Origin of the sequence: Flavobacterium sp. FlaQc-28 (genome assembly GCF_044007415.1) — a bacterium.
Lineage (GTDB): Bacteria > Bacteroidota > Bacteroidia > Flavobacteriales > Flavobacteriaceae > Flavobacterium.
The window spans coordinates 1-115,343 of the sequence record NZ_JBIPCM010000001.1 but is presented as its reverse complement, the minus strand read 5'-3'; the positions used below and the strand labels follow the sequence as shown (position 1 = coordinate 115,343).

The 115,343-nt window shown below is 33.9% G+C and carries 98 protein-coding genes, 2 tRNA genes and 1 riboswitch (1 of these 101 running past the window's edge); of the genes, 52 read left to right on the top strand and 48 right to left on the bottom strand.

Annotated elements, in window-relative coordinates:
* The 6 genes from ACHRVL_RS00500 to porU all read right to left on the bottom strand — a co-directional run.
* Nucleotides 1–681 carry the start of a leukotriene A4 hydrolase C-terminal domain-containing protein gene (locus ACHRVL_RS00500; protein ID WP_395409519.1) on the bottom strand. Its footprint begins 1,167 nt before the window's first position, so only the first 681 of its 1,848 coding nucleotides appear in the window; its start codon is at nt 679–681; its stop codon lies beyond the left edge, outside the window.
* A gap of 115 nt (nt 682–796) precedes the next feature.
* A complete protein-coding gene (locus tag ACHRVL_RS00495) occupies nt 797–2,440 on the bottom strand; it encodes a 2-oxo acid dehydrogenase subunit E2 (RefSeq protein WP_395409517.1) in 1,644 nt (547 codons plus the stop codon).
* Nucleotides 2,441–2,444: 4 nt separating this feature from the next.
* A complete protein-coding gene (gene pdhA / locus ACHRVL_RS00490) occupies nt 2,445–3,443 on the bottom strand; it encodes a pyruvate dehydrogenase (acetyl-transferring) E1 component subunit alpha (protein WP_089052629.1) in 999 nt (332 codons plus the stop codon).
* A gap of 158 nt (nt 3,444–3,601) precedes the next feature.
* Nucleotides 3,602–4,084 carry a cytidine deaminase gene (gene cdd / locus ACHRVL_RS00485; RefSeq protein ID WP_395409516.1) on the bottom strand — a complete coding sequence of 161 codons (483 nt, stop codon included), beginning with the start codon at nt 4,082–4,084 and terminating at the stop codon, nt 3,602–3,604.
* A 78-nt stretch (nt 4,085–4,162) separates the two neighbouring features.
* Entirely contained in the window at nt 4,163–5,371 is a 1,209-nt protein-coding gene (gene porV / locus ACHRVL_RS00480) for a type IX secretion system outer membrane channel protein PorV (RefSeq protein ID WP_395409514.1), read from the bottom strand.
* 41 nt (nt 5,372–5,412) lie between these two features.
* Nucleotides 5,413–9,249: a type IX secretion system sortase PorU gene (gene porU / locus ACHRVL_RS00475; protein ID WP_395409512.1), complete on the bottom strand. Its 3,837-nt coding sequence runs from the start codon at nt 9,247–9,249 to the stop codon at nt 5,413–5,415.
* Between the two features lie 213 nt (nt 9,250–9,462).
* Between porU and gldJ the strand changes: the two genes are divergently transcribed.
* Nucleotides 9,463–11,148, top strand: a complete 1,686-nt coding sequence (gldJ, locus tag ACHRVL_RS00470; protein ID WP_395411067.1) for a gliding motility lipoprotein GldJ — start codon at nt 9,463–9,465, stop codon at nt 11,146–11,148.
* 119 nt (nt 11,149–11,267) lie between these two features.
* A complete protein-coding gene (gene murF, locus ACHRVL_RS00465; protein ID WP_395409511.1) occupies nt 11,268–12,554 on the top strand; it encodes a UDP-N-acetylmuramoyl-tripeptide--D-alanyl-D-alanine ligase in 1,287 nt (428 codons plus the stop codon).
* 37 nt (nt 12,555–12,591) lie between these two features.
* On the opposite strand, the gene ACHRVL_RS00460 is transcribed toward murF, so the two are convergent.
* On the bottom strand, nt 12,592–15,456 hold the full coding sequence (locus ACHRVL_RS00460; RefSeq protein WP_395409509.1) for a triple tyrosine motif-containing protein: 2,865 nt from the start codon (nt 15,454–15,456) through the stop codon (nt 12,592–12,594).
* A gap of 351 nt (nt 15,457–15,807) precedes the next feature.
* Here ACHRVL_RS00460 and ACHRVL_RS00455 point away from each other — a divergent pair, with 351 nt between their 5' ends.
* The 9 genes from ACHRVL_RS00455 (at nt 15,808) to bglX (ending at nt 31,041) form a co-directional block, all read left to right on the top strand.
* A complete protein-coding gene (locus ACHRVL_RS00455) occupies nt 15,808–18,918 on the top strand; it encodes a SusC/RagA family TonB-linked outer membrane protein (protein WP_395409507.1) in 3,111 nt (1,036 codons plus the stop codon).
* Between the two features lie 14 nt (nt 18,919–18,932).
* Nucleotides 18,933–20,444 carry a RagB/SusD family nutrient uptake outer membrane protein gene (locus ACHRVL_RS00450; protein ID WP_395409506.1) on the top strand — a complete coding sequence of 504 codons (1,512 nt, stop codon included), beginning with the start codon at nt 18,933–18,935 and terminating at the stop codon, nt 20,442–20,444.
* A gap of 28 nt (nt 20,445–20,472) precedes the next feature.
* On the top strand, nt 20,473–21,339 hold the full coding sequence (locus tag ACHRVL_RS00445; protein ID WP_395409505.1) for a hypothetical protein: 867 nt from the start codon (nt 20,473–20,475) through the stop codon (nt 21,337–21,339).
* A gap of 140 nt (nt 21,340–21,479) precedes the next feature.
* The gene (locus tag ACHRVL_RS00440; RefSeq protein ID WP_395409503.1) at nt 21,480–22,934 is read left to right on the top strand and encodes a glycoside hydrolase family 30 beta sandwich domain-containing protein; all 1,455 of its coding nucleotides are present in this window, start codon (nt 21,480–21,482) and stop codon (nt 22,932–22,934) included.
* Nucleotides 22,935–23,103: 169 nt separating this feature from the next.
* Nucleotides 23,104–24,576, top strand: a complete 1,473-nt coding sequence (locus tag ACHRVL_RS00435) for a glycoside hydrolase family 30 beta sandwich domain-containing protein (RefSeq protein WP_395409501.1) — start codon at nt 23,104–23,106, stop codon at nt 24,574–24,576.
* Between the two features lie 30 nt (nt 24,577–24,606).
* Nucleotides 24,607–26,361, top strand: coding sequence for a cellulase family glycosylhydrolase (locus ACHRVL_RS00430; RefSeq protein WP_395409500.1), 1,755 nt, complete (start codon nt 24,607–24,609; stop codon nt 26,359–26,361).
* A 170-nt stretch (nt 26,362–26,531) separates the two neighbouring features.
* Complete coding sequence (locus ACHRVL_RS00425; RefSeq protein WP_395409499.1) at nt 26,532–27,371, top strand: endonuclease/exonuclease/phosphatase family protein; 840 nt, start codon at nt 26,532–26,534, stop codon at nt 27,369–27,371.
* Nucleotides 27,372–27,373: 2 nt separating this feature from the next.
* A complete protein-coding gene (locus tag ACHRVL_RS00420) occupies nt 27,374–28,798 on the top strand; it encodes a glycoside hydrolase family 30 beta sandwich domain-containing protein (protein WP_395409498.1) in 1,425 nt (474 codons plus the stop codon).
* A 14-nt stretch (nt 28,799–28,812) separates the two neighbouring features.
* Nucleotides 28,813–31,041, top strand: a complete 2,229-nt coding sequence (gene bglX / locus ACHRVL_RS00415; RefSeq protein WP_395409496.1) for a beta-glucosidase BglX — start codon at nt 28,813–28,815, stop codon at nt 31,039–31,041.
* 51 nt (nt 31,042–31,092) lie between these two features.
* On the opposite strand, the gene ACHRVL_RS00410 is transcribed toward bglX, so the two are convergent.
* Complete coding sequence (locus ACHRVL_RS00410; protein WP_241687377.1) at nt 31,093–31,362, bottom strand: hypothetical protein; 270 nt, start codon at nt 31,360–31,362, stop codon at nt 31,093–31,095.
* A gap of 280 nt (nt 31,363–31,642) precedes the next feature.
* Between ACHRVL_RS00410 and ACHRVL_RS00405 the strand changes: the two genes are divergently transcribed.
* Together ACHRVL_RS00405 and ACHRVL_RS00400 are read left to right on the top strand one after the other, a co-directional pair.
* Nucleotides 31,643–32,398 (top strand): NrtR DNA-binding winged helix domain-containing protein, encoded by a 756-nt coding sequence (locus ACHRVL_RS00405; protein WP_395409494.1) that lies wholly within the window; start codon nt 31,643–31,645, stop codon nt 32,396–32,398.
* A 32-nt stretch (nt 32,399–32,430) separates the two neighbouring features.
* Complete coding sequence (locus tag ACHRVL_RS00400; RefSeq protein ID WP_395409493.1) at nt 32,431–32,751, top strand: MmcQ/YjbR family DNA-binding protein; 321 nt, start codon at nt 32,431–32,433, stop codon at nt 32,749–32,751.
* 11 nt (nt 32,752–32,762) lie between these two features.
* On the opposite strand, the gene ACHRVL_RS00395 is transcribed toward ACHRVL_RS00400, so the two are convergent.
* From ACHRVL_RS00395 to ahcY, 10 genes are all read right to left on the bottom strand, one after another.
* The gene (locus ACHRVL_RS00395) at nt 32,763–33,371 is read right to left on the bottom strand and encodes an alpha-ketoglutarate-dependent dioxygenase AlkB family protein (protein WP_395409492.1); all 609 of its coding nucleotides are present in this window, start codon (nt 33,369–33,371) and stop codon (nt 32,763–32,765) included.
* Nucleotides 33,358–33,603: an Ada metal-binding domain-containing protein gene (locus ACHRVL_RS00390; RefSeq protein WP_395409491.1), complete on the bottom strand. Its 246-nt coding sequence runs from the start codon at nt 33,601–33,603 to the stop codon at nt 33,358–33,360. The genes ACHRVL_RS00395 and ACHRVL_RS00390 overlap by 14 nt, the downstream gene beginning before the upstream one ends.
* A gap of 85 nt (nt 33,604–33,688) precedes the next feature.
* Complete coding sequence (locus ACHRVL_RS00385) at nt 33,689–34,402, bottom strand: 2OG-Fe(II) oxygenase (RefSeq protein WP_395409489.1); 714 nt, start codon at nt 34,400–34,402, stop codon at nt 33,689–33,691.
* Between the two features lie 169 nt (nt 34,403–34,571).
* Complete coding sequence (locus tag ACHRVL_RS00380; protein WP_395409487.1) at nt 34,572–35,414, bottom strand: bifunctional helix-turn-helix domain-containing protein/methylated-DNA--[protein]-cysteine S-methyltransferase; 843 nt, start codon at nt 35,412–35,414, stop codon at nt 34,572–34,574.
* 142 nt (nt 35,415–35,556) lie between these two features.
* Nucleotides 35,557–36,018, bottom strand: a complete 462-nt coding sequence (locus ACHRVL_RS00375; RefSeq protein ID WP_395409486.1) for a GNAT family N-acetyltransferase — start codon at nt 36,016–36,018, stop codon at nt 35,557–35,559.
* Nucleotides 36,019–36,078: 60 nt separating this feature from the next.
* Entirely contained in the window at nt 36,079–36,411 is a 333-nt protein-coding gene (locus ACHRVL_RS00370) for a DMT family transporter (protein ID WP_395409484.1), read from the bottom strand.
* A gap of 47 nt (nt 36,412–36,458) precedes the next feature.
* The gene (locus ACHRVL_RS00365; RefSeq protein WP_395409482.1) at nt 36,459–37,538 is read right to left on the bottom strand and encodes a hypothetical protein; all 1,080 of its coding nucleotides are present in this window, start codon (nt 37,536–37,538) and stop codon (nt 36,459–36,461) included.
* A gap of 9 nt (nt 37,539–37,547) precedes the next feature.
* Entirely contained in the window at nt 37,548–37,832 is a 285-nt protein-coding gene (locus ACHRVL_RS00360; protein WP_089052653.1) for a hypothetical protein, read from the bottom strand.
* An 89-nt stretch (nt 37,833–37,921) separates the two neighbouring features.
* Entirely contained in the window at nt 37,922–40,237 is a 2,316-nt protein-coding gene (locus ACHRVL_RS00355) for a patatin-like phospholipase family protein (RefSeq protein WP_395409481.1), read from the bottom strand.
* Nucleotides 40,238–40,438: 201 nt separating this feature from the next.
* The gene (gene ahcY, locus ACHRVL_RS00350; protein ID WP_089052655.1) at nt 40,439–41,755 is read right to left on the bottom strand and encodes an adenosylhomocysteinase; all 1,317 of its coding nucleotides are present in this window, start codon (nt 41,753–41,755) and stop codon (nt 40,439–40,441) included.
* Between the two features lie 301 nt (nt 41,756–42,056).
* Here ahcY and ACHRVL_RS00345 point away from each other — a divergent pair, with 301 nt between their 5' ends.
* Nucleotides 42,057–42,707, top strand: coding sequence for a 4'-phosphopantetheinyl transferase family protein (locus tag ACHRVL_RS00345; protein WP_395409479.1), 651 nt, complete (start codon nt 42,057–42,059; stop codon nt 42,705–42,707).
* A gap of 63 nt (nt 42,708–42,770) precedes the next feature.
* On the opposite strand, the gene ACHRVL_RS00340 is transcribed toward ACHRVL_RS00345, so the two are convergent.
* The 3 genes from ACHRVL_RS00340 to ACHRVL_RS00330 all read right to left on the bottom strand — a co-directional run bounded on the left by ACHRVL_RS00340 (nt 42,771) and on the right by ACHRVL_RS00330 (nt 44,130).
* Nucleotides 42,771–43,172, bottom strand: a complete 402-nt coding sequence (locus ACHRVL_RS00340; protein WP_395409477.1) for a group III truncated hemoglobin — start codon at nt 43,170–43,172, stop codon at nt 42,771–42,773.
* On the bottom strand, nt 43,169–43,453 hold the full coding sequence (locus ACHRVL_RS00335; protein WP_089052658.1) for a hypothetical protein: 285 nt from the start codon (nt 43,451–43,453) through the stop codon (nt 43,169–43,171). The genes ACHRVL_RS00340 and ACHRVL_RS00335 overlap by 4 nt, the downstream gene beginning before the upstream one ends.
* Before the next feature lie 80 nt (nt 43,454–43,533).
* Nucleotides 43,534–44,130 carry a Crp/Fnr family transcriptional regulator gene (locus ACHRVL_RS00330; RefSeq protein WP_395409475.1) on the bottom strand — a complete coding sequence of 199 codons (597 nt, stop codon included), beginning with the start codon at nt 44,128–44,130 and terminating at the stop codon, nt 43,534–43,536.
* A gap of 86 nt (nt 44,131–44,216) precedes the next feature.
* On the opposite strand from ACHRVL_RS00330, the gene ACHRVL_RS00325 reads away from it, so the two are divergent.
* The 6 genes from ACHRVL_RS00325 to ACHRVL_RS00300 all read left to right on the top strand — a co-directional run bounded on the left by ACHRVL_RS00325 (nt 44,217) and on the right by ACHRVL_RS00300 (nt 50,736).
* Complete coding sequence (locus tag ACHRVL_RS00325) at nt 44,217–44,945, top strand: geranylgeranylglyceryl/heptaprenylglyceryl phosphate synthase (RefSeq protein WP_395409474.1); 729 nt, start codon at nt 44,217–44,219, stop codon at nt 44,943–44,945.
* 35 nt (nt 44,946–44,980) lie between these two features.
* Complete coding sequence (gene pnuC, locus ACHRVL_RS00320; protein ID WP_395409473.1) at nt 44,981–45,604, top strand: nicotinamide riboside transporter PnuC; 624 nt, start codon at nt 44,981–44,983, stop codon at nt 45,602–45,604.
* Nucleotides 45,565–47,679, top strand: a complete 2,115-nt coding sequence (locus tag ACHRVL_RS00315) for a DUF4301 family protein (protein WP_395409471.1) — start codon at nt 45,565–45,567, stop codon at nt 47,677–47,679. Before pnuC ends, ACHRVL_RS00315 begins: the two co-directional genes overlap by 40 nt.
* Nucleotides 47,679–48,080 carry an alternative ribosome rescue aminoacyl-tRNA hydrolase ArfB gene (gene arfB, locus ACHRVL_RS00310; protein ID WP_395409470.1) on the top strand — a complete coding sequence of 134 codons (402 nt, stop codon included), beginning with the start codon at nt 47,679–47,681 and terminating at the stop codon, nt 48,078–48,080. The genes ACHRVL_RS00315 and arfB overlap by 1 nt, the downstream gene beginning before the upstream one ends.
* A 3-nt stretch (nt 48,081–48,083) precedes the next feature.
* Nucleotides 48,084–48,314: a hypothetical protein gene (locus tag ACHRVL_RS00305; RefSeq protein ID WP_395409469.1), complete on the top strand. Its 231-nt coding sequence runs from the start codon at nt 48,084–48,086 to the stop codon at nt 48,312–48,314.
* A 232-nt stretch (nt 48,315–48,546) separates the two neighbouring features.
* Nucleotides 48,547–50,736, top strand: a complete 2,190-nt coding sequence (locus tag ACHRVL_RS00300; protein WP_395409467.1) for a TonB-dependent receptor — start codon at nt 48,547–48,549, stop codon at nt 50,734–50,736.
* A 55-nt stretch (nt 50,737–50,791) separates the two neighbouring features.
* Here ACHRVL_RS00300 and ACHRVL_RS00295 read toward each other — a convergent pair whose 3' ends face one another.
* Nucleotides 50,792–51,205, bottom strand: coding sequence for a hypothetical protein (locus ACHRVL_RS00295; protein WP_129023996.1), 414 nt, complete (start codon nt 51,203–51,205; stop codon nt 50,792–50,794).
* Nucleotides 51,206–51,360: 155 nt separating this feature from the next.
* Here ACHRVL_RS00295 and greA point away from each other — a divergent pair, with 155 nt between their 5' ends.
* Entirely contained in the window at nt 51,361–51,837 is a 477-nt protein-coding gene (greA, locus tag ACHRVL_RS00290) for a transcription elongation factor GreA (protein WP_089052667.1), read from the top strand.
* Between the two features lie 68 nt (nt 51,838–51,905).
* The gene (locus ACHRVL_RS00285) at nt 51,906–52,295 is read left to right on the top strand and encodes an HIT family protein (RefSeq protein WP_395409465.1); all 390 of its coding nucleotides are present in this window, start codon (nt 51,906–51,908) and stop codon (nt 52,293–52,295) included.
* A gap of 63 nt (nt 52,296–52,358) precedes the next feature.
* Here the strand turns inward: ACHRVL_RS00285 and ACHRVL_RS00280 are convergent, their stop codons facing one another.
* A complete protein-coding gene (locus tag ACHRVL_RS00280) occupies nt 52,359–53,513 on the bottom strand; it encodes a sensor histidine kinase (RefSeq protein ID WP_395409463.1) in 1,155 nt (384 codons plus the stop codon).
* Nucleotides 53,514–53,674: 161 nt separating this feature from the next.
* On the opposite strand from ACHRVL_RS00280, the gene ACHRVL_RS00275 reads away from it, so the two are divergent.
* From ACHRVL_RS00275 to ACHRVL_RS00260, 4 genes are all read left to right on the top strand, one after another.
* Complete coding sequence (locus tag ACHRVL_RS00275; protein WP_089052670.1) at nt 53,675–54,550, top strand: flavin reductase family protein; 876 nt, start codon at nt 53,675–53,677, stop codon at nt 54,548–54,550.
* 30 nt (nt 54,551–54,580) lie between these two features.
* Entirely contained in the window at nt 54,581–54,952 is a 372-nt protein-coding gene (locus tag ACHRVL_RS00270; protein ID WP_395409461.1) for a DUF3127 domain-containing protein, read from the top strand.
* 194 nt (nt 54,953–55,146) lie between these two features.
* Nucleotides 55,147–55,785 (top strand): leucyl/phenylalanyl-tRNA--protein transferase, encoded by a 639-nt coding sequence (gene aat / locus ACHRVL_RS00265; protein ID WP_395409460.1) that lies wholly within the window; start codon nt 55,147–55,149, stop codon nt 55,783–55,785.
* A gap of 1 nt (nt 55,786) precedes the next feature.
* Complete coding sequence (locus ACHRVL_RS00260; protein WP_395409458.1) at nt 55,787–56,581, top strand: MOSC domain-containing protein; 795 nt, start codon at nt 55,787–55,789, stop codon at nt 56,579–56,581.
* Here ACHRVL_RS00260 and ACHRVL_RS00255 read toward each other — a convergent pair.
* The 12 genes from ACHRVL_RS00255 to ACHRVL_RS00200 all read right to left on the bottom strand — a co-directional run bounded on the left by ACHRVL_RS00255 (nt 56,578) and on the right by ACHRVL_RS00200 (nt 66,241).
* Entirely contained in the window at nt 56,578–57,288 is a 711-nt protein-coding gene (locus tag ACHRVL_RS00255) for a HesA/MoeB/ThiF family protein (protein WP_395409456.1), read from the bottom strand. The two genes, ACHRVL_RS00260 and ACHRVL_RS00255, sit on opposite strands and share 4 nt — an antisense overlap.
* Nucleotides 57,289–57,373: 85 nt before the next feature.
* On the bottom strand, nt 57,374–58,510 hold the full coding sequence (gene thiH, locus ACHRVL_RS00250) for a 2-iminoacetate synthase ThiH (protein ID WP_395409455.1): 1,137 nt from the start codon (nt 58,508–58,510) through the stop codon (nt 57,374–57,376).
* An 83-nt stretch (nt 58,511–58,593) separates the two neighbouring features.
* The gene (locus ACHRVL_RS00245; protein WP_395409454.1) at nt 58,594–58,971 is read right to left on the bottom strand and encodes a GxxExxY protein; all 378 of its coding nucleotides are present in this window, start codon (nt 58,969–58,971) and stop codon (nt 58,594–58,596) included.
* A gap of 141 nt (nt 58,972–59,112) precedes the next feature.
* Nucleotides 59,113–59,889 carry a thiazole synthase gene (locus tag ACHRVL_RS00240; RefSeq protein WP_395409452.1) on the bottom strand — a complete coding sequence of 259 codons (777 nt, stop codon included), beginning with the start codon at nt 59,887–59,889 and terminating at the stop codon, nt 59,113–59,115.
* Entirely contained in the window at nt 59,870–60,508 is a 639-nt protein-coding gene (locus ACHRVL_RS00235; RefSeq protein WP_395409451.1) for a thiamine phosphate synthase, read from the bottom strand. The genes ACHRVL_RS00240 and ACHRVL_RS00235 overlap by 20 nt, the downstream gene beginning before the upstream one ends.
* Complete coding sequence (locus tag ACHRVL_RS00230) at nt 60,498–61,253, bottom strand: hydroxymethylpyrimidine/phosphomethylpyrimidine kinase (RefSeq protein WP_395409450.1); 756 nt, start codon at nt 61,251–61,253, stop codon at nt 60,498–60,500. The genes ACHRVL_RS00235 and ACHRVL_RS00230 overlap by 11 nt, the downstream gene beginning before the upstream one ends.
* Nucleotides 61,220–61,834, bottom strand: coding sequence for a thiamine phosphate synthase (locus ACHRVL_RS00225; RefSeq protein WP_395409449.1), 615 nt, complete (start codon nt 61,832–61,834; stop codon nt 61,220–61,222). Before ACHRVL_RS00225 ends, ACHRVL_RS00230 begins: the two co-directional genes overlap by 34 nt.
* 30 nt (nt 61,835–61,864) lie before the next feature.
* Nucleotides 61,865–63,688 carry a phosphomethylpyrimidine synthase ThiC gene (gene thiC / locus ACHRVL_RS00220; RefSeq protein WP_395409447.1) on the bottom strand — a complete coding sequence of 608 codons (1,824 nt, stop codon included), beginning with the start codon at nt 63,686–63,688 and terminating at the stop codon, nt 61,865–61,867.
* Between the two features lie 136 nt (nt 63,689–63,824).
* Nucleotides 63,825–64,031, bottom strand: a complete 207-nt coding sequence (gene thiS / locus ACHRVL_RS00215) for a sulfur carrier protein ThiS (RefSeq protein ID WP_395409446.1) — start codon at nt 64,029–64,031, stop codon at nt 63,825–63,827.
* An 85-nt stretch (nt 64,032–64,116) separates the two neighbouring features.
* Nucleotides 64,117–64,213, bottom strand: a riboswitch (TPP riboswitch).
* Nucleotides 64,214–64,311: 98 nt separating this feature from the next.
* Nucleotides 64,312–64,881, bottom strand: a complete 570-nt coding sequence (locus ACHRVL_RS00210) for a DNA-3-methyladenine glycosylase I (protein WP_395409444.1) — start codon at nt 64,879–64,881, stop codon at nt 64,312–64,314.
* Nucleotides 64,881–65,561 (bottom strand): hypothetical protein, encoded by a 681-nt coding sequence (locus tag ACHRVL_RS00205; RefSeq protein ID WP_395409442.1) that lies wholly within the window; start codon nt 65,559–65,561, stop codon nt 64,881–64,883. The genes ACHRVL_RS00210 and ACHRVL_RS00205 overlap by 1 nt, the downstream gene beginning before the upstream one ends.
* A gap of 14 nt (nt 65,562–65,575) precedes the next feature.
* Entirely contained in the window at nt 65,576–66,241 is a 666-nt protein-coding gene (locus tag ACHRVL_RS00200) for a queuosine precursor transporter (RefSeq protein WP_395409441.1), read from the bottom strand.
* Nucleotides 66,242–66,412: 171 nt separating this feature from the next.
* Here ACHRVL_RS00200 and ACHRVL_RS00195 point away from each other — a divergent pair, with 171 nt between their 5' ends.
* Nucleotides 66,413–68,533 (top strand): M3 family metallopeptidase, encoded by a 2,121-nt coding sequence (locus ACHRVL_RS00195; RefSeq protein ID WP_395409439.1) that lies wholly within the window; start codon nt 66,413–66,415, stop codon nt 68,531–68,533.
* Between the two features lie 109 nt (nt 68,534–68,642).
* Here ACHRVL_RS00195 and tsf read toward each other — a convergent pair whose 3' ends face one another.
* The 6 genes from tsf to ACHRVL_RS00165 form a co-directional block, all read right to left on the bottom strand.
* Nucleotides 68,643–69,605 carry a translation elongation factor Ts gene (gene tsf / locus ACHRVL_RS00190; protein WP_089052686.1) on the bottom strand — a complete coding sequence of 321 codons (963 nt, stop codon included), beginning with the start codon at nt 69,603–69,605 and terminating at the stop codon, nt 68,643–68,645.
* Nucleotides 69,606–69,743: 138 nt separating this feature from the next.
* Nucleotides 69,744–70,523, bottom strand: a complete 780-nt coding sequence (gene rpsB / locus ACHRVL_RS00185) for a 30S ribosomal protein S2 (protein WP_089052687.1) — start codon at nt 70,521–70,523, stop codon at nt 69,744–69,746.
* Nucleotides 70,524–70,699: 176 nt separating this feature from the next.
* Nucleotides 70,700–71,086 (bottom strand): 30S ribosomal protein S9, encoded by a 387-nt coding sequence (rpsI, locus tag ACHRVL_RS00180; protein WP_017497947.1) that lies wholly within the window; start codon nt 71,084–71,086, stop codon nt 70,700–70,702.
* Complete coding sequence (gene rplM / locus ACHRVL_RS00175; protein WP_026983738.1) at nt 71,086–71,541, bottom strand: 50S ribosomal protein L13; 456 nt, start codon at nt 71,539–71,541, stop codon at nt 71,086–71,088. Before rplM ends, rpsI begins: the two co-directional genes overlap by 1 nt.
* 194 nt (nt 71,542–71,735) lie before the next feature.
* Nucleotides 71,736–72,548 carry a ferritin-like domain-containing protein gene (locus ACHRVL_RS00170; RefSeq protein WP_089052688.1) on the bottom strand — a complete coding sequence of 271 codons (813 nt, stop codon included), beginning with the start codon at nt 72,546–72,548 and terminating at the stop codon, nt 71,736–71,738.
* A 26-nt stretch (nt 72,549–72,574) separates the two neighbouring features.
* Nucleotides 72,575–73,321 (bottom strand): ferritin-like domain-containing protein, encoded by a 747-nt coding sequence (locus ACHRVL_RS00165; RefSeq protein WP_395409436.1) that lies wholly within the window; start codon nt 73,319–73,321, stop codon nt 72,575–72,577.
* Between the two features lie 194 nt (nt 73,322–73,515).
* On the opposite strand from ACHRVL_RS00165, the gene ACHRVL_RS00160 reads away from it, so the two are divergent.
* On the top strand, nt 73,516–74,541 hold the full coding sequence (locus ACHRVL_RS00160) for a LacI family DNA-binding transcriptional regulator (protein ID WP_089052690.1): 1,026 nt from the start codon (nt 73,516–73,518) through the stop codon (nt 74,539–74,541).
* 34 nt (nt 74,542–74,575) lie between these two features.
* Here the strand turns inward: ACHRVL_RS00160 and ACHRVL_RS00155 are convergent, their stop codons facing one another.
* Genes ACHRVL_RS00155 through polA form a run of 3 tightly spaced genes read right to left on the bottom strand, consistent with a single transcriptional unit; the run spans nt 74,576 to nt 79,697 of the window.
* Nucleotides 74,576–75,694, bottom strand: a complete 1,119-nt coding sequence (locus tag ACHRVL_RS00155; RefSeq protein ID WP_395409434.1) for a hypothetical protein — start codon at nt 75,692–75,694, stop codon at nt 74,576–74,578.
* 24 nt (nt 75,695–75,718) lie between these two features.
* Nucleotides 75,719–76,846: a hypothetical protein gene (locus ACHRVL_RS00150; RefSeq protein WP_395409432.1), complete on the bottom strand. Its 1,128-nt coding sequence runs from the start codon at nt 76,844–76,846 to the stop codon at nt 75,719–75,721.
* A 10-nt stretch (nt 76,847–76,856) separates the two neighbouring features.
* Complete coding sequence (gene polA, locus ACHRVL_RS00145) at nt 76,857–79,697, bottom strand: DNA polymerase I (protein ID WP_395409430.1); 2,841 nt, start codon at nt 79,695–79,697, stop codon at nt 76,857–76,859.
* A gap of 300 nt (nt 79,698–79,997) precedes the next feature.
* On the opposite strand from polA, the gene ACHRVL_RS00140 reads away from it, so the two are divergent.
* The 7 genes from ACHRVL_RS00140 to ACHRVL_RS00110 all read left to right on the top strand — a co-directional run bounded on the left by ACHRVL_RS00140 (nt 79,998) and on the right by ACHRVL_RS00110 (nt 84,727).
* Nucleotides 79,998–80,213: a hypothetical protein gene (locus tag ACHRVL_RS00140; protein ID WP_395409428.1), complete on the top strand. Its 216-nt coding sequence runs from the start codon at nt 79,998–80,000 to the stop codon at nt 80,211–80,213.
* A 59-nt stretch (nt 80,214–80,272) separates the two neighbouring features.
* Entirely contained in the window at nt 80,273–80,455 is a 183-nt protein-coding gene (locus ACHRVL_RS00135) for a hypothetical protein (protein WP_089052694.1), read from the top strand.
* Between the two features lie 185 nt (nt 80,456–80,640).
* The gene (locus ACHRVL_RS00130) at nt 80,641–81,315 is read left to right on the top strand and encodes a response regulator transcription factor (protein WP_395409426.1); all 675 of its coding nucleotides are present in this window, start codon (nt 80,641–80,643) and stop codon (nt 81,313–81,315) included.
* 9 nt (nt 81,316–81,324) lie between these two features.
* Nucleotides 81,325–82,659 (top strand): sensor histidine kinase, encoded by a 1,335-nt coding sequence (locus ACHRVL_RS00125; RefSeq protein WP_395409424.1) that lies wholly within the window; start codon nt 81,325–81,327, stop codon nt 82,657–82,659.
* Between the two features lie 107 nt (nt 82,660–82,766).
* Complete coding sequence (locus ACHRVL_RS00120; RefSeq protein WP_395409423.1) at nt 82,767–82,952, top strand: hypothetical protein; 186 nt, start codon at nt 82,767–82,769, stop codon at nt 82,950–82,952.
* Nucleotides 82,953–83,117: 165 nt separating this feature from the next.
* Complete coding sequence (locus tag ACHRVL_RS00115; RefSeq protein WP_395409421.1) at nt 83,118–84,353, top strand: metallophosphoesterase; 1,236 nt, start codon at nt 83,118–83,120, stop codon at nt 84,351–84,353.
* A 71-nt stretch (nt 84,354–84,424) separates the two neighbouring features.
* Nucleotides 84,425–84,727 carry a co-chaperone YbbN gene (locus ACHRVL_RS00110; RefSeq protein ID WP_089052699.1) on the top strand — a complete coding sequence of 101 codons (303 nt, stop codon included), beginning with the start codon at nt 84,425–84,427 and terminating at the stop codon, nt 84,725–84,727.
* A gap of 21 nt (nt 84,728–84,748) precedes the next feature.
* Here ACHRVL_RS00110 and ACHRVL_RS00105 read toward each other — a convergent pair whose 3' ends face one another.
* Nucleotides 84,749–85,384: a polysaccharide deacetylase family protein gene (locus ACHRVL_RS00105; protein WP_089052700.1), complete on the bottom strand. Its 636-nt coding sequence runs from the start codon at nt 85,382–85,384 to the stop codon at nt 84,749–84,751.
* A 92-nt stretch (nt 85,385–85,476) separates the two neighbouring features.
* Nucleotides 85,477–88,758 carry a DUF2723 domain-containing protein gene (locus ACHRVL_RS00100; RefSeq protein ID WP_395409420.1) on the bottom strand — a complete coding sequence of 1,094 codons (3,282 nt, stop codon included), beginning with the start codon at nt 88,756–88,758 and terminating at the stop codon, nt 85,477–85,479.
* Nucleotides 88,759–89,003: 245 nt separating this feature from the next.
* Between ACHRVL_RS00100 and ACHRVL_RS00095 the strand changes: the two genes are divergently transcribed.
* Both ACHRVL_RS00095 and ACHRVL_RS00090 read left to right on the top strand, forming a co-directional pair.
* A tRNA-Gln gene (locus ACHRVL_RS00095) sits at nt 89,004–89,074 on the top strand.
* 109 nt (nt 89,075–89,183) lie between these two features.
* Nucleotides 89,184–89,254 (top strand) — tRNA-Gln (locus ACHRVL_RS00090).
* A 73-nt stretch (nt 89,255–89,327) separates the two neighbouring features.
* On the opposite strand, the gene ACHRVL_RS00085 is transcribed toward ACHRVL_RS00090, so the two are convergent.
* On the bottom strand, nt 89,328–90,152 hold the full coding sequence (locus ACHRVL_RS00085) for a universal stress protein (RefSeq protein ID WP_395409419.1): 825 nt from the start codon (nt 90,150–90,152) through the stop codon (nt 89,328–89,330).
* A gap of 174 nt (nt 90,153–90,326) precedes the next feature.
* Here ACHRVL_RS00085 and rimP point away from each other — a divergent pair, with 174 nt between their 5' ends.
* The 3 genes from rimP to infB are packed head-to-tail and all read left to right on the top strand — an operon-like array spanning nt 90,327 to nt 94,997.
* On the top strand, nt 90,327–90,791 hold the full coding sequence (gene rimP, locus ACHRVL_RS00080; RefSeq protein ID WP_395409417.1) for a ribosome assembly cofactor RimP: 465 nt from the start codon (nt 90,327–90,329) through the stop codon (nt 90,789–90,791).
* 13 nt (nt 90,792–90,804) lie between these two features.
* The gene (gene nusA / locus ACHRVL_RS00075; RefSeq protein ID WP_089052704.1) at nt 90,805–92,058 is read left to right on the top strand and encodes a transcription termination factor NusA; all 1,254 of its coding nucleotides are present in this window, start codon (nt 90,805–90,807) and stop codon (nt 92,056–92,058) included.
* 59 nt (nt 92,059–92,117) lie between these two features.
* On the top strand, nt 92,118–94,997 hold the full coding sequence (gene infB, locus ACHRVL_RS00070; RefSeq protein ID WP_395409416.1) for a translation initiation factor IF-2: 2,880 nt from the start codon (nt 92,118–92,120) through the stop codon (nt 94,995–94,997).
* A 574-nt stretch (nt 94,998–95,571) separates the two neighbouring features.
* On the opposite strand, the gene ACHRVL_RS00065 is transcribed toward infB, so the two are convergent.
* On the bottom strand, nt 95,572–95,961 hold the full coding sequence (locus tag ACHRVL_RS00065) for an SPOR domain-containing protein (protein ID WP_089052706.1): 390 nt from the start codon (nt 95,959–95,961) through the stop codon (nt 95,572–95,574).
* 219 nt (nt 95,962–96,180) lie between these two features.
* Between ACHRVL_RS00065 and ACHRVL_RS00060 the strand changes: the two genes are divergently transcribed.
* The 12 genes from ACHRVL_RS00060 to ACHRVL_RS00005 form a co-directional block, all read left to right on the top strand.
* Nucleotides 96,181–97,509: a c-type cytochrome gene (locus ACHRVL_RS00060; protein WP_129053103.1), complete on the top strand. Its 1,329-nt coding sequence runs from the start codon at nt 96,181–96,183 to the stop codon at nt 97,507–97,509.
* 32 nt (nt 97,510–97,541) lie between these two features.
* Nucleotides 97,542–100,595 carry a TAT-variant-translocated molybdopterin oxidoreductase gene (locus tag ACHRVL_RS00055; protein WP_395409413.1) on the top strand — a complete coding sequence of 1,018 codons (3,054 nt, stop codon included), beginning with the start codon at nt 97,542–97,544 and terminating at the stop codon, nt 100,593–100,595.
* A 34-nt stretch (nt 100,596–100,629) separates the two neighbouring features.
* A complete protein-coding gene (gene nrfD, locus ACHRVL_RS00050) occupies nt 100,630–102,033 on the top strand; it encodes an NrfD/PsrC family molybdoenzyme membrane anchor subunit (protein WP_089052709.1) in 1,404 nt (467 codons plus the stop codon).
* Nucleotides 102,026–102,550, top strand: coding sequence for a DUF3341 domain-containing protein (locus ACHRVL_RS00045; RefSeq protein ID WP_089052710.1), 525 nt, complete (start codon nt 102,026–102,028; stop codon nt 102,548–102,550). Before nrfD ends, ACHRVL_RS00045 begins: the two co-directional genes overlap by 8 nt.
* A gap of 8 nt (nt 102,551–102,558) precedes the next feature.
* The gene (locus ACHRVL_RS00040) at nt 102,559–103,104 is read left to right on the top strand and encodes a cytochrome c (protein ID WP_395409411.1); all 546 of its coding nucleotides are present in this window, start codon (nt 102,559–102,561) and stop codon (nt 103,102–103,104) included.
* Nucleotides 103,105–103,131: 27 nt separating this feature from the next.
* The gene (locus ACHRVL_RS00035; protein ID WP_395409409.1) at nt 103,132–104,526 is read left to right on the top strand and encodes a quinol:cytochrome C oxidoreductase; all 1,395 of its coding nucleotides are present in this window, start codon (nt 103,132–103,134) and stop codon (nt 104,524–104,526) included.
* Between the two features lie 19 nt (nt 104,527–104,545).
* A complete protein-coding gene (locus ACHRVL_RS00030; RefSeq protein WP_089052713.1) occupies nt 104,546–105,736 on the top strand; it encodes a cytochrome c oxidase subunit II in 1,191 nt (396 codons plus the stop codon).
* 30 nt (nt 105,737–105,766) lie between these two features.
* A complete protein-coding gene (locus ACHRVL_RS00025; RefSeq protein WP_089052714.1) occupies nt 105,767–107,569 on the top strand; it encodes a cbb3-type cytochrome c oxidase subunit I in 1,803 nt (600 codons plus the stop codon).
* A 106-nt stretch (nt 107,570–107,675) separates the two neighbouring features.
* The gene (gene ruvB / locus ACHRVL_RS00020) at nt 107,676–108,698 is read left to right on the top strand and encodes a Holliday junction branch migration DNA helicase RuvB (RefSeq protein ID WP_089052715.1); all 1,023 of its coding nucleotides are present in this window, start codon (nt 107,676–107,678) and stop codon (nt 108,696–108,698) included.
* Between the two features lie 5 nt (nt 108,699–108,703).
* Complete coding sequence (locus tag ACHRVL_RS00015; protein ID WP_395409406.1) at nt 108,704–109,957, top strand: cytochrome P450; 1,254 nt, start codon at nt 108,704–108,706, stop codon at nt 109,955–109,957.
* Between the two features lie 89 nt (nt 109,958–110,046).
* Nucleotides 110,047–110,973, top strand: a complete 927-nt coding sequence (gene queG / locus ACHRVL_RS00010; protein ID WP_395409405.1) for a tRNA epoxyqueuosine(34) reductase QueG — start codon at nt 110,047–110,049, stop codon at nt 110,971–110,973.
* Nucleotides 110,974–111,525: 552 nt separating this feature from the next.
* The coding region (locus ACHRVL_RS00005) for a fibronectin type III domain-containing protein (RefSeq protein ID WP_395409403.1) at nt 111,526–115,343 on the top strand (3,818 nt) is incomplete at its 3' end.

Sequence of the window (115,343 nt, the reverse complement as noted above, 5' to 3'; positions counted from 1 at the left end):
TTGAAATTCAATGTCTCCAACTGCAATTGCCATTAAATAAGATGGAATTGCTTTGTCTTGTTTGAAATTGTAAACTCCAGTGTCATTTTTCTTTTGCGGATTTACAGCGCTCATTATTGCTAGTAAATCTTTAGGAACTGTAACTTTTGCATTGTAAGTAAAACGAATTCCTGGTGAATCCTGACAAGGTATCCAAGTACGTGACCAAACGCTTTCTCCTTGTGAGAAAAGAAATGGTTTCTTTTTGTCTGCTGTTTGTTCTGGTTTTAGCCATTGCAAAGCGATCGCATCTTTGGTGGTGTTGTAGTAGATGTTTACTTTGGTTGTATTTGGTTCTATTGTAATATGAAGTGGTTTTCCGTGAAATTCAGTATCTTTTCCAAGTTCAAATTTTGTTTCTTTTTCTTCATCACCTAAAGTTACTTTGGTAATATTTAAAGTGTTTTCGTCGAAAATAATCTCATTTCCTTTACTGATGTTGTCAATTAGCCAAGATGCTTTTCCAGAAATAGTCTGCGTGTCAAAATCAACTTTTATGTCAAGATCTAGATGTTTAACTACAGCTAGTTCTGGTTTAGAATAGCTGTGTTCGTCTGTAACGACTGCTGGTTTTTCTGTTTGGTCTTTTTTCTGACAGGCGATTGCTGCCAAGAATAAAGTAACAAGGATTAGTTTTTTCATTTTATCAAGTATTGAATTTGTGGGCGAAAATTAAACAAAAAATCCCGTTTTGAATAAACAAAACGGGATTTTATTAAATATAACCTTCGACTTGGCTCAGGCTGACATATGTAAATTATGCCAACATTGTAACTGGGCTTTCGATGTATTGTTTTAATGTTTGTAAGAACTGAGCACCAGTTGCACCGTCAATTGTTCTGTGGTCGCAAGCTAATGATAACATCATTGTGTTTCCAACTACGATTTGACCGTTTTTAACTACTGGTTTCTCAACAATTGCACCTACAGAAAGGATAGCAGAGTTTGGTTGGTTGATAATTGAATTGAATTCAGTGATACCAAACATTCCAAGGTTAGATACTGTAAAAGTACTTCCTTCCATTTCTTGTGGTCCCAATTTTTTGTTTTTAGCTCTTCCTGCAAGATCTCTTACTGAAGCACCAATTTGAGATAAACTCATAGCATCTGTAAATCTTAATACAGGAACTACTAATCCGTCTTCAACAGCTACAGCAACACCAATGTTTACGTGGTGGTTGATGATGATAGCATCTTCTTTCCACTGAGAGTTGATTTTTGGGTGTTTTTTCAATGCTAAAGCACAAGCTTTAATTACCATATCGTTGAAAGATACTTTTGTATCTGGAACAGTATTGATTGTTGCTCTTGCGCCCATTGCTTCGTCCATGCTTACTTCGATCACTAAGTTGTAGTGTGGAGCTGTAAATAAAGATTCTGCAAGACGTTTTGCAATAATTTTACGCATTTGAGAGTTTTTAATCTCTTCTGTGTAAACTTCACCAGCAGGTACAAATACTTTTGGTGCAGCAGGAGCAGATGCTTCTTGTTTAGCAGCTGGTGCTGAAGCGGCAGGTTGTGCTTGTGTAGATGGGGTAAAGTTTTCGATATCGCTTTTTACGATACGTCCGTTTTCTCCAGATCCTTTAACTTGGCTTAATTGAATTCCTTTGTCAGAAGCAATTTTCTTAGCTAAAGGTGAAGCTAAAATTCTCCCTCCGTTTGAAGTTTCGGCAGCAGTTTCTGTTGCTTGAGCAGCAGCAGGAGCAGCTTTTGTTTCTTCAGCAGCAGGAGCACTTGCAGGTGCAGCACCTCCGGCAGTATAATTGTCAGCAATTCCAGAAATATCAGTTCCTGCAGGTCCAATGATCGCTAGTAAGCTGTCAACTGGTGCAGTGTTTCCTTCTTGAATTCCGATGTATAATAATGTTCCAGCATTGAAAGACTCAAACTCCATAGTAGCTTTGTCTGTTTCAATTTCTGCTAAAATATCACCTTCCGCTACAGCATCACCAACTTTTTTCAACCAAGTTGCTACTGTACCTTCAGTCATTGTATCGCTCAAACGCGGCATAGTTACTACTATAACACCTTTTGGTAATTCAGTTGCAGCTTTTGCAGGAGCAGCAGTTTCAGTTTTTGCTTCAGCAGCAGGAGCATCCGCTTTTGGAGCTTCGGCAGCAGGAGCGTCACCACCAGCTAAAAGAGCAGAAATGTCTTCTCCTTCTTTACCGATGATTGCTAATAATGAATCAACAGGAGCAGTTTCTCCAGCTTGAATTCCAATATGTAAAAGAGTTCCTTCGTTAAAAGATTCGAACTCCATTGTTGCTTTGTCTGTTTCAATTTCAGCAAGAATATCTCCTTCGCTGATTTTGTCGCCTACTTTTTTAAGCCAAGTTGCTACCGTTCCTTCCGTCATAGTATCGCTCAAACGAGGCATAGTTACTTTAATCGCCATGATGTTATAGTTTATGAGGTGTAAATGGATAGTCTTCTTGTGCGTATACTACGTCGTATAATTGTTGTAAATCTGGATATGGAGATTCTTCAGCAAATTTCTGACATTCTTCAACCAAGTCTTTAACTCTTTGGTCAATGACTTCAATTTCTTCTTCAGTAGCATATTTTTGATCCAAGATTACATCAAGAACTTGTGTAATTGGGTCGATTTTTTTGTACTCTTCAACCTCTTCTTTAGAACGGTATAATTGTGCATCAGACATAGAGTGTCCTCTGTAACGGTACGTTTTCATTTCAAGGAAAGTTGGTCCGTCTCCACGACGAGCTCTGTCAATTGCTTCAGTCATTGCTTCGGCAACTTTTACAGGATTCATTCCGTCAACTGGTCCACAAGGCATTTCGTAACCTAAACCAAGTTTCCAGATGTCAGTATGGTTTGCAGTTCTTTCAACAGAAGTTCCCATTGCATAACCGTTGTTTTCAACGATAAATACAACTGGTAATTTCCATAACATAGCCATGTTAAAAGCTTCGTGTAGTGAACCTTGTCTAGCAGCTCCGTCACCAAAATATGTCATGGTAACACCGCCGGTATTGAAATATTTATCTGCAAAAGCTAAACCAGCTCCCACAGGAATTTGTCCACCTACGATTCCGTGTCCTCCGTAAAAACGGTGCTCTTTAGAGAAAATGTGCATAGAACCTCCCATGCCTTTAGAGGTACCTGTTGCTTTTCCTAAAAGTTCTGCCATTACGTTTCTAGGATCAACTCCCATACCAATTGGCTGAACGTGGTTTCTGTATGCAGTAATCATTTTGTCTTTAGTCAAGTCCATAGCGTGCAATGCACCTGCTAATACAGCTTCTTGACCATTATATAGGTGTAAAAAACCTCTAACTTTTTGTTGAATGTATAATGCTGCAAGTTTGTCTTCAAACTTTCTCCAAAGCAGCATGTCTTCGTACCACTTTAAATATACTTCTTTTGTAACTTCTTTCATCTGAATTCTTTCTTTTGCTAAAGTTTGTTTGTGTTATCAATTGTTGCCTATAACGCAAAATAGTTTCCTCCCACAAATTTGCGCCCGAAAGGTCGGGATGCAAAAATAAGACATTCCTATTAAGAAGTAAAATTTAAAAGGCACTTTTTGGCTTTTTTTTACAAGAACTTTTTATCAAACATAAAAGGGAGCAAATTTTTTAGGGATGCTGATTTATAAACTTCACCAATTTCACCCATAAAATAGATTTCTATAGGGGTATCTTGTTTGATTTCATATTCTGCAATAGATTGTCGACACGATCCACAAGGCGGAATCGGCGCTTTGGTTTGATTGGTGTCTGAAGCTGCTGTGATAGCTATTTTTAAAATTTTGGCTTCTGGATAAATACTTCCTGCATGAAAAATAGCAACTCTTTCTGCGCATAAGCCTGATGGATAGGCAGCGTTTTCTTGATTTGAGCCCAAAACTATTTTTCCGTTATCCAAAAGTAAAGCGGCTCCAACTCTAAATTGAGAATAGGGTGCATATGCTTTTTTTCGAATTTCTACTGCCTGTGTCATTAAATCCTGAATTTCTACTGAAACTTCTTTTATAGATTCATAAACTGTAAATGATGATGTAATGCTTATTTCTTTCATTTCTTTTTATGGGAAAAAAAATCCAAATTTCTAAGTTTTTAGAAATTTGGATTTGTGATTGTTTTTTATTTGATTTTTTTAATATACTTCGTATTTGTCTCCAAAGTTAAAGGTTAAAGAAAAGCGAAGTGTGTTTTCTAAAGGATTTTTAACATTTGATGATGAGAATAAATAAGACACGTCAACTTTCATGATGTTGTATTTAAATCCTGCTCCTAAAGAAAAGAATTGTTTTGCTCCTTTCATTGGGCTTTCGTGGTAATAACCTAAACGCATAGCAAAGGCATCTTGATACATATATTCTGCAGCAACGCTGTAGGTTATTTCTTTTATCTCTTCACTGAAGCCTCCCGGGGCATCTCCAAATGATTTGAATATTCCTGATACCCAGCCAGTGTCTTTGTAGTTTTTATAGTTTATAGAATTTGCTTCTTCTTGTGAGATATCTTCAGGATCTGTAAAATCGCCATCGCCATTTGTGTCTACAGGTGTTCCTGGTCCAGGAGGTGTAGGGACTAAAAGTTTTGTCAGCTCTACAGAAACTGCTAATTTGTTATAATCATCAAAAATAAAATCAAATCCACCACCGACTCTTAAATTTGCAGGCAAAAAGTTTGAGCTTAAATCGTCGTTGTCATAGCTTATTTTTTGTCCTAAATTTTGAACATTAAAACCTGCTCTCCATCTTCCGTTAAAATCACGGTATGCAATTTCTTCTGATTGATAAAAACCTGCGATATCTACCGCAAATGATCTTGCAGCGGAAGCATCAACTTCTCCTGACGGAATTTTTAGGTTTGAGCTGATAAAACGGGCGGCAACTGCCATCGAGAATTTTTCGCTTAATTTTAATGAGTAAGAACCGTCAAGTGCAAGTTCGTTAGGACTAACTTCTCTGGTAGGTTCACTTGGATCTCCGGTTTCTCTTAGTTCAATTCCTCCAAAACCAAAATATCTAAGACTTCCTGCAAAAGCACTTCGTTCGTTTATTTTGTTGTAATAAGTTAATTGTCCAAGTGAAATGTCATTGGCTAAATCTGTTAAGTAAGGTGTGTAGCTGATTGATAAACCTTGGGCATCTTCTGAAAAAGCATATTTAGCGGGATTCCATTGTTGAGAAAAAACATCTGAAGAAGTAGCAACACCTTGATCTGCAAGACCGGCAGCTCTCGCATCTGCAGCAACTAATAAAAAGGGTACTCCTGTTGTAATGGGGCGTTCAATATTTTGGGCTTTTGCGAATGAAATAATTAATAAAGAAATTAATAAAAACGATATTTTTTTCATTTGTGGGGATAAAGGTATTTATGTTACAAATATATATATTATTATAGAATTACAAGTTTTTCGTATTTTTCTGCTTTTTTATTTGTTAAATTAGATCGAACGGTAAGTTTATAAATGTAAACTCCTTTTCCAATTCGATCGCCAAAATCATCTTTACCATCCCATGATATTTCTCTAGATAAAAAGCCTTCTGTGGTAATAATTTGGTTTTTTGTCCAAACTACTTTTCCTGTTATTGTCATTACCTGAACCTGAACATCTAACGGCTCATAAGGTCTGTTGTGAGAAAACCAGAATTGAGTATACGTTGAAAATGGATTAGGGTAATTAAGAACGTGTGTTAATGTTAATGCATCGTCGCCAACAACTATAAACTGGATTTCGCTTGTTACAGGATTGTTGTAAACATCCCACGCGGTGAAACTAATTGTGTGCATACCCGGAGCTAAATTTCTCAAAGGAAAACGCAGATTTCCGTTTGTATAGTCGTCTAATTTTGTTTGATAGTAATCGTTTAAAATATATTGATTGCTTACATCTCCATCCAAAACAGCAATTATATCGTGGCCAATTCCGCCGGCAGTGTTGATGCCGTTTTCGTCTTCTAGAAATGCTAAAAGAAAGGGGGAATCGTTTGTAATTCCGCCAGATACAAAAGTCTCATCGTTCATATATAACTTAACTTTTGGACTTATATTGTCCTGTGGTGCATTTTCATTTATACCGCCAATTTTAATGATAGTTGTACTGCCGGTTTGGTTTTCTAGTGCTTGGTTTTTCTTTGAATAAAAACTAATTCGACCATTATCAACTGGTATGCGAATATCTCTAGGTACAACAAAACTAAATTCAAATTGACCATTGGTTACAGATGCATTTCCTCTAAAAATGGTTTCTCCTAGAGTTTTGAATGAAATAGCAGGGCTGTATCCGTCATTGTTTAACGTTGAAGCCGTAATTGTCTTGTCAAAAATGGCAGTTGAAAGTTCTCCGTTATAATTGCTTAAAACAATATTGTTTTCGTCTGTTACTTCACCTGTGATTTTGATTTTTGCTAATGATTTAAAATCAGGAATTGGCTGCGAAATCGCAATATCATTTACTTTGGTTAAATTAATTTTAGGTTTTGGGATAGCGAGCATTAATGCAGGATCGCCTATATATACGATAATATTGCTAGAGGCGCTTGGGTTTTCGTTTTTTGAAATTCGCAGTGATTCGGCAATGCTGTTGTATTGATTGGAGCTGTAGGAAAGAAGATTTTTGCTTAAATTGTCGTTGAAATTTTCGGCATTAAACTGACCTATCGCTCGAGTGGTTGTGAGCATTGAGATGGCTCCGCCTTTTGGGTTCCAAAAAGTATATTCGCCTGCAGTTGGTCTTGTCGGGTCGTCAAATCTTGAAAATTCGCAGGTTATTGTAATGAAAAGCGGGTATTTGTATTGATTGTTTAGGTTTTGTCCGTCGGACTTTTCCCAGATTCGCTCGCTTGCCAAACCGTCTTCTCCACCGTGACCTAGATAATTAAAAACTAAAGCTCCTTTTTCAAAAGCATTAAAAAAATCAGTTCTAGCTTTTGGATAGCGTGATCCGCCGGCAGAAGCTTCTTGTGTGTAAGAATCTAAAATGATTTTGGCGATATTGAAAAAAGGTTTTTCTGAAGCAATTACATCTGCTAGATTGTTTTGACGAGTTTGTAAAGAAGCATCAGAATTTTGGTCGGAATCATCGCTTATTAAAACGAAGTTGTTTCTCCAGTTTCCATAAGATTTTGTGTCGTAATATTCAAGTACCTTGTTGACCATTTCCTGTGCTTGAACATTGTCTGAGACTAACATTCGGCCAACGGCAATGTCAATTCCTCCAAAAGGGTAGCCAACAATTCCTTCGTTTGAATCCATTAAGCCATAAAAATCATCAGAGGCAAATGATGCTTCCCCAGTTGTATTGCTTATTGGAGATTGATAAATAGGTACAATATTGGTGTTGCTTGGAATTCTGTTTTTGTAATCATAAGAGGCATCACCAAATAGGTTTACGTATTTTATTCTTTTTTCGGGAGATGATGCGTTGTCGTAAATGTATTTAATGCAGTTTCTAATTGCTGCAATGTCTTGTTTGCCTGATGAAAATTCTTGATAGATATTTTCAAGCGCAATAACTTTTACACTTAAGTTTGAATTAGTGCGATGAAAAACGGCTAATTTTTCTGCTTGTGAGGTTAATGATTTTGGGGTTATAATTACGTAATCAATATCTTGAAAACTGTTTTGATTGTTTTTGAAAAGTGTTCCTTTTAAGTTTTGATTGGTAACTTTAGATTGGTTTTCTTTTAAAGGAGTAAAGTAATCTGAGGGATCAATCGCGATATATTTTCTAACTTCTCCCAGGTTTGCTTTGAAGCTGAAAATAGCTTGATTTGGGTTTTCAAATTTCGATACATTATATAGGTCTGTAATATCCCAAATTTGAGAAATTGTCGAAGCGTTTCCAATAGTATAATTTACAATTCCAATTGTCGAGCCGGCAGCGTTATACTGAAACTTGAATTGTTTGTTTGTGCCAAGAAGTTTTCTTTTTGCAGTCAAATTGATGTAGTCAAGAAAGCCTTTTGAGCCCGGTACACCATTGTTATTATAGGTAAGTTTTATTTTTATGTTTTCTGTACCAGAAAATGTTGTGTTTACAGGTAGTTTTTGTGTTAGATATTTGATTTCGGAACTTGTCGAAAGGCTGTTGAAGTTTATAGTTCCAATGTTTTGACCATTTGCAGAAATAACAAAGAAAGTAGGGGTAAAGGCTGCGGAGGCTGTATTTATTTCAATTTTTACTGGTGAAGATGTGTCAATGTTTGGAAAGTTAAAAGAAAACTCTTGTTCCTGATTGATGTCAAATGCCTCTCCAAGCCATTGTCTTCCTAAATGAACAAGATTGGTTTGGTCTACTTCATGAAACTGATAGTCATCAAACGTATTGAGTTCTAAAGTACTGATTCCTGATGGCTGACTTGCATTTGGAATTCTTTTGCCTTCTCCTCCGGAACTGGTAATATAATAGTATGATTTTGTATCGTACAAATTTAAATTTGTTTGGCTTTCAGTACTCCAGTTTTCTGTGCCTTCTGCATAGAAAAGAATGTAATCTTCGTTGTTGAAAATACCGTCATTTTCTCCAATAACTTGGATTGCATTTTCTGTTAGATCTTCGGGGTAATAAATGTTGTTTGATAAAGGGAGCATTTGTCCGCCATTACCATAGATTTTTATTCTTTTTGGATCTTCTTTTCCGGGATCAAAGCCTAAGCTTTGCAAAAAAGATTTTGAAATTTTGTAAACTCCTGATTTTTCAACATAAAAACGATACCAATCGCCCGAAGCTAATACAGAATTTGTGATGGAATTTGATTTTTGAAAAGCTGTTGAATTGCTGTTTTTTGAAGCAGTGTTTGTGATGAAATAAGAAAATGATCGCAGACGTTTGAAATTATTTCCTTCCTTTATAATAGGGTATAGAAACAGAAAGTTTTGTTTTGTGTCTCTAGCACTCGTACTTTTTAACGATTCGTTAAGTTTATCTGGGATGTTTTCAGGGTTTAAGTCACCTAAATCGGCTTTTGAAATTGATTCATAAATGGTATTTGTAATTTGTACAGAAGAATTATTTGAAATGTTTGACTGATTTAGGTTGAGCAGGAGTGTTAAGTTTTTTTTAGTAATGTCGTAACGAAAAGTATTTCCTGAAAAGTACGGAATTATGGTTTTAAAGTCGCCGTAATTCATCTCTTTTTTGGTTTGCCAATCAAGTGTCAAGCTCCCGTTTAACTGAGAGAATGAGAGAATTGGAAGCAATAGAAAGTATACTATTAGAAACTGTTTCATTATCTGAAAAAGCGAAATTTAATTAAAAAAAAATTAGTAGGTAAAAATATAGTATTTCATGTTACAGTAAATAATAAAAAGTATATTTTTGCGTTCGTAACTATAGGTTATTTTCTGGTAAAAAACAGCTAAATAAAATTATTAGAACGGATGTTGCTAATTAAATGTTAATTATTATATTGCAGCACCTAAATTTATCACCTAAGAATGAGTATGAAAGTAAACAAAATTGTAGTCTTGCAATTAATGATGTCAATGGTATTGATGTTGGGCACGGCTAGTTGTAGCAAAAAATCGAGTTCCACTCACGCTTCAAGAGCAACTGGCTGGGATGTAGATAGTCAGAATGGAACTGCTGCTAGAAATGCAGGAAAAAAACAACAGGCAGGACCTGGTTTAGTTTTTGTTGAAGGAGGTACATTTACTATGGGTAAAGTACAAGATGATGTTATGCACGATTGGAATAACACACCTACTCAGCAACACGTTCAGTCTTTCTATATGGATGAAACTGAAGTTACCAATGGTATGTACTTAGAATACCTTGAGTGGTTGAAAAAAGTTTTCCCTCCAACAGAAGAAAATTACAAGAATATTTACGAAGGAGCTTCACCTGATACTTTAGTATGGAGAAATCGTTTGGGGTATAACGAAACGATGACAAATAACTATTTAAGACACCCATCATATGCAAACTACCCAGTAGTTGGTGTAAACTGGATTCAAGCTGTTGAATTTAGTAAATGGAGAACCGACCGTGTAAACGAAGCAGTTTTAGAAAAAAATGGTTACCTTCAAAAAGGAGCTAAAACTAGTGATGTAACTGCTGAAAATGCATTTAATACTGAAGGATATTTAATGTCTCCTAGTACTTCACGTGGTGGAAGCGAAGAAATTGTAATAAAGAAAAATCCAAACGGAAAACGACCTAAAGCTGGAAAAGACGGCGTAGTTCCTGAAGAGAAAAATGTATATGCACAACGTTCTTCTGGAATTATTTTACCAGAATACAGACTTCCTACTGAAGCTGAGTGGGAATATGCTGCTGCTGCAGATGTTGGACAAAGAGAATATAACATTTACAAAGGACAAAAGAAATATCCTTGGTCTGGTGATTACACTCGTTCAGCGAAACGTAAAAATAGAGGTGATCAGTTAGCTAACTTTAAACAAGGAAACGGTGATTACGGTGGAATTGCAGGTTGGTCTGATGACGGTGCTGATATTACAAACTCTGTGAAAAGTTATGCTCCAAACGATTTCGGTTTATACGATATGGCAGGAAACGTTGCAGAATGGGTTGCCGATGTTTACAGACCAATTATTGATAATGAAGCAAATGATTTTAACTACTATAGAGGAAATCAATATGCTAAAAACAAAATAGGTAAAGATGGTAAAGTTGAAATCGTTACAACTGCTACTATTAAATATGACACATTAAGCAATGGAAAAGTAATTGCGAGAAATCTTCCAGGAGAAATCGCTCAGGTTCCGGTTGATGAGCAAGAAACATATTTAAGACAAAACTTCAGTACAAGTAATAATATCAATTACAGAGATGGTGATAAACAATCTTCAAGATATTTTGACTTTGGAGATTCTGAATCAGGATCAAAAGCTGACCAAGCAATGTACAATTCTCCTAAACACAACGTAACAACGGACAGTTTAGGTAAAATGATTAGAAAATATGATAACTCTAGTAAACGTACTACTTTAATTGATGATAAGGTTAGAGTTTACAAAGGAGGTTCTTGGAGAGATAGAGCATATTGGTTAGATCCAGCTCAAAGAAGATATTTCCCTCAAGATATGGCAACAGATTACATCGGATTTAGATGTGCTATGTCAAGAGTAGGTGCAAAAACAGAAAGAAAAAAATCACCTAGAAATTAAGTTTTAGAAATTTCAATATAAAAAATTCCAAATTCCAAAAGCTGAATATTTCAGTATGGAATTTGGAATTTTTTTATTGTTTTTTTTCTATTTTTATGGTCTATTAAATAAAAAATTAAATGAATATTCAGGACATTCATAATTTGTTTTTACAATGTAAATCAGTTTCAATTGACACAAGGAAAATTGAAAAAGAATCTATGTTTTTTGCCATCAAAGGAGAGAATTTTGATGCCAATACTTTTACTCAAAAAGCACTCGATTTAGGAGCGTTATTTGTTATTATTGACAACGAATCTTATTTGATCGATGAGCGAACTATCCTTGTAAAAAACAGCTTAGAAACATTGCAGGAACTTGCAAAATATCATAGAGCCTATTTAAAACTGCCAATTATTGCTCTTACAGGAAGTAATGGAAAAACCACTACAAAAGAGCTGATAAATGTTGTATTGTCTAAGAAGTTCAAAACAAAAGCAACAATTGGTAATTTAAATAATCATATTGGAGTTCCGCTCACACTTTTGTCTTTTACAAGAGAAACTGAAATTGGAATTGTTGAAATGGGAGCCAATCATAAAAAAGAAATTGAGTTTTTATGTGAAATAGCTCAGCCAGATTATGGTTATATTACAAATTTTGGTAAAGCACATTTAGAAGGTTTTGGCGGCGTTGAAGGAGTTATACAAGGAAAAAGCGAGATGTATCAATATTTGGCAAAAAATGACAAACTTGTTTTTGTAAATCTTGAAGATCCCATTCAAATCGAAAAATCACAAGGAATAAAGGCATTCACATTTGGAGTGAATAAAGAGAATGCGGATTTAAAGATTAAAAATATTACGGCGAATCCTTTTGTGATTGTTAACTATGATCATTTTGTTGTTGAATCTCATTTAATTGGGCTTTACAATGCTAATAATATAAATGCAGCTGTAACTATCGGTAAATATTTTGAGGTTGACGATAAGGCAGTGAAAGAAGCTATTGAGAATTATATTCCTGAGAACAACAGATCGCAGTTGTTGAAAAAAGGTTCAAATGAGATTATTTTAGATGCCTACAATGCAAATCCAAGCAGTATGGCAGTTGCTATTACAAACTTTCTGCAATTAGAAAACATTGGTAAAATAATGATTCTTGGGGATATGTTTGAGCTTGGTAATGAAAGTCAAAAAGAACATAAAATAATTGTAGATTCTTTGACAGGAGAAAATGAATGTTTGAGTTATTTGATTGGGAAATCATTTTACGAACATAAAATTTTGAGTGATACAATCCAATTCTTTGAATCATTTGATTCGTTTGCAGATTATCTTAAAACAGTTCAGTTCGATAATAATACAATTCTAATAAAAGGCTCAAGAGGAATGGCTCTTGAACGTACATTAGAATATATTTCATAGTAAAAAGCCATTCGTTATCTCGAATGGCTTTTTCAATTTAAATACTCATTAAAAAACCTATCAGGTTTTCTTTCTTATTTAGTCCTAGTTTTTTTCTTAAACGGTATCGGGCTAATTCTACACCGCCAGTCGAAATATTCATAATTTCGGCTATTTCTTTAGTAGACATATTCATTAATAAATAAGTAGATAAATCCAGTTCGCGAGGCGAAATTGTGGGATATTTTTCCTTTAGGCGTTTTAAAAACTCAAAATGAACATTTTTAATGTGTTTTTCTAAATCTTTCCAGCTTTTATCCGTGTTTACTTCTTTTACAATGCTCTTATTAAGTTTGCTGACTTGAAATTTAGTAGAATCATCCAAAGCTTCCACATCTATTTCTTTTAATTTATGGATGATTCCATTTAGAATTTTGTTTTTCTTTACTACCTGTAAAGAGTTGTTAACTAATTCTTTGTCTTTCGCTAGGATTTTAATTTGAAGTTTATCGTTTTTTAACTTCTCGATTTCTTTTTCCAAGTCATATTGCTCTTGTCTGATCCTTGATTCTTTTTCAAGATAAAGACGTCGCTGTTCGATAGTTTCATAATACTTGTTTTTTCTTATTTTCATTTTAATTCTATCCGAAATAAAATAAATCGCTATAATTAGCACTATAAAATACATCATGAAAGCTAGAAAATGCCTGTACCAAGGAGGAGAAATGGTAAAAGTAACAGCCGATGGATCAGATTGAATTCCGTAACTGTTTCGAACCTTAACCCTCATCGTATAATCGCCCTCTCGTAAGTTTGTATACTCTTTAAAAGATACAACAGACCAATTGCTCCATTTGTCATCAAAAGGCTCTAATTGATACGAAAATTGAACGTTTTCGAGGTTCTCATAAGTAGGTGACGAGAAGGTAAATCGCACATTATTTGAAGCATAAGGTATGCGAATGTTTTCGGTTCGAGTTTGATTATTTCCAATTACAATTGTATCACCGGGGAATGAAAAACTGCGTATAAAAGCTTTAGGTTTAGTATTATGAGTACTTTGCAGGCTGAAATCGTAATGAGCAAGTCCATCTGTTAATCCGATAAAAATATTTTTAGAGTCAATTGTATTTACTGATAAATGGTTGCTGACCAAATTACCAGTTAAGTTTGAAAATGGGACGATACTATTTTTGTATTGATTATGATCTTTCATTAAGACCCCAATAGACTCATCAAATGTGTACCATAAATTAGACTGAGAATCTTCGCTTAAAGCATTTATCACAGGAATATTTTTAAAGAGCGCTGTTACGTTTTTATCTTCATAAAATAAGTCTTGTTCGCTTGAGTATTTATAAAAATGATTATTAGTTTGAAAGTAAATTTTTCCTCCAATTTTTTGAAGACTTCCTATGTTTTTAAACCTAGGAGTTAATTGATCAATTTTTTTAATAGTTGCAAACCGTGTTAAATCTTCGCTTAACGCCATTCTATAAATAGACTCGTCTTTTTTAAGCCAAAAATACAATTGATCAAGTTCAAAACTATTTGATGATTTGTCAAATCCAGAAACTTGATTTTTGAATATTAATCCGCGGGCTGTTTTTTGAAAAATGGCAAAACCATCATAATTGGAGCCAATAAAGAATCCGGGATGACTTGGTATTCTCTTAAATCCAAAATAACCTCTAGAATCAATTATCCTAGTTACTCTGTCACCTTTAATAACAAGTGCACCTCTATTGTTTGCACATATTAATTCATTGTCAATTACCTGAACATTCCAAGATTGAGCAGTAGTTCCTTCAACTAGTTTAAAGACATCTTCCTTAAAGCTGTTATTCCAAGCGTGATAAAAAACACCCTGATTGGTTGCTACATATAAATTTCCTTGAAAAATAACCGAAGCATATACCGTACTAATGTCATAACTAAATCCGAAATAGGTAAAAGGAGAAGTCTCATTAACAAAAGCAATTCCGTTATCGAGCCCCAGCCAAAGGTTGTTTTTATTGTCTATAAATGAAGTTAAAACGGTATTGTTTTGCAATCCCTTTTTTCTATTTATATGCTGGATTATTTTGCCATTAAAATCGCAGATAATAATTCCGTCTAATACCGTATTCAGCACAATAAATTTATTGTTGATAAGTACGGCACCTAATGAATTGTTTTTTTTAACAAAGCTGTTTGCTTCAGTATTCCAAGGAACAATATTGTTGTTTTCATAAAGGAACAAGCCTTTCTCGAGTGTAACAATCAATGTTTTATCTTTTGAAATAGAATGCATGGCCCAAATCTCAGTATCATTCAAGCTTGTAGTATTTGGTAAAACATAAAGACCTCCGTTTCGATATTCTAGAATTCCTTTTTCGACATCTTGAAAGTAAAGTTTTCCATTAACAACAAATGAGAACTGAAATCTTTTTGGGGCATTTAATATAGTTAACTTATCGTCTTTGAAAATATAGGCTCTGGCAAAAGATTGAAAAATAGTTTGATCACCAATAGAATGAATTTTCCAGACAAAATCAATGATTTTAATTTTGTTTTTATCCACTTTTTTAGCCAATGACGTGTATTTAAGCCGTCCGCTATGATCAGGTTTAAAATACCCAAACTCATTATAACCGCCCACAAATATTTTTCCTGATTTGTCAATTTTTAAACATCTAACAGAAGTTAAGTTGGGCAAAGGATATTTTCGCCATGTTGCTCCATCAAATTGGAGCAAACCATTATTATTGGCAAAATATAGATTTCCGTTTTTATCTTGATCAATATTCCAGTTTTGGGTACCGCCTTTGTATTCGTTTCGCTTGTAATTTCTTATATCTGGAAGGCCAATATTCTTTACCTGCGAAAAAATGGATATTGTGAATAATATAAAAAAAACGATGTAAATGTGTGGTTTTATCAATTTTGTGGTTTTTTGAGTTTGATTAGAGAAATAGGTTGTAATGTGCTTGTTTGTAGTGTTTTATATTTGTTTTTTAGGTACTATCACGATATAGAACAATGTTTTTTTAATAAAAATAAGCAATCTTATGATAGTGTAGTGTTTATTTTTATAATTAACATTTTGATAACATCATTTATTTCGATTTTAAACTATTCAAAATTAATAATTTATATAAAATTTGATGTGTTTTTGTAATGTGTATTTTTTTAATTTGATGTGTTTTTGTAGGGAATATTAGTTATCGATAGTAAAATATTAACATTATTATTGCATCAAATTACTAATTAATTAACCAAAATTTTTAGAAAAATGAAATTAACAAAATTACTTATTTTTTGTGTTTCGTCTTTGTTATTCTCGGTTATAGCGGTGGCTCAGGATGTCACAGTTAGTGGAATAATTAATGATGAAAGTGGAATGCCAGTTCCGGGCGCAACAGTTTTACTAAAAGGTACAACTAAGTCAACCGCATCTGATTTTGATGGAAAATTTCAATTACAAGTACCGTCAAATGGAGTTTTGACAGTTACATTTATTGGATACACTACAGTTAATGAAGCTGTAAACGGCAGAACAAAAATTACAATTAAGTTATCACCAGAATCACAAGCCTTAAATGAAGTAGTGGTTGTAGGATATGGAACTCAAAAGAAATCAGTTGTTACTGGAGCAATCTCTAGTGTAAAAGCGGCAGATCTTGAAAAAGTTCCAAACGGAAGAGTTGAACAAACTCTGCAAGGTCGTGCAGCGGGGGTTTCTGTTGCAGCTACTTCAGGACAACCAGGTGCCGCTTCAAAGGTTCGTATTAGAGGTATAACTACTTTTAGAGAAGGAGGTAATGATCCGTTATGGGTTGTTGATGGTATTGCAGTAGATGCAAATGCGATTGGTTTTATTAACCAAAGTGATATTGAATCTATTGAAGTCCTAAAAGACGCAGCTTCTGCGGCGATTTATGGTACTCGTGCTGCTACGGGAGTTATCTTAGTTACGACTAAAAAAGGAAAATCAGGAAAAATATCTGTAAACTATAATGGTTTTGCTGGGATTTCAACTCCTGCTAAAAGATTAGATCTTCTTAATGCCGCACAATATGGTGCTCTTATGAATGAAAAATCAATGGCTGACGGCGGCCCGATTAAATATGCAAATCCAGCAGCTCTAGGAAAAGGCACAGATTGGCAGGATGCTATTTTTAATGATTCAGCTTTTAGATATACACATGAATTAAGCATCAGCGGCGGAGGTGAACGATCTACTTTTTATGCTTCTTTCGGAATACAAGATCAAGAGGGAATTGTGGCAACAGAAATTTCAAACTACACAAAGAAAAATTTCCGTTTAAATTCAACACATAAAATTTCTGATTACTTTACATTTGGACAAACTTTTGGTTATACACACCAAAAAAGTAAAGGTCTTGATAATCCAAATACGGAATTTGGAGGGCCTTTAAGTTCTGCAATTAACTTAGACCCTATTACTCCACTTGTTGTTACTGATCCAGCAGTAGACGGCACAGGTTTTTATGCAAATCCAAATGTAGTTAGAGATGCAAGCGGGCGTCCTTATGGAATTTCGTCTTTAGTACAACAAGAAATGACCAATCCACTAGGTTTCATGCAAACTAGATTAGGAGCATTTAACTGGTCAGATGATTTTGTTGGAAATGCTTATTTAGAAGCTAATATTACCAGCCATTTAAAATTTAGAACTACACTTGGCGGTAAATTGGCTTACTGGGGAAAAGAAGGTTTTACACCTGTTTTTTTCTTAAATCCAAACATGAAAGCGGATAGAAACAACTACATGCAGGAAAACAGAAAATCATTTTCTTGGACTCTTGAAAATATCCTGACCTATTCTAATAAATTCGGAGATCACAATGTAAACATTCTTGCTGGACAAGGAGCTTATGTTGAAAACATTGGCGGTATGATTGGTGTAACTATGTTTGGTTTACCAATTACAAGCTATAAAGATGCTTCTTTTAATTTTGATATACCTCAAACCGATAGAGTTAATACAGCTGAGGATTTTGTAGAACACAAATTAGCATCGTTGTTTTTGCGTGCTAACTATGATTTTAAAGAAAAGTACCTTTTTACAGGAATTGTTCGTCGTGATGGATCGACTCGTTTTGGCGAAAACAAAAAATTCGGAGTTTTCCCTTCATTCTCTTTAGGATGGGTAATTTCTAAAGAAGGATTTTGGAAAGAAAACAATGTTGTTAACTCTTTAAAACTACGCGGAGGTTATGGAGTTGTTGGTAATGATAATATCGATGATTTTAAATATAGAGGTTTAGTTGTTGGTGGTTATAACTATTCTGTTGGGAATGCTGGTGCAATTACAACGGGTTACGGAAATTCTACACTTCCAAATGCTGATTTAGGATGGGAAGAAACATCACAAACTACAGTAGGTCTTGATGCAAAACTTTTTAATGATTTTAATCTTTCAGTAGATTACTATAAAAAGAGAACAACAGGAATTTTAAGAAACGTTGTTATTCCTGGATATGTTGGGGTTGTTGATCCGCCTTCTGCAAATATTGCCGATATGAATAACAGTGGTTTTGAAATTGAACTAGGTTATAAGAAAAGACTTGGAGAATTTAATTTAGGTGTAAACGGAAACTTTGCCTATTTAAAAAATGAAATCACTTACGTAGGATCATCTACAAACTATATTGTTGGAGACGCTAGTTTTCAGTCTATGGGACCAGTAACCAGAACACAAGTTGGGCATTCATTCAATGAATTCTATGGTTTTAAAACTGCAGGAATTTTTCAAAATGAAGCAGAAGTTGCAGCTTATAAAAATGCAAAAGGAGAGTTGATGCAGCCAAAAGCCAGACCTGGGGATTTCCGTTGGGTAGATTCAAACGGAGATGGTTCAATTACGGATGATGACAAACAGTTTTTAGGAACAAATATTCCTAAATATACATTTGGTCTTACTTTGAATTTAGATTACAAAAACTTTGACTTTATGGCATTTGCTCAAGGTGCAGCAGGAAGTAAAATTTTCCAAGGATTAAGAAGACTTGACGTTTTGAACGCAAACTATCAAACAAAAGCGTTAGACCGCTGGGTTGGAGAAGGAACTTCAAATGATTATCCTAGATTAACAAACGATGATCCAAATAAAAATTACAGTAATATGTCTGATTTTTATCTTGAAAATGGAAATTATCTACGTTTAAAAATTGTTCAACTTGGATACACAATGCCAACTAACTTATCCTCTAAAATTGGTGCAGATAAAGTTCGTTTTTATTTAACAGGTGAAAACTTAGTCACTTTTACAAAATACAGCGGATACGATCCAGAAATTGGAGGTCAAGTATTTGGTGTAGATAAAGGAGTTTATCCACAAGCAAGATCTATTTTGTTTGGAGCGAATGTTCAATTTTAAAAAATTAAAGAATTATGAAAACTATAAAATTTAAATACATATATATTGCTATAGCAATGGCAGCTCTAGGAGGATCTTGCTCTGAAGATTTTGTCACCATTAATCCAGAGGGAAAATTTGACACAAGTACTTATTTTTCAAATGAGCAGCAATGTTACGCAGCCTTAATGGGAGTATATGATCCGTTAAGAAAGAACACTGGAGGTTTCGAAAATTTGGTAGCAATGTTAAATGCTGGATCCGATGATTTTTATGCTGGTGGAGGTAGTGCAACAGATGGAAACGGAATTCAGAATTTTTCTACGCACTCACTTACTTCAATCAGTGTTCCAGGGAGTTACTGGAATGACCACTATCAAGGTGTGTCTAGAGCTAATTTGTTGATTGAAAAACTTCCTGCGGCTACAATGGATAATGGTGCAAGAGCTAGATTTGCTGCAGAAGCAAAAGCATTACGTGCCCTGTACTATTTTAACCTAGTAAGACTGTTTAAAAACATTCCATTGGTTTTAGTACCGCTAAATACGCAAACTATTTACGACCCAGAGCAAGTTACACCAGATGTAATTTATGCACAAATAGAAAAAGATTTAAAAGAAGCGATTACAGCTTTACCAAATAAAGTTGTACCAGAGACTGAAGCGGGAAGACTTAACAAAGGGGCAGCTCAAGCCATATTAGGAAAAGTACTTTTGTTTGAAGGTAAAAAAGCCGAAGCGGCTACTGTTCTTGCAGAAGTAAATGGAACGCCGGGGGTTGAAAATCAATATGGAAATAAGCTGTTGGATAAGTTTAGTGATTTATGGGACACTTCAAAAAAGTTTAATGCAGAATCACTTTTAGAAGTATCTCATACCAGCGCAGGTAACTCTGACTGGACATTTTGGGGAACTGGTAAAGATGAAGGAAACTCTCTAAACGTTATGGTTGGACCAAGAGGATATGTACTGACAGAAGGTTCTACTGCGCCAGATCTTCCTTCGGGATGGGCTTTTAATGTTGCTACTCAAAAATTGTATAACGCAATGAAAGATGATCCTAGATTTGGAGCTACGATTTTAGATTTGAAAGCACTTAAAGCGGCTGGTCAAATCGATTATATTCCAGCTTACCAAGATACAGGCTATTTCTTGAATAAATACTTGCCAAGACAATCAGATGTTCGTACCGGTGGAGGTAATGCAGAGTTGAACTACAAACAAAATTCTTATATCATCAGACTTGCAGACACTTACTTAATGGAAGCAGAAGCTTTAGGATCTGGAGACAGAGCACAAAAATTACTTGATGCCGTTAGAAAAAGAGTTGGTTTGGGTTCTATACCTGTAACATTAGCGGCTATTAAAAATGAAAGAAGAATGGAATTGGCTGGCGAAGGTCATAGATTTTTTGATTTAGTAAGATGGGGAGATGCTCCAGCAGCATTAGCAGATAGAGGTTTTGATGCAGGTACAGATGAGATATTCCCAATTCCGTACACAGAACTTAACGGTACTAAATTGAAACAAAATCCTAATTATCAATAGTCGAACTAATTAACCAAAAACAAAGAATATGAACCTAAATATAAATTTGAAAAAAAGTACTTTCCTAATGCTGGCTTTGGCATTAGGGTTAGGAACATTAATAAGTTGTGACGATGAAACGGGTAATGCCAACGTTTTAATAGGAAGTAATATTGATGCAGCATTTACAGTAACTCCTGTTCAAGGAGCATCAAATACTTATCTTTTAGTTGCACAAACAAAAAACGTTATCTCTTCAAGATGGAATACCGGAGACGGTGAATATCCAGGAAAAATGAATGAGATCATTACATTGCCAGATGCAGGAACCTATACAATCACCCATACAGCAGTGGGGGCAGGTGGAGCTACAGGAACCGCTAGTGCACAGCTTGTGGTTGCAACTACAGATCTTGCAAAAGGAAATCTTGTAAAAGGAGGTTCTTTTAAAACAGCTGCAGATCAAGCTAACTGGAAAAAAGTTATTTATGAAGCAACCGGTGACTGGGTTTATAGTGATAAAGGAGCAACTGTAAGCGGAGGTCATGCAGGAATTTATCAAGCTATAGATGTAGTAAAAGACAAGGAATATACTATTGATATGGTGGTTTCTGGAGGTGCTTCTACAGATATGTGGTTTGAAGTTTATGCAGGCGAAAAAGATCCAGCAACAGTTTCTGGGGATTATAGCGACGGCGGAAAAGTAATGGGCTTAAATACTTGGGATGGCTGCGGTAAGAACCCAGTTTCGGGTAAATTATCAGCCATCGGATGTACTAAAAATGCAAAACTAGACGCTGTAAGTAATGTTGTTAAATTTAGCACTACAGGAAAAATATATCTAATGATTAGATGCGGCGGTGGAATCGCTCCAGGCGGAATTACCATTAAAAGCGTCGAATTAAGAGGAAAGTAAGTTTAAGTTAAGTTTAAGTTTGGTTGCAAATAGCCCATAATCATTTATGAGTATGGGCTATTTTTTAAATCCTTAAACGGTCAGAAAAGAGCTTCTGAAATAAAAAACTTCTATTTAGAATTTAATAATTTAAGGAAAGAATGAAAAAAAATAGTTTAAAGATTCTATGCTTTTTGTTCTCGCTGTCGGCACTTGCCCAGCAGACAAAAGCAAAGAAAGAATTTACAACCAACGGAAAGAAAGTTACGGTTTATACAACTGCTGAGAATACTAATTTAAGATTAACTTCAACAGATAATTTATCCTTTTCGGCAGCAAAACAACCTTTAGAAACAGAAGTATCCGTTTTTGTTGAACCATCAAAAAAATTCCAAACTTTTATGGGAATCGGCGGCGCAATAACAGATGCAAGTGCCGAAGTTTTTGCCAAACTTTCAAAAGAAAAACAAACAGAATTTTTAAATGCCTACTATGATAAGCAAAAAGGAATTGGCTATTCTTTGCTAAGAACCACAATACAAAGTTCCGATTTTAGCAGTGAAAGCTATTCCTATATCAAAGAGGATGATAAAGATTTAAAAACATTTTCGATTGAGCATGACAAACAGTACCGTATTCCGTTAATCAAACAAGCCATTCAAACTGCTGGCGGTAAATTACTGACTTACGTTGCGCCATGGTCGCCAAATGCCTTTATGAAAAGCAACAAAAATGTCTTGAAAGGCGGAATTTTATTGCCAGAGTATTACCAAACTTGGGCAAACTTTTATGTAAAGTTTATAAAAGCTTATGAAAAAGAAGGAATACCAATTTGGGGAACTTCTACACAAAATGAGCCAATGGCAACTCAAACTTGGGAATCTTGTATTTATTCTGCTGAAGCCGAGCGAGATTTTATTAAAAATTTTCTAGGACCAACATTAAAAAAAGAAAAATTAGGCGATGTTAAAATCATTGCATGGGATCACAATCGTGATTTAATGAACTACAGAGCAAACGTAATTTATTCCGATCCAGAAGCATCAAAATATGTTTGGGGAATGGGTTTTCATTGGTACGAAAACTGGTCTGGCGGTGCATCAATGTTTGATAATGTAGCCAAAGTAAACGAGGCATATCCTGATAAAAAACTATTATTTACAGAAGGCTGCGTAGAGAAATTTGATGCTAAAAAATATCAATTTTGGGCAAATGGAGAAAGATATGGCATTTCTATGATGAATGATTTTAATAACGGAACTGCGGGATGGACAGATTGGAATATTCTTTTAGATGAAAAAGGAGGGCCAAATCACGTTGGTAATTTTTGTTTTGCTCCAATTCATGCTGACACAAAAACAGGCGAGTTAATCTACACACCATCTTATTATTATATTGGGCATTTTTCAAAATTCATCCATTTAAACGCGGTAAGAGTAAGTACAGCAGTAAGCAGAAGCGGATTGTTTAGTACCTCATTTTTAAATACCAACGGTACAATGGCAACAATTGTAATGAATGAAACAGATAAAGAGATGAATTACAATTTAATTATTGGAGCTGAAAAAACAATCGTTAAAATTCCAGCTCATGCCATACAAACACTAGTTTACTAGAATGTTTTTAAGTAAATAAGAGGGTTGACTTGAATCATCCATTTTGACCCTCATTTTTTTTGCATTTGAAAGAAAAATATTCTCTAAGCTAATGATGAAGCGATTGTAAATTATTCTATTACAAGTAGCTTCGGTTGTAATATGTTGTTATCAAGTTAAAAAAAGTAAAATGAAACGAAACTTTAAAAATACTATAAAAACATTGTTCTTTATATTGGCGGTATTTTCGCAAGTAAAATGCTCCTCATCAAATGATGCCGCAGATCCCGGACCTGTTACACCGCCTGTTGTACCTCCAGTTGTTGTTACAAACGATGTCGATTTTTGGCTGACCAAAGGAGATCAAAGTGTTTTACTCGCAAAACAATCTGGAACATTAGGATTTGGAACCACTTACAATATCTATCCAAACATTGAAGTAAATGCTTCACAAAAATATCAAACAATAGATGGTTTTGGTTATACGCTGACAGGCGGAAGCGCCGAAGTAATTAATCAATTAACAGCAGCGAAAAAGAGTGCTCTCTTGCAGGAACTTTTTGGTTCAGGCGAAAACTCGATAGGAGTAAGCTACTTAAGAATTAGCATAGGAGCTTCAGATTTAAACGCATCTCCTTTTACTTATAATGATCTTGCGACTGGAGAAACCGATTTAGATTTGGTAAAATTTAGTTTAGAAAAAGATAAAGCAGGAGTAATTTCACTTTTAAAAGAAATTTTGGCTATTAATCCTAAGATCTTAATACTTGCAACTCCTTGGTCTGCACCTTTATGGATGAAAGATAAAGACAGCTTTATAGGCGGAAAACTGCAAACCAAATATTATGATGTTTATGCCAAATACTTTGTAAAATACATTCAGCAAATGAAAGCCGAAGGTATTACAGTCGATGCCATAACACCACAAAATGAACCATTACACGACGGGAATAATCCGAGTATGTACATGTCGGCAGCAGAGCAGGCTAATTTTATAAAAACAAGTTTAGGTCCAGCCTTTAAAGCGGCCAATTTAAATGTCAAAATTATTATTTATGATCATAACTGTGATAATATAAGTTATCCAAAAGCAATTTTAGCAGATGTAGATGCTTTTCCTTTTGTAGACGGATCAGCTTTTCATTTGTATGCAGGAGATATCAGTGCATTATCAAATGTTTACAATGCTTACCCAACAAAAAATGTCTATTTCACAGAGCAATATACCGCCTCAACAGGAAATTTCGGAGGAGATCTAAAATGGCATATGCGAAATGTAGTTATTGGTTCAATGAGAAACTACAGCAAGAATGCACTAGAATGGAATTTGGCCAACAACAGCAATTACGAACCTCATACTCCAGGTGGATGCAACACCTGCAAAGGCGCTTTAACAGTAACATCAACCGAAAATTTTCAGCGAAACGTTGCTTATTATATTATTGCGCATGCTTCAAAATTTGTTCCAGCAGGTTCTGTTAGAATTGCTAGTAATACAAGTGGAAATCTTCAAAACGTGGCATTCTTGACCCCATCAGGTTCAAAAGTTTTAATTGTTGAAAATGACGGAACTGCTGTAGAAGTTTTCAATATCAAGTTCAATGATAAATGGATCACAACCTCTTTAGAAGCAGGTTCAGTGGCAACCTATACTTGGAAATAAAAATCGAGTAAAAAACAAAATAGTTTTCAGATGAAAAAAATAATAATAGCAGTACAGCTTTTGTGTTCGATTGCCGTTGCAGGACAAGGTTTTTTACATAGAGACGGGCAGAAAATTGTTGACGGCAATGGAAAGAATATAGTATTAAGAGGACTTGGTATAGGCGGATGGATGGTGCAGGAAGGATACATGATACAGACACAGCCCTTTGCCAGTCCGCAGTATATAATAAAACAGAAAATTCAAGACGTTATTGGCGAGCAGGGAACAAAAGAGTTTTATGCAGCTTACAAAGCAAACGGATTAACAAAACGAGATGTAGACTCGTTAGCAGCGTGGGGTTTCAATTCAATCCGTCTTCCAATGCATTATAATCTATATACACCGCCAATTGAAGAAGAAAAAAATGGTGATATCACTTGGATAGAAGAAGGTTTTACAATGACAGATAATTTGCTGAAATGGTGTGCCGAAAACAAAATCTATCTAATTCTAGATTTGCATGCAGCTCCGGGCGGACAAGGAAATGATGCGGCAATTTCTGATTACGATACAACAAAACCATCATTATGGCAAAGTGAAGCCAATCAGAAAAAAATGATTGCTCTATGGAAAAAATTAGCCTCTCGCTATAGAGACAATCCATGGATTGGAGCGTATGATATTATTAATGAACCCAATTGGAATTTTACAGGAACAAATAAAAATGGCTGTGATGAAAATTCAAACGGCCCTTTGAGAGATCTAATGGTTGCTGTTACAAAAGCAATTCGTGAAGTCGATACTAATCATTTAATTTTTATTGAAGGAAACTGCTGGGGAAATAATTACAACGGAATTTTCCCTTTATGGGATGATAATATGGCATTGAGTTTTCATAAATATTGGAACTATAATACTAAAGAATCAATCCAGAAAATGTTGGACTATAGGACACAGTACAACGTACCTATTTGGTTAGGAGAAAGCGGCGAAAACTCTAATGTTTGGTTTAAGGATGCGCTTACGTTGATGGAAACCAATAATATTGGATGGGCATTTTGGCCAATGAAAAAAATCGAAAACATTGCGGGAGTAACCTCAGTTACTAAAATTCCAGAATATGATGTTTTACTGAAATATTGGAAAGACGGCGGACAAAAACCAACAGCAGATTTTTCTAAAAAAACACTAATGAAAATGGCAGATAATTACAAAATGGAAAACGTAACCGTTAAACCAGATGTAATTGATGCGATGTTTAGACAAGTACACACAAATGATACTAAGGCGTACAAGAAAAATACAATTCCCGGAAAAATTGCAGCAACACATTATGATTTAGGAACAAACGGTTATGCATACTCCGATAAAGATTTTGTGAATTACAGAGTTGAAACTAACAAATTTGAAGATTGGAATAAAGGAAATACAATGCGAAATGACGGTGTAGATATTCTGCCATGCAAAGACGCAGGATCAAACGGTTATCAAGTTTCATTTATTGAAGACGGCGAGTGGCTGCAGTTTACTACCGAAGTTAAAAAGCAGAATAAATACAATATTGCTATACGATATTCAAGTGAAAAGGCCGAAGGCAGACTTCATTTAGAAACTGGAAAAGGAACATCAAAATCGATAACATTACCAGCCACCGGAGGAAATGAAAAATGGAAAACCATAATCTTAACTGATGTAGAACTGAATGCAGGACAAAACAAGATTAAAGCCGTTTTTGAAAAAGGAGGTTTCAATTTAAACTATTTAGATTTTTCAGAGAATAAAAAAGGAAAATCAAAAAAGTAAAAAGAAATATCAATTTGATTGTTTAAGAAACAAAGTAAAACAATAAAATAAAACGTGATGATATATTTAATATTGATTATCCTGACGTATATAATTAACATAACTTTTAAATAAGTTTTTTTCTTTAAGGCTAAGGAAACATTAGCTTTACGGATCAAAATTTTTTAAATATGAAAAAGAAAAATACAATTGTTTTAGTGGTAATGATGCTTTTAGTAAGCGGAGCATTTTATGGTCAAAATTTAAAAATTATGACCTACAACATTCGTTTAAATGTTGCTTCAGATGGAGAAAATGCCTGGCCAAATCGAAAAGACTATTTTATGTCTCAAGTACAATTTTACAGCCCAGATATTTTTGGAGTTCAGGAAGCAACGCCAAGTCAAGTAATTGATATTGCATCAGGTATGCCGAAATACAGCAAATTTGGAATAGGAAGAGAAGAAGGAGGAACTGGAGAAGCCTGTACGATTTATTACAAAAAGGATCGTTTTAAGCTTCAAGATTCTAATACCTTCTGGCTTTCAGAAACACCAAATGTAGTTTCAAGAGGCTGGGATGCCGCTTGCAACAGAGTTTGTACTTACGGGCTTTTTACTGATTTAAAAACTAAAAAAACGTTTTATGTATTTAATCTGCACCTTGATCACATGGGAGAAGTAGCAAGAGTTAAAGGCGTACAGGTTGTTTTAGACAAAATAAAAGCAATAAATACAAAAAAATATCCTGTGTTTTTAATGGGTGATTTTAATTCAGAACCCAACACACCTCAAATTACTGAAATCAAAAAAGTAATGGATGACACTAGAGATGTTTCAAAAGAAAAACCATTTGGTCCATCTGGAACTTTTAATAATTTCAAACACAATGAGCCTGTAACCTTATTAATAGATTACATTTTTATTTCAAAAAACAGCGGGCTCACAGTTCAAAAACATGCAGTTTTAAGTGATTCTAAAGATTTAAAATATCCTTCAGATCATTTACCTGTTCTAATAGAAGTAGATTAAATATGAAAAACATCAACAAAAAACTTCAAATTTTACTGTTACTGCCTCTTATTGCAGTACAGATAAAATGCGGATCTTCAAAAAATGTTGTAACCAATTCAGGAAAAGCACAATCTTGGATTACGACAACAGATGAAACATCAAAACTTAAAAAACAGGACGATTTAGTTTTTAGTTCAGCAACTAATTCAAACCAAACTATTGAAGTAAATCCTGCTCAGAAATTTCAAACTATAGAAGGTTTTGGATTTTCGTTAACAGGAGGAAGTGCTCAGACGATTTTAAAACTAGATAAAGCAAAAAAAGAAGCCCTGCTTCAAGAGTTGTTTTCTAGAAAAAAGGATGCCATTGGTTTAAGTTACCTGCGTATAAGTATTGGAGCTTCAGATTTGAATGAAAAAGTTTTTTCGTATGATGATATGCCAGAAGGGCAAACAGATTTAAAACTGGAACATTTTAATCTTGGACCAGATTTAAATGATGTTGTACCGCTGTTAAAAGAGATTTTAGCCATAAATCCACAAATAAAAATCATGGGTTCACCGTGGTCGCCGCCAGTTTGGATGAAAGACAACGGAAGCTCAAAAGGCGGAAGTTTACAGCCTAAATATTATCAGGTTTATGCCGAGTATTTTGTAAAATATATTCAAGCGATGAAAGAGCATGGGATTGTAATTGATGCCATTACACCGCAGAATGAACCATTACATCCAGGAAATAATCCAAGTTTACTGATGCTTGCAGAACAACAGGCAGAATTTATAAAAAATCATTTAGGTCCTGCTTTCGCGAAAGCAAAAATTAAAACCAAGATTGTAGTTTACGATCACAACTGCAATAAACCAGAATACCCTTTGACTATTTTAAATGATCCAGAAGCACTGCCTTTTGTAGCAGGTTCAGCATTTCATTTATACGAAGGAGATATCAGTGCCCTGTCTAAAGTTCACGATGCTTATCCAAACAAAGATTTGTATTTTACAGAACAGTACACAGGGTCAGGAAGCAGTTTTGAATCTGATTTGAAATGGAGTGTAAAAAATGTCGTGATTGGCTCGATGCGCAACTGGAGTGTAAATGCACTTTCGTGGGGATTAGCAAATGATGAATTCTACAAGCCATTTACACCAGGCGGATGTTCGACTTGCAAAGGCGCTTTAATGATTGATCAAAATCAGAATATTAAAAGAGAAGTAGGATATTATATTATTGGTCACGCTTCTAAATTTGTACCTGAAGGTTCTATTAGAATTGGAAGTAATATCAGCGGAAACCTTTACAACGTCGCTTTTAAAACACCATCAGGACAAATTGTTTTGATTGTTGAAAATGACGGAAATACAACAGAAACATTCAATATTAAATACAATCAAAAACAAGTTTCAACTACTTTAAACGCAGGAGCAGTAGCAACTTACGTTTGGTAATTAAAATAAAATACATGAAAACAACAACAACATTCCTCTTACTGATGGTTACATTTTTCGCAACCGCCCAGCAAGAAACAATCGATCAGAAAGTAAATACCTTATTGAAAAAAATGACTATTGAAGAAAAAATAGGTCAGTTAAATCAATATAGTAACGACAACTCAATAACGGGGCCGATAACCGTTAACCCAAATAAACAAGAAGAAATTAAGAACGGTTTAGTAGGCTCAATGTTGAATGTAACAGGGGTAGAATCTACTCGAAACTATCAAAAATTAGCAATGCAGTCCCGTTTAAAAATACCAATGTTGTTTGGGCAGGACGTAATTCATGGTTATAAAACAACATTCCCATTACCATTAGCAGAAGCTGCAAGTTGGGATTTAGAAGCAATAGAGCTGGCAGCAAGAGTAGCGGCTACAGAAGCAGCCGCAAGCGGAATTCACTGGACATTTGCACCAATGGTTGATATTGGGCGTGACCCGCGTTGGGGACGTGTTATGGAAGGTGCGGGAGAAGATACTTATCTAGCCTCTAAAATTGCTTATGCAAGAGTAAAAGGTTTTCAAGGAAATAAATTAGGAGATTTAAACTCTGTTATGGCCTGCGTAAAACACTTTGCCGCTTATGGTGCCGCAGTTGGCGGAAGAGATTACAACTCCGTTGACATGAGCGAAAGAATGTTATGGGAGACTTATCTGCCTCCTTTTAAAGCCGCGTTAGATGCTGGTGCCGCAACATTTATGAATTCATTTAATGATTTAAACGGAATTCCTGCTACAGGAAATATTCATTTACAGCGTGACATTTTAAAAGGAAAATGGAACTTTCAAGGTTTTGTAGTTTCAGATTGGGGTTCTATTGGAGAAATGGTGGCACATGGCTACTCAAAAGATCTTAAAGCAGCAGCACTTTCAGCAATTACTGCCGGAAGTGATATGGATATGGAAAGCGTTGCTTACAAAAACAATTTAGCACAATTGGTCAAAGAAGGCAAAGTTTCAATAGACTTAATTGATGATGCCGTAAAACGTATTCTTCGCAAGAAATTTGAATTAGGCTTATTTGATGATCCTTATAGATATTCTGACGAAAAAAGAGCAGAGAAAGCTTTAAATAATCCAGAAAATAGAAAAGCGGCACTTGAAGTTGCTCAAAAAAGTATCGTTTTATTAAAGAACGAAAATCAAACATTACCACTTTCTAAAAACCTAAAAACAATCGCTTTTATTGGGCCGATGGTAAAAGAGTATAAAGAAAATATGGGTTTTTGGTCTGTAGAATTGCCTAATGTTGATTACAATAAATGGATTGTTTCGCAATGGGATGGTTTACAGAATAAAGTAGGTAAGAATACTAAATTACTTGATGCAAAAGGCTGCGAAGTTGAAGGCGAAAACAAAGATGGTTTTGCAGAAGCCGTTGCAACTGCAAAACAAGCCGATGTTGTTATTTTAAGTATTGGCGAAAAACGTGATATGAGCGGCGAGGCAAAAAGCCGAAGCGATATTCATTTGCCAGGAGTTCAGGAAGATCTTGTAAAAGCGATTCAGGCAACAGGAAAACCAGTTGTAGTTTTAATAAATGCAGGAAGACCTCTTGTTTTTAATTGGACAGCAGACAACGTTCCAGCGATTGTTTATACTTGGTGGTTAGGTACCGAAGCAGGAAATGCAATTGCAAACGTGTTATTTGGAGATTACAACCCGTCAGGAAAATTACCAATGACATTTCCTAGAGAAGTAGGGCAGATTCCTATTTATTACAACCATTTTAGTACAGGAAGACCAGCCAAAGACGAAAATCAAAACAATTATGTTTCAGCATATATCGATTTAAAGAATTCACCTAAATTCGCTTTTGGACATGGATTGAGTTATACTAAATTTGATTATTCTGGATTGAAACTTTCTTCAACAAAAATGAAAAACAATGAAACAATTAAAGTTTCATTTCAATTATCAAATGTTGGAAAAGCAGCTGGAGATGAAGTAGTACAATTGTATTTAAAAGATAAATTTGGATCAGTTGTTCGCCCAGTTTTAGAATTAAGAGATTTTCAAAAAGTGAAATTAAATGCAGGAGAATCAAAAACAATCGAATTTACAATCGACAAAGAAAAGCTTTCTTTTTACAATGATAAATTAGAATGGACTGCTGAACCTGGAGATTTTGAAGTAATGATTGGTGCTTCATCAGCAGATATTAAACTAAAATCAGATTTTGAATTAGTGCAGTAATATAGAATGTCAATTAGAATTGGCGTTATGGATTTTATAAAAGGATTTAAATTATTTTAGAACCGTATTTATAAAATCCATAGCGCCAATTCCTTTGTATGAAGCATACAATGCTTTGTCAAAAGCTTCACGTTTTGCTTTTTTATCTTTAGCCTCAGTTTCAACGATCATCTCATTAAAAATTCTTTCCTGCTCTTCGCTGTATTTTAAAGAAGCTTCCAAAAGATACGTTTTAGAAACAAAACCAAAAGAACTCCAGATTTTATCTCTAATTTTTGAATTGATTTTTTTTAACGGATTAGTGGTCATATTCTCCATCATTTTCTTCTAAATTTTGTTTTTGCAGAATAAAGAACTATAAGTGGTGTAAAAGTGTTCTTTTTCTTTCTTTTTTTGATTGTTTTTTTACAGTCAACTATCAAATGTGTTATTATGACGCAATGTACTTGTTTTTTTGATTTTATTTTTAATTTTAACAAAAATTGTGATTTATACACTTTTGTTTTTTTTCTGATTTTAAAAATGGATAAATGCGATTTGTGAAAAATGAAGTAAATTGCGTACACAATTGAAACCAAATGTCATATTAATTATAAAATCAATGCTGAAATCAATTTTAGAAAATAATAAAAATTACCAGCCGGGATTGTCAATTGATAGTGTGATTTTTGGTTTTCATGATAACCAATTGAAAGTGCTGCTGATTAAAATTCCGCATAACGAAAAATGGTCTTTACCCGGCGGATTTATTCCAATTGATCAGGATATTGATACGGCAGCGGTTACTATTTTAAATGAAAGAACAGGAGTTGAAGGTGTTTTTTTAAGACAGTTTGCCACATTTGGAAAAACGAAGCGAAATGATAATCATTTTGGGAATGAAATTTTAAAACATTTAGATATTGATCCCGAACAAGGAAAATGGCTTACGCAGCGTTTTGTAACAATTGGTTATTATGCCTTAGTAGATTTTCTAAAAATACTTCCTAATCCTATTAACAGAAATGAAGTTGTAGAATGGATAGATCATAAAGAAGTTCCGGATCTTATTTTAGATCATCGGGAAATTTTAGACAAAGCTCTCGATACCTTAAGAATAGAGCTGAATTTAATGCCCATAGGATATAATTTATTACCAGAGAAATTCACAATTCCTGAATTGCAAAAATTATACGAAACGATTTTAGATAAAAAACTAGATCGCAGAAATTTTCTTAGAAAAATAACTAATATTGGAATTCTGGTGAAACTTGATGAAAAGAAAAGTAATGTTGCCCACAAAGCACCAAACTTATATTCTTTCGATAAAGAAAAATACAATGAGGTCTTGAAAAATGGATTGAATCAAGGTTGGTAAAATTTGTTAAGTCTGATAAATAATTTGCAATTATGGTATCAATTGAAACATTTCGAAAATTAGCTTTATCATTTGAAAATGCGGCCGAAGAACCACATTTTGAGAAAACATCTTTTCGTGTCAAGAAGAAAATTTTCGCCACTTATGATGAAAAGAAAAACCATGCCGTTTTAAAATTCAATGAAATCGATCAATCTGTATTTTGCGCTTCAAGTGACATGATTTTTTATCCAATTCCGAATAAATGGGGCAAACAAGGTTGGACAATTGTTGAACTTTCAAAAGTAAGGCCAGAAATGTTTGCGGATGCTTTATTACTTTCCTACCAAAGTGTCGCTTCTAAAAAGAAGTAGAGTTTTATAACTTACCTGACAATAGTTCTAAAAGTTAAATTTACCCTTGGCTTCTGAGTAGTTTTTGTTGGAGGAAGTCGATGAAGCCAATGTGTTTGCGTTTCATTTTTCATAACCAATAAACTTCCGTGTTCTAAAATCATAGCAACAACTTCTTTAGTCTCTTTATGTTTGAATGCAAACTTTCGTTCCGCACCAAAACTTAAAGAACCAATAGCACCGTTTTTTTTCAAGTCTTTTTCGGCATCACTGTGCCATGCCATTCCTTCATCGCCGGAATGATATAAATTGAGTAAGCAGGAATTGAAAGTTTCTCCTGTTTTTTCTTCGATGATTTTCTTTAATTCCAACAATTCAGGTGTCCAAGGCAATGCTTTTTTTGTCGTGTTGGAGTAGGTGTATTCAAATTCTTTTTCGCCGTACCATGCGACTTTTCTTTTAGTCAAAATTAATTTCCCAAAGATAATTGCTTCATCATTTTTCCATTCGATTGTATTTAACAGAATATCACGGTAAAAGTCTGCATCTGTTCTCGAAAATAATTTTCCATAATAATTCACCGTTCCATCTTTCGGAAGCAGATTTGTTGTTTCGTCTATTTGAGGATTAAATAAGTCCATTTTTCCATTTTTGATATTCTGTTTTCATGCAATGCCCGCAAGGTCTGAAATTATTTTGCCTTGCTTCATTTTCAGAAGAAAAGAAAACCCGATTTTCTCGTTTCATTCTTTTTCCTGAACTACATTTAAGCGTTCCGTAGATTTTTAATTTTTGGTTGCCACCGAAACAAATTTCGCCTTTTTTAATTTTATTTCGAAGGTCTGAATCTGAAATTTTAGAATGTTGAATCATTTCTTTTTTAGTTGCAGAGGTTCAAAGTAACAAAGAGACAAAGGTTCTCAATCTTTGTGCCTTTGAACCTTTGTCTCTTTGTCACTTAATTTAACGCATCATGAAAAATAACTCCCAGCGTATATCTTTCTCCCGAATGAACTTCGCTTACTCCATGTTTCATATTAACCCGATAATACCCTTTTGAACCTTTTACAGGTCTGAAATTGGTTGTAAAAACCAAAATATCTCCCTTTTTGGGTTTCAAAACAATAGCCTTAGATTGTGCTCTTGGCGTTTGCTGTGTAAGAACAAATTCGCCGCCGGTAAAATCTTCATCAGGTTCAGACAGGAAAAGGACAATTTGAATTGGAAAGTAAACATCCCCGTATAAATCCTGATGGAGCGTATTAAAACCGCTTTTACCGTATTTTAAAATCAGAACCGTTGCTTTTAATTGATTATTATCGTGACACAGTTTTAATAGTTCTTCATGTTTATCAGGGAAGATCGTATTGATATTTAGAACTTTCATCCATGCATTTGCGATTGGGGCTAATTTGGGATAGATTGCTGATCGAATGTTTTGAATTAAATCTGGAAGAGGATAATTGAAATATTTGTATTCACCCAGACCAAATCGATAGCGTTCCATTACAACCGTTTTTCGGTATAAAGCAGGATTGTCATAATCGAATTTTAAATCTTCACATTGTTCGTTATTAAGCACTTTTGGAAGGATTGCGAATCCATTTTCATGTATAGATTCGGTGATGCTTTCCCAGTTTTGAGAAGCAATTTTTGATTGTATGTTTTGCATAATGATTTTTAGATTGAATTTTTTTTGCCGCGAATTACACGAATTGCACCAATTTTTATTTTGATTGATAAAAATTAATTCGTGAGTATTCGTGTAATTCGCGGCGAACAAACAATACCTTAGACGCACTACTTTGCGTCTCTACGGATATGTTTTGTGTAAATTTGGATTATAGATTTATCTGCGCGCCTTCCCAGCCAATTATGGCTGTTTTTCTAGTATTTCCCCACATATAACCGCCAAAGATTCCAGAAGATTGAATTACGCGATGGCATGGAATTAAAAACGCAACTGGATTACTGCCAATTGCAGTTCCAACAGCTCTTGAAGCATTTGGCTTCTCAATTTGATGTGCAATAGTGCCATAAGTTGAAAGCTGCCCCATTGGGATTTTTAGCAGCGTTTCCCAAACTTTCAATTGAAAATCGGTTCCTTTTAGATGCAGTTTTATTTCAGATAATTTGCTCCAGTCATTTTGAAATATAAACAATGCATTTTGCTGCACTAAATCTAGTTTTCTACAGAAAGAAGCATTTGGGAATTTATCTTTTAAGGCATTTACGCCATTGGTTTCATCTTCGGCGAAAGCCATAAAACAAACACCTTTTGAAGTAGAAGCTACAATAATATTTCCAAATGGACTTTCGGCAAAACTGTAATTTATTTCAAGATTTTTTCCGCCGTTTTTATATTCGGCAGGAGTCATTCCTTCGATATTTACAAATAAATCATGAAGACGGCTTGTTCCGGAAAATCCTGTTTCGTAAGCTGTTTCAGAAATGGTTGCCTGATTTTCTTTAAGCAGTTTTTTGGCATGTTCTAAACTAGTATACTGCAAGAATTTCTTCGGACTTGTTCCTGCCCAATCGCTGAAAAGTTTCTGAAAGTGAAACGGACTTAAATGCACTTTTTCGGCAACTTCATCAAGATTAGGCTGCTCTTTAAAATGGACTTTGATATAATCGATCGCTTCTGCGATGCGATTATAATTAATGGTTTCCTGTGTGTTCATTTTCATTCAATTTTATAAGGCAAATATCGATTGGTTTCTGCTGGTATAAAATCCGAATCTTGCGGAAATAGGTTTTTGTTTGTTTCAAGTTTTAGGTTTCACGTTCCAATATAACTTGAGACCTGAAACTTGAAACAAAAAATTATAGTTCTTTTTCCATTTTGTAATTGATAAGTATTTCATTGTGGCGAATGTTTTTTTGTTCGGCTTTTGCAATAAATCCTTTCTTCTCAAAAAATGGTTTTGCTGTAATGCTAATATCTGAAGTTATAATTTTGGAATGTTGTTTTTTTGCTTCTAGCTCTAATTCAGTCAAAAGTTTGTCAGCTATTCCTTGCCTTTGAAAATTTTTATGAATGTAAAAGAAGTCAATATAATTTCCATCTTTTAAAGTTCCAAAACCGGCGATTTGATTTTCAATAAGTATTAATAAAACAAATTGCGTTTCGATAACTTCAAGCCAGCGTTCTTTATTTTCTACGCCAGAAATCCAAGCTTTGATTTGTGCAGTATTATAATCATTCTTACAAACAGATTGTATGGTTTCTATATACAATTGCTGCATTTCGCCTAAGTCTGAAAGTGTGCCTTTTTTGAAAATCATTAATTTGTTGATTTATTGTGATATTTCATTTATTATAGTGTTATAATAATGAAAAATGATTTAATGCGCTGTAGTTTTAGAAAAAACATTAATTACAACAACTCCAATTATAATTAAGCTCAATCCAATTATGGCAGGTAAATCAGGGATTTCTTTAAAGAAAATAGCTCCAATAGTTGTAATTAAAACAATGCCGACTCCTGACCAAATAGCGTATGCAAAACCGACCGGAATAGTTCTTATGGCAAAACTTAAAAAGTAAAATGCAGCAAAGTATCCTACGATTGTAATAATGCTTGGAACAAGTTGAGTAAACTGTTCCGATTTTTTTAATGCAGTCGTGGCAATAATTTCGAAGACAATAGCGATAAATAAAAATAAAAAATTCTTCATAATTAAGTTTTTTTACAAAGTTACGTTTTGTACAAAGCAGGAAGTAATTATTTAAGTTTATCTTTTTTTGTAGAAACACTTATTAATTTGTAGCCCTTTTCAGTTCTTAAAAACTCAAAATGATCCTGTCCAAAATCTGTTTTGTTTTTTGAATTGATGACAATATCCATAATTGGATAGATCCAGTCTTTAGATTCATTACAATTATTGAAATACATTTCGTATTCGGCAGATTCAAAAATATAAGGATTCAAACCGTCGGCAGAAATGAAATAATCTGTTTTTGCAGTATTTAATTCTTGAAGTTTAAGTTTTAAAAAATTGTAATTATTATTTATGAACTTGTTTTTGGGGTTACTTATCCAGCCCATTGGTTCTTTCCAATAAGTAATTTTGTCAAAAGATTGTTTTAAGATATTAGCTTTAGATAAATCTTTGAGCAAAGTGTTTGTCAGCCATTCTTTAAACTCTTTTTCAAAGTTTATAAACGAATAATAATGACCGTCAACTCCTAGAAAACATTCTCTTACTGGATCTTTACTCGGTACTGTCGATTTTTCTAGAGAATAAAAATTAAGATTATCATTGTATGCGAAATCTTCAATTAAAACATTGTTATTGATGTCGATTAGAAACTCGTTTCCTCCAGCCCAGAAAAAGTGTTCTCCATCTCTTACTTTTTCAGCATCTTTTAATCCTATAAAAATTCCATTTCTAACTTTAGTTAAATTACTGTATACTGCAGGAATTATGATTTTACCTTCGCCATTAAACATTCCCATTTTATCCGTTTTACGATCTGTAAATCTTATAAAACCTTCATTTTCACAATCTGGACCATTGTCAAAAATATATAAACTATCACGACCAACGATTTTGCCTGTCTTGGTTAGATAATAGCTTTCCCATTTTTGATTATTTCCTTCCGTAACGGCTATAATATTCTCGAATTTATGAGCGATTGTAAATCCCATAAATTTTGGCTCAATTTTGATGATGCCGTTTTTGTCTTTAAATCCAATGTGAGTCGAATCTTTATCTGGAAATGAGATCCAGATATCATTGCTTTGAGCAAATACTGTTACGTTTAAAAAGAAGAAAGCAGAAAAAAGAATACTCTTTTTCATAAGATTTATTTATCGTAAATGAATTTCTGATTCCTTGTTTTTTGCTTCATCAAAGCAATCGCTGCATAACATTTTAAAATCAGCTTTAGCTTGAAAAACATCAGTCCATTCTTCACCATTATCCAGAAGATATTGTTCACATTCTCCGCACCAAGCAATCTGTGGAAGATCTTCTTCGGCTTCTGAGTAGAAAAAGCCTGTTTTTTCGTCTGAATCTATTGCCATTGCAATATGAATACAGCCAAAAGACATTTCTTTTGAGCCATGTAGTTCACATAAAACATTTTCGATCATTATTTTATAAAATTTTACCTTTTTGCAAGTTGTAAGGTTTCAAATTTAAGCATAAAAAAGAAAATTCTATTTTTAGTTATAGAGTTTTATTAAGGGTTGAATGAGAATCCAACACTAAAAAATAATCTTACCTTGTCTATATTATTTATCCAAGAAGTATCAAAATGAATAGGACCTAAAATCGATTGATAAGAAATAGAAGCTCCTCCAGATAATACAAGACTTGGGTCAAAGCCATCATCCCATTTTCCTTTTGGACTAAATGCCTTACTTATGTATTTATCAAAAGATTCAAACCCAACAGTTGCGATATTAAAATGGGGCGTCAGATAGATTTTTCCCATAAGATTTATTTGAGAAGCAATTTTTAAGCCCATATATTGAGAAACATTGAGTTCGTCTTCATGCAGGCCTGGAAATGAAAAACGATTACTGCCAGAACTTGGGATAATTCCTCCTACGAAATATTTTGCTGCATAACCAAAATCCGAAAACGAGATTTGATCGTTACTAAGTTTATCCTCAAAAATAAAATAAGAATCAAACCCAATGATTCCCGTAATTTTTTTTCTTAAAAGGGCTCTTTTTTCAAAACTGAAACCAAATTTTGTATAACCATTGGTCGAACCAGATATGTGTGTTTGATCTGGATCGTTAAGAGAGGTATAGACATCTGTAAACAATGATCGGGTTATATTTGCTTTTAAAATTGTTCCGTTTTCAGCAAAGAAAACTTTATCCATGTCATTGTAGGAATAATGCATGTTTAGTTCTATGTTGTTTAATGAGTAATTCCTGATGTCGATTGAGTTAGGATTGTATTCTCTGTCGTATTTTGGTTTTAAATTAGCGTATTGATAGTGTAAACCGTAGCCAAAATAACTTTTTAATGAATTTATATTTCTATTGATTTCATTGTTAAATTCAACAGAATTATAAAGTACATTATCTGAAGCTTTACCGTTAAAATAAATCTCTTGCCTTAATAAGGCTCCGTAAAGTTCAGATGACCACCACCAATCTCGGTTTTTTCCAAAATTTTTCTGATAATTAATTCTGACTTTTGGCTGTTCCGCTATATCTGCAGTTATAAGAAGGCGAGACGCTCTGGCGAGAACATTTCTGGCGGTGTAATTAAAAATGATTCCAACGCCACGGTAAGTGTCATAATGTACAGATGTGTTTAGTTGATTTTTGGCACGTTCATGACCAAAGATTGTAACACCAAGTTTGTTTTCATCTTTGATGAAATAGTTATATGTAATCTCGTCAAAAAGATTAGTGCCCATTGCTCTGTTAATACCTGCTATTAAGTCTTTTGTGGTATATTTTACATGTGTTTTGAGATTCATTCTTCCTAATACCAGAGCAAGATTTTCCTTGCTTATTTTTTTGTAAATAATGGTATCAAGAATAATTTCTGAGGGCATTTGTGGTAATTCGTGAATACGTTGTTGATACCCTTTTAATTTTTCGGATAAGGCTATTAAAGCAGGAAGATTTTCATTTGTTGCAATTTTACCATCTTTATAGATTTCCGCACTATCGGCAAAATCTGCAGTCGAAAAACGAAGGTTGGGCATGTGATCTACTAAAATATCGCAGAGTTTTCTATTTGCTGGATTCTTAATATTACTAGGGAACATACTGGTTTGCGTTAATATGGTTATAACATTGTTCAGTTTGTCTATTGGTTCCAATCCGCCTCCAACATCACTGCCAATAATAATGTCAGCCCCCATTTGTTGAGCAACATCTGTAGGGAAATTATTTAGAACACCACCATCAACTAATACTGTTTTTTCGTACGACATAGGTTTGAAAATAGCAGGGAGCGACATACTGGCTCTCATTGCATAAGCTAAGCTGCCTTTGCTCAAAATAACCTCTTTTCCTTCAGACAAATCTGTAGCCATAGCTCTAAACGGAATCGAAAGGCTGTCAAAGTTTCTAATGTTATATACCGGGTAAGTTAATTCAGAAAGATATTCTCTTAGATTTTGATCATTTAATAAAGAGCCAATGCTGTTTAGTTTTTTGTTTTTAACCCCGATTCCAACTAAATACCTTTGAAATTCTCTTTTTTCCTCTACGCTGACAGATTTTAATGACTGACCACCGCCAAGTAATTTATCCCAATTAATGTTTTTGGTTAACTTTTCTATACTGTCACCAGAATATCCCATTGCGTATAAACCGCCAATGATACTTCCCATACTATTTCCAACAATAAGGTCTGGAACAATGTGTAAAGAATCTAGTTTTTGTAAAAGCGGAATATGAGCAATTCCTTTTGCGCCGCCGCTTAGTACTAAAACGACTTTGGGTTTCTTTTCCTGCGAAAGAATAATTTGCGGGAGACCGAGTAAAAACAAGAAAGCGAATAAATAAGATGTTTTTTTCAAGATTACAATGTTTATGTATTTGAGAAATAAGGGCTTATTTTTATTTTTAAAATTAAGGACTTATTTCTAAAAAGTAGAATTTTTTGATTAAAATGTTTAAACAGGCAATTTACTTATTCTGAAAAGCATTAAAAATAAAAAACCCTTACATTTCTGCAAGGGTTTTAATATTCAATTTATTTTAAGAAATCTAAAATTGATTTAGTATCTGTAGTACTCTGGTTTGAATGGACCTTCAACTGGAACACCAATATAAGCAGCTTGATCGTCACGTAAAACTTCTAGTTCAACGCCTAATTTAGCTAAGTGTAAAGCAGCAACTTTTTCATCTAAATGTTTTGGTAACATGTAAACTTCATTTTTGTAAGCTGCACTGTTGTTCCATAATTCGATTTGTGCCAACGTTTGGTTTGTAAATGAGTTACTCATTACAAAACTTGGGTGACCTGTAGCACAACCAAGGTTTACTAAACGACCTTCAGCAAGAATGATGATGTCTTTTCCTGCGATGTTGTATTTGTCAACCTGAGGTTTGATTTCGATTTTAGATGCACCGTGGTTTTTGTTCAACCAAGCCATATCAATTTCGTTATCGAAGTGACCAATGTTACAAACAACAGTTTTGTCTTTCATTTGCTCGAAGTGCTCTCCAAGAACGATATCTTTGTTTCCTGTAGTTGTAATGATGATATCAGCATTAGCAATTACAGTGTTTAATTTTTTAACTTCATAACCGTCCATTGCAGCTTGTAAAGCACAAATTGGGTCAATTTCAGTAACAGTTACAATAGAACCAGCACCTCTAAAAGAAGCAGCAGTTCCTTTTCCAACATCACCGTATCCACAAACGATAACTCTTTTTCCAGCTAACATTAAGTCAGTTGCACGACGTACAGCATCTACAGCAGATTCTTTACAACCGTATTTGTTATCAAATTTAGATTTAGTAACAGAGTCATTAATGTTGATTGCAGGCATTGGCAAAGTTCCAGCTTTTACTCTTTCATAAAGTCTGTGAACACCAGTTGTAGTTTCTTCAGAAAGACCTTTAATTCCAGGAACCAATTCAGGGAAACGATCAATAACCATGTTCGTCAAATCTCCACCGTCATCAAGAATCATGTTCAATGGTTTTCTGTCTTCACCAAAGAATAAAGTTTGCTCAATACACCAGTCAAATGATTCTTCGTCAAGACCTTTCCAAGCGTAAACTTGAATTCCAGCAGCAGCAATAGCAGCAGCAGCTTGATCTTGAGTAGAGAAAATGTTACAAGAAGACCAAGTAACCTCTGCACCAAGAGCAATTAAAGTTTCAATTAAAACTGCAGTTTGAATCGTCATGTGTAAACATCCAGCAATACGAGCACCTTTAAGAGGTTGTTCGTCTTTATATTCAGCGCGAAGAGCCATTAAACCTGGCATTTCAGCTTCAGCTAGTTCAATTTCTTTTCTTCCCCAAGCAGCCAGAGAAATGTCTTTTACTTTGAAAGCCACATAAGGCGTAGTCGTTGTACTCATTTATAGTATATTTGTAATTGTAAAATTTTTGCAAATTTACATAATAGCTTTTTATTTTTACTACTTTCTGTCAGATTTGTGAAATCTTTAATTTCTTAATCTTTAGAATGTTAGTTAATAAAGGTTTTTAGAAGCTAATCCTGCTGTCCACTATATCTTTTGTGGTCTCGTAAAAAAAACGAGACCACAAAAGGATGACGTTTCCATCAGGGCTAAAAGATCTGACATTAAATTACAATTCAGTTTTTAAATCAGGAAAATAATTCATAACTTAAAATTCATAATCCATAATTAAAAAGTAATGCCTTTATTTCAAACCATACAATTTAATGAAACCACAAAAATTTTAATTTGGGAAATAACCGAATCGTTCGATGAATTATATAGTAAGGTTACCTTAAAAGAAAAGACACAGCGCAGACTTGACGGAATGAAATCACAACTGCATCAGCGGGCTTTTTTGAGCGTTCGTATGCTGATTCAGGAAATAGGATTTACAGATCATGATTTGCATTATGACGAATTTGGAAAACCTTATTTTGATTGTCATAATCATATTTCGATAACACATTCCTATCATTTTGCGGCAATAATTGTCAGCCATGAAACCGTAGGAATCGATATGGAATTACAACGCGAAAAAATACTTCGCATTGCAGATAAATTTGTCGATACTGAATTTGACTATTTAAATCCAAATGTTTTAGAAGATTACGTAAAGAAACTTACTGTTATCTGGGGTGCCAAAGAAGCCATTTTTAAAATCAGAAACGAGAAAGGCATTAGTTTTAAAGATCATATTAGGGTTGATGATTTTTCTTTAAATAAAGCTAAAACCAACGCCAGTCTTCATTTTGATGATTTAGTGAAAGATTTTAATGTACATTATGAAGAAATAAAATCAGATAATTTTGAGGGTAATTTTACACTGGTTTATGCTTTTGAAAAATAAAATACCTATGTAAAAATCCTAAATTCCAACTTTACAATATTTAAATTTATTGAAAGAAAATAATTAAGCATTATCATCTTTTTTTCGATGTTCAAACATGCTCATGTATAAAAAAGTACTCATTTTTCTGGCACGTCTTTTTAGTATTTCGACATTTTCACCTTCAAAATATTCATCTAAAGTTTGAAACCAATGATTAAGCCAGATTCCAAATTCATTAGAAGTAATCTGCTCGTTAAAATGAGCATCAACTTCATTATGAACAGCAATAGGATTACCATTGTATTTCTTCACGCCAAACAAATTCATTTCCCAAAAATCAGTCAGTTTTTCTAGGTGTGAATCCCAATCTTTAATCATTTCATTAAAATAAAAGCCAATTTCTTCATCGGCTCTTATTTTTTCATAGAATCGATGGACTAGAAAAGAAACATCGGCTCTATTTTCTATTTGTTTTTTACTCATGTAAGACTATTCAAAATAATAAATAAAACACTAAAGAAAGCACTTGCAAGAAGTAAATTAAAAACCACTTTATGCTTCATTTGAGCTAAAATTGAAGTGTTTACAAAGATACAAACTAAAACAATAACAGCCAGTTGTATCATTTGCGGAATAGAAGTTCCATTGGCAAGAATAAACATTGCAGCAGCGGCTCCTAAACAGCTTTGACCAATTACAGCCATTGTTGCAGAACCAATATAATTTTTGTCAAAATTTTCGAATGTTGTTTGATAAAGTGTCATGATATTAAGTTTTAGAATAACAAAGGTACAGGCACTTTGACGCTGTTATTTATGACTTAAATCATAAAACAAAATCTATTTTATCGATATACTTTTCGGTTTATTATTTTTAGTTGTCCCTTTTTTTCAAGTGCTTTTATTGCTCTAATAACGGTTTCAACACGCAGACCAGTTAAATCTCCAATTTGTTGTCTTGTAAAACTAATGAGATGCCCGTTTGCATCTTTTTTAAAATTAAAATAAGCAATTCCGTGATCTATTAATTTTAAAACTCGATGCTCGGGTTCGTGAGTTGATATTTCTGCTGCCATTATAGATTTGTAATACAAGCGCTGGGCAAGATTCTCAATTATTGTAATGCTCACAGAAGGGTTTTCCTGCAACAGTTTCATAAAAGTAACTTTAGGCAGAAGAAAAATTTCAGTGTTTTCTACAGCAATAGCATTTGCTGGGTATTTTTGATTTAAAAATAAAGGAGGTTCTCCAAAAGACTGATCTTTATAAAATATACCCTGAATAAACTCTCTTCCATCATCATTATAATTACTCATTTTAATTTCGCCTGAAATAATTTGATAATAATGTGTTGGCAGATTTCCTTCTTCAAAAAGAATTTCATTCTTATCGATAGTCTTTCTTATCGCATCATATTTTTCTAATAATTCGAGAGCAATCATAAAAATTGATTTAAAGCTGTTTTTACAAAGATAATTCATTCAAAATAGTTCTTCGGCATTAAAAACTTTTTACTTTTACAGCCATTATGGAGCAAAAATTACTCAGTATTCATCGCCAGATTTTAGAGGCTAAGAAAAATGGACAAAAGTTATTGGCCATACTTCTAGATCCTGATAAAATTGTATGGGAAAATTTACATCATTTATTGCTTAAAATAAATGAATCTCCAGCAACTCATATTTTTGTTGGAGGAAGTATTGTTCAGAGTAATGTTCTAGAAGATTTAATACAAGAGTTAAAATTAAAGACAAATCTGCCGGTTGTTTTGTTTCCAGGAGACCCTTCACAGATTTCTCTGCAAGCCGATGCTATTTTGTTTTTATCATTATTGTCTGGACGTAATCCTGATTATTTAATAGAATATCAGGTTCAAGCAGCTCCAATTCTTAAAAAAGCAAATCTTGAAGTTATTTCTACAGGATATATTTTGATTGAAAGTGGTAACGAAACTGCCGTTGCGCGTGTTAGCAAAACGGAACCACTTAGTCGCGAGAATTTAGATCTGGCACTAGCAACCGCTCAAGCAGGTGAAATGTTAGGCAATAAATTAATTTATTTAGAAGCGGGAAGCGGAGCAAAAAATTCAGTTCCACTAGAAATGATACAGTTAATTGCTCAAAATATTGAAATTCCAGTAATTGTTGGAGGAGGAATTGTAGATTTGCATTCCATTAAAAAGGTTTACGAAGCTGGTGCCGATTTGGTAGTTATAGGAACCGCTTTTGAAAACGACAGCCTTTTTTTTGAATCCTAAATAAAACTTTTTACAGTTTATAAAATACCGCACAAATGATAGATTTTTTTCTTGAGAGTTATAAAAATGCACCGCTTTGGCATATTGCCTTAGAGTTTTTGGTTTTTGTGTTTGGAATTTTAAGCGTTTGGTTTGCAAAAAAAGAAAACATCTTGGTTTATCCAACAGGTTTAATCGCCACAGTTATTTCGGTGTATCTTTTATATGTTGCCGGTTATATTGGTGATATGATTATAAACGGATATTTCTCGATTATGAGTATCTACGGATGGTATGTTTGGGGAAGAGGAGGAGCAGTCGAGGATAATCTGCCAATTACCAGAACAAATCTTAATGAAAAAATAATTGGAGTAGTATTGTTTTTAGTAACTGTTTTTGTAGTTTTCGGGATTTATAAATATTTCGATTACGAAATTAGAAATGACAATTATGTCGATATGATATCTTCTGGAATATTTTTTGCAGGGATGTGGTACATGGCCAGAAAAAAAATCGAAAACTGGACACTTTGGATTATTGGTGATATTATTGTAGTACCTCTGTACGCTTATCGCGGACTTGGAATGCTGTCACTTCAATATTTAATTTTTACAATTTTAGCTATTTCAGCTTATTTAGAATGGAGAAAAATCTTAGACAGCAAAAAACAGCTATCATAAAAATTGCTTTATTTGGCCCTGAAAGTACAGGTAAAACCACATTGGCAACACAACTTGCAGAGTATTACGAAACGGAATGGGTTCCGGAATTTGCACGCGATTACCTGCAAGAAAAATGGGAAGAAAATCAGAATATTTGTGTTGAGGCAGATATGATGCCAATTGCTTACGGGCAGACCGCTCTAGAAAATCAAAAACTTTCAAACGCAAAAAAATACTTGTTTTGCGATACCAATTTAATGGTTACCAAAGTTTTCTCTGAAATGTATTATAATGTTTGCGATCCGCTTTTAAATGAGGCCGCACTTGAACATGAATACGATTTGTTTTTTCTCACAGACATTGATGTTCCTTGGGAAAAGGATGATATTAGAGATACGCCAGAAGGCAGGGAAACAGTATTCTCTGTTTTTAAAGAAACCCTGATAAATACTAAAAAGCCCTTTATAACACTTTCCGGTAACAAAGAAAGCCGCTTGGCAAAGGCTGTAGAAATTGTAGATAACTTGGCAATAGCTAAAAAACATGGTTTTAGTTCTGCTGATTTTGTTCAGATATACGAACATGGTATTCCTTTTGAAAATGTGCTAAAACAGTTGGGAATTTTTAAAAACGGAATTACAAAAAGCAGCTTAATAAATCCAGCGACTATCAATAACGGAATTTTAAGTTTGTCTGATATAGAATTTAAAGAAAAGGCTGTTTATTTTGATGCTCAGCGAGGAAATTTAAAAATTAAAAAGTTCGTTCCTGCTTCTGGTGCGGCGACTAGAATGTTTAAGTTTTTAATCGCTTTTCTAAATGATTTCGATATTCAAAAGGAAACGATAAATGCCTATATCAATAGAAAAAAGGATAAAGAGCTTGCTATTTTTATAGTAGGAATGGAGAAATTTCCTTTTTTTGAAATAGTTTATAAAAAGCTAAAAGAAGTTTATCCAGATTTTGATGCTTTAGAAAGAGATTATAAAAATTATTATTTCATAAAGTTATTATTGTCTCCAGATTACTTTAATTCAGCAAATAAACCAAAAGCGGTTTTACCTTTTCATTTGTACAAAACCCATCTTGCAAATCCAATTGAAGAGCATTTGAATGAATGTGTTCATTATGCAACAACAAATAACAGCTCGAATTTGCATTTTACCGTCTCAGAGATTCATCAAAGTTTATTTGAAGAAGCTGTTGATGCCGTTAAAGAGAAAATAGAAAAATCATCAGGAACAAAAATCAACATTGGATACTCCTATCAAAATAAAAGCACAGATTCTATTACAGTTGATGTAAAGAACAAAATTGTGAGAAATCAAAATGAAAAGCTGATTTTTAGGCCCGGAGGACATGGAGCATTAATTGAAAATCTAAATAATCTCGATGCAGATATTATTTTTATTAAGAATATAGATAATGTCATTCAAAATCATATTGATGAAATTACGCTCTATAAAAAGACCTTGGGTGGTATTTTGATTGAAATTCAAGAAAAAGTATTTGGTTATTTAAGAGCAATTGAAAATAACGAATTAAATGAAAGTGATTTTGCTGCAATTATTGAATTTTTAGCAGAGAAGTTAAATATTCAGGTAAGTAAAGATTTTTACAAATTTACTTTTGAACATAAAATTACCAAAATAAGAGAAATCTTAGATCGACCAATCCGAGTTTGCGGAATGGTTCGAAACGAAGGAGAACCGGGCGGAGGCCCATTTTGGGTAATGAATGATAAAGGAGAAGTTTCGCTTCAAATTGTAGAAGCCTCTCAAATTGATCTGCAGAATAAAAAACAACTTGAAATTTTAGAAGCTGCAACCCATTTTAATCCTGTTGATTTGGTTTGCGGAATTAAGAATTTTAAAGGACAAAAGTTTAATCTTGGTCAGTATATAGATCAAAATGCAGGTTTCATTGTAGAGAAAAGTGTAGAAGGCAAAGCAGTAAAAAATTATGAATTGCCAGGATTATGGAATGGTTCAATGGCGCATTGGCTCACCATTTTTGTTGCAGTTCCATTAATAACCTTTAATCCTGTGAAAACCGTAAACGATTTATTAAAAGCGACACATCAGCCACAATAATGGATAACGAAAAAATTATATCAGAATTAAGCTTTAAGGCCGTTAGAAGCAGTGGTGCAGGCGGACAAAACGTAAATAAGGTTTCATCAAAAGTAGTTTTGACTTTTGATCTAGAAGCTTCTCAGGTTTTGTCAGATGAAGAAAAAGCGCTTCTGAAAGATAATTTATCATCTCGCTTAACAGTTGAAAATGTATTGATTTTAAATTGTGACGAAGATCGCAGTCAGATTAAAAACAAAGAGATTGTTATAAAACGTTTTTTAGAAATTATAAAGAAAGGTTTGTTTGTTCCTAAAGTTCGAAAAGCAACCAAAATTCCAAAATCAGTGATTAAAAAAAGGATTAAGGACAAAAAGAGTGTTTCTGAAATAAAGAAGAATAGAAAGAGACCAGAGTTTTAAAAAATGAAGAACCCAGATAAAGATAAACGATCAAAAAGTTATTATTGGGAAGTTTTAGTAATAATCTTTGGGCTTGCGCTCTTTAAGTTTGGAATCGATGAAGGATTTAATGGCTCGATAGGTTATAATTCAAAACGAATGTTGGGCGTGCGTAATGGATATTTAAATGCTCTTTATGGTTTTTTTGCAGTCATCGGTGGTTGTTTGAGTATTTATTCAAAGAGAAAAAAATGAGTTTTTGGAATTTGGAATTTAATTTTTTGGAATTTGTTTTTTAACACTACATTTGCACTGTCTCAAAGGGGTGCTCTAAATAACGAGCTGAGATCATACCCAAAGAACCTGAGCGAGTAATGTTGCTAAGGGAAAAAACGACACTATCAAGCGTGCACACTTTATTTTGTCGTGAAACATTTATTAATTTAACAAAAGAATAATTCCCCCTTTTATTCGTAATTCTTTACGAATGAAAACATTTTTTTTAGGTACTAAGGTACTAAGTTGCAAAGGTTCTAAGGTTCAAAAACTGAGCAGAACCAAATCCATTTTCTTTCTTCTTTTTTCTTTCTTCTTTACACTGGTTTCTACTGCGCAAGAACAGGATTCAACAAAAGTTACTAAACTTGATGATGTGCTAGTTTCTGCAGTTCGTGTTACTTCAAAAACGCCGGTTACATTCAGTAACATGGATAAAAAAGAAATTAAATATCGAAATCTAGGACAGGATATTCCTGTTTTGATGAACTATCTGCCTTCTGTCGTTACAACTTCTGATGCTGGAAACGGAATGGGGTATACAGGAATTAGAGTTAGAGGAAGCGATGCTACAAGAGTAAACGTTACTATAAACGGAATCCCTTATAATGATGCCGAAAGCCAAGGAACTTTTTGGGTAAATATGCCTGATTTTGCATCTTCTCTAGAGAGTTTACAGTTGCAGCGAGGTGTTGGAACTTCTACAAACGGATCTTCTGCGTTTGGAGCCAGCTTAAATATGCTTACAGATAATTACGCTTCGAAAGCAAATGGTGAAATTTCAAGTTCTTACGGAAGTTTCAATTCAAATAAAAATACAGTAAAATTTAGCACAGGTTTGTTAAACGATCATTTTGAGTTGGCAGGTCGTTTATCTACATTGAAATCTGATGGTTATGTAGATCGCGCCAAATCAGATCTAAAATCATATTTTTTACAAGGAACTTACGTTGGAAAAACAACTTTGATTAAAGCTTTGGTTTTTGGAGGAACTGAAAAAACGTATCAATCATGGAACGGAATCGATGCTGAAACTTTAAATTCAAACCGCACTTATAATTCGGCAGGAAAATATAAAGATGAACAAGGAAATGTTCGTTTTTACGATAATGAAACAGATAATTATAATCAAGATCATTACCAATTGCATTGGAGCGAATCATGGTCTGATAAGTGGAGCACTAATCTGGCATTTCATTACACAAAGGGATTAGGGTATTATGAAAACTACAAATATGACGAACCGATTGAAGGATATGGGCCAATTCAGCCTACAAAACAAGTTGAAAATGATTTAGGAGAATTAGTTCCAGGAACTGATTTGATTCGTCAGAAATGGTTAGATAATGACTTTTACGGAACAACTTTTTCTGTAAAATACAAAGAAGAAAAACTGGATGTTATTATTGGCGGAGGCTGGAATAAATACGAAGGCGATCATTACGGAAAAGTAATTTGGGCAAGAAATTCAGCTCAGTCTGAATTAGGCGATCATTATTATGATGATTTCTCGACAAAAACTGATGGGAATATTTTTGCAAAAGCAAACTATCAGTTTACTGAAAAATTAAGTTTTTATGGAGATTTACAATACCGAAATGTACACTATAAAGCCAATAGCGCCCAAACTGGTTTGGTAAATGATAAGTTTAACTTTTTTAATCCAAAAGCAGGTTTAAATTTCGAGATCAATTCAAAAAACAATCTTTACTTTTCTTATGCACGTGCAAATCGTGAGCCTAATAGAACAGATTATGAAGGCGGAAATGTAAAACCTGAAAAATTAAATGATTTTGAGTTGGGATGGAGGTTTAATTCAGAAAAAATTCAACTGAATTCTAATTTCTATTATATGGGTTACAGAGATCAGTTGATTTTAACCGGAAGATTGGATGATGTTGGTGCGCCTATTCGTGCTAATACTGAAAAAAGCTATCGTTTAGGTTTTGAGTTTGATGCGACAATTGCACTTTCAGAAAAATTTATTTTGAGACCTAATTTCACTTTAAGCAGTAATAAAAATGTTGATTTAGCTGTTGATGGACAGTATTACGGAACAACTGATATTGCTTATTCTCCAGAAGTTATTGCAGGGAATATTATAATTTATAAGCCAATTGAGAATTTATACGTTTCGCTGCTGCAAAAATATGTTGGCGAACAATATATGAACAACATCGAATTACCATCGGCAAAACTGGCTGATTATTTTGTAAACGATTTGAATGTATCTTACGAGATTAAGCCAAAATCTGTTTTTAAATCAATCATGATTACTGGTTTAGTAAACAATATTCTAGATAAAAAATATGTTTCAAACGGAGCTATGTGGGATATTTATCCATACTATTATCCGCAGGCAGGAATCAATTTCCTAGCAGGATTAACATTAAAATTCTAAAATATTCTCAAACATAAAAAAGCCTGAAAATTTAAACTTTCAGGCTTTTTTTATGTTAGTTATAAACGCGAATTACAGTTCCGCTCACTTCAACACGATATTGTTTTAATGGATAATCTTTACCGCCAAGTCCAGTAAATAAACTGTACTCCGTTTTATCGCAAGAACAAACGGCATTAATACCGTTAATTGTCATGGCAACGCATGAGTTTAAATCCTGATTAGGACAAGCGGCATCAAAAGCATTATAGGTGCCTCCAGCATTAAAAATAATAATTCCTTTTGCTCCATAATTAGGAATTATTACACCGTTGCTCACAAATTTCAGATTGGAATAAGCCGGCAGGTTCATATCTACAGATAAATTTACAGCGTAATTAGGGATATATGGATTTTTATTGCTGCGCTCGCTGTCACTGCAAGAGAAAAGGATAGAAACGAAGGCGATTATTAGAAAGATTTTTTTCATTATTTTAATAAGAATTAGTGAAACAAAAATAAATTATTTAGATTTGATTTTTATATGATTAACATATAATTATGTACTACAAAAAATAATAGTATATTTGTAATACAAAATCCCGTCCCGATGGGATTTTTTCTATTTATATAAACGATGAAGTTATGAGTAAAGTATCTTATTATACCGCAGAAGGATTAAAAAAATTAAAAGATGAATTGGAGCATTTAAAAAGTGTAATGCGTCCAAAAGCATCTCAAGATATAGCAGAAGCAAGAGATAAAGGTGACTTATCTGAAAATGCTGAGTATGATGCTGCAAAAGAAGCACAAGGTTTATTAGAAATGAGAATTGCTAAACTTGAAGAAGTATATGCTAATGCAAGATTAATTGACGAATCTCAACTTGATGTTTCGAAAGCTTTGGTACTTTCTAATGTGAAAATTAAAAACCAAAGCAACGGAATGGAGATGAAGTATACACTTGTTGCTGAAAGTGAAGCTGATTTAAAAACAGGAAAAATTTCGGTAACTTCTCCTATTGGAAAAGGTTTACTAGGAAAATCTGTTGGCGAAGTAGCTGAGATTACAGTACCAAACGGTGTTTTAAAATTTGAAATTCTTGAAATTTCAAGAGACTAAATTTTCTATTGTTTAACCGTTTAATCGGTTAAATGAATAAACAGTTAAACGATTAACCGAATAAAACAATGAGTTCTATATTCACTAAAATAGTAAACGGAGAAATTCCAGCTTATAAAATCGCTGAAGACGATAACTATTTGGCTTTTTTAGATGTAAATCCTAATGCAAAAGGACATACACTTTGTATTCCAAAACAAGAAATTGATAAAATTTTTGATATGGATGACGAATTGTATTTAGGCTTAATGAAGTTTTCTAAAAGAATCGCGGCAGCGCTGGAAAAAACTGTTCCATGTAAAAGAATAGGAATGGCAGTTGTAGGTTTAGAAGTTCCTCATGCCCATGTACATCTAATTCCGCTTAATGAAATGGATGAAATGCGTTTTCATAATAAAGTAAAACTTTCAAAAGAAGAATTCGAGGCTTTGGCAAAAGACATTCAATCTAATCTTTAAAGAATACAAAAAAATAGAAACACCAATTCAGAATTTGAATTGGTGTTTTTTTATATCTATTTTTTAGACCGGATTAGTTGTTTTATAACTGATTTGAAAAGTAGTTCCTTTTCCAATTTCAGAATGCAGTACTTTGATTTTTCCATTGTGATATTCTTCTACAATTCGTTTAGTCAAAGAAAGTCCCAAGCCCCAGCCTCTTTTTTTAGTAGTAAAACCGGGTTCAAAAATAGTTTTGAATTGATTTTTAGAAATACCGCTTCCAGAATCTTTTACATTTATTTTTACCTGATGAGAATCTAGTTCAATCTGAAGATCTAGATTTCCCTTTCCTTTCATTGCATCAATCGCATTTTTAATTAAATTTTCAATAGTCCAGCTGTGCAGTGTGGGATTAATTAGAGCAAAAACTTGCTTTTCAGGAGCCTGATACGAAAACGAAACCTGTTTAGAAAATCTAGATTGTAAATATTCATAGGTATTCAAAGTTTCTGCCACAATATCATTCGGTTCTAAAACAGGAACAGAACCAATTTTAGAAAAACGATCTGTTATGGTTTGCAAACGCTCAACATCTTTTTCGATTTCAGCTGTGATAGATTGATCGATTTCTTCCGTTTTCAAAATTTCAACCCAACCAATTAATGATGATAATGGAGTTCCAATTTGGTGCGCTGTTTCTTTGGCCATTCCTGCCCATAATTTATTCTGAGTTGTCATTTTTGTGCTTTTGTAAAAGTTGTAGATCAAAGCACCGCACAAAAAAATAATCAATAATAAAGCTACAGGATAATATTTTAATTTATTGATCAAAGCCGAATTGCCATAGTAGATCTGTTGAAATTTACCAGGAGCATATTCAATTATAACAGGATCATTCTCGTTTTTAAGATTATTTAAAAACTTAACAGACTCTTTTCTATCATTAATTACGTGTTCAGGAACATTTACTGAGCTTATAACTTTGTCATACATTACTAACATTACTGGTACAGAAGTGTTGTTGTTTATGATTTCAAGAGGTAAATCAAGATCAGTATTTTCATCTGCATTAATTAATGTTTTTTGAGCATTAGCCCAAAGATTCATTTTTAATCTTTCCTCATTTTTAAAGATTTGGAAAAAAGTATAAGTATTCCAAAGAATCAAAGAAATGATTAAGAAGGAAATAAAAATAATGATCCAACGGGTTGTATTTCTACTTTCAGAAAAACGCATAAACTAATTTTTGAGGTATAAATATAACGAAATAAACGCATTTTATATTTCGAAGAACTTTAAAGATTTTTTGTTTTTATCTTGCAAAACTATTTCTCGAAGTTAAACGATTTATATACTTTTGTAAGCCCGAAGTTGAGGTTCGGTTAAATGGAGAAATTATGATCAGCATAGACCCAAAAGAGATAACGACAGTAAAACTGCAAGGATATTTGCAAAGTGCCGTAGGCCCAAGGCCAATTGCTTTTGCAAGCACCATAAGTGTAAATGGAGTTCCCAATTTATCTCCCTTTAGTTTCTTCAATGTGTTTAGCGCTAATCCGCCAATTTTAGTTTTTTCGCCGTCAAGACGTGTTCGAGATAATACAATAAAACACACCTTGATCAACGCTGAAGCAACTCGAGAAGTTGTAATTAATGTGGTTAATTACGATTTGGTACAGCAAACATCATTGGCAAGTACAGAATATGGAGATTGTGTAAACGAATTTATAAAAGCAGGTTTAACTCAAATTCCTTCAGATTTTGTAAAACCATATCGAGTAAAAGAATCTCCAGTTCAGTTTGAATGTAAAGTGACTCAGATTATTCCTCTAGGAACTGAAGGCGGAGCAGGGAATTTGATCCTTTGCGAAGTAGTTAAAATTCATATTCATGAAGCAATTCTTGATGAAAATGGAGCAATCGATCAACATAAAATCGATTTGGTTTCAAGACTTGGCGGAAATTGGTATTCTAGATCGAATCAAGGGTTATTTGAAGTACAAAAACCGCTTACAACTTTAGGTGTTGGTGTTGATGCAATTCCAGATTATATCAGGCAAAGCCCTGTGTTTAATGGAAATGACCTTGGGAAATTAGGTAATATTGAATCCTTGCCTACAAAAGAAGAAGTTAGTATATTTGTGAAAGAAAATTTTGCTGTGAAAGGAGTTTTAAGCTCAGACGATCAGAAAAAAATCCATTTAGAAGCAAAAAAATATCTCGATAAAGAAGATATTACCTCGGCTTGGAAAGTGCTTTTAGCTAAAAAATAAGAATAGAAACAATAATTAATATAGACGAAGATGGAAGTTATAGGAAAAGTAAAAGTGGTTAATCCTCAGCAGCAAGTTAGTGCTTCATTCAAAAAAAGAGAACTAGTAGTTACTACAGATGAGCAGTATCCACAGCACATTTTAATCGAATTTACACAAGATAAATGCGATTTATTAAGCAGCTATAAGCAAGGAGAGGCAGTAAAAGTTTCTATCAACTTAAGAGGAAGAGAATGGGTTAATCCACAAGGAGAAACTAGATATTTTAATAGTATTCAAGGTTGGAGAATCGAAAGACTTGCACCAGAAGGTCCTGCACAAACTCCAGCAATGCCGGCAGCAGAAGCTTTTGCTCCAGCAACAAATTTAAACGAAGACGAACCAGACGATTTACCGTTCTAAGAGTTTGTAATTCAGTTTGTTAAATTCCAAATTCCAATTCATTTTCGTGAATTTGGAATTTGGAATTTTATTTTTACACGCGGTTTATGTAATAAATGACAGTATTGTGTGTAATATCTTTGTCAAAGTTTTAAACTTTGACAAAGATTCACAACGCTTGAAATTTGGAATTTAAAAATTTTAGAATTTAAAAAATGTACTACGTATTCGAAGATCTATTTTTCCCGCCAGTTTCAGAAGCTGATGAAGAAGGTATTCTTGCAATTGGAGGGGACTTAAATCCAGAACGATTAAAGCTCGCTTACAGAAACGGAATTTTTCCGTGGTTTAATGAAGGTGAACCAATACTTTGGTGGTCGCCAGATCCAAGAATGGTTTTGTTTTTAGATGAATTGATTGTATCTAAAAGCATGCGGAATATTTTGAATAGAAATCAATTTAAAGTGACCTTTAATCAGAATTTTGAAGACGTGATTTCAAATTGTCAGAAGATAAAAAGAGACGGACAAAACGGAACCTGGATTTCGAACCAAATGATTGAAGCGTATTGTAAACTTCATGCTCAGGGAATTGCAAAATCTGTAGAAGTCTGGCAAGATGAAGAACTGGTTGGCGGTTTGTACGGAATAGATTTAGGACATATTTTTTGCGGTGAAAGTATGTTTTCGAAAGTTTCAAATGCCTCAAAAACTGCTTTTATAGCTTTAGTGAATTATTTAGAAAACCAAAACTACAAATTATTAGACTGTCAAGTTTACAATCCGCATTTAGAGAGTTTGGGTTGTCGCGAAATTGACCGTGATGAATTTATGACAATTTTAAAAAGTAAATAGAATGAGTGCAGTTCATATTGTAAAGGAAATCTATATTTATCCGATAAAAAGCTTGGCAGGAATCAGCCTTCAATTTGCTTTGGCTGAAGAAATGGGTTTTGAAAATGACCGAAGATGGATGCTTATTGATGCAGATAACCAAATGATTACACAAAGAGAATATCGCATTATGAGTCAGTTTTATCCGAAGATTTCAGATGGAAAAATCAGTATTACTTTTAAAGATCAAAAACATGAATTCTCTATCGATGAACATTTAGACAATTCGCTGGATGTGAATGTTTGGGATGACAAAAGTGAAGTGGTTGAAGTAAATCAAACAACTTCAAAATGGTTCAGCCAGCATTTGGGTTTCGAATGTAAATTAGTCAAAATCCTAAAAAATGGAGATCGTAAGCACGAAAGCTCCAGAGTAAAAGAAACTTTCAATGTAAGTTTAGCCGATGGTTATCCTTATTTATTAATTGGTACAAAAAGCTTGGATTTTTTGAATGATAAACTCGATGAAAAAATCACAATAAAAAGATTTCGTCCAAACATTGTAGTAAGCAGCGAAAATCCTCATGAAGAAGATGATTTTAAGACTTTTGCCATTGGAGAAGTTCAATTTAAAAACATAAAACCCTGCGGAAGATGTATTATGGTAAATAATGATCCAGAAAACGGGCGACTCAAAAAAGAACCTTTAAAAACGTTAAGTAAATACAGAAATGTAGATAATTCGGTTTTATTCGGGACCAATATTGTGAGTTTGAATTCTGGAATTGTTAAGGTAGGAGATGCACTTGTTTTCTAGAAGTTCAACTTTGTAAAATTCCACTTCAAAGTATTAAAAATGATTATTTCATTTTTTAAAGTTGGCAGCTCTAAAATTAATTTTAAGGTTTCATGCGCCATCATATTTCCAATAATTCCAGGTAATGTTCCTAAAACTCCATTCAAATTGCAATTCGGAACATCTTTTGGATCTGGCATTTCGGGAAATAAATCTCGTAAATTTTTACTTCCGTTGTGATTAAAAACGGCAATTTGTCCTTCAAATCTCAAAATACTGCCATAAACCAAAGGTTTGTTGAGTTGAACGCAAGTATCATTTACTAGATAACGTGTTGTAAAATTATCTGAACCATCTACAATTATATCATATTGATTAATGACTTCTGAAGCATTTTCTAAAGTTAATTTCTCAGTAATAGCAGCAACTTCAATAAGCGGATTTAATTTTGATACTACGTCTTTTGCCACAATTGCTTTTTGCTGTCCAATTTTGTCTTCTGTATATAAAATCTGTCTGTGAAGATTGTGAATTTCAATGGTATCAAAATCCATAATTCCGATATAGCCCACACCAGCAGTGGCAATATATTGCAAAATCGGGCAGCCCAAACCGCCGGCACCAATTATTAAGACACGTGCTTTTTTTAATTTTTCCTGACCTTCATCACCAATTTCAGGTAACATGGTTTGTCTGTTGTAACGTAAAAATTCTTGTATAATACTCATTATTTTACTCTTAAAGTCTTAAAGTTTGAAAGTTTGAAAGTGGAAAGTCAAAAGTTGGAAAATTAATTATCGAATGTAATAGACTTTATGATTTTTGATTTTCAAACTTTCGGCTATATGCTTTGTCCCAATCTTTCCATACTGGTTCGTAACCTTTACTTTTTATGATTTGTGCAATTTCATCTGCAGAGCGTTCATCACTGATTTCGAATTGCTCTAATGACTGCGGGTCAACAACATATCCGCCTGGGTTTGTTTTCGAGCCTGCACTCATGCTGGTAACGCCTATGGGAATAATATTGTTTCTGAATTTTTCGTTTTCTCTCGTTGAAATCGAAATTTCCAAATCTTCATTCCATAAACGATAGGCACAAATTAACTGTGTCAAATCTTTATCGTCCATTATAAAATTTGGTTCAATAATTCCTTCAGCAGGGCGAAGGCGAGGAAAGGAAACAGAATATTTGGTCTGCCAGTATTTTTTTTGAAGATAATCTAAATGTAAAGCATTAAAAAAACTATCCGTTCGCCAGTCTTCTAAACCTAGTAAAACACCTAAACCAATTTTATGAATTCCAGCCGTTCCAATTCGATCTGGAGTCTCCAGTCTGTAATCAAAATTTGATTTTTTACCTTTTGTATGGTATTTTTTGTAAACTTCCTGATGATAAGTTTCCTGATAAACCAAAACGGAATATACTCCGGCATTGTGTAAACGTTCGTAATCTTCTGTAGAAAGCGGCTGTACTTCAACGGAAATAATCGAAAAATCGTTTTTGATAAGGTTTATCGCGTTTAGAAAATAATTGATGTTTACTGTATAATTAGCTTCTCCAGTAACCAGCAAAACATGGTCAAAGCCTGTGTTTTTTAAGGCTTCAATTTCGATTTTTATCTCGGTATCTGTAAGTGTTTTTCGTTTGATTTTATTGTCTAAACTAAATCCACAATAGGTACAAATGTTTTGACATTCGTTACTTAAATAAAGCGGCGCATACATTTGAATCGTTTTTCCGAAACGTTTTTTGGTAATTTCATGACATTTTTGTGCCATTTCTTCTAGATAGTTTTGAGCTATGGGCGAAATTAAAATCAAGAAATCATCGAGAGTATATTTAGTTTTAGCCAAAGTTCGCTCAACATCTTTTGATGTGGTTTTATATATTCTAGATTGGATTTCATCCCAATTATATTGCCCGAAAATGGATTTGAATGTGCTCATTGGATTGTTGTTATTTCACGCAGATTTTGCAGATTTGGGCAGATTAAAATTGATTTATATTTTTGATACTCTTCATTCTTTTTTTATATTTTATTGGCAATTCTTTTTATATCATTTAAGATGTTAAGGGTATTAAAGTTTACAAGTAAACCTAATTTTATATTAGTTAGTCGGAGATAGGTTGCAATTTGCTTGTAATGTATCGGTGCTAATTCTTCGACAGATTTTAATTCAATTATTACTTTATCTTCGACTAGTAAATCGAGTCTAAAAGCGGCATCTAATATTATTTCTTCATAATTAATTATAATTTCTACTTGTTTTTTGACTTTCAGTTCTAATTTTTCTAATTCATAGAATAGAGCACTTTCGTAGACAGATTCAAATAACCCTGGTCCCAAATTATTATATACTTTAAAAATTGCTCCTCGTACTAGATATGAGATTTCGTTTTCTGTCATTATTCTTTAGTTTTAAAATTGCTTAAAATTAAAGAATTTTCTTTCGTTTTTAACGAATCGTTTTTTGAAATTTGCAGTTTAACAATTTATTAATCAATATAAAATCTGCTTAAATCTGCAAAATCTGCGTGAAACAAAATTTTAATCATAAAGAAATGAAGTCAAAGGACTAGAAGCCACGGCGTAATTTTGCTGGTTAGCAATTTTGGCTTCAAAAGCTTTTCTTCCTGCAATAACCGCTTCCTTAAATGCTTCAGCCATTAATTTTGGGTTTCCTGCAACGGCAATTGCGGTATTTACCAAAACGGCATCAGCGCCAATTTCCATGGCTTTTGCAGCATCAGAAGGAGCGCCAATTCCTGCATCAACAATAACTGGAACATTGCTTTGTTCGATTATAATTTCTAGAAAATCAATTGTTTTTAAGCCTTTATTACTGCCTATTGGTGATCCTAACGGCATAACTGCCGAAGTTCCTGCGCTTTCTAAATGTTTGCACAACACAGGATCAGCGTGAATGTAAGGCAGTACAAAGAAACCTAGTTTAGCCAGTTCTTCGGTTGCTTTTAAAGTCTCAATGGGATCAGGCAGTAAATATTTTGGATCTGGATGAATTTCGAGTTTTACCCAATTTGTTTCTAAAGCTTCACGGGCCAATTGTGCAGCAAAAATGGCCTCTTTTGCATTTCTTGCGCCAGAAGTATTGGGTAATAAATTGATATTTGGGTGTTGTAAATGCGATAAAATAGCATCGGTATCAGTTTCCAGATCAATGCGTTTCAAAGCAACTGTAACTAACTCACTTTCTGATGCTAAAATAGCATCCTCCATTTCGTGATTGGAACCAAATTTTCCTGTTCCCAGAAATAAACGCGATTTAAAGGATTTGTCTCCAATATTAAACAATGACGTTTGCATATAATTTTTCGTTTAATTGTTGAATTAATAGTTCTTTTTCGTCACTTTTTGTGATGATACCTGAAACTGCAATTCCGTGAATTCCAGTTTCAATCAACGGATTTAAATCTTTCAAGGTGATTCCTCCAATTGCATAAACAGGAATTTCAATGTTATTTTTTTTCAATTTTTCAAGGATTTCATAGTAACCAGATAAACCTAATATGGGACTTAATTTTTCTTTTGTACTAGTAAATCTAAAAGGGCCCAAACCAATATAATCGCAGCCATTTTTTGCATGATTTACTATGTCTTCAAATGTATTTGCAGTTCCGCCAATAATTTTTGTTGCGCCTAAAATTGCCCTTGCTTCGTCGATTTTCATGTCTGATAAACCTAGGTGAACGCCATCGGCAGCAATTTGTTGAGCGAGATATAAATTATCATTTACAATAAAGTTGGCGAGATATTCTTCGCATAAAAATTTTACCGCTTCGGCTAAAGCAAAGCTGTTTTTTGCAGTCTGATTTTTAAATCGCATTTGTATCCAGTCGCATCCAGCATCTAAAGCCTGATGAATGTTGTACAATTGTTGTTCGATTGTTTTTCCTTGTGAAATGTATTGCAATTTATTGTACATGATGATATCCGATTAAAGTTGATGTTGAACTCAGGTATTTTTCTATGTAGGTTTTAGCATTTTTACAAGCTTCATATAAAGTTTGGTTTAATGCCAGATTTGAAGCAATCGCAGATGATAATACACAGCCTGAACCATGTTTTTCTGAACATTTTTTATCTGACGGAAGCAAATCAAAAACTTCATTTTTTAGAAATAAATGATCTGTTCCAACAGCTGTTTCGTTATGTCCGCCTTTCAATAAAATATTAGTGGGAATTTCATTTTGCAACCAAAGTTTCTTTGAAATAAACCCAGGATATAAAATTTCAATTTCATTATAATTGGGTGTGATTAGATCTATTTTAGATAATATCTTATTTAAATCCGAATAATCAGTAATTGAAAGAAATTCAAATTTAGTTGTTGATTTTAAAACAGGATCCCAAACTATTTGCGTAGTTGGAGACAGCAGTTTTATAGTTGAAAGAATCCGATTTAAATAATGTGCAGAAGGAACAATTCCAATTTTGACCACGCTGATTTTATAACTCAGAAAAAGAGTTTCAATTGAGCGAATCACAAAACTTAAATCTGTCCACTGAATTTCATAAAATGTATCTTCAGTTTGAATAGTATTGGCAGTGATAACCGCAAAACCATTGACATTATGCTGCTCAAAAGTTTTTATATCGGCAAGAATACCAGCTCCTCCCGAAGGGTCAAGGCCGGCTATTGTAAGTACGAAAGGACGATTTGCTGACATGATTTAAATTCTTTTACAGGGTTTGTATTGCTCCAAACAGCACCTAGAAGTGCGATGTTATCAAAACCATTCTCGAGTGTTTTTTGAATATTTTCAGAATTAATTCCGCCTAAAGCAATGATTTTTGTTTTGTAATTTGTTCTTGATTTTAATGCTTCAAAGAGATCTGTTTTGGGATGATAGTTTTCTTTTGAAATACTTTTAAAAATTGGACTTAAGAATGCGTAATTGAAATCATTTTCTAGTGAATTAAAATCGTCTATAGAATGTGTTGATGTTGATGTAAACTCGTTTTTATCTTTATCAGAATCTGAAAACTTTGAAAAAAGATGACGTTGATTTTTTCTTTCTTTTTCAGCAAAATGAAAACGAATAATTCCTAAATCGTCAGCCAATTGATGATGATTGTGCAAGACAAGTTTAGTTCTATATTCTAATTTAATTTGTTGAATGAATTGCGCCATTTCATATTCAGAAAAATCAGGTTTTCGAATGTGAAGCAAACACAATCCTTCTTCAAATAAAGAATGAATTGTCTTGATTTCATCTGTAACAACAAATGGATTAGAGATTACAATCATATCTTTCTTCTATGTTCTTTGCTCTATTTTCTAAATATAAATCTCTTTTCCCTGCTCAATAAATTCCTCTGATTTCTCCTGCATTCCTTTTTCTGCGGCAGCGACATCTCTAATTTCCTGAGATATTTTCATAGAGCAGAATTTTGGTCCGCACATCGAACAAAAATGAGCCACTTTTGCACCATCGGCAGGAAGTGTTTCATCGTGAAATTCTCTCGCTGTATCTGGATCTAAAGCTAGATTAAATTGATCCTCCCAACGGAATTCAAAACGAGCTTTACTTAAAGCATTGTCGCGATACTGAGCTCCTGGATGACCTTTTGCTAAATCTGCTGCATGCGCTGAAATTTTATAGGTGATCACGCCATCTTTTACGTCTTTTTTATTGGGTAAACCAAGATGTTCTTTTGGTGTTACATAACACAACATGGCACATCCGTACCAGCCTATCATAGCGGCTCCAATTGCTGATGTTATATGGTCATAACCCGGTGCAATATCGGTTGTTAAAGGGCCTAAAGTGTAAAACGGAGCTTCATGACAATGTTCTAATTGTTTGTCCATGTTTTCTTTAATCATGTGCATTGGTACGTGTCCTGGACCTTCAATAAAAACCTGTACATCATGTTTCCATGCGATTTTGGTTAGTTCACCTAAAGTTTCTAATTCGGCAAATTGTGCGGCATCATTAGCATCTGCAATCGAACCCGGGCGTAACCCGTCTCCTAAAGAAAAAGCAACATCATATTGTTTCATAATCTCGCAGATTTCTTCAAAATGAGTATACAAGAAGTTTTCTTTATGATGAAATAAACACCATTTCGCCATAATTGATCCACCGCGAGAAACGATTCCTGTTACGCGATTTGCAGTTAAATGAATATAGCGAAGTAAAACTCCAGCATGGATTGTAAAGTAAGAAACACCCTGTTCTGCTTGTTCTATTAATGTATCGCGGAAAATTTCCCAAGTTAAATCTTCGGCAATTCCTTTTACTTTTTCTAAAGCCTGATAAATAGGAACAGTACCAATTGGAACAGGCGAATTACGAATAATCCATTCTCTAGTTTCATGAATGTTTTTTCCTGTAGATAAATCCATAATCGTATCGGCGCCCCAGCGACAAGCCCAAACAGCTTTTTCTACTTCTTCTTCAATGCTTGATGTCACGGCACTGTTGCCAATATTGGCATTAATTTTCACTAAGAAATTACGCCCCACAATCATAGGTTCACTTTCAGGATGATTGATGTTATTCGGGATTATGGCTCTTCCGCAAGCCACTTCAGAACGGACAAATTCAGGGGTTATTTTGCTTTTCGGAGTATTAGCTCCAAAACTATGGCCGCCGTGCTGGCATTGCATTGCTTTTGTTTGTTCATTTAAAAGTTCGATACGTTGGTTTTCGCGAATAGCAATGTATTCCATTTCAGGAGTAATAATGCCTTGTTTCGCATAATATAACTGCGTTACGTTTGCGCCTTTTTTTGCACGTTTTGGCTGATGAAGATATTCAAAACGAAGATGATTCAGGTTTTCGTCTCGCAATCGGCTTTGACCGTAATCTGAAGTGATTTCATTTAAAATTTCGACATCATTTCTATCTAAGATCCAACTTTCGCGTAAGCGCGGAAGTCCTTTTCTAATATCAATTTCAACATTTGGATCAGTATAAGGACCAGATGTGTCATAAACGGTTACGGGAGGATTTTTTTCAATTCCTCCGTTTGAAAGTTTGGTGTCGCTAAGATGAATCTCGCGCATAGCCACTTTTATCGGATGAATTTCTCCATCGATGTAAACTTTCTTAGAATTAGGAAATGGTGTTCTTGATATTTGTTCTTCTGTAGTCATAATATTTTGGTTTCAAGTTTCAAGTTGATTCTGATTGTGTTTGTCTCACAAAGTTTTTCTGTAGAGGCGCACAGCAGTGCGTCTACGCGCAGTATATAATTGGAATTTGGATTTTTAAAGAATTGGAATTTAAATCTTAACCTCCCTGCGTAGCAGAAATAATTAAAATTTCGTCAGTTTCTTGTACGAAGAATTCGTTCCATTTAGTTTTTGGAACAACGCTATTGTTAATAGCAACAGCGATTCCGTTTTGCTTGTGGGGAATTTCGAGATCAAGTAATGACTGAATGCTTAAAGATTCAGCATTAAAATGTTTAGTTTGTTGGTTGATTTTTAGTTCCATTCCTTTGTTTTTTTCGGTTTATTAAGATTCACTGAAGTGAATCTCTACCTTAGGAATGGCTGCAATTGCGCATAAAAATGCGCTCAGAAGTCATCTTACTTTTCCCTACGCTAGTATGAACTAGATCAGGTTCAGAGGGTAAAATCTCAGCCTGCAAATTGCAGACACCCCTAAAGTGTGAAGCAAATGTAATAAAATTTGTTTAGAAGTTTCAGGTTTTAAGTTTCAAGTTTTTTGAAAACTGAAAACTGTGATTGAAAACTATGATTGTAATTGAAAACTATTTAGTTCTCGTCCAGCAATCTTCAATATGATCGTTGACCATTCCTGTGGCCTGCATATGGGCGTAGATAACAGTTGAGCCGACGAATTTAAAACCGCGTTTTTTTAAATCTTTGCTGATTGCATCAGAAATTGGAGTTGTTGCAGGAACATCTTTTAGAGTTTTTGGATTATTGTCAATGGGCTTTCCATTTGTGAATTTCCAGATATAATCAGAGAAAGTTCCAAATTCATCCTGAATTTTCATAAAGGCCTGAGCGTTTGTAACTGCTGATCTAATTTTGAGTTTGTTTCGAATGATTCCGGTATTTTGAAGTAATTCTTCGATTTTATCTTCAGAATAGCCGGCGATTTTTTTATAATCGAAATTGTCAAAAGCTGTTTTGAAGTTTTCCCTTTTGTTTAAAATGGTAATCCAGCTCAATCCGGCCTGAAAGGTTTCCAGAATTAAAAATTCAAATAGAGTAGGGTCGTCATAAACAGGAGTTCCCCATTCTTCATCATGATATTTTTTGTATAAATCGCTTGAACTGCACCAGCCGCAGCGAATGATATTTTCGTTTTTCATTATTTTCCAATTTGCCAGCTGTAGCCTTTTACAGTTGGAATGTAAGCCGAACGGCCTATTATAACTAAATTATTATAGATTTTTTTGTTGTATTTAATGCCAATTGCATTGCCGGAAGTATAGAGTTTATTTTCTTTAAATACCACTTTTAATCGCCCGTCTTGAAGTTTAGCATCAGATATTTTTTCAATAAACCACGTTGAATGCCATTTAACTTCGATTTCATTTTGGGCAGTTTTGGTTACGCTTTTAACAAGTTTGACTGCTTCTTTTTGAATTTCAAAGTTTTGAGTAAGCTCTTTTTGAGTTAAGGTTTGACCAATTTTACAGTTGCTTAATATTTTATGAAGGTTTGTAAAGCTTAATAATTTATTTTCGGTTGGGTCTTTTTTTGGTTCAGAAGCGGCGGTGCTAATCAGTGTTTTTGATTCTTGAGTACGCTTGTTAATTTTGATTGGCTTTTTTACAGCAAAAATATTTTTTCTACTAGAAAGGGAGTCAGTAAGAATTTCTTTCTGTACAATGGTTTTTGAAGAAGCAGAGGAAATTTCTTTTAGCGGTGCCGTTTTCAAAGAATTAACAGGGGACACTTTTTTCTTAGGCTGTTTTTTCTCATCATTTCCGCAGCCGAAAAAAAGGAAAGCGATAAGGAATACTAATATCGTATAGTTTTTTTTCATGGCTTCATTTTGGTTTATCCTTTGTGAGTTGAGCCTTCCTCGTTCAAATATTTTTTTATCAAATGATGTCCAGCATAGATTAATGGGGTTAGTAAAATTGCAATTGATAATTTAAAGGTATATCCAATTAAAGCGGAAGAAAGAAAAGTATCAAAATCAATTTTTCCAGGCAGCCAAAAAGCAATTCCAAGAACAATAAAGGAATCAAATAATTGCGAAACTACGGTTGAACCGGTTGTTCTAAGCCAAATTTTTCGTTCACCTGTGCGTCTTTTAAAGAACCAAAAAATCCATACATCAATTAATTGTGATGCCATGAAAGCGATCAAACTTCCAACAATAATCCACATACTTTGCCCAAAAACAGCTTGAAATTGCTCATCGTTTACAGGGCTTATCCCTTTTGCAGCAGGAATTACTATTGCCATAAACAGAATTAGAAAAGCGTAAGCGATCAAACAAGCAGTTATAAAAGAGAGTTTTTTTACTCCTTTTTCTCCAAAATATTCATTAATCAAATCTGTTGTCAGAAAAACAACGGGCCATGGCAAAATTCCAATGCTCATTACAAAAGGACCAATTTGAATCAGTTTTCCACCAATAAGTTCGGCAACAACCGCATTAGTTATAAATATTCCGGCAAGGACTACAAAAACAATTTCTTTTCGGGTTTTAAACATCTTAATTTGGTAAATGATGTTTCAAATTTAAGCTATTTTCTTTATAACTTAAAAAGGATTGATTTTAAATTGACTTGTAGTTTTAAGTGAATATGAAAGTTAAAATTCTATTTTGAACGCTGATTTTAGTTACATTTGGAACAATAACATATTAGTTAAAAATTAATGATAATGAAAAAATTAATGACAATTTTTCTCATGGGAACAACTTTTTTTGCAGCTACCGCACAAATAAATTCAGATAACCCATTGCTCAAAAACTGGACAAGACCATATGGAGGAGTTCCTGCGTTTAATGAATATAAGGTAGCAGATTTTAAGCCGGCAATTCAGTTTGCAATTCAAGAAAAACTAAACGAGATTGATGCTATTGCTAATAATCCGAAGGCCCCGACTTTTGAAAATACAATTGCTGAGCTGGAACGTTCTGGAAAAACAATTACTAGGATTTTGACGGTATACGGAATTTACAGATCGAATTTGAGTACACCTGAGTTTAGTGCTGTTGATCGCGAGATGTCTCCTAAGTTTTCTGAATTCTCTGATAAGATCAATCAGAATAAAAAGCTTTTTGCTAGAGTTGAGACTTTGTACAATTCTAAAGAAAGTAAAAAACTAACCAGTGAACAACAGCGTTTAATCTGGTTATATTATACTGATTTTGTTCGTGAAGGTGCTAAATTAAACGAGGCAGACAAAGTTAAGGTTGCTGATATTAATAAAAAACTGGCGAGTCTTTTTACTAAATTCAGTCAAAATTTATTGGCTGAGGAAAATAATCAATATGTAGCTTTAAAAACCGAAAGTGATTTTGATGGTTTACCGCTAGAAGTAAAAAATGCTGCTATTGCTGAAGCAAAAGAGAGAAAACTTGATGTTTTGGGCTGTATTGCCAATACACGTTCTTCAATTGAACCATTTTTAACTTTCTCGAATCGTAGAGAATTAAGAGAAAAAGCTTTCGATATTTTTGTGAAACGTGGTGATAATGGAAATGCAAATGATAATAATGCGACTTTGGTTTCTATTTTGCAATTGCGTACTCAAAAAGCGAAATTATTAGGATTCCCAACTTTTGCAGATTGGAGTTTGTCTAATAAAATGGCAAAAGATCCTAAGAAAACATTAGATTTGATGATGTCAGTTTGGGAACCTGCAGTTGAGAAAGTACATCAAGATGTTGCAGAAATGCAGAAAATTGTAGATGCCGAAGGTGGGAAATTTAAGATTCAGGCTTGGGATTATCGCTATTATGCTGAGAAAGTTAGAAAAGCAAAATATGATTTAGATCAAAATGAGGTTAAGCCTTATTTGCAATTAGAGAATTTGCGTGAAGGAATGTTTTGGGTTGCTGGGGAGTTGTTTAATTTAAGCTTCAAGCAAGTTACAACTGTTCCTGTTTATCATCCAGATGTTCGTGTTTGGGAGGTGAGTAATAAAATAACAGGAAAAACAGTTGGGTTGTGGTATTTTGATCCGTATGCACGTGCTGGTAAACGTTCGGGTGCTTGGATGAATGCGTATCGTGATCAGCAAAAAATGGATGGTGAAGTTCTTACGATTGTATCTAATAACTGTAATTTTATTAAAGGTGCAGCAAACGAGCCTGTTTTGATTTCTTGGGAAGATGCAACTACATTGTTTCATGAGTTTGGACATGCGCTTCATGGATTATGTTCTAACGTAACTTATCCTAGTTTAGCAGGAACATCTGTGGCTAGAGATTATGTAGAATTTCCGTCACAATTATTAGAGCATTGGCTGGCTACACCAGAAGTGTTGAATAAATTTGCATTACATTATAAAACAAATCAGCCATTACCTCAATCATTAGTAGATAGAATTGAAAAAGCGGCTAATTTTAATGAAGGTTTCGCTACTGTAGAAACAATTTCTAGTTCTTTAATAGATATGAAACTGCACTTGGCAACTACAACTATTGATCCTCATAAATTTGAGAAAGAAACTTTAGATGCGCTTCATATGCCGTCAGAAATTGTAATGAGACATAGAATCCCTCAATTCGGACACATTTTCTCAGGTGATGGTTATGCGGCTGGATATTACAGTTATTTATGGGCAGACGTGATTAATGCTGATGCTTGGGAGGCTTTTACAGAAGGAAAAGGCCCATACGATAAAGAAGTGGCTAAGCGTCTTTATGATAATGTTTTTAGTGTAGGAAATACTATAGATCAGGAGAAAGCATATGAGAATTTTAGAGGCAGAGCTCCAAAATCTGATGCGTTAATGCGTGCTAGAAATTTTCCAATTGTAGAAAAGAAAAAGTAAAAAAACTTTGGAATTATAATAGACGCACTATGGTGCGTCTTTATAATTTGACAAGCATAAAAAAGCCCGAATAAATAAATATTCGGGCTTTTTTTATTGAAATAATATATTAACCTAAAGTAACTCTTTTGAAACCTGTAATTTCAACGTTGAATCCTTTAACGTAATCACCAACTTTTTTACTGTCATCTTTGATGAAGTTTTGATCTAATAAAGCTTTTTCTTGATCTAAAGTAGTGTTGTCAGAAATGAAACGTTGTACTTTTCCTGGAATAATTTTATCCCAGATTTGCTCTGGTTTACCTTCAGCTTTTAACTCAGCTTTAGCATCTTCTTCAGCTTGTTTTAAAACTTCTTCAGTTAATTGAGAGAAAGAAATATATTTAGGAACATTTTTCAAAGTTTTTCCTAAACGTTTTGCTTCTTCATTATCTTTTTCGATTACAGCAATACGAGCAGCAAGTTCAGATTCAACGAAAGCAGGATCAAAATCTTTGTAAGATAATGTATCAGCTCCCATAGAAGCAACTTGCATAGAAACATCTTTAGTTAAAACGTCAGCGTTAGGAATTGCAGCAGAAATTGCAGTTAGTGCAGCAATTTTGTTAACGTGAACGTAAGATCCAACGAAAGCACCTTCTAAAATTTCAAAACCACCGATTTCGATTTTCTCACCGATAACTCCAGTTTGCTCAATTAATTTTTCAGCAACTGTAATTCCGTTAAAATCTGAAGCTAAAAATTCTTCTTTAGAAGAGAAGTTGATAGCTCTTTCAACTAAATCTTTAGCTAAAGTTACGAAAGCTTCATTTTTACCTACGAAGTCAGTTTCGCAGTTTAAAGTGATGATAGCTCCTTTAGTGTGGTCTGCATTGATAAAAGAAACAGCAGCTCCTTCAGAAGACTCACGGTCAGAACGGTTAGCAGCAACTTTTTGTCCTTTTTCTCTAAGGATTTGTATAGCTTTATCGAAATCTCCTTCAGCTTCAACTAAAGCTTTTTTACAGTCCATCATTCCGGCACCTGTAGATTGTCTTAATTTATTTACGTCTGCAGCAGTAATTGTTGCCATAATATTTTGAATTTTAATGTTAAAAGTAAAAATTCCATCTTCTAAATCCCAAACTCCAATTTTATTAAATTATCAACATAACGTTTTTAATTTTGTATTTGGAGTTTGGAATTTAAAATTTGGAATTTAAAATTTGATTTATTCTTCAGTTGCAGGAGCAGCTTCAGCAGCTGGTGCAGCTTCAACAGCAGCAGGAGCTTCTTCAGTAGCTTCAGTTTCTTTTTCAGAACCTCTGTCAGAAAGACCTTCGATTACTGCAGTAGTAACTAAAGATAAAATTTTGTCAATTGATTTAGAAGCATCATCATTTGCTGGAATTACGTAATCAACCTCTCTTGGGTCAGAGTTCGTATCAACCATTGCGAAAACTGGAATGTTTAATTTTTGTGCTTCTTTTATTGCGATGTGTTCAGCTTTGATATCTACTACGAACAATGCAGCTGGTAGTCTAGACATGTCAGCGATTGAACCTAAGTTTTTCTCTAATTTAGCACGTAAACGATCAACTTGCAAACGCTCTTTTTTAGATAACGTCATGAAAGTACCATCTTTCTTCATTTTATCAATAGAAGACATTTTTTTAACTGCCTTTCTGATAGTTACAAAGTTAGTTAGCATTCCACCTGGCCATCTTTCAGTGATGTAAGGCATGTTTGCAGCTTTTGCTTTATCAGCAACGATGTCTTTTGCTTGTTTTTTGGTAGCTACGAATAAGATTTTTCTACCTGATGCAGCGATTTTTTTCAAAGCTTCATTAGCTTCTTCAATTTTAGCTGCAGTTTTATATAGATTGATAATGTGAATACCATTACGCTCCATATAAATGTAAGGAGCCATGTTTGGGTCCCATTTTCTAGTCATGTGTCCGAAGTGAACACCTGCTTCTAGTAATTCTTTTACTTCTATTTTGTTTGCCATTTTTGTACTAGTTTACGTTCTGTTGATTAGCAATGTATAAATGGCGATTTCTCTGGCTTTATACATTTAGATGCTAAACTATATCCTACCTCGGTAGGAGAGCAACAATAACTGTGTTTTTTAATTTCAATAAATAATTGATAATGTCTTGTCCCATTTGAACAAGACAGGTAATATTAACGTTTAGAGAATTGGAATCTCTTACGAGCTTTCTTCTGACCGAATTTCTTACGTTCAACCATTCTTGGATCTCTTGTTAATAAACCTTCTGGTTTCAAGATAGCTCTGTTTTCGATGTTCACTTCACACATTACACGTGCTAATGCCATTCTTACAGCTTCTGCTTGACCAGTTGAACCACCTCCGTAAACGTTTACTTTTACATCAAAGTTACTTGCATTTTCTGTCATAGATAATGGTTGTAAAACTTTGTATTGTAAAGTTGCAGTTGGAAAGTAAGTTGCGAATTCTTTTTTGTTTACAGTGATTTTACCTGTTCCTTCAGAAACATATACACGTGCAACAGCGGTTTTTCTTCTACCGATTTTGTGAATAACTCCCATTACTTAAGATCGTTTAGGTTAACAGTTCTAGGTTTTTGAGCTCCGTGAGTATGCTCAGCACCTACAACAACATTTAGATTTCTAAAAAGTTCAGCTCCTAATTTGTTTTTAGGTAGCATTCCTTTTACAGCTTTTTCTACTAATAATGCAGGGTTTTTAGATTGCAATACTTTAGCAGTTAAAGTTCTTTGTCCTCCTGGGTAACCTGTATGACGCATGTAAATTTTGTCATTCATTTTTGTACCTGTAAGGTTAATTTTTTCTGAGTTGATAACAATTACGTTATCTCCACAGTCAACGTGCGGTGTGTAACTTGGCTTGTACTTACCTCTTAAGATCATCGCAACCTTTGAAGCAAGACGTCCTAAGTTGTGACCTTCTGCATCAACAACAATCCACTCTTTAGTTACAGTGGCTTTGCTAGCTGAAATTGTCTTGTAGCTTAATGCGTCCATAATATTATTTTAATTAAACATTCCATCCCCAATAAAGGGGATGCAAAAGTACAATTAATTATTTTAAAACCAAATACCTTAAAAGAATATTTTATATCCTGAAAATCAGGCTCTCAGTTTTTATTTTTAAAACTAAAAAAAAACCAGCTTCACATTAAGGCGAAGCTGGTTCAATTTATAGTGTATTTTTGTTATTAAACAATAAAAATATTGGCAATATCTACAACTTGCTGGGTTGTTAAAGGTTCATCGTAAGCTTCTGATCCTGCGGAAGCTCCAAAGGCTGCGGCAGTATTGAATCCTGCTTGAGTAGTAACTCCTTCGCCATCGTAAACCGCTTGAGTTGCCGGCGGCATTCCTGCTCCTCGATCAGCATTCGAAATCCAGCCTTTTAATTTGCGGAGCCTTCGCACTTCAGATGCGTGACGTGCTTCGACAGAATGTATTTGCAGCGCTGCAGTCAATAAATCTGGTGTAGTTATTAAGTTAGCAGCTTGCCCTTTGTAGGCTCTCACGCCGGTATCTTCAAATGCTTGAGCTAAAGCAAGAAAGGTTGGGTAATCATGAAAAGGGTCAAATGTGCCGCCCACTGTAAAGTCAAAAGTAGGTTTAGGAACGAAGTTTGCACTTGCTGAACCGCCCAATCCTGCGATTAAAAATTTAACGTGACTTGACTCGTGAGCTGCTATTTGTTGAAAGACTTTTAAATCTCGCCCGCCATTTTCTAAAGCTGGAATGACACCAGAATCCAGCGCCATGGCATAAAACTCATTTTCTAGATATTCTAGTGTTAAGGCAAATTGTAAAGCCCCGATTGGGGTGGCGGGTGTAGGGGTGATGTCTTTTGCTATTGCTTTATTTGCCAATGCTGATAATCCAAAAGGAATTGATGCCAGCGCCAGATTTTTACTGATATTTCCAAATTGTGAAAAACTGTCTCTTCGTGAACCTGTACTATTCATTATACTATCATCAGTAAAGGTTTCTATAAATTTTAAAATATTCATAATTTCTAAGTTTTAGCTCGTTAAGATTAAGGTAAATATTTGGCAGTAAATTTTGTAGTAATAAATCCGCCGGCAATTGGTAGGATTTTAGAAGGATCTTTTGCGGCATCTAAACCGTTTGAAGGGTTTACAATATCGTCGCCTGCAAAATCTTTAGAGTTTGGATTGATCAAGCTTCTTATTGCAGAAGCGTGTCTGGCTTCAACTGAAACAATTTTTCCTGCCAGTAATAAATAATCTGGGCTTTTAATTAATCTGCCCGCGCCGTTATAAGCGGCAACTCCTGTATCTTCTAGTGCTTTTGCGGTGGCTAAAACTTCGTTACGGCTGTTAAAATTTAAAGAACCATAATTGAATGCTAAGGAAGGAAGTAATTGAGAGCTTGGATCTGGAAGCGCACCAGTCAAGGCAACTTTAAAAAAATCTCTGTGAATTACTTCATGATGGTATAAGTCTGTTAAGACTTGACGCTCAATATCATTAAAAACGGTGTTGAAATTTGTAGAATTTACAACTTTCGTATAAAAATCAGCTTCTAATTGTTCTAAGGCGTACGCATAAGTAAGTACACCAAAATCTCCAGAACCTAAATCAAAAACTCCATTTTTTATTCCAGGCAGGGAGTTGTCCTCCATATTATTATCGTTGTCATTGTCGCTGCAACCAGCTAAAACCAAACCTGCGGTAACTAATGTCAGTCCACTGAGCTTAAGAAAGCTCCTTCTGTTATTCAGTGAAGGATCAACTTCATGAATTTTAACTTCGTTTTTCATAATCTAGGTTTTTATTAAGGTTAATAACATGCTATTAAGTTATTAACGAAATTTTAGCACTAGTGGTTTTAAATAATCAATGTTTTTGAATATTATTTCGAAAAGACCTTGTGATTTCAAATAGTAGCAGCAGTTTTTTGTTTTATTTTCGGTAATTCTACTATATTTGTATTAATTACATAAAATATTAATAGATGAAAGCTAAAGCAACTCTAAAACAAATTGCGAAAGAACTTGGTGTTTCTGTATCTACGGTGTCTAAGGCGCTAAATGACAGTCCGGAAATAAGTGAGCAGACGAAGGTGAAGATTAAGGAGTATGCCAAACTCAAAAATTATAAGCCTAACGTAATTGGTCTTAATTTGAAGAACCGTAAGACGAAAACAATTGGTGTAATTATACCTAATATATTAAACTCTTTTTTTGCAAAAGTTTTTAGCGGAATCGAAAAAGTGGCAGATAAAAAAGGATATAACGTAATTACTTGTATTTCTAATGAATCTTTAGAGAAAGAAGTTCATACTCTTGAAATGTTAAGCAACGGAACCATTGACGGTTTTATTCTTTCTGTTTCTGAAGAAGCGCAAAAGCTTCAAGATTATAATCACTTTTCGGCTATTATTAATGACGGAACTCCAATTGTAATGTTTGATCGTATTGCTGACGAAGTAGAATGTGATAAAGTTGTTGTAGATGATTTTGATTCTGCATTAAATTCGACTCAGCATTTAATTAATTTAGGATGTAAAAACATTGCTTTAATTTCTTCTGTAGATAATTTAAGTGTTGGAAAATTAAGAGCTGACGGATATTTAAAAGCCTTAAAAGACAATAATATTCCAATAAACGAAAAAATCATTCTTCGTACCGATTCAGAAGAAGATATGAAAGCTAAAATTGATGCGATTTTTGAGAATAAAATTGATGCGATTTTTGCTTTAGATGAAAATGATTCAGTTGCGGCTTTAAGAGTTAGTTTGAAAAAAGGATATAAAGTTCCTGAAGATATTTCGATAATTGGTTTTGCTGACGGAATTTTGGCTTCAAGACGTTTGTCTCCAAGTTTGACTACAGTAAGTCAGCACGGAATTGAAATTGGTGAAGTTGCGGCAAAAAGATTAATTCAAAGGTTAGAAGAGCCTGAAGGCGAAACTTCAGACTATGAAACTATCGTTATCAAAACAAAATTGAAAGAACGAGAATCGACTAGAAAAGCATAAATAAAAAAATATCCGTCTTTAAGACGGATATTTTTTATAAGGAATACGGGAATTTAGGGTTTTTATATTTTTTTAATTTTTCGAAAGGAACTAAAAAAGATTCTTCACAAGATCTTGCTGCTCTGTAAAAAATAGGAGTAAACTCAATTCCTTTTTCAGTGTAACTCCAAGACGGAAAATCCCAATATTCTTCATTAGTATAATCGCAAGGATCATCATCGTCATTTTTTGGTTTTTCGAAATGAAATTCAGAGCTAAGTACAGCTAGTAATTTGGGAGCGAAAAAAGTACTTCTGTATTTTGAGTAGTTATCAAAATTACTTTGTTCTTCGGTGGTAACACTCTTATCAAATGCAATGATGTCGTCTATTTCATAATCTTTTCCATTGTTTAGATCAATCAAATAACCACTTCCTCCAAAATCAGGATGCGCACCGCCACAGTAATAGGATGAAAACATTTCAAAGCCTAATAAGTTTGTATTGAGGAAATTTATGGTAGTTCTTCCTTCAATACCTTTTCCCTCGCTATACTCAAAACTTGAAGAGCAGTTAAGTTGTGCTAATGTAGTTTGAATGTGTATATTTTCTAAAATTGGATTTATAACAGCCTTGTTTTTCTCTGAAAAATTGCTTCCTAATCTAAAGAAATCCGAATCGCAATGTTTTTCAGAATACCAGACAAATTCCTTGTTATTGTAAATCGTGGTTTTTTGTTTTTTGAATTCCAGAAATTTATATTTTACCAGATTCAAACGTTCGTCGTCAAATCTAATTTTGAGATTCGATTTGTAGTTGTCAAAATTTACAGGTTCAAGGTGAACAGCCAGTTGTTTGTCTTTAGCATCATACCAAAAACCATCGAAATTATTGCCTGATTTTTTTAGGTAAAATTTTTCAGTAACAATATCGCCGGGCTTAAAATAGAAAGTGTAATTGTTATTGTCTTTTAATTTTGCTTCAAGTTTAATGTCTTTTAATGAGTTTTTATAGAAATATACAGCGTTTAGATTAGTCTCATTATCCGATTTATAAACCTGAAGAGTCATAAATATTGTGCTTTTACCTAAAGTTCCTTCTAGATAATAAATTTTGTCTTGGCAAAATGAAATCGTTGAGTACATTATAAATAGAAACAAAAAAGCTTTTTTCATGATAGCCAATTTTAAAATGCAATATTATTTTGTTTTTTTGACAATGTACAAGTTTTTACTTTCATCGTCAGAAATTAAGGTAAACTTCAAATTTGGATTAGAATAATAACTGTATTTTTTTTTCACAGCGTTTTCCATTTCTGTCCAGTTGTCTTTTGTAGCGCTGTATATTGATTTTTCCTTGTTGCTGTAATCATCCAAAAAAATATCTTCTTTTTTAAATTTTAGGGTGTCTTTTGCAAAAGGTATATTGACATAAGCAATTCCATCCCAGTAATAATAAGTATAAGGGCTGTTGGACTGGGTTTGTCCTGCCATATTTGAATTATATTCTAATTTTTGATAATATTTAATCTTTATTTTATCATTTGGTATATCATGAAATAGATTTTCATTATCAATCTTTTTATGCTGCTTCGAGCTTAGGTCTCGGGCATTATTATATATATCTTCACCTGCGCCATAAACGACATACCATTGATTATTTGCGTAATATATTATAGATTCTCTTTTATCAGAAGGTATAGAGTGATCTCTCCAGCTATAAAAAGATTCTAAGTAAATACAATTGGGTACAATAGTATCATAATAATATTTAGATAATTTTTCAGCAGACCAAGTTAAATCTTTGTTTACAGGAACAAATGCTTTTTTTGTTTTGTTTCCATCTGCGGGCCAAGTTTGGTAGTAAAGCAGGGCTTTGTTTACTATTTGTTTGTTAAGCAAAACAATCTCGCCAAATTCAGATTGATCAGACGAGGAGGTTTTAAAGCCTATTGTATCTAAAACTTTTCCAAAGGAATCCATTTTAAATAATGTGTTGCTGTAATTACTGCCAGTATTTCCTCCTCCGTGATCATAAGGTTCAGATTTGGTAATTACTTTAACGATGATTTTATCACTTGAAATCTCGAGTATCTGAAATGTATAACAATATTCGGCTCCTTTTTGAAATATTGATATATCATGATTACCAAGTTTTTTAACTTCAGATAAATTTTTATAAGTCACAAATTCACTTGGCAGCTTTTTGCGAGGAAAAAGATTTATTACAAAAGTATCCAAACCTAAAGCTAAGCTAACATTGATTTGATAGATTATAAATAAGACAACTATTGTTACAAGAGAATACGTTATCGTTTTTTGTTTCATTTCTGTCTTTCTAATGTGCTTCCAGCCAGTCTTTACCTAAGCCAAGCTCAACTTCTAAAGGAACAGAAAGTTTAAACGCATTTTCCATTTCGTGTTTGATCATGGGTTGGATTTTTTCTAACTCGTCATTATGTACATCAAAAACAAGTTCATCATGAACTTGAAGCAGCATTTTAGATTTCCAGTTTTCGTCTTGCAATTTTTTGTGAATGTTAATCATCGCAATTTTAATTACATCAGCAGCGCTTCCCTGAATTGGCGCGTTTACTGCATTTCGTTCAGCAGCGCTTCTAACAACTGCATTTGCTGAGTTAATGTCTTTTAGGTAACGACGGCGACCTAGAATGGTTTGTACATAGCCTTTTTCTCTGGCAGAATCAATCTGCTCTTGAATATATGATTTTAATCTTGGATAAGTTTTGTAGTAAGCATCGATCAAAGCGGCGCTTTCACTTCTTGATAACGAAGTCTGATTGCTTAATCCGAAGGCAGAAACACCATATATAATTCCGAAGTTTACAGTTTTAGCATGGCTTCTTTGCTCGCGGGAAACTTCTTCCAGTGCTACATCAAAAACTTTTGCAGCGGTTGCTTTGTGAATATCTTCTCCGTTTTGAAATGCTTTAATCATGTTTTCTTCACCACTTAAAGCAGCAATAATTCTCAATTCGATTTGAGAGTAATCGGCAGAGATTAAAGTATGATTTTCATCGCGTGCTACAAAGGCTTTACGAATTTGACGACCTCTTTCGGTACGAATTGGAATGTTTTGTAAGTTTGGATTATTGGAACTTAAACGACCTGTTGCAGCAACAGTCTGCATATAATCAGTATGAACACGTAAAGTCTTTTTGTCAACTTGTTCTGGTAAAGCTAAGATGTAAGTGCTTTGCAATTTTACCATCTGACGCCAATCTAAAATTTGTTTTACAATTGGGTTGTCGTTTGCTAAATAAGTTAATACTTCTTCACCGGTTGCATATTGACCCGTTTTAGTTTTCTTTTGTTTTGCTCCGCCAATTTTAAGTTTATCAAATAAGATATCTCCTAATTGTTTTGGAGAGGCAAGATTAAATTTCTCTCCAGCAGTTTCGTATATTTTTTGTTCTAAAGATTTGATTTCAACATCCATTTCTTTAGACATTGCGTTTAAAAAATCAACATCTAATCGAATTCCTTCGGTTTCCATTGCAGCTAAAACGCTTACTAATGGAATTTCGATTTCATCAAATAATTTTTTAGTTTCGGTTTTGTCTAATTCTACGGTGAAGATTTCTTTTAATTGCAAAGTAACATCAGCATCTTCGGCAGCATATTCTTTAATATCTTCAAGAGGAACGTCACGCATCGAAAGCTGATTTTTTCCTTTTTTGCCTATTAAAGTTTCAATTGATTTTGGAGAATATTTTAAATAGGTTTCTGCCAAAATATCCATATTATGACGCATATCTGGATTAATCAAATAATGCGCAATCATGGTATCAAAAAGTTTTCCTTTTACGGTAACGCCATAATTAGAAAGAATCTTTAAATCGTATTTAAGATTTTGTCCAATTTTTTCGATGTTTTCATTTTCAAAAAACGGAACAAATTTGTCTACTAATATTTTTGCTTCTTCTTGATTTTCTGGAAATGGAACATAAAATGCTTTTCCTTTTTCATAAGAGAAAGACATTCCCACAAGTTCTGCATGCAAAGCATCGATTCCTGTAGTTTCAGTATCAAAGCAAACCGAAGTTTGGTTCTGTAAATTCTGTAAAAGCAGTTTTATTCCTAAATCCCCTTGAATAGTTTGATAGGAGTGAGGTGTGTTTTCTAATGTGCTGTAAAAAGAGGTTCTTTGAGTTTCTGTGTCTTCATCTGCGGCAGCACTTCCAAACAAATCAAATTGTTCTTCGTTCTTTGGCTGCGGTTTTTTGTATAATTTGGCATCTGGAGCTGCTGCTGGAGCAGTTTGTGTTCCGTCAGTTTTAAACAAATTATCAAATTGTTCTGCCATTCTTCTAAATTCTAATTCTTGAAAAATAGCATCTGTTTTTTCGATATCAGGGCGCGTTAGTTCATAATCATTCTCATCAAAAGTTACTGGACAGTCTAGTAAAATTGTTGCCAGTTTTTTCGACAATAAACCTTTTTCTTTATTAGCCTCAATATTCTCCTTCATTTTTCCTTTCAGCTTATCGGTATTAGCCAAAAGATTTTCCATTGTTCCAAATTCTTTTAAAAGCTTTTTGGCCGTAACTTCACCAACACCGGGAAGTCCAGGAATGTTATCGGCTGCGTCGCCCATCATACCAAGAAAATCTATCACTTGTTCAGGGCGTTCGATTTCAAATTTTTCTAATACTTCAGGAACACCCCAAATTTCAATTCCATTACCCATACGAGCAGGTTTGTACATGAAGATGTTGTCAGAAACCAATTGAGCAAAATCCTTATCAGGAGTTACCATAAAAACTTTGTAGTTCTCTTTTTCGGCTTGTTTGGCAATTGTTCCAATTAAATCATCGGCTTCAAAACCGGCAACTTCGATAATCGGAATGTGCATTGCTTTTAATAATTCGCATATATAAGGTACCGCTATTTTAATAGCTTCAGGAGTAACGTCTCTGTTTGCCTTGTATTCTGGAAATAATTCATTTCGCAATTGGCTTCCGCCTTTGTCAAATGCTACGGCCAAATGGTCTGGTTTTTCTCTTTTAATGACATCTAAAAGTGAGTTCATAAAACCCATAATTGCAGATGTATCCATTCCTTTTGAGTTAATTCTAGGGTTTTTTATAAAAGCATAATAACCACGAAAAATTAATGCGTAAGCATCTAGAAGAAAAAGGCGTTTTTGAGTTGACATATAAAAAATATTAGTCTGTAAAAATAAACAATTGAGGCCTCAAAAATTAAACTAACAAGATTTTTTTTCCACCATATAAGTTATATAAGTTCAATTTAGCATCCTGCATACTGTAGAGATGACTAATATTTATTGATTCAGAATATTTAAATGAACTTAGATAACTTATATGGTTAAAAACGATAAAGCGTTAATGTCAAGTTAAAATTTTTTATTCGGAGATTTCTTCATTTTCTCTTCATTTTAGGAGGGTACTTTTGATCTGTAAAATAAAAGGAATTGAATATTAAATCTTAAGAAATGATGAAATCGAAGATTCACGAAAACCAAAAAAGCAAACAGCTAAGCTTGAGTAGAAATTTATTAATGTTATTAGTCGCAGTTTTAGGAACAAGTGCAATGGTTCATGCATTTCCTGCAAAAGAGGGTAAAACGGTTCCTGCAAAAGAAATAAAAGCAACAAAACATAAAAAAAATACAGCTTCAAAAGAAGAGACAGTAAAAGCAAAAAAATAAATATATAAGGTTAAGGTTATTAATAAAACAAGTGTAATTAATTTAAAAATTTAGAAATCATGAAAAATTTATTTATTGTATTAGCAGCGGTTTTAGGAACAAGTGTAATGGTTAGTGCTCAAACCACTCCAACTCAGGCAGCTCCTGCAAAAGAGGTGAAAGCTACAAAACACCATCATAAATCAAACAAAAAAGCAAAAGCTGAAACTCCAAAAGAAGAAACTGCCACCGTGAAAAAATAAACATTGCTAATGTTTTGTCTTCAAAAGATTGTAAGGAGACAAAGTAGGATTAATGATTGTGGAGAATGCGGTTGAAGAAAGCTGATGAAGAAATTTGTCAGCTTTTTTTGTTCGTTAATTTTTTAATAATGTGTCATTTGATTTTTGATAATTGATTAATTTTAGTTGCACTTAAAAGATGTTTTATGAATGTTTTGATTGTTGAAGATAATAAAGAACTTGCAGTTGAAGTTTACGACTTTTTGTGCAAAGCAGGTTATATCTGTAAAATAGCAAATAATTGTGCCGATGCTCTTGAAGAATTTGCAAGTAATGATTATGATGCTATGCTGCTCGATCTTGGTTTGCCTGATGGAGATGGTTTTGAAGTTTTACAGACTATTCGAAAAACAAAATCAAAAATTGCGGTAATTGTGCTTACAGCACGTGGAGAATTAGATGATAGAATAAATGGGCTTCATTTGGGGGCTGATGATTATTTAACCAAACCTTTTGCTTTGACGGAATTGGCGGCCAGATTATTTGCTGTAATTCGTAGAATTCATGGATTTACTTTGAATAATTTAAGTATTCACGGATTTTTGCTTCAGCTTCAGGATTATAAAGTGAGTTATAACGAAGTGCCTTTAAGTCTGACTAAAAAAGAATTTGATGTTTTTCAATATTTAGTTCTAAATAAAAACCGTGTAATTACAAGATTGCAGTTAACAGAACATATTTGGGGAGATATTCTCGAGATAAATTCAGATTCTAATTTTATTGATGTCCATGTTCGAAACCTTCGAAAAAAATTAGACAAACATGCCCCGATAGATTGGTTTGAAACCGTTAGAAATGTGGGTTATCGAATTAATGAATAAATAAATATTGTGAAGATAAAACATCAACTAGCGATTTTTAATGCACTGACACGATTGTTGGTGATTTTGATTTTATGGCTGATGCTTCCTATTTTAGTCGAAAAGGTGGTTTATAGACATATTAATAATGGTCTTATTGAAAAAAAAGAAAAGTTTATAAAGCATTTAAATCAACAGGAAATTAATGATTTTATCGAAAATGAAGGGGACTCGACTGAGACTTATTCGCAATTTTCGACACTTCACAGTGAGTTTTTAGTTCTCTCAAAAGCTCCGATCAGGCCTGATCAAAAGAAAACAACCTTTACAAATGAATTTCGCATTATTGAAGGCGAAGAAAACGAATATAGGATTCTGACATATCATTTTAGTTTTGGAAATGAAGGTTATCAGCTCGAAATTGGCAGCAGTCTCGGGGAGGTAAATGATCTTACTTTTATAATTAGGTTTTTTATTATCATAGTTTTATTTATTATTCTTTTGGTGACTTTTTTGGCAGATACCGTTTATATAGAGTATTTGCTGAAGCCGTTTTATAAAATTATCGATACAAAAATAAGGCGCGTTAATGAACCTGAAGTTTTTGATCATACGCCCATAAAAGCAAAATCCCGTGATTTTAGAGAGCTGGATTTGGTTTTGAACCAAATGATGGATCGTATCGCAGAGCTTTTTAAAAAAGAAAAGCAGTTTATTTCGAATGTTTCTCATGAACTTCTTACACCAATTGCTTTACTCAAAAGCAAGTTCGAAAATTTATTACAGAATGAATCTTTAGATGAAAATGCTTTTGATAAAATAGCAGGTTCATTAAAGACATTGGATATGCTGAAAAAAATAATCAATAATCTATTGTTGATTTCTAGAATTGAAAATAATCAATATGAAGCTAATGAGGAAATTGATTTTCATGAAATTATAAATGATGTCGAGGAGGATCTGCAAGATCGAATTGAAGATAAAGGAATTCAATTTGTAAATGAGATGAAGAATGGTATAATTTTTAGAGGAAATAAAACCCTGCTTCATATTCTTATTTATAATTTGGTAACGAATGCAATTAAGTACAATAAACCAGATGGAAGTATTATAGTCAGCGATGGTTTTATACTGAATCAATATTTTATTTCAATTACGGATTCTGGTATTGGAATGAGTGATTTTCAAATTGAAAATATCTTTAATAGGTTTGCCAGAGTTAGTTCTGATCAGGAAGGGCAGGGGCTGGGGCTTGCGATAGCAAAAAGTATAGCGGTTTTTCATCATATTGAAATCAGAGTTGTTTCTAGTATGAATAAAGGAACAATTTTTACTTTATGTTTTCCTGAGGCGGCTAAAGCCTAATTATTTGTTAAAATTTTTCCTACTTACCAAACTTCATGTTGTCTTCATTTTGTGGTTTTACCTTTGGATAATAATAAAAGATAATAATCATAAAAAAAGCAACAATCATGAAAAAATTAGTAATGTTAGCAATTGCTGTTCTAGGAACAACTGCTATGATAAACGCTCAAACGACTCCAGCAAAAGCTGCACCAGTAAAAGAGGCTAAAGCTCCGAAAAAAGACAAAAAAATGGATAAAAAAACGGCAAAACCAGAAGCCGCTAAGCCAGAAGCAGCAAAAGGAAAAAAATAAAAAGCATTAGTTTGCTGAAGTAACCTGTACAAGGTTTTAGAAAAAATTGTAATAAAAAAGCTGATAGAGTAATCTATCGGCTTTTGCTTTTGTTTGAGTTAAATTTTTGATAATAAAAAGCGATAAAATTTTCATTCTTTGTTACTTTGCTTAAAACTATAATTAATGATTCTTAAATTTATAATCCTTTGCGTCCTCTTTTTGCTTCTTGAATTTTATTCCTACCAGGCTTTTCGCACTCTTATTAAGTTAAGATGGGTTTTAATAAGCTACCAGATTATCAGTTTTTTGCTTTTGGCATTTATCCTATATTCTTTTTCTCAGGTAGATCGATCAGTTGGTCAAACTAAACAGTTTATGTTTACAACAGGTTTGATGTTACTTGTTTATGTACCAAAAATTGTAATTACAGTAGTTTTATTTAGTGAAGACATTTTTAGAATTGGTGCCAGCATCTTCAATTATTTTATTTATAATACGCCTCGCAAAGAAATGATGCCGGATAGACGAAAGTTTGTGAGTCAGATTGCGCTAGGATTAGCTGCAGTACCTTTTTTATCTTTGATTTATGGAATATTTGAGGGGAAGTATAATTTTAAAGTAATCAAGCAAACTATTTTTTTTCCGGATTTGCCAGATGCATTTGACGGTTTTAAAATCACTCAAATTTCGGACGTTCACAGCGGAAGTTTTGATAATCCTGAAAAGATAAATTATGCTATTGATTTGATAAATGAACAGGAGTCTGATATGATTTTATTTACGGGAGATATTGTAAATACTCATGCTAAAGAAATGCATCCTTGGTTGGAAACATTCAATCGTATTAAAGATTATAAGTATGGTAAGTTTTCTGTTTTAGGAAATCATGATTATGGGGAGTATGTTGCCTGGTCTTCTGAAAAAGAAAAAAAGGAGAATTTTGAGGGTATAAAAAATCTTTATGGCCAAATTGGGTTTGAATTAATGCTTAACGAGCATAGATATATTCAGAAAGGTGATGATAAAATTGCTCTAATTGGAGTGGAAAACTGGGGGGCAAATTTTAAGAAAGCAGGGGATTTAAATAAAGCTTCAGAGCACGTAAATCAAGAGGATTTTAAAATTTTAATGAGTCACGATCCAAGTCATTGGGAGCATGAAGTAAAAAAACATCCTAAAAACTTTCATCTAACGTTGTCTGGTCATACTCATGGTATGCAGTTTGGAATTGAAATACCAGGATATTTTAAATGGAGTCTCGCACAATATATTTATAAACAATGGGCAGGATTATACGAAGAGTCTAAAAGATACGTTTATGTTAACCGCGGGTTTGGTTTTCATGCCTATCCGGGAAGAGTTGGAATTATGCCTGAAATAACGGTCATTGAACTAAAAAAGGGGAACAATGTGGCTTAATTCGTTAAAAATGCTACATTTGTATTAATTATCTTTTTTAACTAGATTAAAAGAATTAAATTTTTGGTTTTATGTCAAAATTTGGAGAACTTATAAATGCTCAGGTTCCAGTGTTAATTGACTTTTACACAGATTGGAACGAATCATCAGTATCGATGCATCCTGTTATTAAGGATGTTGCGGCTGCGCTAGGCGACAAAGCTAAGGTAATTAAAATTGATGTAGATAAGAATCAAGAATTGGCTGAGGCATTGCGAATTAAAGGGCTGCCTACATTGATGATTTATAAAGAAGGGCAAATGATCTGGAGACAGTCTGGAGAACTTGATGCTAATACTCTTATCGGTATTGTTCAAGATCAATTTGATTTTTAAAAGTTATGGCAGTGATATTATTTAGTGAATAATATCAAACTTATAGCCGTTTTCTTTTAAGAAATGTAATGTTTTTGGAAGAGCAAATTTTAAATTTGGCGACGCTTTTATGCTGTCATGAAATACAATTACACTTCCTGATTTTACATTTTTTGTAACGTTTTCAAGGCATTTTTCAGGAGTAATACTTTGGTCAAAGTCAGCACTCAAAACATCCCACATAATTATTTTATAGCCTAACTTGCGTAAAATTTTAGATTGTGCTTTTTTTATTTTTCCATAAGGAGGACGAAATAATAAATTGCATGTTTTTTCTTCTTCTAAAATAGCGGCACAATTTTTTACATTTTCAATATAATCATCGTTGTTACTTTTCCAGCCATTAACATGGTTCATGGTGTGATTTCCTATGCTGTGTCCGTCAGTTATAAGCTTTTCAAATAAGGATAAGTTGGCTTTAATGTTTTTTCCAATGCAAAAAAAGGTAGCTTTTGCATCAAATTTTCTCAGTTCAGCTAATACCCAATCTGTAATTTCTGGAGTTGGGCCATCATCAAAGGTGAGGTATATTTTCTTTTCGTTGTTTGGAATGTCCCAACAATATTTAGAAAACACCGTTTTTATGAATGAATTAGTTTTTACCCAATAAAAGCTCATTGTTAACTTATTTAGAGATAAGTAAATTTAAAAAATGCAGCACTGTTTATCAAGCAGTACTGCATTTTTTTAATTAATATATTTTTCGTATATTATTCTTTTTCGCGTCCAAAACGCTCAAAAATATTTACATACGTATTAAACGTTGTTTTGTGTTTTTCGTAAAAAGCTTTATCGTTGTTTTCTTTCATTACTTGCAGCAGGCTTCTGTATCGTTCAATATCAGTAATAATGTCAATAGCTAAATCTGTTTGGTCTGAACCGCTCAAAGTTTTGTAATAGTCTAGATTTTCTCTGTACTTGTTAACTAGTTTTTCTAATAAATCGTGCGCTTTAGCTTTTTCTCCTACTTTGTAATATCCACCAGCAAACGGCTCAACTAAAGAGTAGTAGCCAAACTTATCTAACGGCATTTTTGTAATCGCTAAATTGATAATATTTTTAGCTTTGTCAATTTTACCTTCAGCAATAAGTTCGTTCATTAAGCGAGATAAATTTGTTCTATACGTAATGCTGTTTCTTCTAGTTTCTGGATCGTGATAGATTTTTTCACTTTCGCTGTTGCCCCAGTCCCATTTCATTACAATATCATACATTTTATCAGCGTCAATTTGTCCCATGTCCATTGGTCCGCCATCTTTAGAAGGAACATTTTTAATAGGAACTAATTTGTAGACCATTCCGTCTAACTGTAAATAGTTTTTCAACCATAAATAATCTTCGTCATCAAAAGCACCTCCACTAAAATAAATTGGTCGTTTCCAATTGTTATTAGCTAAGATGTCAAGCATCATTAATCTATTTTTGTAGATTGCGCTTCCTTTAATGTCTATATCCATATAAGGAACGATAGAGTCGTTGTATTTAGGATTGACAACTTTATTTTTAATAATGGCATTTTTATCAATGTTTACTCTAATCTTATTTGTTGGGTAAAAATGAATTGTTTGTCCATTTTGTAATCCTACAGTTGATTTAGGGTTTTTGATAAAGTCGATAAAATCAGTGATATTCCAACGTGTTTCTATCTTTGGGATATGCGCCACGTAATCTAATTTATCTCCAACATATTGCTCATGTGTGAATGAAATAGGCAGAGGGTCAGATTCGTATGATTTCATTTTCATTTGGTCAATATACCAATCTGTCATGAAAAGACTTGTATTTACAATTTTCACATCTGTTCTAAAGTGCTCAATTTCTTGTGCATACCACAGAGGAAAGGTGTCGTTGTCTCCAATGGTAAATAAAATGGCGTCTTTATCGCACGAACTTAAATATGCTTTAGCCATTGCAACAGCTGTATATCTGTTTGATCTGTCGTGATCATCCCAGTTTTGTGAGGCCATTAAAACAGGAGCCGCTAATAAACTTCCGGCAATAATAATTGGTCCTGCAATTTTTGGAGCAATATATTTTTGGATACTTTCATATAAAGAGTAAACTCCAAAACCAATCCAGATTGCAAAGACATAGAATGATCCTACCAGAGCATAATCTCTTTCTCGAGGTTCAAAAGGTCTTTCGTTCAGGTAAATTTTTAATGCAATTCCAGTAAATAAGAATAAGGCTAAAAGCACATAAAAGCTTTTAAGATCTTTGTTCGCGTGGTACATTAGTCCAATTAGACCTAAGATAAACGGAAGGAAAAAGTAAACATTTCTTCCTTTGTTGTTTAAAACGTCAGAAGGTAGGTTGTCTTGAGATCCCAAATGTACAGAGTCAAGAGCTTTGATTCCGCTGATCCAGTTTCCGTCTAAATTGTCATATTTTCCTTGAACATCGCTTTGGCGTCCAACAAAATTCCACATTAAATATCTCCAGTACATATATCCAAATTGATATTCGAACATAAAACTGAAATTATCAACAGTTGAAGGTTTTTCGATTATTAAATAATCTTTATAGCTGTTTAGGAATTTAACATAGCCTTCGTTGTCAATTTGTTTTTGAGCAAAAGCATGTTTAAATTCAGAAATAGTTTTTTCAACTTCATTTCTTAATTGAGCAGTTGCTTTGTTGTATTCGTCTTCGCTCAATTGGCTTGCGTCAATTCCGTACTTTGCTAAATCATCCTCATAATTATAATTTGGGTTGATTCTGAATTTAGGCGGGTTTGTAAAGCTGATGTAGTTCTGAATGTGTCCAGTTTCGGTACTCCACATTCTTGGCAGAATCGTTTTTTGATTGTCATCTGAATTTTGATCAGCGTTTTTATAATTGTTGGTAATGATATATTTACCAGTTTTATCGTCTCTCTCGTAGTTGGGTTTTTTGTCTAAGTATGGGTTTTTAGCATCCAGACCTGCAAAAACTTCAGTGTATTGAGGGCCGTAGAACAACGGGTTTACTCCGTATTGCTCACGATTATAGTAAGCTAGAACTTCGGCAGCATCTGATGGCTTGTTTTCATTGATTACTGTATTTGCGTTAGCACGCACAGGAAGCATCATCCAAGTCGAAAAACCTATAAATATAAATAAGATGCAAAGTATAATGGTGTTGTAAAAAATTAAACCTTTTTGCTTGGTAAATTTTAATCCAAAATAGAAGAATGCAATTAGAAGTAAAACAACAAAGATGGTTCCTGAATTAAATGGTAATCCCATGCTGTTTACCATGAAAATTTCAGTTTTACCAAAGAATGCCATTGTTAAAGGCAAGAGTAATTTAAAGATAAACAACAAAATCCCGATTACAACAACATTTGCAATAAGAAAGTTTTTAAGCGTAACTTTTTCGTAATGTTTAAAATAGTAAAGAAACCCGATTGATGGAATCGTTAATAATGCCATAAAGTGCACACCAAACGAAAGTCCAACAACTAAAGATATGATTAATAGCCATTTGTTTCCTTTTGGCTTGTCCATATCTTGTTCCCAGCGTAATCCCAGCCAGAAAAGTAATGCGATTAATAATGAAGCCATTGCATATACTTCGGCTTCAACGGCATTAAACCAAAAGCTGTCTGAGAAAGTGTAAGCTAATGCTCCTACAAAAGAACTTCCTAGAATTACAATAGAATTATTTTGGTCAATTTCGGCAAAACGAGCTACAATTTTCTTTAAAATCATAGACGATGACCAGAACATGAATAATATTGTAAAGGCGCTTGAAAAAACAGACATCATATTTACCATTAAGGCTACATGTTGTGCATCTATGGCGAACATCGCAAAAAAGGCACCCATCATTTGAAATAAAGGTGCTCCTGGCGGATGACCCACTTCTAATTTAGCCGCTGTGGCTATGTATTCCCCGCAATCCCAAAAACTCATGGTAGGTTCAACTGTTAGTGTGTAGGTGATTAAAGCGATTGCAAATGCAAACCAACCAATAATTGTATTCCATTTATTGAAATTGAATTGTGCCATATTTAGGTGTTATAATTTTGTATGTTTTTAATCCTACAAAGAAAATGTTTTTTTGTGTAAAGAAACGAGCATTAACAAAAAATTCTATAAAAGTATGCGTGAAGAGTAATTTGTTGTTTATGAGTGTCTTCTGGTGTTTTGAATAAGTATGAAGCTAAAAAGTGAAAAAAAAATGAATTTTTTTGATAAAAAAGCTTGTGCAAATTAAATAAAGGCTTAAATTTGCACTCGCTTAACAGCACTGCTGGTCTATGGTGTAATGGTAACACAACTGTTTTTGGTGCAGTCTTTCTAGGTTCGAGTCCTAGTAGACCAACATAAAAAGCCTCTCATTTGAGAGGCTTTTTTTATGCAAAAAAAAATATCTCTAAAAATTTGCATAAACTAAATAAAGTTATAATTTTGCACCCGCTTAACAGCATTATTGGTCTATGGTGTAATGGTAACACAACTGTTTTTGGTGCAGTCTTTCTAGGTTCGAGTCCTAGTAGACCAACATAAAAAGCCTCTCATTTGAGAGGCTTTTTTTTATGCGGAAAATTTAAGTGTGTCGGTTTTGCTTAATTGTTTTATATTTTAAAAGTGATAATAGGTTTTACGGCGTGATTTACTAAGCCTTCGCTGATGCTCCCGTTAAAAAAGTGCGCAAAACCAGTTCTTCCATGTGTGCACATTCCAATAATATCTGCGTTTATTTTGTTAGAAAAATTTATGATTCCTTTTTCGATATTGGTATCGTTATAAATGTTTGTAGTGTAATCATTGAGGTTAAATTCCGTGATGAAATCGGTAATGGCTTTCTCTGCTGCGTGTGTGGTTTTAAAACTGTTTGGTGTGCAAATTGTGACTAAATGCAGTTTTGATTCAAATGTTTTGGCGAAGTCAAGGAGTTTTTTGAACGGTTTTTTAGCTTCTTCTGAAAAATCAGATGCAAATACAATGTTGGATGCGTTAAAATTTTTGATATCTTTTTTAATTACAAGAACAGGAATGTCTGAGTTGCGTACTACTTTTTCAGTGTTAGAGCCTATTAGTAATTCTTCAACGCCAGAAGAGCCATGAGACCCCATTACAATTAAATCTATATTGTGGTCTTTGCTTACTTGGGTGATTCCGTGAATAGGTTTGTCCATTTTTACAATTTCAGTCACTTGAATGCCGTCTAGATATGGTTTTGATGAAATTTCGTCCAGCATTTCGTTTGCTTTTTTCATGAAAAGCATGGTTTCGGGAATGCTGGTGCCGCCTAAAACAGCGTCGTTCATTTGGCTTGGAAGTTCAAGCATATGAAGGATGATGATTTCGGAGTTGTTTTTTTGGGCAATTTGCGCAGCGACTTTTAAGGCGTCTTCTGCGTGTTCAGAGAAATCAGTAGGTACTAGAATTTGTTTCATGTTTTTTGGGTTGAATAATGAGAAATTCTGTTAAATTAATGCTTCTATAAAGATAAGAAATATTTTTAGAGCGATCTATTTATTTTGATTTATAAAAAAATCACTATATTTGCACCGTTATTTATTAAAATCTAAATAATGAGGGGACTAAGTGTCCCCTCTTTTTATAAAATTATGACATTTAAAGAAAAAGTAAACGGATTAATTGCGGAGGCTCTTTTAGAAAAGCCGTCAATCTTTTTGATTGATTTGGCTGTTTCTGATGCTTTTAAAATTAGTGTAGGTTTAGATGGTGATACAGGAGTGGCGCTGCAGGATTGCATCGATATTAGTAGAGCAATTGAGAATAACTTGGATCGTGAAGAGCAAGATTTTTCTCTTGAAGTAGCATCAGTTGGAGTAGGGTCTCCTTTGAAATTGGTAAGACAATACAAGAAAAATATTGGTAGAACATTGATTGTTACTACAAATGCTGAAAAAATTGAAGCAGAATTAGTAGAAGCTAACGATGTTTTTATAATTTTGTCTTGGGAAGCAAGAGAACCGAAAAAAATAGGAAAAGGAAAAGAAACAGTTCAAAAAGAGCAGCAAATACCTTATACAGAAATTAAAGAGGCAATTGTTACAGTAACATTTTAATTAAAGAATTCGCATGGAAAATTTAGCATTAATCGATTCATTCTCGGAGTTTAAAGACAATAAACTTATTGATCGTGTAACGCTTATGGCAATTTTAGAGGACGTGTTTAGAAATGCATTAAAGAAAAAATACGGTTCTGATGATAACTTCGACATCATTATAAATCCTGATAAAGGAGATATGGAGATTTGGAGAAGAAGAGTAATTGTTGCTGACGAAGATCTTGATTTTGAAAATGAAGAGATTACTTTGACTGAAGCAAGAATGATCGAGGCGGATTTTGAAATTGGCGAGGAAGTTTCTGAAGAGGTTAAATTGATCGATTTAGGGAGAAGAGCTATTTTGGCTTTGCGTCAAAACTTAATATCTAAAATTCACGAACACGATAATACAAATCTTTATAAGCAATTTAAAGATATTATTGGTGACATATATACTGCAGAAGTACATCACGTACGCCCTAGAGTAGTTATCTTAGTTGATGATGAAGGAAACGAAATTGTACTTCCGAAAGAAAAACAGATTCCATCTGACTTTTTCCGTAAAGGAGATAACGTTCGTGGAATTATTGAAAGCGTTGAATTAAAAGGAAATAAACCTCAAATTATTATGTCTAGAACTTCTGAGAAGTTCTTAGAAAAATTATTTGAACAAGAAATTCCTGAAGTATTCGACGGTTTGATTACGGTTAAAAATGTAGTGCGTATTCCTGGTGAGAAAGCAAAAGTTGCGGTAGATTCTTATGATGATAGAATTGATCCAGTTGGAGCTTGCGTTGGTATGAAAGGATCTCGTATTCACGGTATTGTTCGTGAATTAGGAAATGAAAATATTGATGTTATCAATTATACAAACAACATTCAATTGTTTATTACAAGAGCATTAAGCCCTGCAAAAGTTTCTTCGATCAAAATTGATGAGGAAAACAAAAGAGCAGAAGTATTCTTGAAATTAGAAGAAGTTTCTAAAGCAATTGGTAGAGGTGGTCACAATATTAAATTGGCAGGTCAATTAACGGGTTATGAATTAGATGTTATTCGTGAAGGTGATGTTGCTGGTACAGTTGCGGATGAAGACGATGTTGAATTAACAGAGTTTTCAGATGAAATTGAAGAATGGGTAATCGAGGAATTTGCTAAGATAGGTTTAGATACTGCAAAAAGTATTTTAAAACAAGAAGTAGAAGATTTAGTAAGAAGAACGGATTTAGAAGAGGAAACAATTCTGGATGTTATGAAGATACTAAAAGAAGAGTTTGACAGCTAGTTAACAGCTGAAGTCTGGCTCTAACAACACAACGAAAAAGGTAATAATAAAAAGGTTATATGTCTGAAGAGAGAGTAATAAGAATAAATAAGGTTTTAAGGGAATTAAATATCTCGTTAGAAAGAGCTGTTGATTATCTAAAAGATAAGGGTATTGCTATTGATGCAAATCCAAACGCGAAAATTTCTGATAGTGAGTTTAATATCCTGCAAAGCCAATTTGCGGGCGATAAGGGGAATAAGGAAGCTTCTAAAGAGGTTGGAGAAGAGAAAAGAAAAGAAAAAGAAGCATTACGTGTAGAGCGTGAGAAAGAAATTGAAGACAAACGCAGACAAGATGAGGAGCGCCAAAAGCAACAGGAGATTATAAAAGCGAGAGCAATTGTAACTGGGCCTGTGCAAGTAGGTAAAATAGATTTAAATCCGAAGAAACCTGCAGTTGTTTCTACTCCTACTGAGGAGCCAGTTAAAGCTGAAGAGCCAAAAGCAGTTATTACTCCAACTCAACCAGAAAAACCAGTTCAGAAAGAAGTTGTACAGCCTGAGCCAGCGGCTCCTGTAGTTTCTGAAGAGAAAAAGGTAGAGAAACCTATTATTACAGAGAAAAAAGAAGTAAAAGCTGAAGTTTCAAAAACAGCGCAAGAGCCTATTGTTTCAACAGATCCTGCAACTGCCGAAGAAACAATTACTACTCAATATCAGAAATTATCTGGAACAACTCTTACGGGGCAGACAATTGATTTATCTCAATTTAACAAACCTAAGAAAAAGAAGGAAGATCCTAAAATTACGCCTAATAAGCCTGGTGCGCCAGGTGTTGGAAATAATGCCAATAAAAATAAACGTAAAAGGATTGCGCCTAAACCAGGAACTCCAGGGGCGCCAAAACCTCAAGGAGCTGGTAATGCGCCGGGAACTCCAAATCCTAATAAGATAACACCAAACAATGGTGGTGGCGGATTTAATACGAACAGAAGTGCGAGACCTGGTTTTGTAAAAGGAAACCGTCCAGCTATTGTGGCTAAAGTTGAGCCTACTGAAGAAGAAGTAAAAAACCAAATTAGAGAGACTCTTGAAAAACTTCAAGGTAAAGGAGGGAAATCTAAAGCGGCTAAATATAGAAGAGATAAAAGAGAAACGCACCGTCAGAAATCTGATGATGAGCAAAGAGCTCTTGACGAAGGAAGTAAAACAATTAAAGTTACTGAATTTGTTACTGTAGGTGAAATTGCAATCATGATGGATGTGCCGATTACAAAAGTAATTGGAACTTGTATGTCTCTTGGAATCATGGTTACGATGAATCAGCGTTTAGATGCTGAAACATTAACTATTGTTGCTGACGAATTTGGTTATGAGGTTGAATTTATAACTGTTGATATTGAAGAAGCAATCGAGGTTGTTGAAGATAAAGAAGAAGATTTAGTAACTAGAGCACCAATTGTTACGGTAATGGGTCACGTTGACCACGGTAAAACATCTTTACTGGATTATATCCGTAAAGAAAATGTTATCGCTGGAGAGTCAGGTGGTATTACGCAGCACATTGGAGCTTATGGGGTTACTCTTGATAATGGTCAGAAAATCGCATTCTTAGATACGCCAGGTCACGAGGCGTTTACCGCGATGCGTGCACGTGGAGCTCAAGTTACAGATATCGCTATTATCGTAGTTGCAGCGGATGATGATATCATGCCGCAAACTAAAGAGGCAATTTCTCACGCACAAGCTGCGGGAGTGCCAATTATATTTGCGATCAATAAAATTGATAAACCAAATGCTAATGTTGAGAAAATCAAAGAGCGTTTAGCTAGTATGAATTTACTTGTTGAAGATTGGGGTGGGAAAATTCAGTCACATGATATTTCTGCGAAAGTTGGAACGGGAGTAAAAGAATTATTAGAGAAAGTTTTATTGGAAGCTGAAATCTTAGATTTGAAAGCGAATCCAAATAAAGCTGCACAGGGAACTGTTGTTGAGGCTTTCTTAGATAAAGGAAAAGGTTATGTTTCGACAATTTTAGTACAACAAGGTACGTTGAAAATTGGAGATTATATGCTTGCTGGAAAGCATCATGGAAAAGTTAAAGCAATGCATGATGAAAGAGGGCATACAGTTTTAGAAGCTGGTCCTTCGACTCCGGTATCTGTTTTAGGTTTAGATGGAGCGGCAACAGCAGGTGATAAGTTTAATGTATTCGAAGACGAAAAAGAGGCTAAGCAAATTGCATCTAAGCGTTCTCAATTAATGCGTGAACAATCTGTACGTACTCAACGTCACATTACTCTTGATGAAATTGGACGTCGTATCGCTCTTGGTCAGTTTAAGGAATTGAATGTAATCCTTAAAGGAGACGTTGATGGATCTGTTGAAGCATTATCAGATTCGTTCTCTAAACTTTCGACAGAAGAAATTCAAATTAATATTATCCATAAAGGTGTTGGAGCAATTACTGAAACTGACGTTATGTTGGCTTCTGCTTCTGATGCGATCATTATTGGATTTAACGTTCGTCCTGCTGGAAATGCTAGACAGCTTGCTGATAAAGAAGAAATCGATATCCGTTATTATTCTATTATTTATGCGGCGATCGATGACTTGAAAGATGCAATGGAAGGAATGTTAGCTCCTGAAATGAAAGAGGAAATTTTAGGAACAGCTGAGATTCGTGAGATTTTCAAAATTTCTAAAGTTGGTTCAATTGCAGGATGTATGGTAACGGATGGTAAGATTTTGAGAAGCTCTAAAATTAGAGTTATTAGAGATGGAGTTGTAGTGCATACAGGAGAATTAGTTGCTTTAAAACGTTTCAAAGATGATGTTAAAGAAGTTTCTAAAGGTTATGATTGTGGTATTCAAATTAAAGGGTTCAATGATATTGAAATGAATGATGTTATTGAAGCTTATCACGAAGTTGCAATTAAAAAGAAACTAAAATAAGAGCGTTTTTTTTAAAAATATAAATCCCGATTTTTTCGGGATTTTTTTTGTTTAGAACTGTTAGGTTTTGATAAGAGAATGAGTATTTTTTTTAAGATTGAGTTTTTTTGTGGTTAGTGTTTTCTTTGGTGATTTTTTTGCGAGGTGATATGTTTTGAAGTTCTCTTAGTAAGATACTTTGTTGCGTGTTGTTAGGTTTTACTAGAAGGGTGTATTGATGTTTTCGTGCTAAAGAGAACATATTGTGTTTTAAAGGCAAAAAGGGAGTGGTTGAAAGGATAGTGTGGAAATCTGGTGTATAAGGTTGTTTTTGGGTAAAAAAGCGCTGTTTTGGTCTGGTAGCAAGTTGTCGGAAATGGCTTTTTAGGAGTTGTGATTGAGTTGTGATGTTTGTATGTAATGTAGCGAAGTGGTTGCTGTTGATAATGAAAAAGTAAATTTTGAATTTGGGCTTTGTGTTTAGGTGTTAGTTTTTGTTTGGTATCTTTAAATACCTCGTTATAATAAAAAAACCACAAAAGAAACTCGGTGAAGAGTTGCTTTTGTGGTTCTTTATTTTTATTGTTTCTTATTTTTACTTATTCGGCTTTAGCAGGAATACATTTTTGTATTTTTTCTTGATATCTGCTAAATTTCTTTCTGCTTCGATTCTTGACTTAAAACTGCCTACAATTACTTTGTAGTTTGGGGTATTAAAAATTATAGTGCCATCAATGTTTGAGTATTCTCTTTTAAAGTCGGCTAGTGTTTTTTTTGCTTCTTCGCTTTTTCCGCTAAAAATTTGAATTCTATAGGAATCATTTGTACTTATTGATGTGTTAAATTTACGTTTCTCGTTCATTAATTGCTCAAATTTGGGATCTTGATTTACTGTTAAATTTTGATCTTGAGCATGAATATTGTTTGCTAAAGCAAAGATTACTAATGTTAAGAAAACGTTTTTTGAAGGGGTTAAAATTCTCATAATGTGATGGTTTTTGTGCAAAAATAATATTTAAAGTTTGTATGGAAAATTTTAATATTATTTAGAATTGATATAAATTGATATTTAAGAGTATTTTAAGGTTTTGAGAATAGTTCATAAGTCGTATTTTTGTGCAAGTTTTAAAAGAAGGTATTAATTTTAGTCTGATTTACTATAGAAAAAATCATACCAAAAATTAGTAGATAATTATTATACTATATGAAAAAGGTGGGTAACCATAATTCGATCTCCAGAAAATTATTACTTAGTTTATCGCTAACGTTAATTTTCTCCCTAACTTCATTTGCTCAAGATCCTGCTGCTCCTGCGGCTCCTGAAGCTGCTGCTCCGGCTGCGACTACAGGTGGTGATCCAGTAAAAGGGAAAGAACTTTTTAATGCAAATTGCGCTGCATGTCACAAATTAGATGCTAAATCAACAGGTCCTGCTTTAAGAGGAATTGCGGATAAGCACGATAAAGCTTGGCTTTATAAATGGGTGCATAACAGTTCTGACATGATTAAGTCAGGTGATCCTGTTGCGGTTAAACTTTTTGAGGAAAACAATAAAGCAGTAATGACTTCTTTTCCTCAATTATCTGAAGGTGATATTGATAATATTATTGCTTTTACTTCTGAGAAAAAAGCTGAGCCTGCTGCTGGTGCGCCAGGAACTGTTCCTCCTGGGCAAAAAGCTGAAGGTGGTGGTATTTCTAACAATATTATTTTAGGAGCCCTTGCTCTTGTAATGGCTATTTTAGTTGTTATGTTGTTCATGGTGAACAAGGTGTTGACTAAAGTTGCAAGTAATAACGGAATTGAAGTTGCACCAAAAGAAGGTAGAACTCCAATTTGGAAAGCTTTTGCTAAAAATCAATTTTTAGTTTTAGTTACTTCTATATTTTTGCTTTTAGCTAGTGGTTATTTTGTGTACGGGTACTTGATGCAGGTAGGTGTTGATCAAAATTATGAGCCAATTCAGCCAATTCACTATTCTCACAAAATTCACGCTGGAGATAATGAGATCAATTGTAAATATTGTCACTCTGCTGCACGTGTAAGTAAAACTGCTGGTATACCTTCATTGAATGTTTGTATGAACTGTCATAAAAATATTTCTGAAGTTGCTGAGACTACTGCTACTGCAGAGTACAGTAAAGCATTCTATGATGGAGAAATTCAAAAATTATATGATGCTGTTGGATGGGATAAGACTAAGCAAGCTTATACTGGAAAAACTAAGCCTGTAAAATGGGTTCGTATTCATAATCTTCCTGATTTTGTTTATTTCAATCACTCTCAACACGTTTCTGTTGCAGGAGTTGAATGTCAAACTTGTCACGGTCCGGTACAAGAATTTGAAATCATGAAGCAATACTCTAAATTAACAATGGGATGGTGTGTTGATTGCCATAGAAAAACTGATGTTAAGATGGAAGGAAATGCATATTATGATAAAATTCATGCTGAACTTTCTAAAAAATACGGTGTAGAGAAATTAACTGCAGCGCAAATGGGAGGTTTAGAATGCGGTAAATGCCACTATTAATCGAATTATTAAGATTTTAATATTTATATACAATGTCATCAAACAAAAAATACTGGAAAAGTGTTGAAGAACTAGAAAATAGTTCTATTGTTGAGGCGCTTAGAAATAACGAATTTGTTGAAGAGATTCCTACAGATGAATTCTTAGGAAATGCAGATGCTTTAGCTTCATCTGGAACTTCACGTCGTGACTTTTTAAAGTACGTAGGATTTAGTACTGCGGCAGTTACACTTGCTGCTTGTGAAGGTCCTGTGCACAAGTCTATCCCTTATGTATTACAACCAGAGCAAATCATTCCTGGTGTTGCAGATTACTATGCAACTACTGTTTTTGATGGTTTTGATTTTGCAAATCTTTTGGTGAAAACTCGTGAGGGTCGTCCAATTAAAATTGAGAACAATACTATTTCTGGAGCTAAATTTTCTGCTAATGCTAGAATTCATGCATCTATCTTAGGATTATACGATAGTATGCGTTTGAAAGAGCCTAAATTAGATGGAAAAAATAGCAGCTGGTCAGCAGTTGATTTAAAAATTAAATCAAGTTTAGCTGATGCAAAAGCAAAAGGAGGTCAGGTAGTATTATTAACAAATACATTAGCAAGTCCATCTACTGAGAAATTAATAGGTGAGTTTATTGCTAAAAATCCAAATGCTAAACATGTCGTTTACGATGCGGTTTCTTCATCTGATGCGTTAGATGCTTTTGAAACTGTTTATGGTGAAAGAGCTTTAGTAGATTATGATTTTTCAAAAGCTTCATTAATTGTATCTGTGGGTGCTGATTTCTTGGGAGATTGGCAAGGTGGTGGATATGATGCTGGATATGCAAAAGGACGTATTCCTCAAAACGGAAAAATGTCTCGTCATTTTCAGTTTGAATCAAATATGACATTATCTGGAGCTGCAGCTGATAAGCGTGTTCCAATGACTACAGTTGCTCAAAAGCAAGCTTTAGTTCAAATTTATAATGTTGTTGTTGGTGGTTCAGTTCCTGTTTCTTTAGATGCTAAGTTTAAAGCGGAAGTTGAAAAAGCAGCTCAACAATTAAAAGCAGCTGGTTCTAAAGGAATTTTAGTATCTGGCTTAGAAGATAAGAATGCGCAATTATTAGTTTTAGCTATTAATCAAGCTTTGTCTAGTGAAGCTTTTAATACAGCTGAAACAAGACAAATTAGAAAAGGTTCTAATGCTGTAGTTGCTCAATTGTTAAAAGATATGAATGCAGGAAGTGTTCATACTTTAATCATGAGTGGAGTTAATCCTGTTTATACTTTAGCTGATTCTGCTTCTTTTGTTTCTGGATTGAAAAAAGTTAAAACGTCAGTTGCTTTATCTTTAAAAGAAGATGAAACTGCTGCTGTATCAACAATCGCTGCGCCGGTTCCTCATTATTTAGAGTCTTGGGGAGATTTAGTGATTACAAAAGGAACATATAGTTTAACGCAGCCTACAATTCGTCCAATCTTTGATACAAAACAACTTCAAGATGTTTTATTATCATTGAATGGTGTTGCAGGGAATTTCTACGATTACCTTAAAGTTAATTCAGGGTCAATTATCGCAGGATCTTCTTGGAATAAAGTTTTACACGATGGTGTTTTTGTATACGGTTCAAGTGCTTTAAATGGAGGTTCTTTTGATTATGCAGGTGCTGCAAGTGCACTTTCAAAATCAAAAGCTGCTGGAGATCTTGAATTAGTTTTATATACTAAAACTGGAATGGGAGACGGACAACATGCAAACAATCCTTGGTTGCAAGAGTTTCCAGATCCTATCACAAGAGTTTCGTGGGATAACTATGTAACAGTTTCTAATGCTGATGCAAAGAAATTTAATTTATCAAACGAAATTGTTGCAAACGGTGGTTTAAATGGTAGTTATGCTACTATTACAGCTGCAGATGGAACTAAATTAGAAAATGTACCTGTAATTGTTCAACCTGGACAAGCAGTTGGTACAGTTGGTTTAGCTGTAGGTTATGGTCGCAAAGCTGCTTTAAAAGAAGAAATGCAAGTAGGTATTAATGCTTACGCTTTATATAAAAACTTCAATAATGTTCAAGCTATTTCTATTGTAAAAGCCAATGGAGAGCATGAGTTTGCATGTGTTCAAGGGCAAAAAACATTAATGGGAAGAGGAGATATTATTAAAGAAACAACTTTAAAAATCTTTAATACTGAAGATGCTAAACATTGGAACGAACAACCAATGGTATCTTTAGATCACCAAGAGGTTGAAGCTACTACTGTTGATTTATGGGAGTCATTTGATCGTTCTACAGGACATCACTTTAACTTATCAATCGACTTGAACGCTTGTACTGGATGTGGAGCATGTGTTATTGCTTGTCATGCAGAAAATAACGTTCCTGTAGTAGGTAAATCTGAGGTTAGAAGAAGTCGTGATATGCACTGGTTGCGTATTGACAGATATTATTCTTCTGAAAGTACTTTTGCTGGAGATAACGAAAGAAAAGAAGGTATTGCTGGTTTGTCTAGCTCATTGTCTACATTCAATGAAATGGAAAAACCTGGAGACAATCCACAAGTAGCATTCCAACCTGTAATGTGTCAGCACTGTAACCACGCACCTTGTGAAACAGTTTGTCCGGTTGCTGCGACTTCTCATGGTCGTCAAGGTCAAAATCACATGGCATACAACAGATGTGTTGGTACTCGTTACTGTGCTAATAACTGTCCTTATAAAGTTCGTCGTTTTAACTGGTTCTTATACAACAAAAACAGTGAATTCGATTATCATATGAATGATGATTTAGGTCGTATGGTATTGAACCCAGACGTAAATGTACGTTCACGTGGTGTTATGGAAAAATGTTCTATGTGTATTCAAATGACACAAGCTACTATATTAAATGCTAAAAAAGAAGGCCGTTCAATTGTTGATGGAGAATTCCAAACAGCTTGTTCAAGTGCTTGTTCTTCTGGAGCAATGATATTTGGTGATGTTAATGATGCCGAAAGTAAAGTTGCTAAATTAGCAGCTGATGATAGATCATATCATTTATTAGAGCATGTAGGAACAAAACCTAATGTGGTTTACCATGTTAAAGTTAGAAATACTTAGAATAAATTATTAATAAGAAACAATATAAAGGATTATGTCGTCTCACTACGAAGCACCCATTAGAAAACCTTTAGTTATAGGTGATAAATCATATCACGATGTAACTGTAGATGTGGCAGCACCTGTTGAAGGTCCTGCAAATAAACAATGGTGGATTGTATTTTCAATCGCATTAATAGCCTTCCTTTGGGGGTTAGGTTGTATAATTTACACCGTATCTACCGGTATTGGAACATGGGGATTAAATAAAACAGTTGGTTGGGCTTGGGATATTACTAACTTCGTTTGGTGGGTTGGTATTGGTCACGCTGGAACTTTGATTTCTGCAGTACTATTACTTTTCCGTCAACGTTGGAGAATGGCAATTAACCGTTCTGCAGAAGCAATGACTATTTTCTCAGTAGTTCAAGCAGGATTATTTCCAATTATTCACATGGGACGTCCATGGTTAGCATACTGGGTTTTACCTATTCCAAACCAGTTTGGATCTTTATGGGTAAACTTTAACTCACCATTACTTTGGGACGTATTCGCAATTTCAACTTATCTTTCAGTATCATTAGTTTTCTGGTGGACTGGTTTATTACCTGACTTTGCAATGCTACGTGATAGAGCTATAACTCCATTTAACAAAAGAGTTTATTCTATCTTAAGTTTTGGATGGAGCGGTAGAGCAAAAGACTGGCAGCGTTTTGAAGAAGTATCATTAGTATTAGCTGGTTTAGCTACTCCTCTTGTACTTTCTGTACACACGATTGTATCGATGGACTTTGCTACTTCTGTAATTCCAGGATGGCATACAACAATTTTCCCTCCGTACTTCGTTGCTGGAGCGGTATTCTCTGGATTTGCGATGGTAAATACATTGTTGATCGTTATGAGAAAAGTTTCTAATCTTGAAGCATACATCACATTGCAACATATCGAATTGATGAACATCATTATTATGATTACAGGTTCGATTGTAGGTGTTGCTTATATTACTGAGTTATTCGTAGCTTGGTATTCTGGCGTAGAGTATGAGCAATATGCATTCTTAAACAGAGCTACAGGACCTTACTGGTGGGCATATTGGTCAATGATGACTTGTAACGTTTTCTCTCCACAGTTTATGTGGTTCAAAAAACTAAGAACAAGTATCATGTTCTCATTTATTATTTCGATTGTGGTAAACATCGGAATGTGGTTTGAAAGATTCGTAATTATTGTTACTTCTTTACATAGAGATTATCTTCCATCTTCTTGGACAATGTTCTCACCAACATTTGTTGATATTGGAATTTTCATTGGAACAATTGGTTTCTTCTTTGTATTGTTTTTATTATACTCTAGAACATTCCCTGTAATTGCACAGGCAGAGGTTAAAACAATTCTAAAAGGAACAGGAGATAATTACATTAGAGAAAGAGCAAAAAATAAAGATTCACATCATGAGTAATAAAGTAATATACGCCATTTATAATGACGATGATATTTTGATGGATGCAGTAAAGAAAACTAGAGCTGCACATCATCATATTGAAGAGGTTTTTACTCCATTTCCTGTTCACGGATTGGATAAAGCAATGGGTTTAGCACCAACAAGATTAGCAATTTGTTCTTTTCTTTACGGATGTGTTGGTATTTCATTTGCTACATTTATGATGAGTTATATCATGATTCACGATTGGCCGCAAGATATTGGAGGTAAGCCTAGTTTCAGCTTCATTCAAAATATGCCTTCTTTTGTGCCTATTATGTTTGAGATGACTGTATTTTTTGCGGCGCACTTAATGGTTATTACTTTTTATATGAGAAGTAGATTATGGCCGTTTAAAGAAGCTGAAAATCCAGATGTAAGAACAACAGATGACCATTTTTTAATGGAAGTTGCTGTGAATAATAATGAGGCAGAACTAGTTACTTTTTTTGAAGGAACTGGAGCTGTTGAAGTTAAAGTAATTGAAAAGAATTAATTGTAGCTATGAAAAGGATATATAAAATAACACTTTTAGTTGGTATAACTATTTTAGTTTCATCTTGCCACAATAATTCGGCACCAAACTATCAGTATTTCCCTAATATGTATGAGTCTTTAGCATATGAGCCATATGCAGAAGCAAAAATATTTAAGGGTGGTAAAGAAGGACAGCTTCCTGTAGAAGGAACTATCAATAGAGGTTTTGAGCCTTATGAGTATGAAAATTCAACTGCAGGTTATGAATTGGCAAAAGCTAATTTAAAATCGCCTTTGACTGAAGCAGAAAAAGCTTCTGAAAAAGGAAAAGAACTTTTCGAAATTTACTGTATGAGTTGCCATGGTGCAACTGGAAACGGTAAAGGGAAATTGGTTGAAAGAGAGAAATTTCTTGGAGTACCTAGCTATAAAGATAGAGAAATCACTGAAGGAAGTATCTTTCATGTTGAGACTTATGGTTTAAATGCAATGGGTTCGCATGCAAATCAATTAAGTGCCCACGAACGTTGGTTAGTTGCTGACTATGTTCTAAAACTAAGAAGCCAATTATAATTGTTGAACAAACTGATCGTAATAGATATGTATACATTTTCAAGTAAATTAAAAACTTTTTCTTTCATCCTAATGATCGTTGGTATATTAGGAATAGGATATGGTTTTTTAACTGCTCCTAAAGATATTCAAGAAGTTGAAAAAATTCTTGCTGCAGATGCTCATGGTTCTCATGGTGCTGCACATGAAGTAACAGCAGAAGCTTCTCATGCAGAAGCTGGGCATCACGAAACTGCTGAGGCATCTCATGATTCACATAAAGGTGGTGAACATGCAAAAGTTAATGCCGCTGATGAACATACAGAACATTTAAACCATGTACTGCACCAATTACAAAACAAACCTTGGTCTGCATTGTATGTAGCTTGTATTTTCTTTTTATTGCTTGCAATGGGAGTTTTAGCATTTTATGCTATTCAACAAGTTGCTCAGGCAGGTTGGTCTCCAGTTTTGTTTAGAGTAATGCAAGGTATTACGGCTTATTTGCCAGTTGGTTCTGTAATTTTCTTTATTATTTTGGTTCTTTGCGGACTTCATTTTAATCATATTTTTGTATGGTTGGGTGAAGGTGTTACGGATCCGAAAAGCCCTAATTATGATGCAATTATCGCTGGTAAATCAGGATATCTAAACTTCCCATTTTGGATTGTTAGAGCAGGTATCTTTTTATTAGGATGGAATTTATATAATTATTTCTCTAGAAAAAATTGTTTAGCTCAAGATGAAGCTAATGATGATTTGTACTATAAAAAGAACTTTAAGGCATCAGCTGGATTTTTAGTATTCTTTATTGTATCTGAATCTATTATGTCTTGGGATTGGATTATGTCATTTGACCCACACTGGTTTAGTACATTATTCGGATGGTATGTTTTTGCTTCTTTCTTTGTAAGCGGAATTACTACTATCGCTTTAGTGACTATTTATTTAAAATCTAAAGGATATTTAGAGTTTGTTAATACAAGCCACATTCATGATTTAGCTAAATTCATGTTTGGTATTAGTATTTTCTGGACATACTTATGGTTCTCGCAATTCATGTTGATCTGGTATGCAAATATTCCTGAGGAGGTTACTTATTTCATCACAAGAATTCAATTGTATAACTTGCCATTCTTTGGTGCTGTGGTTATGAATTTTGTTTTCCCATTGTTAATCTTAATCAATACTGATTTCAAACGTCTAAGCTGGATTATTGTAATGGCTGGTATTGTTATTTTATTAGGACATTATATTGATTTCTTTAATATGATTATGCCTGGTACAGTAGGAGATAAATGGTTTATTGGAGTTTCTGAAATTGCGTCTATTCTTTTCTTTTTAGGATTGTTTATTTTTACAGTGTTTACTGCATTAACTAAATCTCCTTTACTTGCAAAAAGAAATCCTTTCATAGAAGAAAGTAAACATTTTCATTATTAATATTTAAAGAAATAAACAGATGACAAGTTTGTTGGTAATTGTAGTTTTAGTTTTATTAGCAGTTGCATTATGGCAATTGACCAAGATATTTGATCTTACTCAAGTAGGATCTTCTTCGGACGATTCTCAGGTTGCATCAGATAATGATAATAATATTCAGGGATATATTATGTTTGGCTTTTTAGCTTTCATTTATATATTTACTATTTATGGTTTACTAAAATGGGGTAATTTAGTGCTTCATACACCAGCTTCAGAGCATGGGCTTTTAGTAGATAGTTTGATGAATATTACTTGGGTATTAATCTTTACAGTTCAAGTTATTACTCAAGGCTTACTGCACTGGTTTTCTTTTAAAAATAGAGGACATAAAGATAAAAAAGCTTTATTCTTTGCAGATAGTAATAAATTAGAAGCAATTTGGAGTATCATTCCATCTGTAGTTCTAGCTTGTTTAATTCTTTATGGATTATATGCTTGGAATAACATCATGTTTGTTGACAAAGATGAGGATGTTGTAGAGATCGAATTATATGCTCAACAGTTTAAATGGACTGCAAGATATGCAGGTCAAGATAATGTTTTAGGAAAAGCAAACGTTCGTTTAATTGAAGGAATTAATACATTAGGAGTTGATATGTCTGATCCTAATTCTCAAGATGATATTGTAGTTTCTGAACTTCATATTCCTAAAGGTAAAAAAGTACATTTCAAAATGCGTTCTCAAGACGTACTGCATTCAGCTTATTTTCCTCACTTTAGAGCACAAATGAACTGTGTTCCTGGTATGGTTACTGAGTTTGCTTTTGTTCCAACTTATACTACTGCTGAATACAGAGAGTTGCCATTTATGGTTGAGAAAGTTGCAAACATCAACAAATTAAGAGCTGAAAAAAGTATTGAGTTAGTTGCAAAAGGAGGTACAGCTTTAGATCCTTATACATTTGATTATTTATTATTATGTAATAAAATTTGTGGAGCTTCACACTATAACATGCAAATGAAAGTTGTTGTAGATACTCCAGAAGAATATAAAAAATGGTTAAGCGAGAAAACTACTTTAGCTCAGGATATTAAAGCGGCAGCAGCTGCTAAAAAGCCTGAAGCAGAAGGTGCTGCACCAAGTGATACTACTGCAAAAGTTATCGATACTGTAAAAGCAGTTGTAGATACAGTTAAAGCAGCTGTAGCTAAAGTTGCGATGAAATAATATTATTAAGAAAATTTAAAGTACACATATATGTCAGCAGAAGCGCACGGTCACGATCACGGACACGATCACGAGCACGAACATCATCATAAAGACACATTCATTACTAAATATATTTTTAGTATTGATCACAAAATGATCGCTAAGCAATACTTGATTACAGGTATTATCATGGGGATTATTGGTATTGCTATGTCTTTGCTTTTCAGAATGCAATTGGCTTGGCCAGAAGAGTCTTTTAAAATCTTTAATGTTTTATTAGGGGATAAATTTGCACCTGATGGTGTAATGGCAAATGATATTTATCTAGCTTTGGTTACAATTCACGGTACCATTATGGTATTCTTTGTACTGACAGCTGGTTTGAGTGGAACTTTTAGTAACTTACTTATTCCGCTTCAAATTGGAGCGCGAGATATGGCTTCTGGATTTATGAATATGATTTCATACTGGTTGTTCTTCTTATCTGCTGTAGTTATGTTATGTTCTTTATTTGTTGAAGCTGGACCAGCTTCTGCAGGTTGGACAATCTATCCACCATTAAGTGCTTTACCACAAGCGATCCCTGGATCTGGAACTGGTATGACTTTATGGTTAGTTTCGATGGCTATCTTTATTGCATCTTCTTTAATGGGATCATTAAACTACATCGTAACTGTTATTAACTTAAGAACAAAAGGAATGTCTATGACTAGACTTCCTCTTACAATCTGGACATTTTTCGTAACAGCTATTATTGGTGTTATTTCATTCCCAGTATTATTATCAGCTGCTTTATTATTGATTTTTGATAGAAGTTTTGGTACTTCATTCTTCTTATCTGATATCTATATTGCAGGAGAGGTTTTACACTACCAAGGAGGTTCTCCAGTATTGTTTGAGCACTTATTCTGGTTCTTAGGTCACCCTGAGGTTTATATCGTAATCTTACCAGCAATGGGGCTTGTTTCTGAAATTATGGCTACGAACTCTCGTAAACCAATTTTTGGATACAGAGCGATGATTATGTCAGTTCTTGCAATTGCATTTTTATCAACTATTGTATGGGGTCACCACATGTTTATCTCTGGTATGAATCCTTTCTTAGGATCTGTATTTACCTTTACAACTTTATTAATTGCAATTCCATCTGCTGTAAAAGCGTTCAACTGGATTACAACTTTATGGAAAGGTAACTTACAATTTAATCCTGCAATGTTGTTCTCTATTGGAATGGTTTCGACTTTCATCACAGGAGGTTTAACTGGAATCATTTTAGGAGATAGTACTTTAGATATTAATGTTCACGATACTTACTTTGTAATTGCTCACTTTCACTTAGTAATGGGTATTTCTGCACTTTACGGAATGTTTGCTGGTATTTACCACTGGTTCCCTAAAATGTACGGAAGAATGTTAAATAAGAACTTAGGTTATATTCACTTTTGGATTACAGCAGTTTGTGCTTATGGAGTTTTCTTCCCAATGCACTTCATCGGATTAGCTGGTTTACCAAGACGTTACTATACAAATACTAACTTCCCATTATTTGATGATTTACAAAATGTGAATGTTTTAATTACAACATTTGCTCTTGTGGGAGGAGCTTTCCAATTAGTATTCTTGTACAACTTCTTTAGTAGTATTTTCTACGGTAAGAAAGCAGTTCAAAATCCTTGGAGATCTACAACATTAGAGTGGACTACTCCTGTTGAACATATTCACGGAAACTGGCCAGGTGAAATTCCTCATGTATATCGTTGGCCGTATGACTATAGTAACCCAAATCATGATGTAGATTTTGTTCCTCAAAATGTACCAATGAAAGAAGGTGAAGAAGTTTTACACCACTAAAATAATAGAAAGACTGTCAGAGATGACAGTCTTTTTTTTATGTGTTATTTTAAATAGTTAAATTGTTACTGTTTACATACTGATTTACTTTGTATATCTTTGTAGAATGAATGAGAATTTAGATCCAACAACTAAAGGATATAACCCAGAAGAATTAGATCTTGAAAAGAGATTACGCCCATTGTCATTTGATGACTTTGCCGGACAAGATCAGGTTTTAGAGAACTTAAAAGTTTTTGTTGCCGCTGCAAATCAACGTGGCGAGGCGCTCGATCATGCTTTATTTCATGGACCTCCTGGACTTGGAAAAACGACTTTAGCTAATATTCTGGCAAATGAACTTGAAGTTGGAATAAAAATTACTTCCGGCCCCGTTTTAGATAAGCCTGGTGATTTAGCGGGATTGTTAACAAATCTTGATGAAAGAGATGTTTTATTTATTGATGAAATTCATCGTTTGAGTCCTATTGTTGAAGAGTATTTATATTCGGCAATGGAAGATTTCAAAATTGATATTATGATTGAATCTGGTCCAAATGCTAGAACAGTGCAGATCAATTTGAATCCTTTTACTTTGATTGGTGCAACGACTCGTTCAGGATTATTAACGGCTCCAATGAGAGCTCGTTTTGGAATCTCATCTCGATTACAGTATTATTCTACTGAACTTTTGACAACAATTGTTGAAAGAAGTGCAGGGATATTAAAAATGCCTATAGATCTTGAAGCTGCAATTGAAATTGCAGGCAGAAGTCGTGGTACTCCTCGTATTGCGAATGCACTACTGCGACGAGTTCGTGATTTTGCACAGATAAAAGGGAATGGTACTATTGATATTGAGATTTCTCGTTACGCATTGAAAGCTTTAAATGTTGATGCGCATGGCTTAGATGAAATGGATAATAAAATACTATTAACTATTATAAATAAGTTTAAGGGTGGGCCTGTAGGTCTTTCTACTTTGGCTACAGCCGTATCTGAAAGCAGCGAAACTATTGAGGAAGTGTACGAACCTTTCTTGATTCAAGAGGGATTTATTATGCGTACGCCTCGTGGTCGTGAAGTTACAGACAAAGCATATAAACATTTAGGTAAGTTAAATACAAATATTCAAGGAGGTTTGTTTTAGCAGTTATGTGTAATTATGTAAAATATAAGTACCCAAATAAATTATCAATAGTTCGTTTTTTTAAAGATGCTGAAGGGGTTAGAAAAAATCCGATTCCTTTTCATAATAGATATTTCGAGAAATTTGGAGATTCTTTTTCCATTAGAATTGGTTTCTCAAAGCATATCATTTTGTCGAGAGATAATGAAATTGCACAATATATTTTAGTTAAAAATCAAAAGAATTATCATAAATCTAAATTTCAATCTGTATATCTTTCTAAGTATTTAGGGAAAGGTCTTTTAACCAGTGATGGTGATTTTTGGTTAAAGCAGAGACGCCTTATCCAACCAGCATTTCATAAACAAAAAATGAATCAGTTGGTTGATAATATGAATATAACTATTAGTGCAGAATTAGATAATCTGGGTGAAGAAAAGCCGATAGATCTTTTTCCAATAATGAGTAATCTGGCATTTAATGTTGTGGCAAAATCTTTGTTTCAGCTTGAAACTGCAGAAGATAAATTCGAGCGAATTAAATTTATTATTGAAGAAGTACAACATTTTTTAATTAAAGAAATTCGGCTTCCACATAAAGCTTGGTGGTTCTCATTAAGTGGTCAAGTAAAAAGACATCTCAGATTAGCCGAAGAGAATAATAGTATTATTCGTGAAATTATCGAGGAACGAAAAGCTTCAAAGGAAGAAATAAACGATTTATTGAATATGCTTTTAGAAACCAGATACGAGGATACTGGTGAAAGCATGTCTGTAGAGCAATTGATTGATGAAATTAAAGTTTTGTTTATAGCAGGACATGAAACAACTGCAAATGCTTTAACATTTACACTTCATTTGTTAGGCAGTAATCTAGAAGTACAGGAAAAAGTTTTTGAAGAAATTTATGAAATTGAGTCGCAAACTGAAAATGTTATCGAGCAACTTCAAAAAATGACCTATTTAAATGCCGTTTTGAACGAATCTATGCGTTTGTATCCACCAGCTTGGATTACAGACAGACAGAATCTTGAAGATGATTGTTTTGGACAGTTTAAAATAAAGAAAGATACCCTGATTGGCGTTTCTTTTTATGAATTGCACCGTAATCCTAAGTATTGGAAGAATCCAGATGAATTCATTCCTGAGCGATTTTTGGGCGAGCAAAAGAAAGAGTCAATGCAATATTTTTATCCCTTTGGTGCAGGACCAAGGATGTGTATTGGAACTGGCTTTGCCATTTATGAAATGTGTCTTACAATATCTCAAATTGTAAAATAATATGTGATTAAATCTAATGAAAGTGTAATTCTGTTTAATCCATTAATTACTTTAAAACCTGTTAATGTTAAAGTTTCATTCTCTAAAAGATGCTGATTAATTCTAAAGAGACATATTCAAAATTTATAAAATCAGAAGCTAAACGACTTGGCTTTATTTCGTGTGGAATATCTAAAGCTGGTTTTTTAGAACAAGAAGCTCCACGCCTTGAGAAGTATCTAAAAAACAATTACAATGGTCAAATGGCCTATATGGAGAACCATTTTGATAAGAGACTTGACCCAACTTTATTGGTTGATGATGCAAAAAGCGTTGTTTCTCTTTTGCTTAATTACTATCCTTCGGAAGTTCAAAATGAGGAAAGTTTTAAGATTTCCAAATATGCATACGGTCAGGATTATCATTTTGTTATAAAAGAAAAATTAAAAGAATTTCTTCATTCGATTCAAGAGAATATTGGAGAAGTTTCTGGTCGCGCTTTTGTTGATTCTGCACCAGTTTTGGATAAAGCCTGGGCAGCAAAAAGTGGTTTAGGATGGATTGGAAAAAACAGTAATTTAATTACCCAAAAAGTAGGCTCTTTCTACTTTATAGCAGAACTTATTTTAGATTTAGAGTTAGAATATGATCATGCAGTAACAGATCATTGCGGTTCTTGCACCGCTTGTATTGATGCTTGTCCCACACAAGCAATAGTTGCACCATATGTGGTCGATGGCAGTAAATGTATATCGTATTATACTATTGAATTGAAAGAAAATTTGCCACATGAAATGAAGGGAAAATTTGACGAATGGATGTTTGGATGCGACACTTGTCAAGATGTTTGTCCTTGGAATCGATTTTCTAAACCACATTCCGAACCATTGTTTAATCCTAATCCTGAATTGCTTTCTTTCTCTAAAAAAGATTGGCTTGAAATTACCGAAGAAACCTTTCGGTTAGTCTTTAAAAATTCGCCTATCAAACGAACTAAATTTGATGGTCTTAAGCGAAATATAAATTTTCTAAAATAAATTTATTCTTTAGTTTATAATAAGTGCTTAATGCAATTTTATTTATATGAATAATTAAAATGCACATATCTGATTATTAAAACGTTAGGTGTGTTTTTATGTCGTATTTAGATATTGTTTTGTAAGATAATATTGAATATTAATCGGTTTAGCTTCTGTAAACTGATTTTTCTTCAAAATTTTAAGAATTTTCTGCTGTTTTGTTATTGAATTGTTATGTTTTTAAAACATTAAGGTTAATTTTTTTTTGAACAAATGTGCATTTCAACGTTTTTCTATGTAGTTTGTCGACTAATGTAGTTAGTATTGAGGGCTTTGTATACTTTCGCGGCACCAAATTTACTTAACTAACCCCAAAGACATTGTGTCTTGAACCTAAATGCATTATGGCTCAAACGCTTACCTACTTTTTGTGTGATTTTGAAAAGTCCTTTTTCAATTATCCAAAATCCGTTTACATTATTTTTTCGTATCTGTATTATAATCTGAAAGCCAAATTTTGGTTTTCAGCTTCCAAATTTTCTATACTCCCAACTAATACCCTGTTTGTCTATGCGTAACTTTACTTTTAGAGAGCTTAATTTTTTTAAGCTTATTTCTTTTATTTTATTGTTTCTATTGGCGGGAAATTTTGATGCTTCAGCCCAGTTTTTTAAAAAACATTATATAGCACCAGCACCTTGGCAGTATACAAGTAACGCAAATGAAATTGTAATTGCAACGAATTCTACTTCTACAGTAACTTTTACAATAACTAGAAGTAACGGTACAGCAGTTTCTTTGACAAAAAATGGTACCACAGTGTCAGGTTCATTGACAACTATAAAAGGAGCACCTGCTGTTTATAGATTTGTTGGAGATCCTACTTTAGCTGCTTTAGGTTATAATGCTCTTAATACACCTTATGCTGATAGGGGACTTATAGTTACTGTTACCAGTACTACAGGAGAAGTTTCTGTGAATCTAAGAAATGTAGCATCTGATGCTGTAGGCGGTGATACAAATATTAAAGGAAATGCTTCTTTAACTAGTTTTGGAGATGCGGGTATCGGAACAGAATTTAGAGTAGGATACTATCGTAATGCTACATCATCGACAGCTACTGATCGGCCTATTTACAGTGTGATGGCAATTAATGGTGGTACACAAGTAAAATTAAATGGAGCACTTTTAACTACGCTAGCTGCTGGTCAAAGTTATTTATTTAATGCGAATATTGGTGATTTAGTTGAGTCATCGGGTGGATCTATTGTAATGAATACAGGTATGAGAGTAGATACACCTGGAGGGTGTGGAGACGGAACTTTTGATCAATTGCCACCAGTATCTGTTTTAGGGATGGAATACTTTCTTGAAAGAGGAAAAGGTAATGATACTGCAGAGCAGACTACTGTTGTAGCAACCAAACCTGGTACAGTATTAACAATAAATACTTATGCAGTTAATGGTACTGAAATAGCAGGTTCGCCAGTAACTATAAACTTAGCCAATGCAGGTAGTTTTCATATTCTTAAAAATGGGGTTTCTGGAACTCAATTTACATCATCAAGAATTTTAGCGACTAATAATGTAGCTGTTTATTCTGGTACAGGAGATAATTGTGAAGTTGATATTTCGACAATTGCTCCCGTATCAGCTTGTGGAGGGTCTAATTTTGTGGAAACATCTTCTTTTTTAGGGTATGGTAATCAATCACTGGATTATTTTGGTTATGTTCTTTTAAAAAGCGCAACAGACGCAGTTACCGTTAATGCTGCTACTCCTATTAATTTAAGTCCTCGTCGCAAGTTGGGAACAACTGATTGGTATATAATAGATTTTAATAGAACTCAAATAGGTAATCCTGGTATTATTTCTATTAGTAGCGCTTCAAAACTTACAGTTTCTATTGCGCAACAAGGTAGTGGCTATTCTATGGCGGCATTTTTCTCCAATTTTGCACAGCAGCCAACAGCTCCAAAAGAAACTTATATTCAAGGAAGTAATTGTCTTAAGGAATCGGCCACATTAACAACAGATCCTGATTTTGCACCCTATGAATGGCGTTATAATGGTGTAGTTATTCCAAATCAAACATCAAAGACTATCACGGTTACTAAAACGGGTTCTTATACAGTAGTTTCTACCTTATCTTGTGGTGTTAGTTCTCAATCGACACCAATTGCTGTTACTCTTTGTAGCGATGTTGCAGTCGAAAATAAGATTGATGTTGCAAGTCAATGTGTGGGATCTAATGTAGTTTTTACCATAACGGCAAAAAATTTAGGACCAGCTAATGCTGAAAGTGTCTCTGTGACGGACCAACTTCCTTCAGGATATACATATGTTTCTTCGGTTGCATCAGCTGGAACATCATATAATAATACAAATGGTATTTGGACAATTTCTAATTTAGATAATGGCGCAAGTGCTGTGCTAACAATAACTGCTACTGTTAATAGTTCTGGGAATTATAATAATACAGCGACGATCTCGTCGTCTTATACTACAGATAATCCTACTAATAATACCGCTTCGGCATCGGTTACACGAATAAATCCACCAACAACAGCCGATGCAGGGCCTGATCAAACTGGTTCTGCAACTTGTGGATTGACTACAATTAGCCTTGCAGGAAATACTCCGACAAATGGAACGGGTAAATGGACAATTGTAAGTGGGACAGGAGGATCATTTGCATCAGATACGAATCCTAAAACTACTTTTTCGGGAGTAGCGGGAGCCTCATATACTTTACGATGGACAATTTCTAATGATCCTTGTGTCGCATCTACTGATGACGTGGTTGTAACTTTTAATCAATTACCAACAGCAGCTGTAAATGCGACTGTTGCAACGGGAGTAACCTGTACTGGTTTCACTGCGAATTGGCAGGCAGTTGCTGATGCGACAGCTTATTTATTAGATATTTCTACAACGCGTACTTTTAATGGAGGTACTTTTGTTGCGACCTATAATGGTAGGCCCGTTGGAAATGTAACTTCTTTTGATGTTACAGGACTAAATTATGGAACTACTTATTTTTACAGAGTTTGGGCAGTGAATCAATGTGGTATTAGGAATGAAGTATCTAATGAAATTGAGGTTTTTGTGAATGGGCCAGTAACCACAGGGGTTACTATTTGCCAAGGCGGATCGGGAATATTAAGTAGTGCAACTGTTTGTAGTCCGGTGCCTCAGGTTCCTAGGACAGCTAGTGGGAGTGGAGGGACGTCTAATCGCGTAAATTATGGAGGTAATGGAAATATCGATATCAATATACTTTTTCCAATATTGCCTAATGGTGCAGTAGTAACCAGTACTTCCACAACCATTAGTTTCAAAACTAATGGTACTTCTTGGTTAAGTGATTTAAGAGTTAGAATTACGCCTCCTTCTGCTGTTGGGACACAAACAGGGGACTTAAAGCCATCTGAAACTGACAGTAGAGGTGCTGAAACGAAACCTTTAAGAACATGGAGTGGATCAGGAAATCCGAATGGAAACTGGAAATTTGAATTTAAGGAAAGTATTAATGATAGTGGAGTTAACCCAGATACTGATATCACTAATATTACGATTACGGTTAATTATACTTTGCCAGGATCGATAGAATGGTATAAAACGGCTACAAGTACTACACCATTAGGTACAGGTTCAACGTTTGATCCAGTAGTTTCAGATGGATTAGATACTAATATACCAGGTAAATATACTTATTATTCGGTATGTACAGGTGGAAGTTGTAGAACAGCGACTGATTTTATTGTAAATGCACTACCAGCAGCAGCAACCTTAAGTTCAAACAGTCCAGTTTGTTCAGGATCGAATGCTGTATTTACTATAACAGGAACAGCAGGTAATACTGTTACTTATACAGGCGCACAATCAGGTACTGCTACAATAGGTTCTGGAGGAACAGTAGATATTACCGTTTCTAATGTAAGCTCAAATACAACATTGAATATAACCAATGTTAGTAATGGAACATGTAACCGTGCATTGAGTGGTGCTGCGGCTACCGCTACAGTAACTGTGAATCCTACTCCAGCACCTCCAACAGCTTCAGCTCTAGTATATTGTTCATCAGAGAATAAAACAATAAATGATTTAACGGTTACAACAGGATCAAACCTTAAATGGTATACGACTGCTACAGGGGGAACTGCTTTGGCAGCATCAACTGTTGTGACAACTAATACTTATTATGTAAGCCAGAGTTCAGCTGCAGGATGTGAGAGTACAAGAACGTCAGTTTCAGTAACTGTGAATCCTACTCCAGCACCTCCAACAGCTTCAGCTCTAGTATATTGTTCATCAGAGAATAAAACAATAAATGATTTAACGGTTACAACAGGATCAAACCTTAAATGGTATACGACTGCTACAGG

What these genes read in the sequence shown, in the direction of transcription:
- ACHRVL_RS00495 (WP_395409517.1), bottom strand. Translation starts at nt 2,440, where the DNA reads ATGGCGATTAAAGTAACTATGCCTCGTTTGAGCGATACTATGACGGAA.
- pdhA (WP_089052629.1), bottom strand. Translation starts at nt 3,443, where the DNA reads ATGAAAGAAGTTACAAAAGAAGTATATTTAAAGTGGTACGAAGACATG.
- cdd (WP_395409516.1), bottom strand. Translation starts at nt 4,084, where the DNA reads ATGAAAGAAATAAGCATTACATCATCATTTACAGTTTATGAATCTATA.
- porV (WP_395409514.1), bottom strand. Translation starts at nt 5,371, where the DNA reads ATGAAAAAAATATCGTTTTTATTAATTTCTTTATTAATTATTTCATTC.
- porU (WP_395409512.1), bottom strand. Translation starts at nt 9,249, where the DNA reads ATGAAACAGTTTCTAATAGTATACTTTCTATTGCTTCCAATTCTCTCA.
- gldJ (WP_395411067.1), top strand. Translation starts at nt 9,463, where the DNA reads ATGAAAGTAAACAAAATTGTAGTCTTGCAATTAATGATGTCAATGGTA.
- murF (WP_395409511.1), top strand. Translation starts at nt 11,268, where the DNA reads ATGAATATTCAGGACATTCATAATTTGTTTTTACAATGTAAATCAGTT.
- ACHRVL_RS00455 (WP_395409507.1), top strand. Translation starts at nt 15,808, where the DNA reads ATGAAATTAACAAAATTACTTATTTTTTGTGTTTCGTCTTTGTTATTC.
- ACHRVL_RS00450 (WP_395409506.1), top strand. Translation starts at nt 18,933, where the DNA reads ATGAAAACTATAAAATTTAAATACATATATATTGCTATAGCAATGGCA.
- ACHRVL_RS00445 (WP_395409505.1), top strand. Translation starts at nt 20,473, where the DNA reads ATGAACCTAAATATAAATTTGAAAAAAAGTACTTTCCTAATGCTGGCT.
- ACHRVL_RS00440 (WP_395409503.1), top strand. Translation starts at nt 21,480, where the DNA reads ATGAAAAAAAATAGTTTAAAGATTCTATGCTTTTTGTTCTCGCTGTCG.
- ACHRVL_RS00435 (WP_395409501.1), top strand. Translation starts at nt 23,104, where the DNA reads ATGAAACGAAACTTTAAAAATACTATAAAAACATTGTTCTTTATATTG.
- ACHRVL_RS00430 (WP_395409500.1), top strand. Translation starts at nt 24,607, where the DNA reads ATGAAAAAAATAATAATAGCAGTACAGCTTTTGTGTTCGATTGCCGTT.
- ACHRVL_RS00425 (WP_395409499.1), top strand. Translation starts at nt 26,532, where the DNA reads ATGAAAAAGAAAAATACAATTGTTTTAGTGGTAATGATGCTTTTAGTA.
- ACHRVL_RS00420 (WP_395409498.1), top strand. Translation starts at nt 27,374, where the DNA reads ATGAAAAACATCAACAAAAAACTTCAAATTTTACTGTTACTGCCTCTT.
- bglX (WP_395409496.1), top strand. Translation starts at nt 28,813, where the DNA reads ATGAAAACAACAACAACATTCCTCTTACTGATGGTTACATTTTTCGCA.
- ACHRVL_RS00410 (WP_241687377.1), bottom strand. Translation starts at nt 31,362, where the DNA reads ATGATGGAGAATATGACCACTAATCCGTTAAAAAAAATCAATTCAAAA.
- ACHRVL_RS00405 (WP_395409494.1), top strand. Translation starts at nt 31,643, where the DNA reads ATGCTGAAATCAATTTTAGAAAATAATAAAAATTACCAGCCGGGATTG.
- ACHRVL_RS00400 (WP_395409493.1), top strand. Translation starts at nt 32,431, where the DNA reads ATGGTATCAATTGAAACATTTCGAAAATTAGCTTTATCATTTGAAAAT.
- ACHRVL_RS00395 (WP_395409492.1), bottom strand. Translation starts at nt 33,371, where the DNA reads ATGGACTTATTTAATCCTCAAATAGACGAAACAACAAATCTGCTTCCG.
- ACHRVL_RS00390 (WP_395409491.1), bottom strand. Translation starts at nt 33,603, where the DNA reads ATGATTCAACATTCTAAAATTTCAGATTCAGACCTTCGAAATAAAATT.
- ACHRVL_RS00385 (WP_395409489.1), bottom strand. Translation starts at nt 34,402, where the DNA reads ATGCAAAACATACAATCAAAAATTGCTTCTCAAAACTGGGAAAGCATC.
- ACHRVL_RS00380 (WP_395409487.1), bottom strand. Translation starts at nt 35,414, where the DNA reads ATGAACACACAGGAAACCATTAATTATAATCGCATCGCAGAAGCGATC.
- ACHRVL_RS00375 (WP_395409486.1), bottom strand. Translation starts at nt 36,018, where the DNA reads ATGATTTTCAAAAAAGGCACACTTTCAGACTTAGGCGAAATGCAGCAA.
- ACHRVL_RS00370 (WP_395409484.1), bottom strand. Translation starts at nt 36,411, where the DNA reads ATGAAGAATTTTTTATTTTTATTTATCGCTATTGTCTTCGAAATTATT.
- ACHRVL_RS00365 (WP_395409482.1), bottom strand. Translation starts at nt 37,538, where the DNA reads ATGAAAAAGAGTATTCTTTTTTCTGCTTTCTTCTTTTTAAACGTAACA.
- ACHRVL_RS00360 (WP_089052653.1), bottom strand. Translation starts at nt 37,832, where the DNA reads ATGATCGAAAATGTTTTATGTGAACTACATGGCTCAAAAGAAATGTCT.
- ahcY (WP_089052655.1), bottom strand. Translation starts at nt 41,755, where the DNA reads ATGAGTACAACGACTACGCCTTATGTGGCTTTCAAAGTAAAAGACATT.
- ACHRVL_RS00345 (WP_395409479.1), top strand. Translation starts at nt 42,057, where the DNA reads ATGCCTTTATTTCAAACCATACAATTTAATGAAACCACAAAAATTTTA.
- ACHRVL_RS00340 (WP_395409477.1), bottom strand. Translation starts at nt 43,172, where the DNA reads ATGAGTAAAAAACAAATAGAAAATAGAGCCGATGTTTCTTTTCTAGTC.
- ACHRVL_RS00335 (WP_089052658.1), bottom strand. Translation starts at nt 43,453, where the DNA reads ATGACACTTTATCAAACAACATTCGAAAATTTTGACAAAAATTATATT.
- ACHRVL_RS00330 (WP_395409475.1), bottom strand. Translation starts at nt 44,130, where the DNA reads ATGATTGCTCTCGAATTATTAGAAAAATATGATGCGATAAGAAAGACT.
- ACHRVL_RS00325 (WP_395409474.1), top strand. Translation starts at nt 44,217, where the DNA reads ATGGAGCAAAAATTACTCAGTATTCATCGCCAGATTTTAGAGGCTAAG.
- pnuC (WP_395409473.1), top strand. Translation starts at nt 44,981, where the DNA reads ATGATAGATTTTTTTCTTGAGAGTTATAAAAATGCACCGCTTTGGCAT.
- ACHRVL_RS00315 (WP_395409471.1), top strand. Translation starts at nt 45,565, where the DNA reads ATGGAGAAAAATCTTAGACAGCAAAAAACAGCTATCATAAAAATTGCT.
- arfB (WP_395409470.1), top strand. Translation starts at nt 47,679, where the DNA reads ATGGATAACGAAAAAATTATATCAGAATTAAGCTTTAAGGCCGTTAGA.
- ACHRVL_RS00305 (WP_395409469.1), top strand. Translation starts at nt 48,084, where the DNA reads ATGAAGAACCCAGATAAAGATAAACGATCAAAAAGTTATTATTGGGAA.
- ACHRVL_RS00300 (WP_395409467.1), top strand. Translation starts at nt 48,547, where the DNA reads ATGAAAACATTTTTTTTAGGTACTAAGGTACTAAGTTGCAAAGGTTCT.
- ACHRVL_RS00295 (WP_129023996.1), bottom strand. Translation starts at nt 51,205, where the DNA reads ATGAAAAAAATCTTTCTAATAATCGCCTTCGTTTCTATCCTTTTCTCT.
- greA (WP_089052667.1), top strand. Translation starts at nt 51,361, where the DNA reads ATGAGTAAAGTATCTTATTATACCGCAGAAGGATTAAAAAAATTAAAA.
- ACHRVL_RS00285 (WP_395409465.1), top strand. Translation starts at nt 51,906, where the DNA reads ATGAGTTCTATATTCACTAAAATAGTAAACGGAGAAATTCCAGCTTAT.
- ACHRVL_RS00280 (WP_395409463.1), bottom strand. Translation starts at nt 53,513, where the DNA reads ATGCGTTTTTCTGAAAGTAGAAATACAACCCGTTGGATCATTATTTTT.
- ACHRVL_RS00275 (WP_089052670.1), top strand. Translation starts at nt 53,675, where the DNA reads ATGATCAGCATAGACCCAAAAGAGATAACGACAGTAAAACTGCAAGGA.
- ACHRVL_RS00270 (WP_395409461.1), top strand. Translation starts at nt 54,581, where the DNA reads ATGGAAGTTATAGGAAAAGTAAAAGTGGTTAATCCTCAGCAGCAAGTT.
- aat (WP_395409460.1), top strand. Translation starts at nt 55,147, where the DNA reads ATGTACTACGTATTCGAAGATCTATTTTTCCCGCCAGTTTCAGAAGCT.
- ACHRVL_RS00260 (WP_395409458.1), top strand. Translation starts at nt 55,787, where the DNA reads ATGAGTGCAGTTCATATTGTAAAGGAAATCTATATTTATCCGATAAAA.
- ACHRVL_RS00255 (WP_395409456.1), bottom strand. Translation starts at nt 57,288, where the DNA reads ATGAGTATTATACAAGAATTTTTACGTTACAACAGACAAACCATGTTA.
- thiH (WP_395409455.1), bottom strand. Translation starts at nt 58,510, where the DNA reads ATGAGCACATTCAAATCCATTTTCGGGCAATATAATTGGGATGAAATC.
- ACHRVL_RS00245 (WP_395409454.1), bottom strand. Translation starts at nt 58,971, where the DNA reads ATGACAGAAAACGAAATCTCATATCTAGTACGAGGAGCAATTTTTAAA.
- ACHRVL_RS00240 (WP_395409452.1), bottom strand. Translation starts at nt 59,889, where the DNA reads ATGCAAACGTCATTGTTTAATATTGGAGACAAATCCTTTAAATCGCGT.
- ACHRVL_RS00235 (WP_395409451.1), bottom strand. Translation starts at nt 60,508, where the DNA reads ATGTACAATAAATTGCAATACATTTCACAAGGAAAAACAATCGAACAA.
- ACHRVL_RS00230 (WP_395409450.1), bottom strand. Translation starts at nt 61,253, where the DNA reads ATGTCAGCAAATCGTCCTTTCGTACTTACAATAGCCGGCCTTGACCCT.
- ACHRVL_RS00225 (WP_395409449.1), bottom strand. Translation starts at nt 61,834, where the DNA reads ATGATTGTAATCTCTAATCCATTTGTTGTTACAGATGAAATCAAGACA.
- thiC (WP_395409447.1), bottom strand. Translation starts at nt 63,688, where the DNA reads ATGACTACAGAAGAACAAATATCAAGAACACCATTTCCTAATTCTAAG.
- thiS (WP_395409446.1), bottom strand. Translation starts at nt 64,031, where the DNA reads ATGGAACTAAAAATCAACCAACAAACTAAACATTTTAATGCTGAATCT.
- ACHRVL_RS00210 (WP_395409444.1), bottom strand. Translation starts at nt 64,881, where the DNA reads ATGAAAAACGAAAATATCATTCGCTGCGGCTGGTGCAGTTCAAGCGAT.
- ACHRVL_RS00205 (WP_395409442.1), bottom strand. Translation starts at nt 65,561, where the DNA reads ATGAAAAAAAACTATACGATATTAGTATTCCTTATCGCTTTCCTTTTT.
- ACHRVL_RS00200 (WP_395409441.1), bottom strand. Translation starts at nt 66,241, where the DNA reads ATGTTTAAAACCCGAAAAGAAATTGTTTTTGTAGTCCTTGCCGGAATA.
- ACHRVL_RS00195 (WP_395409439.1), top strand. Translation starts at nt 66,413, where the DNA reads ATGAAAAAATTAATGACAATTTTTCTCATGGGAACAACTTTTTTTGCA.
- tsf (WP_089052686.1), bottom strand. Translation starts at nt 69,605, where the DNA reads ATGGCAACAATTACTGCTGCAGACGTAAATAAATTAAGACAATCTACA.
- rpsB (WP_089052687.1), bottom strand. Translation starts at nt 70,523, where the DNA reads ATGGCAAACAAAATAGAAGTAAAAGAATTACTAGAAGCAGGTGTTCAC.
- rpsI (WP_017497947.1), bottom strand. Translation starts at nt 71,086, where the DNA reads ATGGGAGTTATTCACAAAATCGGTAGAAGAAAAACCGCTGTTGCACGT.
- rplM (WP_026983738.1), bottom strand. Translation starts at nt 71,541, where the DNA reads ATGGACGCATTAAGCTACAAGACAATTTCAGCTAGCAAAGCCACTGTA.
- ACHRVL_RS00170 (WP_089052688.1), bottom strand. Translation starts at nt 72,548, where the DNA reads ATGAATATTTTAAAATTTATAGAAACCTTTACTGATGATAGTATAATG.
- ACHRVL_RS00165 (WP_395409436.1), bottom strand. Translation starts at nt 73,321, where the DNA reads ATGAAAAACGAAGTTAAAATTCATGAAGTTGATCCTTCACTGAATAAC.
- ACHRVL_RS00160 (WP_089052690.1), top strand. Translation starts at nt 73,516, where the DNA reads ATGAAAGCTAAAGCAACTCTAAAACAAATTGCGAAAGAACTTGGTGTT.
- ACHRVL_RS00155 (WP_395409434.1), bottom strand. Translation starts at nt 75,694, where the DNA reads ATGAAAAAAGCTTTTTTGTTTCTATTTATAATGTACTCAACGATTTCA.
- ACHRVL_RS00150 (WP_395409432.1), bottom strand. Translation starts at nt 76,846, where the DNA reads ATGAAACAAAAAACGATAACGTATTCTCTTGTAACAATAGTTGTCTTA.
- polA (WP_395409430.1), bottom strand. Translation starts at nt 79,697, where the DNA reads ATGTCAACTCAAAAACGCCTTTTTCTTCTAGATGCTTACGCATTAATT.
- ACHRVL_RS00140 (WP_395409428.1), top strand. Translation starts at nt 79,998, where the DNA reads ATGATGAAATCGAAGATTCACGAAAACCAAAAAAGCAAACAGCTAAGC.
- ACHRVL_RS00135 (WP_089052694.1), top strand. Translation starts at nt 80,273, where the DNA reads ATGAAAAATTTATTTATTGTATTAGCAGCGGTTTTAGGAACAAGTGTA.
- ACHRVL_RS00130 (WP_395409426.1), top strand. Translation starts at nt 80,641, where the DNA reads ATGAATGTTTTGATTGTTGAAGATAATAAAGAACTTGCAGTTGAAGTT.
- ACHRVL_RS00120 (WP_395409423.1), top strand. Translation starts at nt 82,767, where the DNA reads ATGAAAAAATTAGTAATGTTAGCAATTGCTGTTCTAGGAACAACTGCT.
- ACHRVL_RS00115 (WP_395409421.1), top strand. Translation starts at nt 83,118, where the DNA reads ATGATTCTTAAATTTATAATCCTTTGCGTCCTCTTTTTGCTTCTTGAA.
- ACHRVL_RS00110 (WP_089052699.1), top strand. Translation starts at nt 84,425, where the DNA reads ATGTCAAAATTTGGAGAACTTATAAATGCTCAGGTTCCAGTGTTAATT.
- ACHRVL_RS00105 (WP_089052700.1), bottom strand. Translation starts at nt 85,384, where the DNA reads ATGAGCTTTTATTGGGTAAAAACTAATTCATTCATAAAAACGGTGTTT.
- ACHRVL_RS00100 (WP_395409420.1), bottom strand. Translation starts at nt 88,758, where the DNA reads ATGGCACAATTCAATTTCAATAAATGGAATACAATTATTGGTTGGTTT.
- ACHRVL_RS00085 (WP_395409419.1), bottom strand. Translation starts at nt 90,152, where the DNA reads ATGAAACAAATTCTAGTACCTACTGATTTCTCTGAACACGCAGAAGAC.
- rimP (WP_395409417.1), top strand. Translation starts at nt 90,327, where the DNA reads ATGACATTTAAAGAAAAAGTAAACGGATTAATTGCGGAGGCTCTTTTA.
- nusA (WP_089052704.1), top strand. Translation starts at nt 90,805, where the DNA reads ATGGAAAATTTAGCATTAATCGATTCATTCTCGGAGTTTAAAGACAAT.
- infB (WP_395409416.1), top strand. Translation starts at nt 92,118, where the DNA reads ATGTCTGAAGAGAGAGTAATAAGAATAAATAAGGTTTTAAGGGAATTA.
- ACHRVL_RS00065 (WP_089052706.1), bottom strand. Translation starts at nt 95,961, where the DNA reads ATGAGAATTTTAACCCCTTCAAAAAACGTTTTCTTAACATTAGTAATC.
- ACHRVL_RS00060 (WP_129053103.1), top strand. Translation starts at nt 96,181, where the DNA reads ATGAAAAAGGTGGGTAACCATAATTCGATCTCCAGAAAATTATTACTT.
- ACHRVL_RS00055 (WP_395409413.1), top strand. Translation starts at nt 97,542, where the DNA reads ATGTCATCAAACAAAAAATACTGGAAAAGTGTTGAAGAACTAGAAAAT.
- nrfD (WP_089052709.1), top strand. Translation starts at nt 100,630, where the DNA reads ATGTCGTCTCACTACGAAGCACCCATTAGAAAACCTTTAGTTATAGGT.
- ACHRVL_RS00045 (WP_089052710.1), top strand. Translation starts at nt 102,026, where the DNA reads ATGAGTAATAAAGTAATATACGCCATTTATAATGACGATGATATTTTG.
- ACHRVL_RS00040 (WP_395409411.1), top strand. Translation starts at nt 102,559, where the DNA reads ATGAAAAGGATATATAAAATAACACTTTTAGTTGGTATAACTATTTTA.
- ACHRVL_RS00035 (WP_395409409.1), top strand. Translation starts at nt 103,132, where the DNA reads ATGTATACATTTTCAAGTAAATTAAAAACTTTTTCTTTCATCCTAATG.
- ACHRVL_RS00030 (WP_089052713.1), top strand. Translation starts at nt 104,546, where the DNA reads ATGACAAGTTTGTTGGTAATTGTAGTTTTAGTTTTATTAGCAGTTGCA.
- ACHRVL_RS00025 (WP_089052714.1), top strand. Translation starts at nt 105,767, where the DNA reads ATGTCAGCAGAAGCGCACGGTCACGATCACGGACACGATCACGAGCAC.
- ruvB (WP_089052715.1), top strand. Translation starts at nt 107,676, where the DNA reads ATGAATGAGAATTTAGATCCAACAACTAAAGGATATAACCCAGAAGAA.
- ACHRVL_RS00015 (WP_395409406.1), top strand. Translation starts at nt 108,704, where the DNA reads ATGTGTAATTATGTAAAATATAAGTACCCAAATAAATTATCAATAGTT.
- queG (WP_395409405.1), top strand. Translation starts at nt 110,047, where the DNA reads ATGCTGATTAATTCTAAAGAGACATATTCAAAATTTATAAAATCAGAA.